The organism is Azospirillum sp. B21 (assembly GCF_008364825.1).
GTDB lineage: Bacteria > Pseudomonadota > Alphaproteobacteria > Azospirillales > Azospirillaceae > Azospirillum.
The window spans coordinates 498,242-611,268 of record NZ_VTTO01000001.1 but is presented as its reverse complement, the minus strand read 5'-3'; the positions used below and the strand labels follow the sequence as shown (position 1 = coordinate 611,268).

Below are 113,027 nucleotides of genomic sequence, written 5' to 3'. Positions count from 1 at the left end.
CAAGGTCGGGCAGGACAGCGGCGGCGCCGGTGGCGGCGCCAAGCCGAAGAAGGGCTTCTTCAGCGTCCTGTTCGGCCGCAAGCGCGAGGAGAGGTCCGACGGCGGCCAGGGTGGTGGTGCGGAGGGAGGCGTGATGGCCGGATTGCACATCATGCTGACAGAACTGGCGGAGAAGCGCGGTTTCCTGCCATTGTTCCACGACGATGTCCGCATCCTGAAGGCCCTGCCGCGGCTGAAACCCGGCCGGGTCGCCCAGGCGTGGAAGGAGATCACGCAGTACCACCACCAGGAATTCTACATGCCCGAACCGGAGCAGGCTAAGCCGGGAGTGACCTCCGACTGCCTTCAGAAATGGCATTACAATCTGCCGGACAAGATCGGCGAGTTCCTGGTGCTGAAGGCCGCGGTGGACCTGGAGCATGTGAACAAGCCCTTCATCGGCAAATACATCCGCCAGTCGGCGCGGACCCAGGAGGAGGCGGAGAAAGGGATGCCTTACCTGTCGCTCTATTGGAAAGCCATGCGCAACCCCGCCATGCTGGCCGAGCGGCACACGCTGTGACGGCGCCAATGGCCCTGCGCGCCGGCCTGACCGCGTGCCTGCTGGCTCTTGCGGCCGGAACCGCATCGGCGCAATCGCAGCCGCAGTTGCCGGGTCCGATCCCTTTGACCCCCGATGTCGCCCGCGAGCGGCCGGTGATCGATTTGTCGCTGTGCCAGCGGCTGACCCGCCATGTGCCGGCCGCCGACGTGGAATACCGGCCGGGGGTGGATGTGAACGGCCGCCCGGTGATGCCGGCCGACCTGCCGGGCACCGCGGGCGCGCAGCCGCCAATTCCCATCGACCTGCCGCTGTCGGTGGATCTTGCCCGGCGGATGGGCATCGCCCTGCCGTCGGTGCCGTTTCTGCCCGACGACGTGACCTCGGTCTGGCTCAGCGTCGTCGGCGACCGGCTCTATCTCAACGGCCAGCCGATCGATCCGGGGGCGGAGGACCGCCTCTACGCCTATTGCCGCACCCGGTAGGGCCGGGCCGGCCGGGAAGGAAGCGGGGGCTTACAGTGGACAAGTGCGGGCGACCTTCCTAAAGTCGCTCACCCGCCGCCCGAGTGCGCTCCTGTTCGAAAAAGGAGCATGTCCGCGCGGCCTTGTCGAACACCTCGCACACGAGAGCAGAGCCATGCGGCTGTCCAGCTTCTTCATGCCGACCCTCAAGGAGACCCCGACGGAGGCGCAGATCGTCTCGCACCGCCTGATGCTGCGGGCCGGGATGATCCGCCAGACCAGCGCCGGCATCTATGCCTGGCTGCCGCTGGGCTATCGGGTTCTGCGCAAGATCGAGCAGATCGTCCGCGAGGAGCAGGATGCCGCCGGTGCGCAGGAACTGCTGATGCCGACCATCCAGTCGGCCGATCTGTGGCGCGAGAGCGGCCGTTACGACGATTACGGCAAGGAGATGCTGCGCATCACCGACCGCCACGACCGCGAGATGCTGTTCGGCCCGACGAACGAGGAGATGATCACCGACATCTTCCGCTCTTTCGTCAAGAGCTACCGCCAGTTGCCGCTGAACCTCTACCACATCCAGTGGAAGTTCCGTGACGAGATCCGCCCGCGCTTCGGCGTGATGCGCGGCCGCGAGTTCCTGATGAAGGATGCCTATTCCTTCGACATCGACCCGGCCGGCGCCCGCCGTTCCTACCAGAAGATGTTCCTGGCCTATCTGCGGACCTTCGCCCGCATGGGGCTGAAGGCGATCCCGATGCGCGCCGACACCGGCCCGATCGGCGGCGACCTGAGCCACGAGTTCATCATCCTGGCCGAGACCGGCGAGAGCGGCGTCTTCTGCCACAAGGACTGGATGAACCTGGACGTGCTGAAGGACGCCCCCGGCATGGAGGACGACCTGCAGCCCTTCTTCGACCGCGTCACCGCCATCTACGCCGCGACCGACGAGAAGCACGACCCGGCCAACAGCCCGGTGCCGGAGTCCGATCTGGTCTCGGCCCGCGGCATCGAGGTCGGCCACATCTTCAACTTCGGCACCAAGTATTCGAAGCCGATGAATGCCGTGGTCGCCGGCCCGAACGGCGAGTCGATCCCGGTGGAGATGGGCAGCTACGGCATCGGCGTGTCGCGCCTGATGGGTGCGATCATCGAGGCCAGCCACGACGACAACGGCATCATCTGGCCGGACGCCGTCGCGCCCTTCAATGTCGGCCTGATCAACCTGAAGTCGGGCGACGCCGAGACCGACCGCGTCTGCGCCGAGCTGTATGCGAAGCTGGAAGCCGCCGGGCTTGAGGTCGCCTATGACGACCGCGACGAGCGTCCCGGCGCCAAGTTCGCCGACATGGACCTGATCGGCGTTCCCTGGCAACTGGTCGTCGGGCCGCGCGGCCTGAAGAACGGCGTCGTCGAACTGAAGCGCCGCGCCACCGGCGAGAAGGAAGAGTTGCCGGTCGAGGCGGCGCTGGCGAAGCTGCTGGGCTGATCGGCTTACCCCGTGAGGAGGCCCGGATCGCCGTGATGCCGGCGATCCGGGCTTTGCCCTTTTTCCGCCACGCTCACGTTCCCATGTAGGGCATCGTTTCCGCCCACCCACAGGACCCCAGCCGCATGATCTTCACCGCCTTCGAACGCATGGTCGCGATGCGTTACCTCCGGGCGCGCCGCCAGGAAGGGTTCATCTCGGTCATCGCGGGGTTCTCGCTGCTGGGCATCGCGCTCGGCGTCGCGACCCTCATCATCGTGATGGCGGTGATGAACGGTTTCCGGGCGGAGCTGCTGGGCCGCGTGCTCGGCCTCAACGGGCACCTCAACGTCTACAATGTGCGCGGTGGGCCGCTGCCGGACTTCGACATCCTGGCCGGCAAGCTGCGCAACACGCCCGGCGTCAGCAACGTCACCCCGACGGTGGAAGGACAGGCGCTGGTGTCGGTGCGCGGCGTCGCCTCGGGCGCGGTCATCCGCGGCGTGCGGGCGGAAGACTTCAAGGCGCGGCCGACGCTTGCCAACAACGTCATCCGCGGCTCGGCCGAGGAGTTCGGGGAGGACCGCATCGCCATCGGCTCCCGCATGGCCCAGCGGCTGGGCTTGAGCGTCGGCGACCAGATCACGCTGATTGCGCCGCAGGGCAACGTCACCGCCTTCGGCACCGTGCCGCGGATGCGCAGCTATCCCATCGGCGCGATCTTCGACGTCGGCATGTTCGAATACGACAACAGCTTCATCTTCCTGCCGCTGGAGGAGGCGCAGGCCTTCTTCCGCACCGGCGACGCCGTGACCTCGCTGGAGGTCTTCGTCGACGATCCGATGCAGATCGTTGCCGCGCGGGCCGCCGTGCAGTCCGCGGTCGCGGGGGAGGGAAGGGTGGTCGACTGGCAGCAGTCGAACGCCAGCTTCTTCACCGCCCTTCAGGTCGAACGCAACGTGATGTTCCTGATCCTGTCGCTGATCATCATGGTCGCGGCCTTCAACATCATCTCCAGCCTGATCATGCTGGTGAAGGACAAGGGGCGCGACATCGCGATCCTGCGCACCATGGGGGCGACGCGCGGCATGGTCATGCGCATCTTCTTCCTGTCCGGCGCCAGCGTGGGCGTGACGGGGACGCTGCTGGGGCTGGCGCTGGGCGTGTCCTTCGCGCTGAATATCGAGAGCATCCGGCAGGTGATCCAGGGGCTGACCGGCACCAACCTGTTCAACGCCGAGATCTATTTCCTCTCCCACCTGCCGGCCAAGATCGACTGGAGCGAGGTGGTGCAGGTGACGCTGATGGCGCTCGGCCTGTCCTTCGCCGCCACCATCTACCCGTCCTGGCGCGCCGCCCGGCTCGATCCGGTGGAGGCCCTGCGCTATGAGTGACGCGGTCATGCAGCCGATGCTGGAGTTGAAGGGCATCGTCCGCCGCTTCGAACAGGCGGGCGAGATTCTGGAGGTGCTGCGCGGGGTCGATCTGACCGTCGGCGCCGGGGAATTGGTGGCGCTGGTCGGCCCGTCGGGTGCCGGCAAGTCGACGCTGCTGCACATCGCCGGCCTGCTGGAACGGCCGACCGGCGGCACGGTGCGCATCGCCGGCACCGACGTGTCGAACCTGGACGACGGCAAGCGGACCGAGGTGCGGCGCCGCTCCATCGGCTTCGTCTACCAGTTCCACCACCTGCTGCCGGAATTCTCGGCGCGGGAGAACATCGTGCTGCCGCAAATGATCGCCGGCGTGCCGAAGTCCGTCGCCCGCCAGCGCGCAGACGAGCTTCTGCGCATGGTCGGGCTGGAACAGCGCGGCACCCACCGTCCGGCCCGCCTGTCGGGCGGCGAGCAGCAGCGCGTCGCCATCGCCCGCGCGCTGGCCAACGCGCCGTCGCTGCTGATCGCCGACGAGCCGACCGGCAACCTCGACCCGCATACCGCGGAGCATGTCTTCACCATGCTGTCGGCCATCGTCCGGCAGGCCAAGGTGGGGGCTCTGGTCGCGACGCACAATCTGGACCTCGCCCGCCGCATGGACCGGGTTCTGGAGATGCGCGACGGGCGTCTGGTCGAATACCAGCCGTCGGAACTGGTCCCGCTGGCAGAGGCTGCGCCGGAAGCGTCATAGGCCGAAAGCGCGTCCTAGCCCCGGTTGCCAAGCCGGCGCCGTGCCCCCACTCTCAAGCGCGACCGCACCGGCTGAGCTGCGGCATAGGCAAGACAGGGGGCATCGGGGATGGACCAGCGTATCATCGACCTATACGACGAATACACCCATGCGCCGCTGCCGCGCCGCGTCTTCCTGGAACGGCTGGCGGTGCTGGCCGGCAGCGCGGCGGCGATCCCGACCATCCTGGCGGCGATCGAGCCGAACTATGCCCACGCGGCCATCGTCGGCGAGGACGACAAGCGTCTGGCGGCGGAAAAGGTGAGCTTCCAGGGGGCGACCGGCGACGTTGCCGGATATCTCGCCCGGCCGAAACTCTCGGACAAGGCCCCGGCGGTGATCGTCATCCACGAGAACCGCGGCCTGAATGCCTATGTCGAGGACGTCACCCGCCGTCTCGCCACCGAAGGCTTCGTGGCGCTCGCGCCCGACCTGCTGTCGCCGCTGGGCGGTACGCCGCAGGACCCGGACAAGGCCCGCGACATGATCGGCCAGCTCGACGGCGACAAGACGGTCAACAACCTGATCGCGGCCATGAGCTACCTGATGGCCTACCGCTATTCCTCGGCCAAGGTCGGCGCCGTCGGCTTCTGCTGGGGCGGCGGCATGGTCAACCGGCTTGCGCTGAAGGCGCCCGACCTGAAGGCCGGCGTCGCTTTCTACGGCCCGGCGCCCGACCCGGCGCTGGTCACCACCGTCAAGGCGCCGCTGATGCTGCACTACGCCGGGCTCGATCAGCGCATCAACGCCGGCATCCCCGCCTATGACGAGGCGCTGAAGAAGGCCGGCGTCGAACATCAGATCCACATGTACGAGGGCGTCAACCACGCCTTCCACAACGACACCTCGGCCGAACGCTACAACAAGGAGGCCGCTGACCTCGCCTGGACGCGGACGGTGGAGTTCTTGAAGGCGAAGCTGGCTTAGGAGAGCGCTATTGGCGCCCTCCCCATCCCTCCCCCGCTTCGCGGGAGAGGGGGTAGGATGCTTGGTGGCATGACATAATTGCCAAGGCGGCGGAGTTCCCTCTCCCGCGGAGCGGGGGAGGGCTAGGGAGGGGGCATTCAGCGCGACATCTCTCCCAACACCTCCGCCGTCTCCACCACCGTCGCATATTCGCCGTCCATATTGGCGAGCGAAAGGTCGTGGACCTCGTCCGCCGTGCGCAGCCTCCCCGAGCGGTCCAGCCGGGCGAAGGTGAAGCAGGCGTCGGCGACCAGACGCACGTCGTAACCCAGGTTTCCGGCCATCCGCACCGTCGCCTCGACGCTGTTGTTGGTGATGACGCCGGCCACCACCAGCGTGCCGATGCCGCGGTCGTGCAGCCACTCGTCGAGACCGGTGCCGATGAAGGCGCTGTTCACGGCCTTGCCGATCACCGTCTCGCCTGCAAGCGGCAAGGCCTCCTCCTTGAAGGCGTGGCCGGGGCCGCCCGGACGGTAGGTGGAGTCGGGCTCCATCGAATCGTGGCGGATATGGACGATGGGCCGCCCGTCCCGCCGCCATGCGGCCAGCAATGCGGCGACGTTGGCTTCGGCCTGCGGGTTGTTGCGCGGACCGATGCGGCTCCAGCGCGGATCGTCGATGGCCTTTTGCAGGTCGACGATCAGCAGGGCGGCGTTGTGGGGGAGCGTTTCCATGTCGACGATCCTGCCGCCATTGTCCATCGCGTGACAAGTGGCGCGGTTTCTGGCTCTAATCCGGCGCTCGATCCCCAACCCCACCGTCCTGCGCTGAACCGGAGGCGCCGTGCTCGCATCCCCTCTGTCCTTGTTTGCCGTCGCCGTCGGTGGTGCCGCCGGATCGGTGGCGCGCTATCTGATGCTGCTGGCGATCATGCAGTGGGTCGGCACCCGGTTCCCGGTGGGGACGATCGTCGTCAACGTCATCGGCTGCACGGTGATGGGCGTGCTGTCGGAACTGGCGGCACTGACCTGGTCGCCCTCGCCGGAGTTGCGCGCCCTGCTGCTGGTCGGCGTGCTCGGCGGCTTCACCACCTTCTCCTCCTTCACGCTGGACATCGGCGTTCTCGTCGCCCGTGACGAGTTCGCCGCGGCGGCGGGATACTTCCTCGCCTCGACGCTGTTCAGCGTGGTGGGCTTCTTTGCCGGCCTGTGGGCCGTGCGTTCTCTTGTTTCGGTGTCCCTCTGATGACTGACTCTCGCAATCCCGCCGCCGATCACGCCGATGCCGCGTCAACCGAATCCAAGGGCGACAGCAAGGTCGAAACCCGCATCGTCACGGCCGACGAGGCCGACATGCGGCTCGACCGCTGGTTCAAGCGGCATTTCCCCGACGTGAACCACAGCTATCTGCAGAAGCTGCTGCGCACGGGCCAAGTCCGCATCGACGGCAAGCGGGCGGAGACGTCGTCGCGGCTGGCGGCGGGACAGGGCGTGCGCATTCCGCCGCTCGCCGCCTGGGCGGCTCCCGTCAAGGGGCCCAATCCGGGGGCGGGCAAGCCCAAGGGCATGTCGGACAAGCAGATCGCCGAGTTGCAGGCGCTGGTGCTCTACCGCGACGCCGACGTGATCGCCATCAACAAGCCGGCCGGGCTGGCGGTGCAGGGCGGCACCGGCACCTCCAAGCACCTCGACGCCATGCTCGACGCCCTGCGCTTCGACGGCAACGAGCGGCCGAAGCTGGTCCACCGGCTGGACAAGGACACGTCGGGCGTCCTGCTGCTGGCCCGTACCACCTTTGCCGCCAGCAAGCTGACCGAGCTGTTCCGCGGCAGTGCGGTGCGCAAGATCTACTGGGCCGTCACCGTTGGCGTGCCGACGCCCTACCAGGGCAAGATCGACCTCGCGCTGGCCAAGGAAGGCGGTCCGCATGGCGAGCGGGTGGCGGAGAACAAGGAAGAGGGCAAGCGCGCCGTCACCGTCTATTCGGTGCAGGAGAATGTCGGCAAGCAGGCGGCCTTCGTCGCCATGTGGCCGCTGACCGGCCGCACCCACCAGCTGCGCGTCCACATGGCCGCCGTCGGCACGCCGATCCTCGGCGACGGCAAATATGCCGGGCAAGGCGCCTTCCTGGCCGGGGCGGAGGTGGCGAAGAAGCTGCATCTGCATGCGCGCCGGCTGATCCTGCCGCACCCGCGCGGCGGCAAGACCATCGACGTCACCGCACCGCTGCCCGACCACATGCAGGCGACCTGGAAGTATTTCGGCTTCAGCCCGAACCTGCGCGACGACCCGTTCGAGGATTTCGAGTGATGGCGCTACCGCTGCGTCTCGCCCTGTTCGATTGCGACGGCACGCTGGTCGACAGCCAGTTCGCCATCATCGATGCCATGACCCAGGCCTGGGCCGAGCATGGGCTGGGCGAACCCGACCCGATGGAGGTCCGCCGCATGGTCGGGCTGTCGCTGGTGGAGGCGGTGGCCCTGCTGCTGCCGACGCACGACGCCGAGACCCATGTGGCGGTGGCGGAAAGCTACAAGCGGGCCTTCTCCGCCGCGCGCAGCCGGGGCGAGGTGGACGAGCCGCTGTTCCCCGGCATCGTCGACACGCTGGCGGCGCTGGAGGCGGCGGGCGTCCTGCTGGGCGTCGCGACCGGCAAGTCGCGGCGTGGGCTGGACGCGGTGCTGAAGGGGCACGGGCTGACCGGGCGCTTCGTCACGCTGCAGACCGCCGATGTCGGTCCTGGCAAGCCGAACCCGCACATGGTCCAGCGCGCGCTGGCGGAGACCGGCGCCGAAGAGGCAGGCACGGTTGTGATCGGCGACACGACCTACGACATTCAGATGGCCCGCAACGCGCGGGTGCGATCGGTCGGCGTCTCCTGGGGCTATCATGCGGTGCCGGAGTTGGAGCGGGCCGGGGCGAACCGCATCGTTCACCGCGGGCGGGATGTCGCCACCGCGGTGCTGGAGCTTTTGGAAGGGTAAGCGATGAAGCGTTTCTACAAGGCGGCGGGGATCGGCGAGACCGAGGGCGGCTTCCGGGTCGAGCTCGACGGCCGTCCGGTGCGGAGCCCGGCCAAGGCGCCGCTGGTCTTCCCCAGCCGGCCGCTGGCCCAGGGCGTGGCTGACGAATGGGCAGCTCAGGGCGACCAGATCGACGCCCATTCCATGCCGCTGATGCAACTGTCGAGCACCGCCGTCGACCTGATCCCGGCCAAGCGGCCCGACATCGTCCAGGCCATCAGCGCCTATGCCGGCACCGACCTGCTGTGCTACCGCGCCGAGCATCCGCAGCCGCTGGTGGACCGTCAGGCCCAATTGTGGCAGCCGCTGTTGGACTGGGCGGCGTTGACCTACGACGCGCCGCTGCATGTCTGCGCCGGCCTGATGCCCAAGCCGCAGCCGGAGGAGGCGCTGGCCGCTCTGCGCCGGGTGGTGGAGCGGACGGACGACTGGTACCTGTCGGCGCTGCAGACCACGACCGGCGTCTGCGGCTCCATCATCGTGGCGCTGGCTTTGCTGGAAGGCCGCATTGGTGCGGAAGAGGCTTTCGAGGTCTCGCAACTGGACGAGACCTACCAGATCGAACAATGGGGCGAAGACGCCGAGGCCACGAAGCGCCGCGCGAACGTGCGTGCGGAGATTGTGGCCTGCCGGCGCTTTGTGGATCTGCTGCGGGGGTGAGGGTGCCGAGTTAGACCCCCACCCCAACCCTCCCCCGCTGGGCGGGGGAGGGGGTAAGTGCCGATGCGAGAGAGCGGCGGCAGTCCCTCCCCCACCCAGTGGGGGAGGTTAGGTGGGGGTCTAACTCCCGCAAGACCGCAGCAACCCTTACTTCGCCGTGCTGCTGCCGGTGGTCCCGGTCGACCCGGTGGTCGGGGCGGCGCCCGGCGCCATCTTCTCGTCCTCGGCCGGCTTCCGGTTCTTGTTCAGCGACGTCATGGTGTCGTCGTACTTGAACTCCGGCATCGCCTTGACGTCGTCGCGGCTCATGCCGGCCAGGTTCAGGCGGTTGTTCTGCGCATCCCAGTTGGCGGCGGTGTAGTCGACCGCGACCTGCTTCTCGCCGATGCCGAGGAAGCCGCCGGAGCTGACCACCAGCTGCTTGGCCTGCCCGTTGGCGTCGAGGATCACGTCGTCGACCTCGCCGATCTTCTCGTTGTCGCGGCCGTAGATGTTCTTGCCGATCAGTTCCTCGGCGCTGGCCAGCTGGCCGCCCGTGGCACCGGTGGCCGCCGTGCTGCCGGCGGTGCTGCCGGTGGTCGCGCTGTCCGGCGACGCGCTGTTCGACATGCTGGAGGTCGACGAGGACGGATTGCCCACGGTCGGCGAGGTGGTCTGCGCGACGGCGGCGCCGGAGAGCAAAGCCAGCGTGGCGGCGGTGACAATCAGGGTGCGACGCATGGGGTGGCTCCTTTGTCGTTGTGTCGAAAGACACCAGAACAACAGGCGCAAGCCCCGTTTGATTTCACCTTCCGTGAACTCTTTCGGTGTGGGACTAGCCCTTGGTGGTAATGTCCCAGCCCGGTTCCTGCGGCGTCAGCGTCGCCGGACCGGCCTGGAAGGAAAGCCCGTTCGCGGCCGCGCGCTGCACCTCCTCCAGCCGCAGCAGGACGAGCGCCGAACCTTCGCGGGCGCTGCGGATTTCCCCGGCGTCCTTGCCGTCCAGCGTCACCAGGGTGCCGGGCTCCGGCGTCGGCCCGTCGATGGCGGCGGGGAACAGCTTCTTCTTGATCAGGGCGCGGTACTTGGTGCGGGCGGTCAACTCCTGCCCCATGTAGCAGCCCTTGTCCCAGGAGATGGCGTTCAGCGCGTCCATCCGGTTCTCCAGGGGAATCGACTTCTCCGGAATCAGCTCGCCGGTGCCGTCCGGCACGCCAAGCGACAGGCGCAGGCGGTCGTACTCTGCGGCATCCCGTCGCACCAGTCCTGCCGCGTCCAGTTCCGCGATGCCGTCTGCAGGCAGGAACAGGCGTGCGCCGAGTGCCGGCAGACGGGGGTCGGTGAAGGCGATCCCGCCGCCGAATGGCCGCGCCGTGCCCGGCTCCGCCGGCAGTCCCAGCGCTGACAGCGCACCCTCCCCGAAGGCCACCACGACGCGCAGCGCCTCGGCCCTGTCCTCCAGCGCGATCTTCGAACGGAGCTTGTACATCTTCAGCCGGCGCAGCAGGTCGGCGCGCCGGTCCGTCTCCGGATCGAGCAGAAGTGCCGCGGCCGAATCCACACCCGACTCGACGGCTCCCGATTCGACGGCTCCCGATTCGACGATGGTGAAATCATGCAGAAACTTGCCCTGGGGGGTCAGGAACAAGGCATAAGCGGCATGGTCGGGGGTGACGCGCAGCATGTCGTTGGACACCAGCCCCTGCAGGAAGGCCTTGCGGTCGTCCCCCGTCACCGCCACCACGCTCCGCCGGTCCAGCACCGCGTAACCCGCCGACATCCTTGCCTCCACCCTGTCCGATCGGCCGAACCGCCGACCGTCTGGAGTGTTGGTCCGAACGGCCCGGCTGGCAAGGGCCTGCCGCATCGCAACAGCCCCTCGGGCGAAAGGCTGGGTTGCCGTCACAGACTGTGGCATGATGACCGAAGCGGCAAATGCATTGCATATAGGCAGAGGATCGGCTGTTGACGGCCGGTGGTGCCACCGGATTACTCTGTTGGTAGCGGTGGCACGGCTTTGGCATTGCCATACAGGTTTGACCTTATCCCGGATTTCCCCTCCTTGCCTTCGCACGCCGAGACTTTCCCCCCGGACGCTCCGCCGCCCCGCCTGGAGCTGCGCGGCATCACCAAGCGATTCCCCGGATGCCTCGCCAACGACCATGTCGATCTCGTCCTCCAGCCGGGCGAGATCCATGCGCTGCTGGGTGAGAACGGCGCCGGCAAATCCACTCTGGTCAAGATGATCTACGGGGTGCTGCACCCCGACTCGGGAACCATGCTGTGGCAGGGGGTGGAGACCATTGTCCCCGATCCGGCCGGCGCCCGGCGGCTGGGCATCGGCATGGTGTTCCAGCATTTCTCGCTGTTCGACACGCTGACGGTGACGGAGAACATCGCGCTCGGCCTGGACGATGCCGGCCGGATGGACGAGCTGGCCGACCGCATCCGCAGCGTGTCCGAGCGCTATGGCCTTGCGCTCGACCCCGAACGCCATGTCTTCCATCTGTCGGTGGGCGAGCGGCAGCGGGTGGAGATCGTGCGCTGCCTGCTGCAGGACCCGAAGCTGCTGATCATGGACGAGCCGACCTCGGTCCTGACGCCGCAGGAGGCCGCCAAGCTGTTCGAGACGCTGCGCGTCCTGGCGGCGGAAGGCTGCACGATCCTCTACATCTCGCACAAGCTGGAGGAGATCCGGGCGCTGTGCAGCCGCGCCACCGTTCTGCGGGCCGGCAAGGTGGTGGGCGCCACTGACCCGCGGCAGGAGACCGCGCGCAGCCTTGCCGAGATGATGATGGGGGCGGAGCTGTCCACGCCCGAACGGCCGCCGCAGGGTGCCGCCGGAGCCGCGCGCCTGTCGGTGCGCCATCTGTCCACCACCTCCGACAATCCCTTCGCCACCAACCTGAAGGACGTCAGTTTCGAGGTGCGGGCGGGCGAGATCCTGGGCATCGCCGGGGTGGCCGGCAACGGGCAGGCGGAGCTGATGGCCGCGCTCAGCGGCGAGATGCTGGTCGCCGACGCCGATTCCGTGGTGATCGAGGGCGCGTCGGCCGGGCATCTGGGGCCGCGGGCGCGCCGCTCTCTGGGCCTCGCCTTCGTGCCGGAGGAGCGGCTGGGCCGCGGCGCCGTCCCGGAGCTGAGCCTGTCGGAGAACGCGCTGCTGTCGGGCTATGCCCGCGAGCCGCTGGTGCGGGGCGGCATGGTCCATTTCGGCCGGGCGCGGGCCTATGCCGAGACGATCATCCGCGGCTTCAACGTGGTCGCCCATGGCCACCGGGCGGAAGCGCGGTCGCTGTCGGGCGGCAACCTGCAGAAATTCATCATCGGCCGCGAGATCCTGCAGAAGCCCAAGCTGCTGGTGGTCGGCCAGCCGACCTGGGGCGTCGATGCCGGTGCCGCGGCGGCGATCCACAAGGCGCTGATCGGGCTGGCCCGCTCGGGTGCCGCGGTTTTGGTGATCAGTCAGGACCTGGACGAGCTGTTCGTGCTGAGCGACCGGATTTCCGTGCTGTTCCACGGCCGCCTGTCCGACAGCCGGCCGACGCACGAGACGACGGTGGAACGCATCGGCCTGCTGATGGGCGGCCTGTTCGGCACGCCGCCGGACGAAGACGGGGAGATCACGCGTGCGGTCTGATGGTTTCGTGATTGCCGGAGACGCCGCATGAGCCTCATCCGTTTGGAACCGCGCGGGCAGGCGTCGAAGACCATGGTCTACGTCACGCCGCTGCTGGCGGTGGCGCTGACCCTGTTCAGCGGCTTCATCCTGTTCCTGGCGATGGGGTTCGATCCCGTCAAGGCGCTCCATGCCTTCTTCATCGCGCCGCTGACCTCGGTGCGCGGGCTGGGCGAGCTGGTGGTGAAGGCGACCCCGCTGGTGCTGTGCGCCGTCGGCCTTGCCATCGGTTTCCGCGCCAATGTCTGGAACATCGGCGCCGAAGGACAGCTGACGCTGGGCGCCATCACCGGCGGCGGGCTGGCGCTGGCCTTCTATGGCGAGGGCGGCTGGTGGCTGCTGCCGCTGATGGTGATCGGCGGTGCTGTCGGCGGCGCGGTCTGGGCGGCGGTTCCGGCCTTCCTGCGGCTGCGCTTCAATGCCAGCGAGATCCTGACCAGCCTGATGCTGAACTATGTCGCGCTTCTGCTGCTGAATTATCTGGTTCACGGCCCCTACCGCGACCCCGACGGCTTCGCCTTCCCGGAGTCGCGCCTGTTCGAGGCCGACGCCGTGCTGCCGATCCTGTGGAGCGGCACCCGCGTCCATCTGGGCGCGCTGTTCGCTCTGTTCGCGGTGGCGGGCGGCTGGCTGCTGATCGCGCGGACCTTCATCGGCTTCCAGATCAAGGTGATCGGCCTGACCCCGGCCGCCGCCGGCTATGCCGGATTCGACCAGAAGCGGATCGTCTGGTTGGCCCTGCTGCTGTCCGGCGCGCTGGCCGGTATCGCCGGCATGGGCGAGGTCGCCGGCCCGATCGGGCAGGTCACCGCCAGTATTTCGCCGGGCTACGGCTATACCGCCATCATCGTCGCCTTCCTGGGCCGCCTGCATCCGGTCGGCATCCTGCTGGCGGCGCTGCTGATGGCGCTGTCCTTCATCGGCGGCGAGGCGGCGCAGATCGCCATGGGCCTGCCCAAGGCCATCACCGGAGTGTTCCAGGGCATGCTTCTGTTCTTCCTGCTGGCGAGCGACGTGCTGATCCGCTACCGGGTCCGCTTCGGGACGCGGAGGGCGGTGGCATGAACGACTTCGCCCTGATCGGCCCGATCCTGGCCGCCATGTTCGCCGCGGCGACGCCGCTGCTGTTCGCGGCCTTGGGCGAACTGGTGGTCGAGAAGTCCGGCGTCCTCAATCTGGGTGTCGAGGGCATGATGCTGGTCGGCGCCGTCTGCGGCTTCGCCGTGACGATCCAGACCGGCAGCGCCGTCACCGGCTTTCTCGTCGCGGCGTTGGCCGGTGCCGCCACGGCCTCGCTGTTCGCGGTGCTGACCCTGTTCCTGCTGGCCAATCAGGTGGCGACCGGCCTTGCCCTTACCCTGTTCGGCGTCGGCCTGTCGGCGCTGATCGGGCAGGGCTTCGTCGGCATCCCGCTGGAGGGGCTGCCCAAGCTGTACATCCCCGGCCTCACCGACCTGCCGGTGGTGGGGCAGGCACTGTTCGGCCAGGACATCATGGTCTATCTGGCGGTCGCCGCGGTGCCGCTGGTCCACCTGTTCCTCTACCGCACCCGCGCCGGGCTGGTCCTGCGCGCGGTGGGGGAGAACCACACCGCCGCCCACGCCCTGGGCTACAAGGTGCTGCGCATCCGCTTCCTCGCCGTGCTGTTCGGCGGCGCCATGGCGGGGCTGGGCGGCGCCTTCCTGTCGATGGACTACACGCCGATGTGGGCGGAGAACATGACGTCGGGCCGCGGCTGGATCGCGCTGGCGCTGGTGGTCTTCGCCACCTGGAAGCCGGTGCGCGCCATGCTGGGCGCCTGGCTGTTCGGCGGCGTCACCATCCTGCAACTGCACGTTCAGGGGCTGGGGATCGACGTGCCCTCGCAGCTCTTGTCGATGCTGCCTTATCTGGCTACCGTCCTGGTCCTGGTGCTGATTTCGCGGGACGTCGCCCGCATCCGCCTGAACGCGCCGGCCTGTCTGGGAAAACTGTTTCATCCCGATGCTTGACGCGTCGTTTTGAAATCGAAACAAAGCCCATATCACAGAGATATCAAGAACAAGGAGCTTCGACGTGAACAGAAGGACGATGGGCAAGGCGGTGCTGGGTCTGGCCGGCGCCGCGATCGCGCTGAGCGTGGGCATGGGCTCCGCCCTGGCGCAGGACAAGCTGAAGGTCGGCTTCGTCTATGTCGGCCCGGTCAGCGACCACGGCTACAGCTATCAGCACGACCAGGGCCGTCTGGCCGTGGAGAAGGAGCTGGGCGACAAGGTCACCACCACCTTCGTCGAGAATGTGCCGGAAGGCGCCGACGCGGAGCGCGTGGTCGAGCAGCTGGCCGCCAGCGGCCATAAGCTGATCTTCACCACCTCCTTCGGCTTCATGAACCCGACGCTGAAGGTGGCCAAGCGCTATCCCGACGTGAAGTTCGAGCACGCCACCGGCTACAAGCGCGCAGAGAACGTCGCGACCTACTCCGGCCGCTTCTATGAAGGCCGCACGGTGGTGGGCGCCATCGCCGGCAAGATGACCAAGTCGAACATCATCGGCTACATCGGCTCCTACCCGATTCCCGAGGTGGTCGGCGGCATCAACGCCTTTACCATTGCGCTGCGCGAGCAGAACCCGAAGGCCGAGGTCCGCGTCGTCTGGGTCAACAGCTGGTACGACCCCGGCAAGGAAGCCGAGGCCGCCAAGGCGCTGATCGATCAGGGCGCCGACGTCATCGTCCAGCACACCGACAGCCCGGCCCCGATCCAGACCGCGCAGGAGCGTGGGCTGTGGTCGGTCGGCCAGTCGTCCGACATGACCCGCTTCGGTCCGAAGTCGCACCTGACCGCGATCGTCGAGGATTGGAACGGCTACTATGTCCAGCGCGTCAAGGCGGTGCTGGACGGCAGCTGGAAGCCGATCGACACCTGGGGCGGCATCAGCACCGGCATGGTCGAGCTGGCCCCGTACAACCCGGCCATCCCGGCCGACGTCGTGAAGATGGCCGATCAGCTCAAGGCCGACATCGTGTCGGGCAAGCGCCACTCCTTCCAGGGTCCGGTCAAGGACCAGGCCGGCAAGGTCGTGATCCCGGAAGGCAAGACCGCCACCGACGAGCAGATCCTGAAGATGGACTGGTACGTCGAGGGCGTGCAGGGCAAGGTTCCGAAGTAAGCAACGCGGTGCGCGGCGGCCGGCCGGGGGAGAGTGCCTCCGCCCAGCCGCCGCGCGCTTCGGCGATGCCCCTTACAGATACTCGCCCAGCAGACGCAGGAACGGACGCGCTTCCTGCAGGACCAGGGTGGTCTGGTGGAACAGGTCCTCGGGCGAGGCGTGGTGTTCCAGTCTGACTTCCGAAAACAGGATGATCTTCTGCCCGCCCTGGACGATGAAGCGGACATGGGGCAGCCCTTCGATCCCGCGCAGAACCGCCAGCAGGGCACGCCGGCGTTCCGGCGCCTGGGCGGTGTAGGGCACATGGCCGACATCGGCCCAGATCTGGCAGATCGACCCGCCGCCCTCATCTTCGCTCTCATGCCGGACGGCGACGTTGAAGGGCAGGCCGTCGGCCATGAAGGTCAGCTTGCAGGGGCGGGGCGGCTTGGCGATGCCCAGCACCCCTTCCGGGGTCATCTCGATGGAGCCGGGGCTGATCGGCAGGGCGCCGTCGGGCACCTCGGCCAACGATTGAATGGTCTTCAGATCGGGAACGGACAAGGCGGTACGCTCGGCTTCTGGGGCGACGGAGACGACAGCATGGGCGCCGCCAGCTAAAATTCTGTAAAGGCTCGGAACGCGCGTCTAGAATGGCTGTTCGCTGTGGTCTGAAAATACGAAGAAAGCAGGCGATGTCCGCCATCGATACCGTCGTCGTCCCCATCCATCGTGCCGGCTGGCCCTTCATCGCCGGATTCGCGGTGGTCTCCCTGGTTCTCGGTCTCGCCGTCTGGGCGCCGCTCGGCTGGATCGGGCTGGTCCTCACGCTCTGGTGCGCCTATTTCTTCCGCGATCCGGACCGCGTGACACCGACCCGGCCCGGCCTGCTGGTCAGCCCGGCCGACGGGCGCGTGACCATGATCGTCCAGGCCGTGCCGCCCAAGGAACTGGGCATGGGCGACAAGCCGCTGACCCGGATCAGCGTGTTCCTCAACGTCTTCAACGTCCACGTCAACCGCGTGCCGGCCGACGGCACCATCGTGGCGGCCGAATACCACAAGGGCACCTTCGTCAACGCCGCGCTCGACAAGGCCAGCGACGAGAACGAACGGATGGCTTTCCGCCATCGCCTGCCCGACGGGCGCGAGATCGCCTATGTCCAGATCGCCGGTCTGGTGGCGCGCCGCATCCTGTGGTGGGTCAAGGCGGGGCAGGAGGTGAAGGCGGGCGAGCGGTTCGGCCTGATTCGATTCGGCAGCCGCACCGACATCTACCTGCCGGACGGCGTCGCCCCGCTGGTCTGCGTCGGCCAGACCGCCATCGGCGGCGAGACGATCCTGGCCGACCTGGATGGGACGGAAGCGCAACGGCAGGGGGATGTGCGTCGATGAAACGACCGCCCGTCTTCCGCCAGCAGATCTTCCGCCCGCACCGGGCACGCCGCCCCGGCCGGCCGCACCCGCGGCTGAAGGGGCTGTCGATCAACCACCTGCTGCCGAACGTGCTGACGGTGCTGGCGCTCTGCTCCGGCCTGACCGCGATCCGATTCGCCATGCAGGAGCGGTGGGAGCCGGCGGTCATCGCCATCGTCATCGCCGCCATCCTGGACGCGCTGGACGGCCGCATCGCCCGCCTGCTGAACGGCCAGAGCAAGTTCGGCGAGGAGCTGGACAGCCTGTCCGACGCCATCAGCTTCGGCGTCGCGCCCGCCTTCATGATGTATCTGTGGGGGCTGAATGGTGCGGGCAGCCTGGGCTGGATCGCCTCCATGGCCTATGCCGTGTGCTGCGCACTGCGTCTTGCGCGATTCAACTCGCGACTCGGCGTGGTCGATCTGCCGCCCTGGGCCTACAATTACTTCACCGGGGTCCCGGCTCCGGCCGGCGCCGGTCTCGTCCTGCTGCCGATGATCCTGGGGTTCGAGATCGGGCCCGAGTTCCTCGGCCATCCGGCGGTGATCGTGCCCTGGACCCTGCTGATTGGTGGGCTGATGGTCAGCACCCTGCCGACCTTCTCCTTCAAGGGCGCCCGTGTGCCGGCCCAATGGGTGGTGCCGGCGCTGGCCGGTGTCGGGCTGCTGGCCGCCATGCTGGTCAGCCAGCCCTGGTGGACCCTGTCCATCGTCGGGTTGGCCTATCTGTCGATGCTGCCCTTCTCCGTCCTCCAGTTCCGCAAGCTGCAGAGTGCCGCGGAACTGATGCGGACGGAGATTGCGGAACCTGGGCTGGATGCCGGGGCCGAAGCCTCTCCCGGGGCGCAGCCGTCGGACGACATCGCAGCCGACATCGCAGCACCCGGAGAGGAACCGCGGAAGCCGGTCTGACCGGTCTTCCGCCGCTGCGTTTCGCTGCCGCTACTCCGCCGCAACCAGCTCCGCGGCGGATGCGGTGGCGGCAAGCTCCGCAACGATGACCTGCGCCACCATCGGGATTTGTCCCAGGCAACGGCCGATATGGTCGGTCTCCGCCTGGGGCAGGTCACCCACTTCCATGGCGATGGCGAGCGTATCCTCGGTCAGGCGGCTGTGCAGGGCCAGCGGGACCAGTCCGCGCTTTGCCACAAATTCCAAGATGCGGGGCAGGGTGCCGGGATCGGCATCGGCGACCAGCGAAAAGGCGACCCGGCGGCCGGGCGCGGTGGCGCGTGCATCCGACGCGGATGCAACGGTGGTCTTCACGGTGACGGACATGGCGTGATCAGGCCTTCAGACGGTTCTGCGGAATGGACAAGCGAAATCCCCGGCTCTCAAAGGAGAACCGGGCCGCTAATTCGCAGAATGCCGTTGAAGCGATGCGTGATCATGTGAGCAGCCTAAGCCGCCGCAGCCGCCCCGTCAACAGGGGCGACCAGCCGGTTGACAGCGGGTGTCGCGTTCGGGGAGCACCGGAGGAGCCATATCCTCCCTTGGTGGTGGCGAATGGTCACGTTCGAGCCGGACAGGAACAATGTCCACGGATACCCGTTCCGTTTCCGCTTGTCCGTTACGAAAGCTCCACCAGAAGGGAGAAGGCCATGCTCGGCACGATTCTGCTCATCATCCTGATTCTGTTGCTTCTTGGTGCCGTTCCGGCCTGGCCGCACAGCCGCGGCTGGGGGTACGGCCCCAGCGGCATCCTCGGCGTGCTGCTGATCGTCCTGATCGTTCTGCTGCTGATGGGCCGGATCTGATCCGCACACTATCGGGCAGTCTGTCCGTTTGATGCACGGCGGGGCCGGCGGAGGGCGAACATCAGCCACCCGACCGGCCCCAGCATCAGTACCATCACCAGCCAGCCGGCGCGCGGGCCGAAGGGGCAGCGTGATCCGGTGGGCGGGCGCCATCCGCCACCGCGGCGCGACAGCGCCACATGGAGCAGCGGCAGCCCATACAAGGCGAACAGGACCAGCCAGGGAATGGCGGCCCAGAGACCGTTGGCGGAGGAATCGGCGTTCATCGCTCCAGGATAGCACCGAAGACGGAGCGTTTGCGACCGATCGTCACGGCATAGTACAGCCGCATGCAGTCTCGGTTGCGCTGCACACAGGGCAGCGAGGTTGAAGGCGGGCGTGACTTTCGGCTAGGGTCGTCGGCGAATTCGTCCGAAGGGCCTAGTCATGGCACTGGAAATCGAGCGACGATTCCTGGTCCGCAAGGACGTCCGGCATCTCTGCCGCGACGGCGTGCGAATCGTCCAGGGATATCTGCCGTCCGACGGCATCAGCACGGTCCGCGTCCGCATCGCCGACGACCGCGCGACACTCACCATCAAATCCTTGAAGCAGGGCGCCTGCCGCGAAGAGACGGAACATCCCCTGTCGCTGGATTTCGCCCGGCGACTGCTGCTCTACGGCTGCGAGGGGCGGGTGATCGACAAGACGCGCTACCGTCACTGCCAGGATGGCCTGTGCTGGGAAATCGATGTCTTCCACGGTGAGAACACCGGCCTGATCATCGCAGAGGTCGAGCTGGAAGACCCTGATCAGACTGTGCCGCTGCCCGACTGGATCGGGGCGGAGGTCACCACGCTGCGGGCCTACGGCAACTCATCCCTATCCCGCGCACCCATCCAACGATGGTCGTCGCCTGCGGCCGCTTGAGCGGGCAACCGCAGACGACGGCGTCCTGAAGACGTTACGCCATCCGCACCCTACGCCGTCCGCACCTTGTCGAGGAAGCCCTGCACCTCGCCGCGCAGGCGGTCGGCCTGGGCGGTCAGCGTGCGGCTGGCACTCAGGACCGCATCCGCGGCGCCGCCGGTCTTGGTGGCGGCGGTGGTCACCTCGGCGATGTTGCGCATCACCTGCTGGGTGCCTTCGGCAGCCTGCTGAACATTCTGGGCGATCTCGCGGGTGGCGCTGCCCTGCTGTTCCATCTCGTGGGCGATGTCGGTGACGGTTCCGCTGATGGCCGTCACCGCGTCGGAAATGGTGCGGATGGCCTCCACGGCACTGGAGGTGGCGGTCTGCATCTCCGCGACCTGGGCGGAGATCTCCTCCGTCGCCTTGGCGGTCTGGCCGGCAAGGTTCTTCACCTCCGTCGCCACCACGGCGAAGCCCTTGCCGGCTTCGCCGGCGCGGGCCGCTTCGATGGTGGCGTTGAGCGCCAGCAGGTTCGTCTGCTCCGCGATCTCGCCGATCAGCCCGACGACCTGACCGATCCGTTCGGCGGCGAGCGACAGGCCTTCGACGATGCTGTTGGTCTGCACCGCCTTGTCGGCGGCGCCGGATGCAGTGGCGGAACTGGCGTTCAACTGGCGCGAGATTTCGGCGATGGAGGCGGACAGCTCCTCCGCCGCTGCGGCGACGGTCTGGACATTCGCGGTCGCCTGTTGCGAGGCGGTGGCGACGGCGGTGGACTTGGCGGTGGTCAGCGCCGCATCGGACGACATCTCCTGTGCGTCGCGACCCAGCGACCCTGCCGACTCGGTCAGCGACATCACCACGCCGGACACTGCCTGCTCGAAGCCGTTGGCGAACTCGTTCATGGTGCGGCGCCGGTCGGCGTCGATCTGGATGCGCATCTCCTCGCGTTCGCGCTCCATCCGCTGCATCTCCAGGGCGTTGTCCTTGAAGATGGTCATGGCGTCGGCCATGTGGCGCATCTCGTCCTTGCGGTCGCCTCCGGGGATTTCGACCGTCAGGTCGCCCTCGGCCAGCCGGCCCATGGCGCCGGTCATGGCGTGCAGCGGGTGGGTGATCGCGCGGTCGATGATCCAGGCCATCAGCGCGCCCAGCAGCAGGGCGACCGCCGCACCGATGGCGATCACCATCCCGGCGCTGGCGCGGCCGGCTTCGCGGTCCTCACGCTGGAGGGTGACCAGCCGGCCGACCTGTCCGCTGACCGCGGCGGAGGCCTGGGCCATGGCGGCCGACGCCTCGTGCTGCTTGGCGGCGGCGGCCGATAGCGCTGCGAATTCCGAGTCGAAAGCGCGGGCGGCGTCGGTGATGGCGGCGATCAGTGCGCGGCCTTCCTGATCGACCAGCACGGCGCCGGCCTGTCCGGCGATGTCGAGGATCTCCTTGACCGCCGCAGCGACCGCCGCCTTCGCGCCGGACGTGGCCTCCGACGTGCCGGACAGCAGAAAATCGCGCTGGCCCAGCATCGCGGCCTGGGCACCCTGCACCAGACGCATCGCCAGACCGCGCAGCATCACCGCCTCGTTCACCTCGCTCTGGGCGAATTTCGAGGCTTCGCGCAGTGCTTCGGTCACGATGGCCTGGTTCTGCTGAAGCTCCACGGCACGTTCCTGCACGCCGCGTGCTGCCTCGTCCAGTCCGGCGGCGACCCCGGCATCGGCCAGCGCCGCGGCTCCCCTGCCGCGCAGGGACTGCACCGTGTCGTGGTAGGCGCGGGTATCGTCGGCGATTCGCGCGGCCAGCGTCTCGTCGTTGGTGCCGACAAGGTCCTTGGCGACGGTGTCGGTGGTCTGAACAAGCTCGTCCAACGCCTCCCCGATCTGGGCGGCCAGCGCCTCCTCGGGGTTGCGCCGCAGATCGCTCTGCCGGCGGCGGACCTCCAGAACCCGTTCGATCACGCGGTTGGCCCGCTCGGCGGTGTCCATGGCATGGCGCAGTTCGGCGTCGGCGTCGCGCTTGCTGGCCATGTTCAGGTCATAGCGCTCCGACTGTTGCTTGCCGATCTTCTCGGCGATCTCGCGCAGGGCGCGCGCGCGCATTTCCATGCTGGCGGTGCGGGCGTGCGCCTCGGCGTCCTGGGTGACGAAGTTGGTGAAGGCGGTGCGGTAGCCATCGATGCCCGAACGCACCTCGTCCAACAGGCGGCGGCCTTCCCCGTCGGCGAGCGCGGCACGGGTCTCCTGCGCTTCGGCCTGCAGGGCGTCCAGCATGCCGGGAACATTGGCCGCGGCCTTGGCGTCGCGTTCCGTCACGAAGCGCGCCTCTTCCAGCCGCACCGACTTCAGCCGCGTGTCGAGATCGGCGGTGTGGGCCGCCAGATCGACTCGCTCGGCATAGGTGCTGAGGCTGTTCCAGCCGACGAACGCCACGCCTACCGTCAGAAGCAGCACGGTGGCGAAGCCAAGCGCGATCCGCGTTCCGATCGTCATGAATGGTGGACTCCCCGCTCGCGTCGCCCTTCCGGAGACGCTTTTCTCCCGATCATTGTCCGATTGAACCACAGGTCGGTTAACGTCCGGTTTGATTCAGGTCAGGAAACTGCCTTATTTCAGAAGCGGTCAGGCATCCAGGGTGCCGCGCCGCAAAATATGCGCTGCAGCCGGTCGATCATCTTTTCTTCACCATGAAGCAAACCCGCCCGCCACAATGCGCGAGCGCTTGCGTGTCCGGTGAACAGACTGGCGAAGGTGCCGATCTCCATCCTGGCCGGTGCCTCAACAACTTGCTCGATTTGGGAGATATTCCCCCTGGATTGGGCAACCTCAAGATGGTGTCGCCCGCAATTGCCGAAAATTAAGGAATCTTTTATCTCGAAGGTAGCCGATTCGGTGAGACCGGACGGATAGCCGCGTTTTTCCAGCGCCGCCGCAACGTCCAACGGCCGGACCAGCCACTCTTCCCGTCCGTCCAGCCGCAAACCGTCACCGGCCAACAGGGCCAGTGGGTCGTTGGGGCCGCCGGACCATGTTACCCGGTCCACCTGGGCGCGGAAGCCTTCCAGCAGGCCCATCGCCCCGCCCAGCGTTGCGCCGGAGGGCAGGCAGTGGTCGGCGACCGCAAGCCGCCGATCCCGCGGAGGCATGATGGCGATGTATCCTTCCGGGTCGCGGAAGAGGTCGGCCGGATCGCCGTCCGGACAGAGGGCAAGCGTCCAAAGTGCCTCCGTCCGTTCCGGTAAACCATTTCCGTCGGCAAGCAATGGACGGCGGAGCAGGGCCAGCGGCGCGGCGTCGAGCGGATCCGCCGGCCGAAGGACTGCTGCGCGGGATGGCGGCGTGGCGAAGGCGGTGGGCGGTGCGCTCCACTGGCAGGTGACGCCTCCGCACCCGTACCCCAATCCGCGATAGAACGGCAGCGTGGCGGGGCAGAGGATCGACAGGACAGCTCCGGCGGCACGCGCCTCCATCAGCAGCGACTGCATCAGTGTCTTGCCAAGCCCGGCGCCGCGCAGGGCCGGATCGACCGCGACCATGGCGACCGCCTGTACCGGAACCGGCCGTCCGCCGAACCACTGGTCCATCATCCAGTGCGCGGCACAGGCAACCGGGTTGGTGCCGGTGCCTTGCGGACGTCTCAGCACCCGGATGGTGTCGGGGCCGAACAGAGCCGCATAGCGGTCGAACAGGTCGCGCGACAGCCCGAAGCCGAGCCGGGCCAGCCGGGCGATTGCGCTCAGTTCGTCCGGACGGGCCGGACCGTAGTCGGGCTGTGGCGTGGGGAGGGAAACGGCCGGCCTCCGCTCATTCGGCGGCAGGCTGCACCGCGGCGACGCGGGTCGGGATCAGCGCAGCGAGGATGCGCGACTGCTCGTCCAGGCGGCCTTCCATCCGGCTGATGCGTTCGCATTGCTCGTCGAGCCGCGATTGGATCGGATCAGAGCGAACTTCAGGCATGTTGCCCCTGCCGGCTATGCGGTCGCACCAATAGTCGATTCTCAACTTAAAATCTGCCAAGGCGGCCAACACCTGCTCTTTCTCGATGTCGGTCATCTGAGCTCTCCGGATTAAACGTCCAGACGTCAAACCAGCCTCAAGATTAGAAATACACGCTCTCGGCTCGGAATTCACCGGTGATCTCATTCAAATCTGTCAATCGCATCACCAGTGTCTCATGCGGAAACGTAGCCAAAATGGATCGAGGGGATGCATTGATGTCCTTGGCCCGATTCATGACCACCCGAAACAAGCCTCCACACTGGTCTCTCGCCCAAAGCAAATTGCGAATGCGCTCTCGGTTGCCGATGCGGTTGCTCCAATCTGCTAATCGTGGATTTCCATATACATCGAGAACCATTGTTCCATTCAAAATCTTAACCTCATCTTCCCATATAGTGAGCACGACCACGCGCCCATCGCTGGATTTCGCTGACCAACTCCATCTGGGATTTACCGGCTTTGCGCCGAAATATTCATAAGCCTTGGTTAATGTCCAACGGCCTGCCATTTGGTGCTCCCATGGCGAGAATGAGGCAAAAGAAAAATCCTGCCGGCTATTCTGCCATAGGTTGGGAGCGGAGCGTGAATCGGGAGCTCTTGGAAACGGTACTTCAAGAGTGCCCGTATATAGCTTTGTGCCAGCTAGAGACTCAACCGCCCCGCTGCCCATCCGGCAGCCTCGCGCACCACGTCGCTCGCATCCTCGCACAGGGCCTCAGCCACAGGCTTCAGCGTCGGGTCGCCGCTGTTGCCGATGGCGACCAGCACGTTGCGGACGAAGCGGTCGCGGCCGATGCGCTTGATGGGGGAGCCGCTGAACACCTGCCGGAAGCCAGCATCGTCCAACCGCGCCAAGTCGGCCAGTCGGGGCGCCGTCAGTTCGGCCCGCGGCAGGAAGGCGGGTTCACGGGTCGCGCGGGCGAACTTGTTCCAGGGGCAGGCGGCAAGGCAATCGTCACAGCCATAGATGCGGTTGCCCATCAGCGGCTTGAGTTCGTCGGGGATCGGCCCCTTGTGCTCGATGGTCAGGTAGCTGATGCAACGCCGGGCGTCGATCTGGTAGGGCGCCGGAAAGGCGGCGGTCGGGCAGGCGACCTGACAGCGGTCGCAGGAGCCGCAGCGGTCGCGCGCCGGCGGGTCGGGCGGCAGTTCCAGGGTGGTGTAGATCTCACCCAGGAACAGCCAGGAACCATGGTCACGCGATACCAGATTGGTGTGCTTGCCCTGCCAGCCCAATCCGGCCTGCGCCGCCAGCGGCTTTTCCATCACGGGCGCGGTGTCGACGAACACCTTCACCCCCGCCTTGGTCTGGTGGGCCAGCCATTGGGCCAGGGTCTTCAGCCGCCCCTTGATTAGGTCGTGATAGTCGCGGTTGCGGGCATAGACGGAGACGATGCCGCGGTCGGGATGCTCCGCCAGCCGGCGCGGGTCGTCGTGGGGGGCGTAGCTGGTGCCCACCGCGATGACAGTGCGCGCCTCGTCCCACAGGGATTGCGGATGGCTGCGCTGGTCGCTGCGCTCGGCCATCCAGCCCATGTCGCCGTGCCGGCCTTCCGCCACGAAGCGGGCGAGGCGTTCGCGCGCTTCCGGTCCCAGCGCGGCGGGGGCGAATCCCACCGCGTCGAATCCCACCGCCAGCGCACGGTCACGGATGGCGTCCCGCAGCCGCGCCGGGTCGGCGGACGCGAGCGGAGCGGGCTTAGCCGCGGCCACGGTAGGTCGGGACGTCCTGCGAAGGGATCCAGACGCCCTTCGGCGGCTCGCCCGTCTGGAAGAAGACGTCGATGGGAATGCCGCCGCGTGGATACCAATAGCCGCCGATGCGCAGCCACGCCGGCGACAGTTCGTCCACCAGCCGCTTGCCGATGCCGACGGTGCAGGCCTCGTGGAAGGCGCCGTGGTTGCGGAAGCTGGTCAGGAACAGCTTCAGCGACTTCGATTCCACCAGCCAGTCGCCGGGCACATAGTCGATGACCAGATGGGCGAAGTCCGGCTGGCCGGTGATCGGGCAGAGCGAGGTGAATTCCGGCGCCGTGAAGCGCACGCAGTAGGGATCGCCGGGGTTCGGGTTCGGCACCCGCTCCAGCACCGCCTCTTCGGGGGTCTTGGGCTGGATTGTGGAGCCGCCGAGCTGGGTCAGGCCGGCATAGATGTTTTCACTCATCGGTCTTTTCCTCCGCCACCCGCTCGGCTTTGGGCGGGCGGCCTTGCTTCGGCGGCTTGCCGGGCTTGGCGATGGGGTCGACGGTCGCCTCGATGTCGCCCTCGTTCAGGCGGGCTTCCATTGCGCCGGCGACCTCTTCGAAATTGCCGTCCTGGATGGCCTGCCGCATCGTCCGCATCACGTCCTGGTAGTAATGCAGGTTGTGCCAGGTCAGCAGCATCGGCCCCAGCATCTCGTCGGCCTTGAACAGATGATGCAGATAGCCCCGGCTGTAGCTGCGGCAAGCGGGGCAGCCGCATTCGGCGTCGAGCGGGCGCTCGTCATGGGCATGGCGGGCGTTGCGGATGTTGATGGTTCCGCGGCGGACGAAGGCCTGACCGGTGCGGCCCGAGCGGGTCGGCATCACGCAGTCGAACATGTCCACACCGCGCCGCACCGCGCCGATCAGGTCGCTCGGCCGGCCGACGCCCATCAGGTAGCGCGGGCGGTCCTTGACCATCAGCGGCTCGGTGAAGTCCAGCACGCGGAACATGGTCTCCTGACCTTCGCCGACCGCCAGCCCGCCGATGGCGTAGCCGTCGAAGCCGATGTCGGTCAGGGCGGCGACGCTTTCCGCCCGTTGCTCCGGATAGATGCCGCCCTGGACGATGCCGAACAGGCCGTAGCCGGGGCGCTCGACGAAGGCGTCCTTGCTGCGCCGCGCCCAGCGCATCGACAGGCGCATGGAGGATTCGGCCTGCGCCTCGGTCGCCGGGAAGGGCGTGCACTCGTCCAGGCACATGGTGATGTTGCTGTCCAGCATGTGCTGGATCTGGATGGAGCGCTCCGGCGTCAGGTGATGGCGGCTGCCGTCCAGGTGCGATTTGAAGGTGACGCCTTCCTCCGACATGGTGCGCAGGTCGGACAGGCTCATCACCTGGAAGCCGCCGCTGTCGGTCAGGATCGGCTTGTCCCAGTTCATGAAGCGGTGCAGGCCGCCCAGCTGGGCCACCCGCTCCGCCGTCGGGCGCAGCATCAGGTGGTAGGTGTTGCCCAGCAGGATTTCCGCACCGGTCGAGGCCACCGCGTCGGTGGTCATCGCCTTCACCGTCGCCGCGGTGCCCACCGGCATGAAGGCCGGCGTCTCGATGGTGCCGTGGGCGGTGGTCACGCGGCCGCGCCGCGCCCGCCCGTCGGTCGCCAGAAGGTCAAAGCCGATGCCGGTCATGATGGGTCCGTCCTGTGCAGCAGCGAGGCGTCGCCGTAGCTGAAGAAGCGATAGTTGGTGTCGATGGCGTGGCTATAGGCCGCCCGCATGCGGTCATAGCCGGCGAAGGCGCAGACCAGCATGAACAGCGTCGATTTCGGCAAGTGGAAGTTGGTCCACAGCAGATCGACGATGCGGAAGCGGTAGCCGGGGGTGATGAAGATGTCGGTGTCGCCGCTGAAGGGAACCAGCGTTCCGTCCTCCCGCCCCGCCGTTTCCAGGATGCGCAGCGCGGTGGTGCCGACCGAGACAATGCGGCCGCCGGCCTTGCGCGTCTCGTTCACCGCGGCGGCGGTCTCCGGAGAAATCTCGCCCCATTCGCTGTGCATCTTGTGGTCGGCGATGTCATCGACCTTCACCGGCAGGAAGGTGCCGGCGCCGACATGCAGCGTCACCGGGACCCGCCGCACCCCGCGTTCGTCAAGCGCCGCCAGCAAATCGGGCGTGAAGTGCAGCCCGGCGGTGGGGGCGGCGACGGCACCCTCTCGCGCGGCGAAGACGGTCTGGTAATCGGCGTTGTCGCCCTCGTCGGCCTTGCGGCGGATGTAGGGCGGCAGCGGCATCCGGCCATGGCGGTGCAGCGCCTCCATCAGCTCCGCCCCGCCGGCGGAGAAGCGCAGCCGCACCTCCATCCCGTCCTTGGCGATCACCTCGGCGCTGAAACCGTCTGCGATGACGATGACGTCGCCGGGCTTCAGCCGCTTGCCGGGCTTGGAGAAGGTCGCCCATTCCCGCTCGCCCAGCCGCTTGTGCAGCGTGATCTCCACCGCCACCTCGCCGCGCCGGCCGTCGAGCCGGGCGGGGATGACGCGTGTGTCGTTGACGACCATCAGGTCGCCCGGCTGCAGCAGCGTCGGCAGGTCCCGCACGATGAAGTCGCGCAAGGTCGGGCCCACCTCCAGCAGGCGGGCGGCGTCACGCGGCCGGACGGGATGCTCGGCGATCCGGTCGGGCGGCAGGTCGAAGTCGAAATCGGCGGTCTTCATGGGAGGGGCAAGCTATAGACTGAACGGAGGGCGGATGGGAAGGGTTTGGGGGCTGGCTTCTTGCGACGTTAGACCCCCACCCTGACCCTCCCCCGCTGGGCGGGGGAGGGGATTGGACCTTTGTCGGCGTTCAGCGGCAGTTCCTCCCCCACCCAGTGGGGGAGGTTAGGTGGGAGTTTAACGTCGCAGGGAACCCACCGACGTCCTCACTCCGCCTGCGGCAGCCCCTGCGCCGCGAGCGCCGCGCTCTGCCGTGCCGTCAGCGCGTCGACGTCGAAGTCGCGGATCAGCCCCTGGAACATCTGGTACCAGTTCAGCTCCGCCTTCAGATGCAGGAAGACCGAGCCCAGCCCCACCGCGGCGCGGTCCATGAAGACGAACTCGCGCGGGATCTCGACGCCGCCGACGCGGCGCAGCTCGGCATGGACCTTTCCCGCCGTCTCCCGGCCGTAATGCCCGCCGTTGGTCTCCTCGATCTTGCGCTGGCGGTCCTCCATGATCGGGGCGTAGACGAAGCGCGCCCAGATGTTCAGCACGTCGACCAGCTCGTTCGATGGATTGACGAAGCCCCAGGTGCGGTAGGCCTCCACCGCCTGCTCGCGGTTGTCGGTGCGCAGGGCGTTGTAGAGATCGATCACGCCCTTGACGAAGCTGGGCTTGAAGACGCGGATGCAGCCGAAATCCAGCAGGTTGATCGAGCGGTCGGGCCGGACCGTGTAGTTGCCCAGATGCGGGTCGCCATGGATGACGCCGTAATTGTAGAAGGGCACGTACCAGGCGCGGAACATGTTCATCGCCAACTCGTCGCGCGCCTCCGGATGTTCGGCGACGAAATCCAGGATCTTGCGGCCATGCACCCAGCCCATGGTCAGCAGCCGCTTGGTCGACAGCTCCGGCACCACGTCCGGCACATGGACGCCGGGCGTGCCGGCCAGCATCGACTGGTAGAGGCGGGCGTGCTTGGCCTCGCGCTCGTAATCCAGCTCCTCGCGCAGGCGAGCACCGATTTCCTTCTGGATCTGGCGGGTGGAGATGGCGCTGTCGGTGCGCTCGAAGATCGCGAAGATCAGGCCCAGCTGCCGCAGGTCGGCTTCCACCGCCGAGGCCATGTCGGGATATTGCAGCTTGCAGGCAAGCTCCCGCCCGTCGGGGCCGATGGCTTTGTGGACCTGACCCAGCGACGCGGCGGCGGCGGCCGTGTGCTCGAATCTCTGGAAGCGCGACTGCCAGTTGGGGCCAAGCTCGCTCGCCATCCGCCGCTTGACGAAGGGCCAGCCCATCGACGGCGCGTCGGCCTGAAGCTGCGCCAGTTCCTGGGTGTATTCCTTCGGCAGGGCGTCGGGGATGGTGGACAGGATCTGCGCCACCTTCATCAGCGGCCCTTTCAGCCCGCCGAGCGCCGCCCGCAGTTCCGCCGCGTGGCGTTCGCGCTCCACGCGGATTCCCAGCACGCGCTCGCCCGCCAGCCGCGCGGCCAGCCCGCCAACGGCGGTGCCGACCCGCGCATATCGCGCGACCCGTCCGCCCCATGTGTTCTCATCGTGTTCCGGCATGCCCACAAGGTGGGTGCGGCCCCTGCAAAAGGCCAGCCCTCCCCCGATTGGGGAATGCCGATGGAAGGCCTTCCGATGGTGCTGCGCCGCAATGTGCGATTTTCTTGACAGCCCTCGGAAAGGGGAGCAGGCTTCGTCTTACAGTAATCAACACCGAGGTGAAGTGAGCGAGCATCGGAAACGCCTTACCATCCAAGCGGTTAGCTTGGGCGGAACAGTAGAGACCGATACCAGGGAGGGTGAGTAAGATCATGACTCCACCGGCGCTTACCTGATTATGCCGAACTTCTCGGCCTATACAACTGAGGTTTCAGTTCCGAATTCTTTCGCCTGATCGGCGACTTCATCCGGGCCGTAGATGCCCGCTGCGAAAGCCCTCGCTCCACCTCGGAGCGAGGGCTTTTGTTTTGCGGAGAGGTTCCCGGCGATACGTTTCAAACGATACTGTTTGCGTATGAAACAAAATCCCGCTATCCACGAGACCTGACGGTGCGGCGGGACGCCGCAAGCCGGCGCGCGCACCCGTCACACAAGACCAAGGATGGGGAGGATCGCATGGGTCGGTTGCTGAAGCCTTTCGCGCTGGCGGCGCTGCTGGCGACCACAGCGCTCTCTGCGCAGGCGCAGACCGCGAAGCCGGTGCGCATCGGCGTGCTGGCGGACGAGGCGGGCTTCGCGTCTGACATCGGCGGCAAGGGCGCGGTGCTCGCCACCCGAATGGCGGTGGAGGATTTCGGCGGTTCCGTGCTCGGCCGGCCGGTGGAGGTGCTGTCCGCCGACATGCAGAACAAGCCGGACGTGGCATCCAACATCGTGCGCGGCTGGTTCGATGTCGAGGGCGTCGACATGGTGACGGACATCCCGGTCTCCTCCGTCGCGCTGGCGGTGCAGGCGGTGGCGCGTGAGAAGAAGAAGGTGCTGATGATCAGCGCCGCGACGACGACCGAACTGACCAACGCCCAATGCTCGCCCTACAGCATCCATTGGGCCGACGATACCGCGTCGCTGGCGGTCGGCACGACCAAGGCGGTGGTGCAGTCGGGCGGCACCAGCTGGTACTTCATCACCGCCGACTTCGCCTTCGGCACGGCGATGGAGAAGGCCGCGACCGAGGCGATCAAACAGGCCGGCGGCACGGTGGTCGGCAGCGTGCGCCACCCGATGGGCACCAGCGATTTCGGGTCTTACCTGCTGAGCGCCCAGGGCAGCGGCGCCAAGGTGGTGGCGCTCGCCAATGTCGGCGCCGAGACCATCGGCACCATCAAGCAGGCGGGCGAGTTCGGGCTGACCCAATCCGGGCAGCGGCTGGTCGGCTACATCGTCTTCATCACCGACATCCACTCCCTCGGCCTCGACCTCGCCAAGGGGCTGTATGTCACCAGCGGATTCTATTGGGACCGCAATGACCGGACGCGTGCCTGGGCCAAGCGCTTCTTCGAGCGCCACGGCAAGATGCCGACCAAGGAGCAGGCCAACACCTATCTCGCCACCCTGCACTGGCTGAAGGGCGTCAAGGCGGCGGGAACCACAGACGCCGAGGCGGTTACCGCCGCGATGAAGGCGATGCCGACCGATTACTTCGGCACTCCCGGCAGCATCCGCAAGGACGGCCGCGTGCTGTACGACCTTGAGCTGTACCAGGTGAAGACCCCGGCGGAGAGCAAGGCGCCGTGGGACTATTACAAACAGATCCGCAGCATCCCGGCGGCCGAAGCCTTCCTGCCGCTGGAAGCCAGCGCCTGCCCCTTCGTCAAAGCCCAGTGACCGGCGCAGGGGTGACCTGCGGGGCCGGGCCGGCGGGATCGAGGTCAGGGCGATCGCATATGAACTCATTCGTAGTAAAAGCCCCTCTCCCCTTGCGGGAGAGGGGTTGGGGTGAGAGGGCAAGTCATTGATTCATGCGGCCTTTGGCCGCTGCACCCCTCATCCCAACCCTTTTCCCGCAAGGGGAGAAGGGCATCCGAAGCGCAACGTCGCCGCTCGAGTTCCCATATGCGATTGCCCTAGGACAGGGGTCGAGAGGGGTTCCCGCCGGACCGCGATCCGGGTTACACTCCGCTCTTTAGGCGCAGCGGGGACGGTACGTGGATCTACAGGTGCAAAGCGAACGGCAGAACGACACCGGACGGTTGCGTTCGTCGGCGCTGGCGCGCCCGGTCTTCGCCGCGCTGGACCTCGGCACCAACAATTGCCGGCTGCTGATCGCCAAATCCGCACCCGGCGGTTTTCGTGTCATCGATGCCTTTTCCCGTATCGTCCGGCTGGGCGAGGGGCTGAGCCGCAACGACCATCTGTCGGAGCTGGCGATGGAACGCACCATCGCGGCTCTGCGCGTTTGCGGCTCCAAGATCGAACGGCGCGGGGTCACCTCCGTGCGGGCCGTGGGGACGGAGGCCTGCCGCCGTGCCGCCAACGGCACCGCCTTCGTCGAGGCGGTGGAGCGTGAGACCGGCATCTCCCTTGAGATCATCTCCAGCCAGGAGGAAGGACGGTTGGCGCTCGCCGGCTGCGCCGCCTTGCTGGAGCCGACGCATCCCTATGCCATCGTTTTCGACATCGGCGGCGGCTCCACCGAACTGATGTGGCTGGCGGTGGAGAAGGGGCGGGTGCCACGCCTGCTGGACCAGACCTCCATCCGCTGCGGCGTGATCGGCCTGACCGAGGAATATGGCGGCCCCGACGTCACCCGTGTGAACTACGACCAGATGGTGGAGGCTGTGGCCGACGCCATTGCCCCGTTCGAGGCGCGCAACCGCATCCAGGACCGCATCGCCGCCGGCAAGGTGCAGATGCTGGGCACCTCCGGCACGGTGACGACGCTGGCCGGCGTGCATCTGGGGCTCTGCCGCTACGACCGGCGGGCGGTGGACGGCAGCTATCTGCGCGTGGACCATGCCCGCACGGTGATCGACCATCTGGTCTCCCAGGATTTCGACGGACGCGCCCGCCATCCCTGCATCGGGCAGGACCGCGCCGATCTGGTGGTCGCCGGCTGCGCCGTTCTGGACGCGCTGTGCGACGTCTGGCCGGTGGAACGGCTGCGCATCGCCGACCGCGGGCTGCGCGAAGGAATTCTGGTGGACCTCATGGGGGCCGCCGGCGAGTGACCGGAATTTGTATGGGCCGGGCAGGGGAGAAGATTCCCCGCCCGTGCCGGATGACCGAGGAACTGCAGCGATCATGACCGAAAAGACTCCGTCGACGCGCCCGGGCGGGCGCCGTGCCACGGTCCGTGTGAAGACCGCCGGCAAGCGCACGGAATCCTCCAAGCGCTGGCTGGAGCGCCACCTGAACGACCCCTATGTGGCCGAGGCGACCAAGCGCGGCTACCGCTCGCGCGCCGCGTTCAAGTTGCTGCAGCTGGACGAGAAGTTCCGCCTGCTCGGCCCCGGCAAGCGCGTGGTCGATCTCGGCGCCGCCCCCGGCGGCTGGACGCAGATCGCGGTGGAGAGGGTGCAGACCGCCAAGGACGGCTGGAAGGTCGTCGGGCTGGACATCCTGCCGATGGACCCGGTCCCCGGCGCCACCACCATGCAGGCCGACTTCCTGGAGGAAGGCGCCGCCGAGGCGTTGAAGGACGCGCTGGGCGGCCCGGCCGACCTGGTGCTGAGCGACATGGCCGCGCCCACCACCGGCCACCAGCAGACCGACCACCTCCGCATCATGGGGTTGGCCGAAGCGGCTTACGATTTCGCGGAGGAGGTGCTGGCCCCCGGCGGCGCCTTCGTCGCCAAGCTGTTCCAGGGCGGGGCGGAGCGTTCGCTGCTCGACCGGCTGCGGCGCGATTTCGCCGTGGTCAAGCACGCCAAGCCGCCGGCCAGCCGCGCCGAATCGTCGGAGACCTACGTCGTCGCAACCGGCTTCCGCGGCGGCAACGTGAACGACTGAGCGCGCTTCTTTTCGCACTTGCATAACAGATGCTGTGTGCGCACGGGTTCACAAGCCCATGGTCTTGTGTATAAGTGCGCCACGTTTATCTTCCGGGAGATTCACACATGGCGCGCGACACCAAAATCCGCGAAGCCCTGACCTTCGACGACGTGCTGCTGGTTCCGGCCGAAAGCTCGGTCCTGCCGAACGACGTGGACACCCGGACAAGATTGACGAAGACCATCGAGCTGGGCATCCCCCTGATGTCCTCGGCAATGGACACGGTGACCGAGAGCCGGCTCGCCATTGCCATGGCCCAGGCCGGCGGCATCGGCGTCGTCCACCGCAACCTGACCATCGAGCAGCAGGCCGAAGAGGTCCGCAAGGTCAAGCGTTTCGAATCGGGCATGGTCGTCAACCCGATCACCATCACGCCGAACGCCACGCTGGCCGACGCGCTGCAGTTGATGGCCGACTATCGCATCTCCGGCATCCCGGTGGTGGAAAGCCGCGACCAGCTCGGCAGCGGCAAGCTGGTCGGCATGCTGACCAACCGCGACGTCCGCTTCGCCACCGATCCCAACCAGCCGGTCAGCGAACTGATGACCAAGGAGCTGGTGACGGTCCGCGAGGGCGTCAGCCAGGAGGAAGGCAAGCGCCTGCTCCACCAGCACCGCATCGAGAAGCTGCTGGTCGTGGATGAGGATTACCGCTGCATCGGCCTCGTCACCGTCAAGGACATCGAGAAGGCCCAGGCCTATCCGAACGCCTGCAAGGACAGCAAGGGCCGCCTGCGCGTCGCCGCCGCCACCGGCACCGGCAATGACGGTCTGGCCCGCGCCGAGGCCCTGTTCGACGCCGGTGTCGACGTGCTGGTTGTCGATACCGCGCACGGCCACTCCGCCAAGGTGCTGGAGCAGGTCCGTGCCGCCCGCGCCATGTCCAGCTACACCCAGGTGATCGCCGGCAACGTCGCCACCGCCGAAGCGGCCAGGGCGCTGATCGATGCCGGTGCGGACGCCGTGAAGGTCGGCATCGGTCCGGGGTCCATCTGCACCACCCGCATCATCGCCGGCGTCGGCGTGCCGCAGCTGACCGCGGTCATGGATGTGGTGGACGAGTGCGAAAAGCACGGCATCCCTGTGATCGCCGACGGCGGCATCAAGTATTCGGGCGATCTGGCCAAGGCGATTGCCGGCGGCGCCAGCGTCGCCATGCTGGGCAGCCTGTTCGCCGGCACCGACGAGAGCCCGGGCGAGGTCATCCTGTTCCAGGGCCGTTCCTACAAGAGCTATCGCGGCATGGGCTCGGTCGGCGCCATGGCGCGCGGCTCGGCGGACCGTTACTTCCAGCAGGAGGTTTCGACCATGAAGCTGGTGCCGGAAGGCGTCGAAGGCCGCGTCCCCTACAAGGGTCCGGTCTCGGCCGTCATCCACCAGCTGGTCGGCGGCCTCCGTGCGGCCATGGGCTACACCGGCAGCGCCTCCATCGCCGAGATGCGCGAGAAGTGCCAGTTCGTCCGCATCACCAATGCGGGCCTGCGCGAAAGCCACGTCCACGACATCACCATCACCAACGAGTCGCCGAACTACCGGCAGGGGTGAGGGTGTTTGGGGGTAGGCGTCGGCTGACGGTTGCCCCCTCCCTAACCCTCCCCCACCTGCGGTGGGAGAGGGGACTGCCGCTGTCCTTTACATAAGTCTCGCCAAGCGTCCTACCCCCTCTCCCGCGGAACGCGGGGGAGGGATGGGGAGGGGGTACTCGAAGCAGAACTTCAGCCTACGGCGCCCGCCCCCTCCGCCACCTGCTTCCAGAACTGCCACCCGCCGAGCCGCACGCCGACGGCCATGCTGGTGAAGGGAATCCGCAGCTCGATGTCCCGCGGCTGGAAGAAGGTCAGCCGTTCCGGCTCGCCATGTGCGTCGAACTCCAGCCGGGCGCCCTTCGGTTCCGGCGCGTATTCATCGCTCATCACCTGCCAGATTTCCAGGTCGCCGCCATGGTTGGTGATTTTGTACTGGCCGCAGCGCCAGGCGGTCGATTCGCCGACGCTGCCCTCCACCACCTTCTTGTCGCCTTCCATCCGTACGTCGCCGATCCCCGCGGCCTCGCCCTTCATCGAGGGACCCTGGGTCTCGGCACGGAAGCCCAGCCGCAGCCAGCCGGAGCGGCCGTAGGGGATCAGGCGGCGTACGGTGCGCGCGTCCTCCGCCGCGAAATGGTCGGGATCGTCGTAGAGGATGCGGTCCAGAGCGGCGGCGACGATCATACGGTCGTCGATGCGCAGGTCCGGGAGATGGGCTTTGCTCATCAGGCAGGCGGACTCCGAAAAGATGTGCCCGTCAGTATATAGGCACTCCGGCCGGCCGTCGCCCCGATGCGCGGTGTCCGTCCCGACAGACTCCCGAAACCGGTCTTCAGGCGCTATCCTGCGCGGCCCTTCTTCGGAAGCCCCCGATTCGTCACGAGACGCGCCATGCAGGACCTGTTCGACACGCCGCCCAATCCCCGCAGCATCGATGTCGAGGCGCTGACGCCGGATCAGGCGGCGGCGGAACTGGCGGCGCTGGCCGCCGAGATTGCCCATCATGACCGGCTCTATCACCAGCAGGACCAGCCGGAGATCTCCGACGCCGAATACGACGCGCTGGTCCGCCGCAACCTCGCCATCGAGGCGCGCTTCCCCGATCTGCGGCGGCCCGACTCGCCCAGCCTGCGCGTCGGCGCCGCGCCGGCCGCCGGATTCGGCAAGGTGCGCCACGCCATTCCGATGCTGTCGCTGGGCAACGCCTTCGCAGCCGACGACGTGGCGGAATTCGATGCCCGCGTCCGCCGCTTCCTCGGCCTGTCCGACGAGGCCCCGCTGACCTTCGTGGCCGAGCCAAAGATCGACGGCCTGTCCTGCTCGCTGCGTTACGAGCGCGGTGAACTGGTGCTGGCCGCCACCCGCGGCGACGGGGCGGAGGGCGAGAACGTCACCGCCAATGTCCGCACCATCCGCGACGTGCCGCACCGCCTGCCGGCCCCATTCCCCGATGTGCTGGAGGTCCGCGGCGAGGTCTATATGAACCGCGAGGACTTCCTGGCGATGAACGCCGCCCGTGCGGAAAAGGGCGAGCAGCTGTTCGCCAACCCGCGCAACGCGGCGGCCGGCAGCCTGCGTCAGCTCGACCCCTCCATCACCGCGTCCCGGCCGCTCTGCTTCTTCGGCTATGCGCTGGGCGAGGTGTCGGAGCCGATTGCCGAAACCCAATGGGGCATCCGCGAGCGGTTGAAGGGTTGGGGCTTCCAGTTGAACCGGCCGGCGGAGCTGTGCGACGGCAAGGACAAGCTGCTGGCCTATTACGAGGGGATCGGGCGCCGGCGCGCCGGTCTTCCCTTCGACATCGACGGCGTCGTCTACAAGGTCGACAGCCTGGAGCTTCAGCAGCGGCTCGGCTTCGTCAGCCGGGCGCCGCGCTGGGCCATCGCCCACAAGTTCCCGGCGGAACAGGCGCAGACGCGGCTGAAGGCGATCACCATCCAGGTCGGCCGCACCGGCGCGCTGACCCCCGTCGCGGAGTTGGAGGACATCACCGTCGGCGGCGTCGTGGTCAGCCGTGCCACCCTGCACAATGAGGACGAGATTGCCCGCAAGGACATCCGTGTCGGCGACCTCGTGGTCGTCCAGCGTGCCGGCGACGTCATCCCGCAGGTGGTGGAGGTGGTGCTGTCCCAGCGCCCGGCAGACTCCGTGCCCTATGTCGCACCGGAGACCTGCCCGGTCTGCGGCAGCCTCGCCATCCGCGAGGCGGGGGAAGTGGTGCGCCGCTGCACCGGCGGCCTGATCTGCGCCGCCCAGGCGAAGGAGCGGCTGCGCCACTTCGTGTCCCGCGACGCCTTCGACATCGAAGGGCTGGGCGAGAAGATCATCGAGGAGTTCTGGGACGAGGGCTTCATCAAGTCGCCGGTCGACATCTTCACCCTTGAGGGCCGGGTCGAACTGATCGGCCGGCCGGGCTGGAAGGAGAAATCGGTCCAGAACCTGTTCAAGGCGATCGAGCAGCGCCGCAGCGGCATCGACCTGCACCGGGTGATCTACGCCCTCGGCATCCGCCATGTCGGCGAGGTGACGGCGAAGTCTCTGGCCCGCCAGTACAAGACGATGGAGGGCTGGGTCGACGGCATGCTGGCGGCGGAGCAGGCCATGCCGGGGCAGGAATGGCGCGACCTGCATGCGTTGAGTGGCGTCGGCCCGGTCACCGCCGACACCATCCTCGCCTGGTTCGCCGATCCGGAAAGTGCGGCCAAGCTGGACTTCTATGCCGGCAGCGAATCACTGCGGCTGGAGACGGTCATCAGCTCGCTCGGCATCAAGCGGCTGAACTCGCGCGCTGCCCAGGCGCTGGCCACGCGTTACGGCACGCTGGCCGATTGGCGGGCGGCGATGGAGCGCGCGGCCGGGGAACTGCCGGGGCAGGCTTGGCTCGACCTCGTTGCCACGCCCGACGTCGGCGAGGTCGCGGCGGAGGAACTCGCCGGCTTCTTCGCGGAAGAGCGCAACCTCGTCATCGTCCGCGGCCTGATGGAACGGCTGACCGTGCTGGAGGCCGAAGCGCCGAAAGCCAGCAACTCACCCATCGCCGGCAAGACGGTGGTCTTTACCGGTACGCTGGAGCGGATGACCCGCTCGGAGGCCAAGGCGCGGGCCGAATCGCTGGGCGCAAAGGTCGCCGGTTCGGTCTCCGGCAAGACCGACTATCTGGTCGCCGGGGCTGACGCCGGCAGCAAGGCCGCCAAGGCCAAGGAACTGGGTGTCGAGATCCTGACCGAGGATGAATGGCTGGCCAGGATCGGCGGCTGACCGGACGCCGGCCTTAGCCAAAATGTCGCATCTCCGTTCGCTCGGATTGACGGACGGAGGCTGGGGGAGTGAGATCAGACAACGCTTATGGTCAGAAGCGAAACAATGCCAAGCAGGCGGCCCGACCCTGGATCAGGGCGGGGTCGACGGGTGGCCAACGCCCGCACCCGCCTGCCCGGCACCCAACGAAGGGGGATGAAGGAAACGCCATGGAGCCAATTCAGTGGTCGCGCTGGATGAGCGTCGGCAACGACGCTCTGGACGAGGATCACCGCGTCCTGATCGCCATCGTCAACAAGCTGTATGACGATGCCAATCGCCAGGATCCCGCCCTGATCGAAGCGATCCTGGACGAACTGATCGCCTATACCCGCCACCATTTTGCGGAGGAGGAGGCGCAAATGCAGCGCCTGAACTACCCGACCTTCGCCGCACACAAGGCTCTGCACGACAATCTGACCCGTCAGGTCGAAAGCTACCGCGACGACTTCCGCGCCAACGGCGGCAGCATCAGTGGCGAGGAGGTTTTCCTGTTCTGCTCCGATTGGCTCGGCAAGCACATTCTGAAGGAAGACACCCGCTTCGGCGAATATGCCGGCAGCGAAGCGGAACTGGCGGTCGCGGGGTAGGGGAGAAGAACTTTCTATCTGGTCGGGACCATTGCTTGCCAGTAGCCCTTCTCCCCTTGCGGGAGAAGGGATGGGATGAGGGGTGCTGCCGACCGAAGGTCGGTGGGAATCAGGCTTGCAACCCCTCACCCCAACCCGCGGATCGGCAAAACGCCGTTGGCGTTTGGCCGATCCCGCCCCGCAAGGGGAGAGGGGCTTAACGCAAGCGCTCTCGAAGCGGTATCTGAAGAAAATTACCTAAAATGCTGAAATAGTTCAGAAAATTGCAAACTGGCACGAAAATGCAGTGAGCGCCCAATCCGAGAGGGGAGGGCGCTTTTTCTTTTGCACGACTCTTACCGACGGCAGGGGAGGGGAGTTCGCGCAAAGAAAAAGCCCTCCCCGAGAGGGGAGGGCAGGGGCAAACCCAATCGAAAACGGCCCAATCGAAAACAGGCTGTGGTCAGGCGACCGCCAGCTGCTCCAGGCCGCGGCGCGCGACCGGCAGCGACACCGCCGTCTCATAGCGCCAGGCGCTGCGGTCGGCGAACAGGGCGCGCAGCAACTGGTTGTTCAGGGCATGGCCGGAGCGCACGCCGTGGAAGTGCCCGACAATGGGCGCACCGGCCAGATACAGATCGCCAACAGCGTCCAGGATCTTGTGGCGCACGAACTCGTCACTGAAGCGCAGGCCCTCGGCGTTCATCACCGTGTCGCCGGAGATGACCACTGCGTTGTCCAGCGAGCCGCCGCGGGCGAGGCCCATCTTGCGCAGCCCCTCGACCTCATGCAGGAAGCCGAAGGTACGGGCGCGGCTGATCTCGTCCTTGAAGCTGTCGGTGTCAATCTCCAGCGCATGCGCCTGACGGGAGATGGCGGCGCTGTCGAAGTCGATCTCGAAGCTGTAGGTGGTCGCGACGTCGGGGGTGAAGGACGCACTCTTCACACCGTCGCCGATGACGACCGGTTTCAGGATGCGGATGACGCGGCGCGGGGCCTTCTGCACGGCGATGCCGGCCTGCTCGATGGCGGCGACGAAGGGGGCGGCGCTGCCGTCCATGATCGGCACCTCGATGCCGTCCAGCGAAACGACGGCATTGTCGATGCCGCAGCCGGCCAGCGCGGACATCAGATGCTCAATCGTGCCGACGGTGGTGCCATGGTCGTTACCGATCACGGTGCACAGACGGGTGTCGACCACCGTGTCCCAGCGCGCCGGAATGACAGCGGCGGCACCACGGATGTCGGTGCGATGGAAGGTGATCCCGGAATTCGCATCGGCCGGGGAAATCGTCAGCGTGACGATGACGCCCGAATGCAGACCGACGCCGGCGATGGTCACCGACTTCTTCAGGGTCTGCTGGAACATGCCGTCCGCGTTGCTGCGATTGTTGGCCACGATGTCTTTTCCATCTTGGTCATGAAGGGGAGGTTCCCGGCGATGCCGCGCCGAATGATCTTGGGAGATCATCGCGTCGGCGGCTTTCGCTTTCGACCATGCTGATAGGTAACACTCGGGCTCGGAAATCGGCAAATCACTCATTGTTACCGTTTGTTGCAGGGCAAAAGAGGCGCGATTTGCAAGCAATCGGCTATACGCACAATAGTGACGCAACAAAAAATCCCCGGAAACGCGCGGAGGCGTCCCGGGGTCCGAGAGGTTCGGTCAGGTTGTGGAGCCGCCGGCACCGCGATTAGGAGGCTGCGGCGACGGCGGTTATCTCCGGCTTTCGCCGGGATCGGCCGACCGCCGCGGAAAAGGCCGCGGCGGTCCGGAACGGTGGGCGCTCAGTTGGCCTGACGGCGCAGGAACGCCGGGATGTCCAGCTCCTCCTGCTCACCCGGCTTGGCATCGGCGCGGGGGGCCGGGGCCATCTGCTGCGGAGCGGCCGGATAGCTGGGCGCCTGCGGGGCCTGCTGCGGCGCCGCCTGCTGCTGCGGATACACCGGAGCCTGCTGCGGAGCGGTCGGGTAGGACGGAGCCGGCTGATAGGCCTGGGGCGCCTGCGGCTGCTGCGGGTAGGCCGGCTGCTGCTGCGGATAGCCCTGCGGGGCCGGCTGGTACTGCTGCGGGGCCGGCTGCGGCTGGTAGGCCTGCGGCGCGGGCTGCGGGGCCGGCGGGTGCGCCGGTTCCGACTTGCGGCCGAGTCCGGTCACCAGACCGAACAGGAAGTTCCCTTTGCGGGCGGGCGCCGGCTCCGGAGCGGGCGCCTGCGCCGGAGCCGGGCCGACCGACAGGCCGCCCGGATGCGGCTGGTGAGCCTGCGGGGCGGCGTGATGGTGATGCTGGTGGGCCTGCGGGGCCTGCTGGTGGGAGACCGGCTGCTGCGGCTGTTGCTGCTGCGGCTGCTGGTGAGCCTGCGGGGCCTGCTGATGGACAGCGGGCTGCTGCGGCTGGGGAGCGGACAGCGGGGCGGCGCCGACGGTCACCGGCTGGCGCGGACCGGCATCGGCCGGCTTCGGCGCGAAGAAATGGCCGCCCTGGTTCTCGCCATGCAACGGACCGGCGGCCGGCTTCGGCGCCTCATGCTGTTGGGGGGCGTGCTGCTGGGCCGGGTCGTGCTGGATCGCGGCGGCACCGGCGGTCACCGGCTGCGGAGTCCGCAGGCCGATGGCGGCGCTGGGGATGGGCGAACCGGGGGCACCGGCCGGGGCGACCGGCGCGCCGGTCAGATTGCCGGGAGCGCCCGGCTTCTTGGCGCGGTCGCCGACCAGCGACAGGTTGACCGGGTGCAGGGTGCGCGGGTTGCTCATCGCCGCGGCGTCGATGCCGGTGGCGACGACCGACACGCGCATCACGCCGTCCAGCGAGCTGTCGAAGGTCGAGCCGAAGATGATGTTGGCATCGGGGTCGACCTCGTCACGGACGCGGTTGGCGGCCTCGTCGACCTCGAACAGGGTCATGTCGTAGCCGCCGGTGATGTTGATGAGGACGCCGCGGGCACCCTTCATCGACACGTCGTCCAGCAGCGGGTTGGAGATGGCGGCCTCGGCGGCCTCGATGGCGCGGCGCTCGCCGCCGGCCTCGCCGGTGCCCATCATCGCCTTGCCCATCTCGGTCATGACGGACCGGATGTCGGCGAAATCCAGGTTGATCAGGCCGGGCATCACCATCAGGTCGGTGACGCCGCGCACGCCCGAATGCAGAACGTCGTCGGCCATCTTGAAAGCGTCCGCGAAGGTCGTCTTCTCGTTGGCGATGCGGAACAGGTTCTGGTTCGGGATGATGATCAGGGTATCGACATACTGCTGCAGCTCGGCGATGCCGCCCTCGGCCAGCCGCATGCGGTGACCGCCCTCGAAATGGAAGGGCTTGGTGACGACGCCGACGGTCAGGATGCCGCGCTCGCGGGCGGCGCGCGCGATGACCGGTGCCGCACCGGTGCCGGTGCCGCCGCCCATGCCGGCGGTGATGAACACCATGTTGGAGCCTTCGAGATACTGGACGATCTCGTCGATCTGCTCCTCGGCCGACGCACGGCCGACATCCGGCTTGGAGCCGGCGCCGAGGCCGCGGGTGGTGCCGGTGCCCAGCTGGATGCGCTTCTCGCACAAGGAACCCTTCAGCGCCTGCGCGTCGGTGTTGCCGACGACGAAGTCCACGCCTTCCAGATTCGACTTGATCATGTTGTTGACGGCGTTGCCGCCGGCGCCGCCGACGCCGAACACGGTGATGCGCGGCTTCAGTTCGGGCTCGATCTGGGGGATGGTCACGTTGATCATGCTGTTCAGGCCTCCACAACCTGTTTTCGTTGGGTTTGATGTTTGATATGCCGCGACCGGTGCCCGGTTGTGTCCGGTGTCTGTCCGTTCGGGAATCGGTGGATGGCGGCGGGAAGGATCATCTACAGATTCTCCCGCAGCCACAGGCCGACGCGGCCGATGAGCCCGGTTGACGCGACCGCCTCGTGGCCGGTCACCATCAGCTCCGTCGGGTTGCGGACGGCGTGTAGGAGAAGGCCCGCGACCGTCGCGAAGGCCGGGCCGCCATGGGCCTCGTTGAGGCCGGCGATCCGGGTCGGGCGGGCGATGCGGACCTGCTTGTCCAGAATGGGGGCGGCCATGTCGCGCGTGTTGGGCAGCTGGCTGGCGCCGCCGGTCAGCACGACGCGCCGGCCGACCAGCCGGGAATGGCCCGACTGCTCGATGGCGCTGCGCACCTCTTCGAAGATCTCTTCCATCCGCGCCTGGATGATGCTGACCAGGAAGGAGCGCGGGTGGCTGGCGGTGCCGCTGCCGCTGCGCTCGTCCTCACCGATCTGCGGCACCTCGATCATCTCGCGCTCGTCGGCCGGGTTCACCCGGGCGCTGCCGTAGAGCACCTTCAGCCGTTCGGCATGGACCAGCGGCGTGGTCAGCCCGTGGGCGATGTCGTTGGTGACATGCCGGCCGCCCAAGGGCACGAAGCCGGTCCAGACCAGATTGCCTTCGGAGAAGATCGAGATTGTCGTGCCGCCGCCGCCGATGTCGACGCAGGCCGCGCCCATCTCCATCTCGTCCTCCACCAGACAGGCGAGGCCGGAGGCGAAGGGGCTGACCACGATGGATTCGATGTTCAGGTGGCAGCGGGCGATGCAGGCGTGCAGCGTGCGGATGGCGCCGGCCGCGGCGGTGACGACATGCAGCTGGGCGCCCAGCGAATGGCCGCTCATCCCCTTGGGATCGCGGATGCCGCGGCTGCCGTCCAGGCTGAAGCCCAGCGGAATGGTGTGGATCAGCGCCTGATCGGGGCCGGCCTGCAGGGTGCGGGCATGGGCCATGGCGCGGCGGATGTCGCCCTCCGTCACCTCCTGGCCGGAGACGGGGACCGTGGCGGTGAAGGCGTGGGAACGCGGCTGGCCCATCGACAGGTTGACGACGACGTCGTGCACCGTCTCGCCGGCCATCTGTTCGGCGGCATGCACGGCGGCACCGATCGAGGTTTCCGCCGCCTCCATGTCGATGATGGTTCCGGCGCGGATGCCCGTGGCGATCTGGTGGCCGACGCCGATCACGCGAAGGGAGCCGGGCTCCTCCATCCGCGCGATGACGCAGCACACCTTCGTCGAGCCGACGTCCAGCGCCGTGACGATTCCGCCACGGGCCGGCCGCTTCGGCTTCTTGGCGCCGTTGAATCCCATCCCGAACATGCCCCCCAAACTTCCCCTCTACCCCTGTCTGCCGGCGATAAGCTCTTTCCCACAAGGGTTTCCCGACAAGAGCCTGCCGCCGGTGCGTCCTATGATTTCTTGCCGTTCTTCTTCTTCGACTCATCCTCCCAGCCCGGAAGCTGGGCGGTGGCGGAGGTCTGGATCGCGGCGCGGCCGGGCAGCCGCAGGTCGATGGCGACGATGTCGCGGTCCAGCACATGGCTGGCCGTATGCATCTGCTCCAGCTGCAGGAGCGCGCGGCGCATCTCCGCGGTGCCTTCCGGCAGCTTCACCGTCACGCCGTTGCTGAGTTGCAGGTTCCAGCGCCGGTCGCTGATCCAGCTGGCCGAGGACAGCAGCGGGGCCACGGTGGGGGCGCTGTCCAGCGCCGACAGCAGGGTGTGGACCTGCTGCGGGGCGTTGGCGCCGATCACCTGGGGCAGCGTGTCGATGCGCTGGTTGCCGCGGCGCGCCAGTTCCGCCGCGTCGGCCAGCGGACGGCCGGCGCGGTCGATGACGGTGAACTGCCGCTCATGCTGCCAGATCGCCATCGGCTGGCGTTCCGACAGGCGGATGTAGAGGAAGCCGGGCAGCCGGCGCTCGATGGAGGCCGATGAAACCCAGGGAAGCTCTTCAAGCCGCTGCTTGGCCTCGGCGAGGTCGATAGACAGGATCGGCTCGCCCCGACGCACGCCCAGCGCGTCGAGCACGGCGTCGCGTTCCGTCTCGCTGCGGCCGACCACCAGGATCTCCGACAGGCGGAAGCCCAGGTCGCCGGTGGTCTGGATGACGCTTTCGCGGGCTGCCTCAAGCGTGTCGGCCAGGGTGCCGCGCTTCCAGGTCGAACCGGCGGCAGCGGTCAGACCCAGCACCGGGACCAGGATCAGCGCCGCCTTGACGGCCGAGCGGGTCCAGCGCGGCCAGGCGCGGCGGCGCTTGCCTTTCTGCGCCGACGCGGCCATGGCGCGCGGCGGGGTCGGCATCTCGTCCCGGGCGCGCGCACCGGCGGCGGCGGCGCGGAAGTCCGGATCGGCCATCAGGCGAGCTGACATGCGGCATTCTCCACGAGCCAGCCGACCAGCGCGCCGTAGGAAATTCCCACATGCGCCGCCTGTTCGGGCACCAGCGACAGGGGCGTCATGCCCGGCTGGTTGTTGATCTCCAGGAAGTACAGCCCGTCGGTTCCCGGCCGGCCGTCATCCCAGCGGAAGTCGCTGCGCGAGACACCCCGGCAGCCCAGGGTGTGGTGCGCCAGCACCGCCAGCCGCTTCGCCTCCTCCGCCACGGCCTCGGGGATCGCGGCGGGGATGGTGTGGACGGCATGGCCGGCGCTGTATTTCGCGGTGTAGTCGTAGACCTGAGCCTGGAAGACGATCTCGGTCACCGCCAAAGCGCGGTCACCCATGACGCCCACGGTCAGCTCGCGACCGGGGATGAACTCCTCGACCAGCACGCGCTCCCCAAAGGCCCCCCCGAAGAAGCTATCGTCGCCGACCGGGCTGTTCTGCCCCTCGCGGACCAGGGTTACGCCAACGGTCGAGCCTTCGTCCACAGGCTTGACGATATAGGGCGCCGGCATGGGGTGGGTACCGCCGGTGATCTCGCCACGGGAGAGCACCATTCCTTTGGGGGAGCGGATGCCGACGGTGTCCAGCACGCGCTTGGTCATCGCCTTGTCCATGGCGATGGCGGCGGCCTGGACGCCGGAATGGGTGTAGGGCAGGCCCAGGAACTCCAGCACGCCCTGGATCGTCCCGTCCTCGCCGCCGCGGCCGTGCAGGGCGTTGAACACCACGTCGGGGCGCGGGTTGGTCAGGGCGTGCATCAGCCCGCCCAGGTCGCGCTGCACGTCGATGGCGGTGACGCGGTAGCCTTCCTCTTCCAGCGCCTTGGCGACGCCGGCGCCGCTGACCAGCGACACCTCGCGCTCGGCCGACCAGCCGCCCATCAGGACGGCGACATGCTTCTTGTGGGCGTGGAGCAGGGCTTCGGTCATGCGTGGCCTCCGTCGGCCGTCTCTCCCTCTCCCCCCCGGGGAGAGGGTTGGGGTGAGGGGGAACCGCCGGCCGGAGCGTTCGGCTGGCGCCGAACCCCCTCATCCCGACCTTCTCCCCGGGGGGGAGAAGGGGAAAGCTCCACGCCGATCCGCTTGATTTCCCACTCCAGCGTTACGCCGCTGGTCTCGAACACGCGGCGGCGGACCTCCTCGCCCAGCGCTTCCAGCTGGGCGGCGGTGGCCGTGCCGTTGTTGATCAGGAAGTTGCAGTGCTTTTCCGACACCTGGGCGTCGCCGATGGACAGGCCGCGGCAGCCGGCCTTGTCGATCAGCTCCCAGGCCTTGTGACCTTCAGGATTCTTGAAGGTCGAGCCGCCGGTGCGCGAGCGGACGGGCTGGCTGTCGGCCCGCTTGTCGGAGATCTCGGCCATGCGCCGCGCGATCTCCAGCGGGTTGCCGGGCTCGCCGCGCAGAACGGCGCCGGTGAAGATGCAATCCTCCGGTGCGGCACTGTGGCGGTAGGTGAATCCCATGCCGGCATGGCTGAACTCCAGCCGCCGGCCGTCGCGCGCGACCGCGGTGGCTGAGACCAGCACGTCGGCCAGCTCGCGGCCATAGGCGCCGCCGTTCATGCGCAAGGCGCCGCCGATGGTGCCGGGAATGCCCGACAGGAACTCCAGCCCAGCGATGCCCGCGTCTCGGGCGACCATGGCGACGTTGAGGTCGAGCGCCGCCGCACCGGCGGTCAGCGTCATCCCATCCGCCAGGATGTCGGTGAAGCCGCGGCCGAGCCGGATGGTGACACCCGGCACGCCGCCGTCCCGCACCAGCAGGTTGGAGGCGACGCCGATCACCGTCACCGGCACCTCGGCGGGCAGGGCCGCCAGGAAGTCGGCGAGGTCGTCTGCATCGGCCGGGCGGAACATCACCTCCGCCGGCCCGCCGACGCGGAACCACGTCACCGGCGCCAGCGGGGCGTCGGCGGACAGCCGGCCGCGCACCGCGGGCATCCGTTGGATCAGATGGCCGTCAGGGAGGCTCATGCGCGGCGCCGCCGTCATCGGGTCGCGCCGTAGAGGGACGACAGCTCGCCCGGCAGGGCATTCGCCCACTGGGTGATGTTGCCGGCGCCCAGGCAGACGACGAAGTCGCCGGGCTTGGCCATCTCACGCACCACCTGGGCCAGCTCCTGCTGGTTGTGCAGGGCCACGACATGGCGGTGGCCGTGCATGCGCAGGCCCTCCACCAGGCTGTCGCGGCTGACGCCCTCGATCGGCGCCTCACCGGCGGCATAGACGTCGGCGACGATCACGGCGTCGGCGTCGTTGAAGCAGGTGCAGAACTCCTCGAACAGGGCGGCGAGGCGCGAATAGCGGTGCGGCTGGACCACGGCGATGGTGCGGCCGGTGCCGGCGGTGCGCGCCGCCTTCAGCACGGCGGCGATCTCCACCGGGTGGTGGCCGTAATCGTCGATGACGGTGATGCCGTTGGCCTCGCCGGTCTTGGTGAAGCGGCGCTTCACGCCCTGGAACTTGGCCATGCTGTCGCGCATCACCACGTCGGGAAGGCCCATCTCGTTGCCGACCGCGAAGCAGGCCAGCGAGTTCTGGACGTTGTGCGGCCCGTACATCGGCAGGCGCACGCCGGCAATGGCGCGGCTCTCGCCGCTGTGGCGGTCGTAGATCAGCACGTCGTACTTGGCGCCTTCGGGACCCAGCTCCACGTTCACCGCGCGGATGTCGGCCTGCGGCGAGAAGCCGTAGGTGACGATGCGGCGGTCGGACACGCGGGGGATCATCGCCTGCACCTCGGGATGGTCGATGCACAGCGCGGCGAAGCCGTAGAAGGGGATGTTCTGGACGAAGCTGTCGAAGGCGGCGCGCGCGTTGTCGAAGGTGCCGTAGAAGTCCAGATGCTCCGGATCCATGTTGGTGACGACGGCGATGCAGGCCGGCAGCTTCACGAAGGTGCCGTCGCTCTCGTCCGCCTCCACCACCATCCAGTCGCCGGTGCCGAGCCGGGTGTTGGAGCCGTAGGCGTTGATGATGCCGCCGTTGATGACGGTCGGGTCGAGGTTGGCGTGCTCCAGCATATGGCCGACCATCGAGGTGGTCGTGGTCTTGCCATGGGTGCCGCCGATGGCGATGGCCCATTTCAGGCGCATCAGTTCGCCCAGCATCTCGGCGCGGCGGACCACCGGCACCAGGGCCGCGCGGGCGGCGACCACTTCCGGATTGTCGCGCTTGACGGCGGAGGAGACGACGACCACGGCCGCACCGGCGATGTTCTCGCCACGATGGCCGACGAACACCTTGATGCCCAGTTCGCGCAGGCGCTTGACGTTGGCGTTCTCGGCCAGGTCGGAGCCCTGGACGGTATAGCCCAGGTTCCGCAGAACCTCGGCGATGCCGCTCATGCCGATGCCGCCGATGCCGACGAAGTGGATGGTGCCGATCGAGAGGGGGAGGGCGCGCATGTCAGGCTTACTTTCCGCGGCGAAGCATCAGGCGAAGGGTGGCGTCGACCGCCCCGTCGGACAGGTCGTTGGGAAGGGGTTGCGATCCGTGGATCATCGACAGGCGGTCCCGCAGAAAGCCGCCTTCGGCGAGGAAGCGCGGCACCAGCGGACAGCCCGGACGGTTGTACCAGCCGCCCTCGGTCCGAGTCATGTCCGCCGGCCAGTCCTGCAGCGGTCGCGGCGTCGGTCGGGTCAGAGTCCTGGCTTTGATCATTCCGCGGCCCCCTTGGCGCTGGCGCCGGCGGCGGCCCGCCGGGCGTTGTGGGATCGGTCGTGGTCGGTCTTGATCGGGTCGGAACCGGTATCGGCGCCGTGGAGCTTGCGCATGCCGCCGTCCAGCATCGCCAGAACGGCGTCGGCCAGGGCGCTCGCGGCGTCGGCGGTGCCCCAGCCATGGGCGGCCTGCGCCGCCGTGGCGAGTGCCTGTGGGTCGGCCAGCAGGGCGGATAGCCGCTCGGCCAGTGAACTTGCGGTGAAGCCGGGCTGCGGCACCAGCCAGGCGGCGCCGGCCTCCGCCAGATGGCGGGCGTTGGCGGTCTGGTGGTCGTCGGTGGCGTGCGGGTAGGGCACCAGGATCGCCGGGCGGCCGACGCAGGTCAGCTCGGCGATGGTGGAGGCCCCGGCACGGGTGACGGCGAGATGGCAGGCGGCCAGCCGTTCCGGCACATCGCGGAAGAAGGTCTGCAGTTCCAGCCGGGCAAGGCCCAGCGGCTCCAGCGCGTCGCGGGCGGCTTCCAGATCTTCCGCGCGGCATTGCTGCGCCAGATGGATGCGGGCGCGCAGATCCTCCGGCAGCAGGGCCAGCGCCGCGGGGATCACCTCCGAAAAGACGCGGGCACCCTGGCTGCCGCCCATCACCAGCAGGCGGACGGGACCGCCGGGCTGCGGCGCCTCGTAGGGGGACAGGCGGCGGGCGGCGACGGCGGGGCGGACCGGATTGCCGGTGCGGACGACCTTGGCGCGCTGCGCCTCGCCCAGCTTCTCGATGCCGGGGAAGGCGACGGCGATGCGGCGGGCGCCCGCGATCAGCATCCGGTTGGCGCGGCCGAGGACGGCGTTCTGTTCGTGCAGCAGGGCCGGCAGCTTGGACTGGATGGCGGCATAGACGGTGGGGACGGACGGATAGCCGCCGAAGCCGACCACCGCCGCGGGTTCGAGCCGCCGCATCAGCGCGCGCGCCTCCAGCAGACCCAGCCCCATCTGCAGGGCGGCCTTCAGCTTGCCGACGATCCCGGCGCCGGGGGAGGCGGCGCGGATGCGGTGGACCGGCACCTCCGGCAGATTGTCGCCGAAGGCATGGCCGCGCTTGTCGGTGACCAGCGTCACGGCGCGGCCGCGGGCCAGCAGCTCGCGCGCCAGCGCCTCGGCCGGGAACATATGCCCGCCGGTGCCGCCGGCGGCCAGCACGATCACCTTGTGCGCGGTGGGGTCCAAATCCGTCGGCCTCCTCATTCCGCGGGGCCGAAGCGTTTGCGTGTCAAAGCCAGAACCATGCCCATGCCGAACCCGAGTGCCAGCAGCGAGGAGCCGCCGTAGGAAATGAACGGCAGGGTCATGCCCTTCGTCGGCATAAGATGCAAGGACGATCCCATATTGATCGCCGCCTGAAGTCCGAACTGGATCAGAAGACCGGCGGTCGCCAGCAGGACGAAGTAGTTGTTGTCGTTGAAGACCCGCGCAAATCCGCGCAGGACGACAAAGGCGAACAGCACCACCAACCCGAGGCAGAAGATCAGCCCCAGTTCCTCACCGGCAACGGCGAAGATGAAGTCGGCGTGGCTGTCGGGCAGATAGAACTTCACCGTGCCTTGGCCGGGTCCGGTGCCCATCAGTCCGCCGTTGGCGAAGGCCTCCAGCGACCGGTTGACCTGATAGTTGTCGCCGGCGTTCGGGTCGAGAAAGCGGTCGATGCGGCTGGTGACGTGCGGCAGCGTGTAATAGGCGCCGATCAGCCCGACCACGCCCAGCCCGCCGAGCCCCATCACCAGAACCAGGTTCAGCCCGGCCAGGAAGAACTGGGTGAACCACACGGCGGAAACGACGAAGGTCATGCCCAGGTCGGGCTGCAGGATCAGGCCGGCCACGGTGATGCCGTAGAGCACGATCGACACCAGCGCGCCGGGAAAGCCGGGGTTGGTGCGCGACAGCGAGAACAGCCACGCCGCCACCACCGCGAAGGCGGGTTTGACGAACTCGGACGGCTGGATCGACAGGCCGGGGATATGGATCCAGCGCCGCGCGCCCTTGATCTCCATGCCCACCACCAGGGTGGCGAAGACCAGCAGCACTGAGAACAGGAACACGCCCAGCGCCACCCGCCGCACCCCGCGCGGACTGAGCAGCGAGACGCCGACCATGATGATGATCGCCGGGATCAGCATCATCAGGTGGCGTTCGACGAAATAGAAGGTGTCCTGGATGCCGATGCGCTCGGCGACCGGCGGGCTGGCCGCGGTGATCAGGACCGTGCCGAGAAACATCAGCAGGGCGATGGCGCCCAGCTGCCAGCGGTCGACGGTCCACCACCAGCGGCCGAAGATGGATTGGTCGGTACGGTCGAAGGTGATCATGCAGCGCCCCCGCTCGTCGCATCGCGCGCGCCGAGTATGCCCGCGACATAGGCCGCAAAGGCCTCGCCGCGCTTCTCGAAATTGGCGAACTGGTCCCACGACGCGCAGGCCGGCGACAACAGCACGCAGGCGCCGTCCAGCCGTTCCGCCAGGGCCAGACCGGCCGCCTTCGCGGTTGCGATATCCAGCGTCCCGCAGCGTGTATAAGCAACGCCTTGTGCGTCAAGCCATGCGGCGAATTGTTCCTGCGCCTCGCCGATCAGGAAGGCGTGGCGGACACGGCCCATATAGCCCTCCAGCCCGTTCAGCCCGGTGTCCTTGGCCTGTCCGCCGAGGATCCAGTAGATCGGGTCGAAGGTGGCCAGCGCCTTTTCCGTCGCGTCGGCGTTGGTCGCCTTGCTGTCGTTTACGAAGCGCACGCCGTTCGCCTCGCCGACCAGCTGCTGTCGGTGGGCAAGGCCGGGGAAGGTCGCCATCGCCGCGACGATGGCCGGCACGGGCAGGCCGGCGGCCTTGCAGGCGGCGAAGGCCGCGGCGGCGTTCTGCCAGTTGTGGGTGCCGAGCAGGGTGGGCAGGGTGGACAGCTCCACCACGCGGGCGGCCTCGCCGTCGGTGTCGTCGACCAGCCAGCCGTCGGCGGCATAGACGCCACCCGCGACCGGCCCGAGGGCGGAGACCGGCCAGATGCGCTGGTCGCCGGCCGCCACGAGCTCGGCGTGGATCGTCCGGCAATGCTCGTCGTCCACCCCGATCACCGCGGTGCGCGGCCAGGTCTGGCGATGGAAGATCAGCTTCTTGGCGGCGATGTAGCCCTCCATCCCGCCATGGCGGGCGAGATGGTCGGGCGTGATGTTCAGCAGGACGGCGATGTCGAAGGTGATGGAGTGGGTCAGCTCCAACTGGTAGCTCGACATCTCCAGGATGCAGGTGCCGCCGGACCCGATCGGGTCGAAGGTCAGCACCGGCGTGCCCAGATTGCCACCCACGGCGGCCTTGCGCCCGGCGGCGGCCATGATGTGGCCGATCAGGGTGGTGGTGGTCGACTTGCCGTTGGTGCCGGTGATACCGATGAAGGCGCAGTCGCGCTCCGCCCGGCCCAGCAGCTCGATGTCGCAGATCACCTCGATCCCCATCGCCCGGGCGCGCTCGGCGACCGGGTGCGGCTTGGGGAAGGTATGGGGGATGCCGGGCGACCAGACGATGGTGGTCAGGTCCGACAGGTCGGCGGTGGCGAGATCGACGACGGCGAAGCCCTCGGCCTCCGCCGCGGCGCGGGAGGCGGGGTTGTCGTCCCACACCCGCACCTCGGCCCCGCTGTCGCGCAGCGCGCGGGCGGTTGCGAGGCCGGACTTGCCCAGCCCCATCACTGCGACGGGAAGCTCCTGCATATAGAACAGGTCGATCATCGCCTAGGCCCCCCTCAGCGCAGCTTCAGCGTGGACAGGCCGACCAGCGCCAGGATCGAAGCGATGATCCAGAAGCGGATCACCACCGTCGGTTCGGCCCAGCCCTTCTTCTCGAAATGATGGTGCAGCGGCGCCATGCGGAACACGCGCTTGCCGGTCAGCTTGAAGGACGCGACCTGCACGATCACCGACACCGTTTCCAGCACGAACAGGCCGCCGATGATGGCCAGCACGATCTCGTGCTTCGTCACCACGCTGACGGCACCCAGCGCACCGCCCAGCGACAGCGACCCGGTGTCGCCCATAAAGACCATGGCCGGCGGCGCGTTGTACCAGAGGAAGCCCAGCCCGGCGCCGACCAGGGCGCCGCAGAAGACGGTCAGCTCGCCCGATCCCGGCACATGGTGGATCTGCAGGTAGTTGGCGAAGATCGCGTTGCCCGACAGGTAGGAGATCAGGCCGAAGCAGCCGGCGGCGATCATCGTCGGCACGATGGCGAGCCCGTCCAGACCGTCGGTCAGGTTCACCGAGTTCGACGCGCCGACCATGATGAAGGCGCCGAAGGGCACGAAGAACCAGGACAGCTGGATCAGGAAATCCTTGACGAAGGGCACCGCGACGCCGCCCGACAGCGGCGGGGCCGACACCCACATGATCAGCGCGGAGGCGACCAGCCCGATGGCGATCTCCCAGCCCAGGCGGAAGCGGCCGGACAGCCCCTTGGTGTTGCGCTTGGTCAGCTTCAGGTAATCGTCGCCGAAGCCGATCAGACCGTAGCCGATGGTCACCAGCAGGACGATCCATACATAGGCGTTGGTCAGGTCGCCCCACAGCAGGGTGCTGACCGTCATCGCGATCAGGATCATCAGGCCGCCCATGGTGGGCGTGCCCTTCTTCTTGAAGTGGCTTTCCGGGCCGTCGGCGCGGATGGGCTGTCCTTCGCCCTGCTTGCGCTTCAGCCAGGCGATCAGGCGCGGAAAGAACACGAAGCTGATGACCAGCGACGTGATCACGGCGCCGCCGGTGCGGAAGGTCAGATAGCGGAACAGGTTGAACGGCGTGAAGACGTCGGCCAGTCCGAAGAGGAGGTTGTAGAGCATTTGTGTCCGTCAGCCTCGCGGGCCTTGCTGGCCTTGCGTGGCCGCCTGCGGCTGGTTGGTGGTTCGGGAGGCGGCTTTGTCCTCGCTTTCGCGCCCGCTGTCGAGTGCCGCGAGCGCATCGACGACCAGACCTGTACGACTGCCCAATGACCCCTTGACCATGATAACGTCGCCGCCTTTTACGGCCGCGGTCACGATGGGCGCCAGGTCGACGCTGGTCTCGGTCCAGGCGCCGTGCATGGCATCCGGCAGACGATCGAACAGCGCCTTCATGTGCTGGCCGCAGGCATAGACGGTGTCGACCTGCGCGGCGCGCAGCGGGTCGGCCAATGCGATGTGCAGCGTGTCGGCACGGTCGCCAAGCTCGCGCATGTCGCCCAGCACCGCGATGCGGCGGCCGCCGGCGCCGGGGTCGATCTTGCCCAGAACCTCCAGAGTCGCCACCATGGCGGCCGGGCTGGCGTTGTAGCTCTCGTCGATCAGGGTGAAGGCGCCCTGCGGCAGCTTGATCCGCTTGCGGGTGCCGCGGCCCTTGACCGGCTGCAGGCTGGACAGAGAGCGGGCGGCCGCGGCGACGTCGGCGCCCAGCGCCTTCACCGCCAGCAGCACCGCGAGGCTGTTCATCACCCAGTGCCGGCCGGGCTGCGACAGGCAATATTGCAGCCGCTCGCCGCGGATGACCGCGGTCACCGCGCTGCAGGTGGCGTGCAGCGAGCAGTCGATCAGGCGGGCGTCGGCCTCCTCATGGGCGCCGAAGCTCCAGATGCGGGTCAGGCCCTGGCGGCGCGCGGCGGCGGCCAGCCGGGCATACTGCCCGTTGTCGCGGTTCAGCACGGCGACGCCGTTGGCATCCAGCCCCTCGAAGATCTCGGCCTTGGCGTCGGCGATCGCCTCGACGCCGGAGAAGAACTCCAGATGCGCCGCTTCCACCGTGGTGACGATGGCGACATGCGGCTTGACCTGCCGCGACAGCGGGCCGAGTTCGCCGGCGTGGTTCATCCCCAGCTCGAACACGCCATAGGCGCTGGCTTCCGGCAGGCGGGCGAGCGACAGCGGCACCCCCCAATGGTTGTTCAGGCTGCCTTCGGTGGCGTAGGTCGTCCCTTGCGCTGACAGGACGTGGCGCAGCGTCTCCTTGGTGCCGGTCTTGCCGACGGAGCCGGTGACGCCGACGATCCGCGCGCCGCAGCGGGCGCGCGCGACGGCACCCAGCGCCGCCATCGCCTCCAGCGTGTCGACCGGGGTTATCAGAAGCGGCAAATCTGCGGGTAGTCCATCCGGCACATGGTCGACCAGCGCCGCCGCGGAACCGGCGGCCAGCGCAGCGCCGACGAAGGCGTGCCCGTCGAAATTCGGCCCGCGGATGGCGACGAACAGATCGCCCGGCGCCACCTTGCGGCTGTCGATGGTGACACCGGTGGCAGTCCAGACGGCCGGACCCGCCAGACGCCCGCCGGTGGCGGCCGCCGCGTCCCCCGCGGTCCAAAGGACCGCCTTATCCGTCTCGTCGCTCATGCTCCAACCTCCGCTACGGCTTTCCGGGCCTCGTCCGCATCGTCGAACGGACGCACCTCGGTGCCGATCGTTTGTCCCTGCTCGTGGCCCTTGCCGGCGATGACCAGGACGTCGCCGGGCTGAAGCTGCCGTACCGCGGTGCGGATCGCCTCGGCCCGGTCGCCGATCTCCTCCAGCTTTCCGGCCAGGTCCCCGGTGGCGCCGGCCAGCACCTGACCCCGCACGAAGGCGGGATCCTCGGTGCGCGGGTTGTCGTCGGTGACGATGGCGCGGTCGGCCAGTCTGGCCCCCAGCGCTCCCATCACCGGCCGCTTGCTGCGGTCACGGTCGCCGCCGCAGCCGAACACCGCCACCAGATGGCGCGCGGCATGCGGTTTCAGCGCCCGCAGCACCGTTTCCAGCGCGTCGGGCGTGTGGGCGTAATCGACGTAGACCGTCGCCCCGTTGGGGTGGGTCGCGACATGCTGCAGCCGGCCCGGCACGCCTTCCAGCGAGGAAAGGGTGGCGAGCGCCCGCTCGGCGTCTCCGCCGGATCCGATGACCAGCCCTAGCGCGCAGAGCACGTTCCAGGCCTGGAAGCGACCCGCCAGCGGCAGGTCCACCGTCACGTCGCGGCCGAGCACGGAGAGGGAGAGGCGCTGGCCATGGGCCAGCGGCTCCACCCCGGTCACCCGAAGCTCGGCTCCGGCCAGACCATAGGACAGGACACGGTGGCCACGGTGGTTACAAATGGTGGCAAAATGTTGAAATTCCGGAGAGTCGGCGTTCAGCACCGCGACGGCGCCCGGCGGCAGAACGCGGTCGAACAGCATCGCCTTGGCGTCGCGGTACGCCTCCATCGTGCCGTGGTAATCCAGATGGTCCAGCGTCAGGTTGGTGAAGCCGGCGGCCTTGATCGCCACGCCGTCCAGCCGGAACTGCTCCAGACCGTGGCTCGACGCCTCCATCGCCAGATGGCCGATGCCGGCCTCCGCCGCGGCAGCGAGGTCGCGGTGGAGCGACACCGGGTCGGGCGTGGTCATCCCGCCATAGCCCTGCAGTCCGGGGCCGAGCAACCCAAGCGTGCCCAGGCTGGCGGCAGGCAGGCCGAGCCGCGTCCAGATCTGGGCGGCGAACTGCACGGTGGAGGTCTTGCCGTTGGTGCCGGTCACCGCCACCACCGTCTCCGGCTGGCGCCCGCCATGGAAGGCGGCGGCCATGCGCGCGAAGGCGAGGCGGGGCTGGGGATCGGTCAGCAGGACGGCGGTGGAGGCGGGCGGAAGTTCGGTACCCTCGGGCGCCAGCACCGCGACGGCGCCCTTGGCGAGTGCGTCGGCGATGAAGGCGCGGCCATCGGCCTTCACGCCGGGCAGGGCGGCAAAGACGAAGCCGGGCCTGACCGCGCGGCTGTCGGCGGTCAGCCCGGCGATGTCGGGGTCGGCCACACGGCCTGCCACATTGTGTGCCACACGGGCGGTGGCGTCAGCGCGGCTTGGTCTGAGTTGGGAAAGACGCAACGGTGCTTCCCTTCGACGGGGGTGGGGCGGAGACGGGAGGCAGGGACTGCTGCCAGTTGGTGGACCCGGCAGCGTTCAGGAAGGTGGAGTTCAGGATCTCGGGCGAACTCTCGTCCACCGTCGGCACGTTCAGCAGCGGGCCGATCTGCTTGATGATGCGGCCGGCCGCCGGAGCGGCGACCCAGCCGCCGGTGGCATAGCCGTAGGTCTTGGCCGTCGCCTTGGGCTCGTCGACCAGCACATAGACGACATAGCGCGGATCATTCATGGGGAAGGCGCCCAGGAACGACGACATGCGCGAGTTCTTCTGGTAATGCCGGCCCTTCTGCTTGTCGGCCGTGCCGGTCTTGCCGCCGACGACATAGCCCTTTACATCGGCCGACTTGCCTGTTCCTTCGGTGACCACGAAGCGGAACATGCGCCGCATCAGGTCGGAGGTCTGGCGCGACACCACCTGTTCGGTCGGAATTTCGCCGTCCGAATTGCGCTTCAGCAGCGTCGGCTTGTGGAAGAGGCCGCCGTTGATGACGGACGCAGCGGCGGCCACCGTGTGCATCGGGCTGACCGAAATGCCGTGGCCGAAGGAGATGGTGTAGCTGTTGACCTCGCGCCACGGGTTGGGCACCAGCGGCCAACCGCTTTCCGGCAGCTCCAGACCGGTGGGCTTGGTGAAGCCCATCTTGGTCATGAAGGCCTTCTGCGCAGCGATGCCCACCTGTTGCACCATGCGCACGGATCCGAGGTTGGAGGAGTGCTGGAACACTTCCGCCACCGTCAGGGCGCGATGCAGGCTGTGGTAGTCGTTGATGGTGAAGCGGCCGATCTTGATCGGATTCTTGGCGTCGAACATGTCCGACGGGCGGATCCTGCCGGCGTCGAACGCCAATGCCGAGTTGAAGATCTTGAAGGTCGAACCCATTTCGTACACGCCGAGCGTCGCCCGGTTGAACAGCGTGTCAGGGTTGAGGCCGGTCGGGTCCTGCGGGTCGAAATCGGGAAGCGAGACCATCGCCAGGACTTCGCCGGTGCGGACGTCGAAGACGATGCCGGCCGCGCCGATGGCGCTGAACTCCTGCACGGTTGCCGTCAATTCCTTCTTCAGGACGTGCTGCAACCGCAGATCGAGAGACAGCTGCAGCGGCGTGCCGGGATCCTCGGTCAGGCGCTTGTTGAAGCCCTGTTCCATGCCGGCAAGGCCGTTGTTGTCGATGCCGGTGAAGCCGACCACGTGAGAGGCCAGCGGACCGGCCGGATAGAAGCGGCGCTCCTCCCGCTCGAAGGCGACGCCGGGAATGCCGAGCCGGTGGACGGCCGCCTGCTGCTTCGGCGTCAGGTTGCGCTTCAGCCAGACGAAGCGGCGGTCGCCGCTCAGCTTGCCCACCAAATCCTTGTAGTCCAGTTCCGGCAGGACGCTGACCAGCTTCTGCGCAGCCTCTTCCGGGCGCGAGACCAGCTTGGGATCGGCGAAGAGCGACTGGGTGACCAGCGAGGTCGCCAGCAGGTTGCCGTTGCGGTCGACGATGTCGGCCCGGTTGGTGGTGGTGTTGTCCACTTCCAGCGCCACATGCTGGCGCGGCTCGCCGCCGCCGGCGAACAGGGTCGCCATCGCCAGCTTGACGCTGATGGCGGTGAAGACCGTCGTGACCACGGCAGCCGTCACCAGCAGACGGTAACGGCTCTGTTCCAGCGCGACGGCCAGCGACGTCCGCGGTCTGGCGGACGGCTGCTGGGGCGGTTGCTGGTAAGGCGAGGGCGCCGGGGGCGGGACATAGGTGCTGCCCGGGCTGCCGGGCACCCCGCCACCGCCGGGCTGGCCGTAACCGGCCGGGCCGCCGTGGTCGTAACCGCTCATCGATTGGCCCCCAGACGCGCGACGAGCAGGCCCAGGCTGTCGGTCGGCTTGGGCTGGTAGGGCTGCTGGGCCGTCGCCGCCTTGGGCGCGGGAACCGGAGATGCGGCCAGCGGCACCGGCCGCGTCGCCACCTCTGTCGCCCGGTTGGGAGAGGTCGGGGCGTTCGGAGCGAGCTTGCCGGCGGCGCGGTCGGTCGCCGCCTTCTCAGGGGTCTTCTCCACCGGGGCGCGGGCCGCACCCGGCACCAGGGCGGAGGGCTTGACGCGGGGAGCCGGATCGGCAACGCCGCCGCCCGACGGGAGGGAGGCCGGCACGACGACCGCCGCGCGTTCCAGCGCCTTGTCCATCGGCAGCGGCTTCGCGGCCGCCGGCACGCTGACCGGAACGATTCCGGCGGCGGTGTTGTTGGGAACGGTGGGCACGCGGGCGGAAGCGACCTGAGAGGTGCCGGTGCCGGGCGCGCGGACCATCGGCGGCAGCGGAGCGGCACCGGGCTGGCCGGGCAGGGCAGGGGCAGGCGGCGGAACGGCGTCGGCCGGGCGCATGGGAATCAGATCCATCGCCACATACTGGCGCGGCTCCGTCGGCTGCAGCGCCAGATAGCTTTGGGCCATCTGCTCCAGCTTGGACGGATCGTTCAGGTAGCTCCACTCGGCCTTCAGGACCTGGATGGACTCCTGCTCATGGATGATCTTGCGGTTCAGCCCGGCGAGCTTTTCCTCCAGATCCTGGACGTCGTAGCTGGTCTGGAACAGCACGCCACCGGCGGCCGCGATCAGGCCACCCCAGAACAGCCAGGTCTTGCCTTTCATGCTGCCTCCTTGCCGGGCGCCGGGAACGCGGGCGCCTCGGTACGTTCAGCCGCGCGCAGCCGGGCGGACCGGGCGCGGGGATTGTTGCGGGCTTCGGCCTCGCTCGGGTCCACGGGTTTCCGGGAGAGCAGGCGGAAGGATGGGTGATGCGCCGCGACCGCGGTCACGGGCGTATGGCGGGACGGGGAGGGCGGCGGCGAGGAGCGTTCCCGCAGGAACGCCTTGACCTCGCGGTCCTCCAGCGAATGGAAGGAGACGACGGCCAGACGCCCGCCGGGCGCCAGCAGCGACTCGGCGGCGGACAGGCCGCGCCGCAATTCGCCCAACTCGTCGTTCACATGGATGCGCAGCGCCTGGAAGCTGCGGGTCGCCGGGTCGATCCCGTCGCCCTTCCCCTTCGGCACCACGGAGCGGATGATCTCGGCCAGCCGCGCCGTTCGCTCGATCGGCGCCTCGCGGCGGGCGGCGACGATGGCGCGGGCGACGCGGCGCGCCATCCGCTCCTCGCCCAGGTGATAGATGATGTCGGCCAACTCCGCCTCGTCGGCGGTGTTGACCACGTCGGCGGCGGTCGGCCCATCCCGTCCCATCCGCATGTCGAGCGGGCCGTCGAAGCGGAAGGAGAACCCGCGCTCCGGCTCGTCGATCTGGGGGGAGGAGACGCCGACGTCGAGCGCCACGCCGTCCACGGAGGTCACGCCATGGTCGGCCAGCAGCCTGTCCATGTCGCCGAAGCGGCCCTCGATCACCTCCAGCCGGCCCGGGAATTCCTGGGCCAGCGCACGGCCACGCTCGATCGCGGCGGGGTCGCGGTCGATGCCGATCACGCGGCAGGACGCCGACCGCAGCAGGGCGCGGCTGTAGCCGCCGGCGCCGAAGGTGCCGTCGACATAGAGGCCGCCGTCGCGCGGGGCGAGTGCCGCGATCACCTCGTCCAGCAGGACGGGAATGTGAATGGGGGTATCGGTCATCACGCGCCCTCCCCGCTCCGGCCGGCGGCGCCGCGGGAGGCCTTGGCGACGATCTGGCTGAGGGAGATGTCCTTGCGCACGACCTGCTCGCGCAGCGCCGCCTCGTGGGCTTTCAAAGCGTCGGGTTCCCAGATCTGGAAGGTCTTGCGGCGGCCGATGAAGGCGGCCTCCTCGGTGATGCCGGCGAATTCCGCCAGCTCCTTGGGCAGGACGATGCGGCCTTCGGCGTCGGAAGAGACGGGGATCAGCTTTCCGAAGATGAAGGTCTCGATCATGTCGCGCTCGTCGGCATCGAGGTCAGGGGATTCGAGGCTTTCGGAGAGGACGTCGAGATAGTCCTGGTCGGCGCCTTCCAGCGCCTGGTGGTTCAGCGAGGGCCAGAGATAGACGGTGCTGGGAGCCGACGTCTTGGCAAGCGACTGCCGGAACTGTGCCGGGATGGACACACGCCCTTTCCTGTCAACCTTGTTGACGTATGTGGACAGGAAAACGGCCATAGGCCCGGCGATCCCCCCTGCTATCCCCCGTGCGCGGTCGGGTGCTCCGCGCTAGCCCCGCTTGGCCCATTCAGCCCCCGCCCCCGGTGTTAACCAGAATGGGTAAGAGCCCCCCTTAAATGGGCATTCTTGGGATAGCATGGGACGGCATGGGCGTCAACGGCCCCCCGAGTATTCAGACGGGGGTGTCAAGACTTTCGGGTCAGGCTGTGGCATCTGCGCAAGTTGGTGTACGAATTTCCGGAATCTTCGCAGTATTCCGCTGGACTCTGCCGATGTGGATAAAGTTATCCACATAAGTTCTCTGAATGTTCCAAAGTTTTAAGAAAATGCGACCGGTCCATGGTTTGTTGCCCCGTCGAATCGACCCCCTCCGACTGCATAGGACCTTGGGTGGGAAAGGGCGGTCCGGCATGGGACGGCATGGGAATTCGCCCCACAGTTATCCACCGGCTGTGGATTAGTCTGGGGAAAATGTGGATGGGGCCGTGCACATCCTGGGGATGGCTGCGGGAAAGCCCGGCAATCCGCGGCATGCGGAGAGAGGAGCGGTCGCATCCGCCCTGTGGATGAAGCTGTCATCCGCCCATGCCGTCCCATCCAGACCCGCCGAAAGGGGCAAGGCGGGGGCAAACGGGTGCCGCCATGGGGCGCCATGGGATCATGTGCCCCGGTCGGCTGCCCGAACTGGGATGGAATGGGCGATGGTGTGGGAAAAGCGCCAGATGGCCTGTAAGCCGGGTTCTGTATCCCGCCCCGAAGGGCAGGCGATGGCCATTCGTCTGGGACGCCGGTTGCCCGGACGCCTCGCGCGACCAACCCGAGCGGCGGCGCGGAAACGCGCTTGACCCACGCCCGTCCCATTGCGGGGACGGTGGTCGGGCCGCTCCTATTCGGTCTTGCTCCCGGTGGGGTTTACCGTGCCGTCCCCGTTGCCGGGTCCGCGGTGCGCTCTTACCGCACCCTTTCACCCTTACCTGCGTCGAAACGCCGGCGGTTTGCTTTCTGTGGCACTGTCCCTAGGGTCGCCCCCGCCGGCCGTTAACCGGCACCGTGTTTCCGTGGAGCCCGGACTTTCCTCCCCCGGTCGAAACCGAAGGCGGCCATCCGGCCATCTGGCGCGACCGTTCATATAGGGAAGCGGCGGTGGGGGCAAATCCCAAATCAAGCGGCGGTTCGATCGATCGGAAGAACCGCGCTTGCCTTCATCGCCCCGTCAACCGAAGCAGCGCGCGCAGGCGCCGGATCGTCTCGGCGCTCGGGATGCCGGTCAGGCAGTCGGGATGGAAATGGCGCTGGAAGGCCAGCAGGGCCCGCGGTTCGGCCGGGTCGTACCCATAGCGTCCCAGCAGCATAGCGACCTCCGCCTCGCTGAAGGGGCCGTGGTCGACCTGGGACGGTGTGGGCCAGAGCCCGATCCCCTGGGCGGCAAGACCCGGCCAGTCGAACAACTCGCCCGGATCCTCCTTGCGGGCGGGCGCTACGTCGCTGTGCCCCAGCACGTTGGCGGGAGCGATGGCGTGACGCTCCATGATCCCGCGGCAAAGCTCCGCCACCGCCGCCATCTGCATTGGCGGAAAGGGGCGGTAGCCGAACTCGTGGCCCGGGTTGACGATCTCGACGCCGATGGAGCGGCTGTTGACGTCCTCCGCCCCCCGCCAGCTCGACCGGCCGGCATGCCAGGCGCGCCGGTCCTCCGGCACATGGGCATAGATGGTGCCGTCCTCGTCCACCGTGTAATGGGCGCTGACCTGCGCCGCAGGGTCGCAGAGACGGTCAAGCGCATGGGCGGAGGTCGGCATGCCGGTATAGTGCAGGATCAACAGTTCCACCCGAGCGCCATCGGCCCGAGGGCCGTGGTTGGGGGAGGGGCGGTCGATCCGGCGGAAGGCGCTCATGTCGGATTCGTGACCGTTTCGTTGACCGCCTTCGGCCCGCGCCGGACGATCACCGCGACGCCGCCGACGGTCAGCAATCCGCCGATGGCGAGGTTGATCGTCAGCGGGTCCCCCATCAGCAGCGCGCCCGACGCCACGCCGAAGATCGGCACCGTCAGCAGATAGGGCATGGTCTGGTTGACGGAGTAGCGGCCGAGCAGCGGATACCACAGCCCATAGGCGATGATGGTGACGGCGACCGCCATGTAGACGATCGATGCCCAGCCCACCCAGGTGGAGTTGGCGAGCGCCTCCATCTGGCCATGCTCCAGCAGCAGCGACAGGACCAGCAGCTGCGGCATGGCGAACAGCGCCATCCAGCCGTTGACGGCGAAGCCGTTCACCGCGCCGATCAGCTTCATCTGCACGCTCGCCACCGCAAAGGCGAAGCTCGCGGCCAGGATCAGCAGCAGCGAATAGAGCGACTCGCCCAGCCGCGGCTCGCCCGCGATCACCGCCACCCCGGCGAAGGCGGCGGCCATGCCGATGCCGCGGCGCCAGCCCAGCTTGTCCTTGAAAACCACAGCCGCCAGAAGCGAGGAGAAGGGCACCTGCGCCTGCGCCGCCAGCGAGGCGGTGGCGGCGTCGATCCCCTGCAGCCCGGTGAACATCATCGGGAAATGGATGCTGCCGAGCGTCACCGACAGCAGCGCAATCTTCCACAGCTTGTCCCGCGGCATGCGGAAGAAGGGGATGATCAGCACGGCCACCAGGGCGAAGCGAATGAACATGACGAACAGCGGCGGGAATTCCGCCAGCGCCCATTTCGCCACGACGAAGTTCAGCCCCCACAGCGCCATCACCATCAGCGCCTGGAGCGTGTGGGCGAAACTCATGCCCGGCCGCCTTCCAGCTCCTCGCGCATCGCCTCCAGCTCCAGCCAGCGCTCCTCCGCCGCGGCGAGGTCGGCCTGTTTGGCGTGCAGCTGCTCGCTGGTCTTCTGGAATTTGGCGGGATCGCGGGTGAACAGGTCGGGGTCGGCCAGCGCCTTCTCCAGCTTGGCGATCTCCGCCCCCAGCCCATCCATGCGGGCCGGCAGCTCGTCCAACTCGCGCTGGTCCTTGTAGCTCAGCTTGCCGCGCGGCTTGGCTGCGGCGGCCGGCGGCGCGGCGGCGGATTTCGGTTTGGCGGCGACGACGGGGGCCGCCTTGGCCGGGCGCTGCACCAGATAGTCGGAATAGCCGCCGGCATATTCGGTGGCGGTGCCGTCACCCTCCAGCGCAATGGTGGCCGTCACCAGCCGGTCGAGGAAATCGCGGTCGTGGCTGACCAGCAGCAGCGTACCCTGATAGTCGCCCAGCACGTCCTCCAGCAGGTCCAGCGTGTCCATGTCGAGGTCGTTGGTCGGCTCGTCGAGGATCATCATGTTGCTGGGCTTGGCGAACAGGCGGGCCAGCAGCAGCCGGTTGCGCTCGCCGCCCGACAGCGCCTTTACCGGGCTGTCCAGCTGCCGGGTGTCGAACAGGAAGTCCTTCATATAGCCGGCGACATGGCGCGACACGCCGTTGACCACCACCGCGTCGCCGCCGAACGGGCACAGCACCTTGCGAATGGTGTCCTCTGGGTTCAACCCCTCGCGCCGCTGGTCGAAATAGGCGGTGTCCAGGTTGGTGCCGAGCTTCACCGTGCCCTCGTCGGGATCGAGCTGGCCGGTCAGCATCTTCAGCAGGGTGGATTTGCCGGCGCCGTTCGGCCCGATCAGACCCACCCGGTCGCCGCGCAGGATGCGGGTCGAGAAGTTCTTGACGATGGTCTTGCGGCCGTCGGGCGTGTCGAAGCCCTTGGAGATGCCGGTCGCCTCGATCACCAGCCGGCCGCCGCGCTCCGCCTCGGCGATGGCGAGCTTGGCCTGCTGACCGCCCTTGATCTGCTCGGCCCGCCCGGCGCGCAGGTCCAGCAGGTTGCGCACGCGTCCCATGTTGCGGGTGCGCCGGGCGGAGATGCCCTCGCGCAGCCACTTCATCTCGCTTTCGATCTTGCGGTCCAGCTTGTGGGCCGCGGCCTCCTCCGCCTCGAACACCTCGGCTTGCCAGGTCTCGAACTCGGCAAAGCCGCGTTCGGTGGCGCGCACCGTGCCGCGGTCGAGCCACAGCGTGCGCTTGGCGAGCCGATTCAGGAAGGCGCGGTCGTGGCTGATCAGCAGCAGCCCGCCGCGGAAGGACAGCAGTTCCTCTTCAAGCCACTCGATGGTGGGGAGGTCGAGGTGGTTGGTCGGCTCGTCCAGCAGCATGACGTCAGGGTTGCCGACCAGCGTGCGGGCCAGCGCCGTGCGGCGCGATTCGCCGCCCGACAGGGTGCGGGGGTCGAGGCTGCCGTCGACCTGCAGCCGGTCCAGCACGGCGTCGACCCGGTGCGCCTCGTCCTGCTCGTCGGCGGGCAGGCCCTGCACGACATAGTCGTGGACGGTGGCGCAGCCGGTGAAGTCCGGCTCCTGCGGCAGATAGGCAAGGCGGGCGCCCGGCTGGACGAAGACGGTGCCGCCGTCGGGGTGGATCATCCCGGCCAGCACCTTCATCAGCGTCGACTTGCCCGACCCGTTGCGACCGACCAGACAGGCGCGGTCGCCGCGGGCGATGGACAGGTCGATGCCGTCGAACAGCGGACGGCCGCCGAAGGTGACGGAGACGCCCTGGAGCGCCGTGATGGGTGCGGGAGGAGCCATGGACCGTTCGTGCGCCGGAAAATCGAGGGAAGGGGATGGGTTATAGCGCGCCGTCCCCCTCCACCGCGACCCGGAAAAACGGTTGGGCGGGTTGCGTCCCGCGGAGCCGGGCTCCCGTCAGACCGCCGCCGGAACCGGACCCGTCGGCGTCGCCACCTGCTGCTCCTGCATCTTGAAGCCGAAATAGGTGCCGTTGCTGATGCCGGTCAGGGCCAGAAGGTTGGCCGACAGTTCCGGCATGCCCAGCGTGCGGGTGACCTCGTAGAGGAAGGTGATGCCCAGCACCATGGTCCAGGCCAGCAGTTGCAGGCGGTGGATGTTGTAGCCGGCGGCATCGCTCAGCAGGTCGGCCAGCCATCCCTGGGTCGGCGGATAGACCTCGTTCAGGCTCGCCGCCATCGTCGCCTGATCGGGCGGGTTGGCCGCGGCAGCGGTCCGGTAGGCGGCGGCATGCTGCTGGCGCCGCGTCTCGTCGTCGCCCGGCCGGCGGTCCTGGAAGGCCGCGAGCACGGAGGTCCCACCGACGATCCCCATCAGCGCCATGGTGCCGGTGGTGACGGTGTCCATCGATCCGGTGATGGTCAGGATGGCGACGTAGGAGGCGGTGACGATCCCGCTCCACCACAGAAGCTGGAAGCGGGCGAGGCTGTAGGGCGCCCGGTAATCGGCCGGCATCGGCACGCCGGAAACGGGGGTGATCGAATCCATGCGGCCGAAATGGCGGAAGAAGGCGAACAGGAACGCCGCCGCCACAAGCGCGAACCACAGGCCGGCCAGCCCGAGGTCGCGGTCGCTCGCCCCCTGGATGGCGACCAGCTTCGGTGCGGTGCTCATGCCGCCGGTGGCCGGACCGAAGGCGATCGGCAGGGTCTTGGTGCCGGAAAGGCTGAAGAAGCCGCTGAAGGCGGTTTGCCATGCCGCCCGCCGCTGTGCCGCGTCGTCACCGTTGCCGGCGATGGAGGTGGAGGCGGTGCCCACCAGTTCCCCCTTGGCGGAGCAGCCGAAGCTGGCGCGGGCGCCCGGAATGGTCTGGCCGTTGGCGACCAGGACCAGCCCTTGCGCGTTGAGCGCGGCGGCTTGCGTCGGGCAATCGGTGCCGGACGGCGGAGCCCCCAGCGTCAGCGTCAGCGGCTGACCCAGCACCACCGGGCTGTCGATGGATGCGATCTGCGCCTGGGCGGCAGAGAGCGTACCTGCCGCCAATGCCGTTCCCAAAGCCGCAGCGAAGATCGTCCGGATGATCGTGCGTTGCATCGTCGTGTCGTTCCCAAATCCTGCGGGCAACCGGTCGCCCGCCCCATCGGGGACGATACGTCAAGAAACGGGATAAAGCCCACGACAAAGCAATTTAAAATCCAGTCACATCGTGACGAATCGCGACATGCTAGAGCAGGGCGGCGCTTCCTTCCCGCTCGCGGCGGATTCGGTCATAGGCGGCGTTGACGAGCGCGAGCTTCTGCGTCGCCAGATCCACGAACTCCTGCGGCATGCCTTGGGCGATCAGCCGGTCGGGGTGATGTTCGCGCACCAGTGCACGGTGGGCGGCCTTGACCGTGTCGTCGCCGGCGGTGCGCGCCACGCCCAGCACCGCGTAGGGGTCCGAATCGGTCGGACCGCCGGCCATATGGTGCCCGGCGACGATGCGGCGGAATTCCGCCTCGTCGAAGCCGAAGATCACGGCGATGGCGCGCAGATACTCCACCTCCGTCTCGTGCAGTTCGTCGTCGGCCTCGGCGATCATCAGCAGGCTGTCGAGCAGCTCCTCAAGCACCGCGTGCCTGTCCTCGAACAGGTTGGCAATCTGGCGGGCATATTCCTCGAAGCCATGGGTGTCGCGGCGGGCGAGGTCGAAGACGCGGCCGACATTGGCCAACTCGTCGGCCGGAACGCGGAACAGCCGCTTGAAGGTATCGACCTCCACCCGCTTCACCACGCCGTCGGCCCGCGCCATCTTCGCCGCGAGGGCGATGACGCCGATGGTGAAGGCGACGGTCTGCTTGGCCTCCTCGGCCTCCGCATCGGTCATGGCCTTGCGCTGGTCGCCGGGGCCGCAGGGCGACCACAGGTCCACCGCTTGCCCGGCAAGCCCGCCCAGAAGGCTGCCCAGCGGCCCGCCGCTGAACAGGCTGGCCGCGCTGCCCAGGATCCTGCCCCAAATGCTCATACTTCGCCTTCCGCGTTCCGCTCGCCCGTCATCCTGTCGTCCGGCAGCATAGCCGCCGTACGGTTATCAGCCAACTGTGGCGCGGCTACAACAGACCAGCATTGTTCGCATTGCGAATTTCTAATAAGCGCTTGCGAAATCCGCCCGGGACGCCATGTTGCACTGCAATAAAGGGCGCCGCAGAGAGCGCCGGTTTCGATAACAACGGCGGCCGCCAAGCGCTTGTCACGAGCGTGCGGTGCCGGGGTCTGGGGAAAAACGTTCTGCGCGAATGCGTTTTCGAATTTCGAGAACCGTGAGCAGAGCCATGCCTGTCATCCGCAAGATCATGCCGACCGAACTCCCGCAGTACCGGGCGCATCTCCTCCGCCTGGACAATGCCGACCGCTATGCCCGCTTCACCGGCACGCTGTCGGACGAGGCTGTGGAGCGGCACTGCGCATCCATCGACTGGGGCCGTACGGTGCTGCTGGGCGCGTTCGAGGACGGCGTTCTGCGTGGCGCGGTGGAACTGTGCGGCGACCGCCTCCTCTGGCCCGATCAGGCCGAATTCGGCATCAGCGTCGAATCGGGGCTGCAGGGCAAGGGCATCGGCAGCACGCTGGTTCGCCGCATCCTGACCGTCGCCCGCAACCGCGGCATCCGCCATGTCCACATGATGTGCCTGGCCGGCAATGTTCGGATGCGTGCACTGGCCCGCCGCTTCGGCGGCCGGCTGGCGCTGGACGGCGGCGAAGTCGCGGCCCTGTTCGAACTGCCTCCGCCCAACCAGTTTTCGCTTGCCCTGGAAGCGTTGGAGGACGGCAGTGGCGCCTTCAACAGCATTCTGTCCGGCAATGCCATCCTGGCCCGCCTGCCCGGCATCCGGCCCGAGCGGCTCGCCGCTTGAACAGGTAGCGGCTCGCCGCTTGAACAGGTGGCGGCTCGCAGCCTGACGACAGAGCCGCTTCATCGGTGATCCTGTGTTCTTTCCGCCGCGGCCGCCCGTCTTGATGGCTGCCCTGATGGGCGTGGGGCACGGTGGCGGTTGAAATTCGCTGCCGGATCGCGAAACTCCGGCCCACGCGTGGTGCGGTTGCCGCGCAGGGATTCGGCGGGTGCGACGACGATGGCTGAGACTCAAGGCGCGGCGATGAACGGGACGGCGGAGGTCAAGCCTGCCCGATGGCAGTTCTGGATCGATCGCGGCGGCACCTTCACCGACATCGTCGGCCGACGGCCGGACGGGTCGGTCGTCACCCACAAGCTGCTGTCGGAGAATCCGGAGCGCTATGCCGACGCTGCCGTCCAGGGCATCCGCGAGCTGCTGGGCCTGAAGCCCGGCCAACCGATCCCGCCGGACACGGTGGAGGTGGTGAAGATGGGCACCACCGTCGCCACCAACGCCCTGCTGGAACGCAAGGGCGAGCCGACCGTCCTGCTGATCACCGAAGGGCTGGGCGACCAGTTGCGCATCGGCCATCAGGCCCGGCCGAAGATCTTCGCCCGCCACATCCATCTGCCCGACCAGCTCTATTCCCATGTGGTGGAGGTGCCGGAGCGGGTGATGGCCGACGGCCGGGTGCTGAAGCCGGTGGACCTGCATGCCGTCCGCCGCGGGTTGGAGGAGGCCTACCGCCAGGGCTTCCGCGCCGCCGCCATCGCGCTGATGCACGGCTACCGCTATCCGGAGCATGAGCGGCAGGTCGCCTCGCTGGCCCGCGCCGTCGGCTTCACCCAAGTGTCGGTCAGCCATTTGGTCAGCCCGCTGATGAAGCTGGTCGGGCGCGGCGACACCACGGTGGCCGACGCCTATCTCTCTCCGGTGCTGCGCCGCTATGTCGACCGGGTCGCCAACGACCTCAGCGTCGACGGCACCCCGGTGCCGCTGATGTTCATGCAGTCCAACGGCGGCCTGACCGATGCCCGCCGCTTCCAGGGCAAGGACGCCATCCTGTCGGGTCCAGCCGGCGGCGTGGTCGGCGCGGTGCGCACCGCCGGGATGGCCGGATTCGACCGGGTCATCGGCTTCGACATGGGCGGCACCTCCACGGACGTGTCGCATTATGCCGGCGAGTATGAGCGCGCCTTCGACGCGGTGGTGGCCGGCGTTCGGGTGCGCGCGCCGATGATGCACATTCACACCGTGGCGGCCGGCGGCGGCTCGCTCTGCGTCTTCGACGGCACCCGCTTCCGCGTCGGGCCGGACAGCGCCGGCGCCAATCCGGGGCCCGCCTGCTACCGCCGAGGCGGCCCGCTGACCGTCACCGACTGCAACGTGATGGTCGGCAAGATCCAGCCGCGCTTCTTCCCGCAGGTCTTCGGACCCAACGGCGACCAGCCGCTGGACGCCGAGGTGGTGAAGGCCCGCTTCACCGAGCTGGCGGCCACCGTCAACGCCAAGCTCGGCACGACGATGACCCCGCAGGAGGTCGCCGAAGGCTTCCTGCGCATCGCCGTAGACAACATGGCGAACGCAATCAAGAAGATCTCGGTGGAGCGAGGCTATGACGTCACCGGCTACACCCTGAACGGTTTTGGCGGAGCGGCGGGCCAGCATGTCTGCGCCGTCGCCGACGCGCTGGGCATGACGCGGGTGTTCCTGCACCCGCAGGCCGGCGTGCTGTCCGCCTACGGCATCGGTCTGGCCGACACCGTCGCCATCCGCGAGCGCGCGGTCGAAGGGCCGCTGAGCGACGCGGTGGTCGACCGGCTGACCATGCTGTTCACCGATCTGGAGACCGAGGGGCGGGCGGAGCTGGCCCGCCAGGGCGTCGCCGCCGACCGGCAGGCGATCAACCGCCGCGTCCACCTGAAGGCCGCCGGCTCCGATACCACGCTGACCGTCGCCTTCGGCTCCAAGGTCGCGATGACCAAGGCCTTCGAGGAGGCGCACCGCCGCCGCTACGGCTTCCTCACCCCCGGCACCGCGCTGGAGGTGGAATCCGTGACGCTGGAGGCCGTCGGCCTGACCGATGTATTGGAGGATCCCGAGCTTCCCGCCACCACCGCGGTGCTGCCGCGCCGGCTCGCCACCGTCGCCATCCATAGCGGTGGCCAGCGCCGCGAGGCTCCGCTTTACGACCGTCGCCAGCTTCAGCCCGGCAACCGGGTGGTCGGCCCGGCGATCCTGGCCGAAGCCGTCTCGACCACCGTGGTCGAGCCCGGCTGGATGGCGGAGGTCACCCGCAAGAACCATCTGGTGCTGACCCGGCTGGAGCCGGCGACCCAGCGTCAGGCCGCCGGGATCAAGGGCGGGGCGAAGGTCGACCCGGTGATGCTGGAGGTCTTCAACAACCTGTTCATGTCCATCGCCGAACGCATGGGCGTGACGCTGGAGAAGACCGCCCGCTCGGTGAACATCAAGGAGCGGCTGGACTTCTCCTGCGCCCTGTTCGACCGCGATGGCGGGCTGATCGCCAACGCCCCTCACATGCCGGTGCATCTGGGGTCGATGGGCGAGAGCGTGCGCGCCGTCATCCAGCGGCGCGGCGGCACCTTCACCGCGGGCGAGTGCTTCGCGCTGAACGATCCCTATCACGGTGGCACGCATCTGCCGGACATCACCGTCGTCTCGCCGGTGTTCGACGAGGCGGGCAAGGAGCTGCTGTTCTTCGTCGCCTCGCGCGGACACCATGCCGACGTCGGTGGCATCACCCCCGGCTCCATGCCGCCCGACAGCAAGACCATCGCCGACGAAGGCGTGCTGCTGGACTGCGTGCCGCTGGTGGAGAACGGCCAGTTCCGCGAGGAGGCCCTGCTGGAGCTTCTGCGCTCCGGCCCGCACCCCGCGCGCAACCCGGCACAGAACATCGGCGACCTCAAGGCGCAGGTCGCGGCCAACGAGCAGGGCACCCGCGAACTTCACCGCGTCGTCCGCCTGCACGGCCTGTCCACCGTCATCGCCTATATGCGCCACGTCCAGGACAACGCCGAGGAGCAGGTCCGCCGTGCCATCGGCGTGCTGAGCGATGGCGATTTCGCGGTGACGCTGGACAACGGCGCGGTCATCAAGCTGCGGGTGTCGATCGACCATGCCGCGCGCTCGGCGATCGTCGATTTCTCCGGGACCAGCACGCAGCTGACCAACAACTTCAATGCCCCCTCGGCGGTCTGCCGGGCGGCGGTGCTCTATGTCTTCCGCTGCTTGGTGGATGACGAGATCCCAATGAACGAGGGCTGCCTGCGCCCCATCGAGATCATCATTCCGCCCGGCTCCATGCTGTCGCCCAACCCTCCCGCCGCGGTGGTCGCCGGCAATGTGGAGACCAGCCAGTGCATCGTCGACGCGCTGTTCGGCGCGCTGGGGGTGATGGCGTCGGCGCAAGGCACGATGAACAACACCACCTTCGGCAACGAGCGGCACCAGTATTACGAGACGGTCTGCGGCGGGTCCGGCGCCGGCAACGGTTTCGACGGCACCGACGCGGTGCAGACCCACATGACCAACTCGCGCCTGACCGACCCGGAGGTGCTGGAATGGCGCTTCCCGGTGCTGGTGGAGGGTTTCCACATCCGCCGCGGCTCCGGCGGGGCAGGGCGCTGGCGCGGCGGCGACGGCGTGATCCGCCGCCTGCGTTTCCTGGAGCCGATGACCGCCGCCATCCTCGCCAACCATCGCAAGATCGCTCCCTTCGGGCTGAAGGGCGGCGCGGACGGCGCGCTCGGCCGCACTTGGGTCCAGCGCACCGACGGCAGCGTGCAGGAACTGGCCTCCCAGGACAGCGCCACGATGCGGCCGGGCGACGCCCTGGTGGTGGAGACGCCGGGCGGCGGCGGGTTCGGGGCGGTGGGGTAGGGGGGGAGTGTGATGCCCCCTCCCTAACCCTCCCCCGCTATCGCGGGAGAGGGGACTGCCGCTGAACCCTTGCAAAGCTCCTGCCCCCTCTCCCGCGAAGCGGGGGAGGGATGGGGAGGGGGCAACTGCAGCGGCAGCTACCTCGCCCCTCACTCCGCCCGATGCGGCGCTACGATGCCGAAGCGGTGCATCTGCCGGTGGATGGTCGAACGGTCGACCCCCATCGCCCGCGCCGTCGCCGACACGTTCCAATGGTGCCGCCGCAGAGTCTCGCGCAACCGGGCGGCGGGATCCTCCTCCGCCACCACCGTCCCCGCCGCCTCCGCCGGCCAGGCCTGGAACAGGCCGCTGTGCTGCACCGGCTCCGGAATGTCGGCGAGGTCGATCAGCCCGCCGTCGCTGACCGCGCAGGCATAGTCCAGCGCATTCACCAGTTCCCGCACATTGCCCGGCCAGCCATGGCCGCGCAGGGCCGCCAGCGCCGCCGGGGTCAGGCGGTAGGCGACGCCGTCACGCTCCGCCCGTTCGGCCAGCAGCCGCTCGATCAGCCAGTCCAGGTCGCCGCGCTGGCGCAGCGGCGGAACGGTGAACACCGCGCCGTTGAGACGAAAGTACAAGTCGTCGCGGAATTTGCCGGCCTTGACCAGTTCCACCAGATCGCGGTGGGTCGCGCCGATGACGCGGACATCCACCGACACCGCCTTGGTCCTGCCGATCGGTGTCACCTCCCGCTCGGCAAGCACGCGCAGCAGGCGGGTCTGTGACGACAGCGGCATGTCGCCGATCTCGTCAAGGAACAGGGTGCCGCCATCGGCCTCCAGGATCAGCCCCTTCTTGCCGCGCGCCGTCGCCCCGGTGAAGGATCCGGGCTCGTAGCCGAACAGCTCGCTCTCGATCAGGTTTTCCGGCAAGGCGGCGCAGTTGACGGCGACGAACGGCTTGTTGCGGCGGACGCTGGACTTGTGCAGCGCCTTCGCCAGATGCTCCTTGCCCGTGCCGGTCTCGCCATGGATCAGCAGGCTCATGCGGGTGTTGACCAGCTTCGCCGCCCGTGTCAGCACCGCCTTCAACGCCGGATCGCCGCCGGACACCACGCGCAGCGGCTCCGGCAGCGGGTCGTTCCCCTGGTCGTGGGGGTGGTTGCGGGGCAGGGACACGGCGGGCGGCGGCATCGCCTGGGCGAACAGCGGCAGTCCGGTGCGGCGCAGGCGCAGCGTGCGCTGCTCGGTCGGGAGCGCGCGGACGAAGCGGACCAGTTCGTCCACCTCGCAGTCGAACAGTTCGGCGAAGGAGCGGCCGAGCGGCGACACACCGTCCTCTGCCAGCAGATCATGGGCTTTGTGGTTGAAGCCGACCACCCGCCCGCCGCCGTCGAGAGCGAGGACAAAGTCGGGGTCGACCTCCGCGAACTCCTGCGACGCCGACAGCTTCACCACCCAGTCGCGGCGAAAGTTGTTGTAGAGGTTGGCGGTTTCGATCTTGTGGACATAGGCCTTCACCATCTGCAGCGCCAGATACTGGCTGATCTTCGGTTCCGGCGAATGCAGGGCGGAGATGTCCAGCACGGCCGCCAGTTCTCCGCCGCTGTCGAAGACGGGGGCGGCGGTGCAGGTCAGCGGAATGTGGGTGGCGTCGAAATGGTCGGTCTGGTGCACGGTCAGCGCCTGGGCCGTGGCGATGCAGGTGCCGACCGCGCAGGTGCCGGCATGCCCCTCGTTCCAGTCGGAGCCCAGATACAGCCCGGCCCGGCGCAGATGGTTGTCGAAGGTCGGGTCGCCGATGAAGTCCACGGTGACGCCGTTGCTGTCGGTCAGCAGCAGGACGTACCCCATGCCGGCAACCTGCCGGTACAGCGCCTCCAGCCCGAAGCGGGCCATGCGCAGGAATTCGTCCATCGCGTCGCGGTGCTCGCGCAGCCGCTCCTGCGGCAGTATGTGCGCCTCGCGCCCGATTGTGGGGTCCAGCTTGTGGTCGGCGACGCAGCGGCGCCAGGAACTTTCGATGATCGGATCGCGGGCTGACGGCACACCGATGGAGACACGGACGAGTTCATCGATGTGGGCCGCGCGTGCGCTGTCCATGGTCGTGCCTCCCGCAATGTCGTCCGCTTGTCCCGCGAACAAATTTGAACGAAACATTAGCAACCGGGTGACGCGGTAGGCAACATGTGCAAAAGCATCAGACAGGCCCACCGGCCGATCGCGGACAGCTCCTCCGCCATACCTGAGTATGACCTCCGCTTTTCGTTATCGTTCTGCGACATGACGTTAAGGACATTTGCACAAGTCGGGTCTCATGCTCCATAAACGGGCAGGGATCGCCGGGAGCTTTCGATTTGCGGATTCTGATCGTCGACGATTCACCGCGTCACCTCACCATGATGGTGTATGAGCTGACGAAGCTGGGCTACGCGACCAGCGTGGTCGAGACCGGGGCCGCCGCCATCGAGGCGGTGGCGAACGAGCGCTTCGACGTGGTGATGGCCGACATCCGCCTTGCCGACATGACGGGGATCGAGCTGTGCTGGCACCTGCGCACCGCCCAGGGGCTGCGTCACCTCTACCTGATCCTGATGATCCCCGGCAGCATGACCGACCAGTTCCACGAGCTGGTGGAGGCCGGCGCCGACGAGTTCCTGCGCAAGCCGCTGGATTGGAAATGGACGGCGGCGCGCCTGCTGGCCGCTTCGCGCGTGGTGGCGATGCAGCGCGATCTGGAGCGACTGGCCACCACCGACGCCCTGACCGGCGCCCTGAACCGCCGCCGCTTCCTGGAACGGGGGGATGAGGAGTTCGGCCGCTCGCGGCGCTACGAGCGCCCGCTGTCGGTGGTGATGCTGGACATCGACCATTTCAAGCGGGTCAACGACACCTATGGCCACGCCACCGGCGACGAGGCGATCCGCAGCACCGTGCGCGCCTGTAAGGAGAGCTTGCGCACCAGCGACATCATCGGTCGCCTGGGTGGCGAGGAGTTCGCGGTGGTGATGCCCGAAACCCCGCCGGTCAACGCCTACGCCGTCGCCCAGCGCCTGCGCCAGGCCGTCGCCACCATGCCGGTCCGGCTGGAGAGCGGCGGCGAGATAACCGTGACCGTCAGCCTGGGGCTGAGCTGGCTGAACGCGACCGACGCCGGCATAGAACCCCTGCTGGCCCGCGCCGACGCCGCCCTCTACCGCGCCAAGAACGCCGGCCGCAACCGCGTGGAGGTGGAGCCGCGGATCGCACTGCCGAAGTCGATGATGGGGTAGGCACTGCCGTTGCAGTCAGTCCGCAACGGTCGAACCATGATCGATGCCAAGTTGACCTGATGACGTGCAAAGAAAAACCCCCTGACTTCCTTTCGGAGATCAGGGGGTTTCCTATGATGGTAGCAGCGGAGGGATTTGAACCCCCGACCAAGGGATTATGATTCCCCTGCTCTACCACTGAGCTACGCTGCCATCGTGTTCGCCGTTGTTGGCGTTTCCGCCGCCGTGGCTACCATCGTGTCCCGTCGTTGCCGCCGGGAGCCGCTATATAGGATAGGGCGACTTGGCCTGTCAACGCGGAATTTTCGGGGGGTGCGATTTTTTTCGGCCGGCCGGCGGAAAGTCGCTTAACCCCCTGATTCAGGCCGCCGTTTCACTCACCCCCGCCCCCGCGTCCACACCCCCGGCGGTGCCGGAGATCCAGCCGCCGCCCAGCACGCGGTCGCCCAGATAGACGACGCAGGCCTGTCCCGGAGCGATGCCGTGCTGGGGCTCCTGCAACTCCACCCGCGCGCTGCCGTCCGGTCCGGCGCGCCAGATCGCAGCGGCAGCGGGCTGGGCGGAGCGGAGCTTCACCGACACCTCGATGCCGTCCCCCTCGGCCAGATCGGGACCCAGCCAATTCACGTCGCGCACCATCACCAGCGAGCGGGCGAGGTCGCGGCGCGGGCCGACCACGACGCGGCGGCGGGCGGGCTCCAGGCGGACGACGTAGAGCGCCTCCTCCTCCTGGCCGCGGATGCCGCCGATGCCCAGCCCCTTTCGCTGGCCGACCGTGTAGTGGACGACGCCCTTGTGGCGGCCCAGCACGCGGCCGTCGACATGGACGATGTCGCCGGGCTCGACCGATCCGGGGCGCAGCTTCGCCACCACGTCGGCATAATTGCCGTTGGGGACGAAGCAGATGTCCTGGCTGTCGGGCTTGGCCGCCACCTCCAACCCATGGCGCTCGGCCAGCGCGCGGGTTTCCGGCTTGGTCAGGCCGCCGAGCGGGAAGCGCAGGAACTCCAACTGCTCGCGCGTGGTGGCGAACAGGAAATAGCTCTGGTCCTTGGCGGGATCGACGGCGCGGTGCAGCTCGGCGCCCTGCGGACCGGCGATGCGGCGGACGTAATGGCCGGTGGCGAGCGCGTCGGCGCCCAGGTCGCGGGCGGTGTTCAGCAGGTCGCGGAACTTGACGCGCTGGTTGCAGCGCACGCAGGGGATGGGCGTCTCGCCGCGCAGATAGCTGTCTGCGAAATCGTCCATCACGTCCTGGCTGAAGCGGCCTTCGTAATCCAGGACGTAATGCGGGATGCCGATGCGGTCGGCGACCTGACGGGCGTCGTAGATGTCCTGGCCGGCGCAGCAGGCGCCCGGCTTCTGCAAGGCGAGGCCGTGGTCGTAAAGCTGCAGCGTGATGCCGACGACGTCATAGCCCTCCTCCCGCAGCACGGCGGCGGTGACGGAGGAATCCACCCCGCCGGACATCGCCACGACGACGCGGGTGTCCTGGGGGCGCTTTGAAAGACCGAGGGAGTTCATGGCGCCCTATATGGTACGGGCAGGCGCCCGGGAAAGTAGGAAATCGAAACAGGGGACGGGCAGGGGAAAGAGGCCGCCGGGTTCTGCGTCGCGTGACGCTGGTCCGGCGGCCGGAACAGGGCTCCCCCGCGCCGTTACTTCATCGCGTTGTTGCTGCCGCCCGGCAGACGGACGACCAGACCGTCCAACTCTTCGGTCATGATGATCTGGCAGCCGAGGCGCGAGGTCTTGGTCAGGCCGAAGGCGAGGTCCAGCATGTCCTCCTCGTCCTCCTGCGCTTCCGGCAAGACGTCGAACCACTCCGGCTCGATCACGACATGGCAGGTGGAGCAGGCCAGCGAGCCCTCGCAGGCGCCTTCCAGGTCCAGGCTGTTCTTGTGCGCGATCTCCAGCACGGACAGGCCGAGCGGGGCGTCCACCTCGCGGCGGCTGCCATCGGGCTCGATGAAGGTCATCTTGGGCATGGGGTCCTCGTTCTTCTAAGGTTGCCTAGCGATTGAAAGGGCGGGTTTTGGTGACGGGTTTGGCCGGATCAGGGCCGCGGCGGCGTCCGGGCGGCGCGGCGGTCGCGGACGTCGGCGGCCAGCGCCTCCAACCGTTCCAGCCGGGCCAGGATGCGGGCCGCACCGTCGAAGGCCGACGGGCTGTCCGGGCCGGAGGCCGTCTGCGCCTTGCGGAAGGCGGGGGCGAGATACTTGATGCAGGCCTCGATCCGCTGGCCGAGCTCCAGGCCGATGCGGTCCAGTTCCAGCGCGTCGTCGGCACGGGTCAGCCGGGCGGCGAGGTCGGCGATCTCCTCATCCCCATTTTCGGCCCCATTTTCGGCCCCATCGTCCACGGACGGCGTGCCGCCCAGCAGGGACAGCAGCGCATGCGCGCGGCGGATGGGGTCGCGCAGCACCTCGTACGCCTCGCGCAGGGCGTCGACCTGGGCCTTGGCGTTGGCCTGCTGGCGCGGGCCGCGGGCGGCGAAGCGTTCCGGATCCATGGCGCGGGTGAAGCCGGCATGCTGCTTCGACAGCTGCTCCAGATCGATGTCGAAGCGCCGTTCCAGCCCCAGCCGGGTGAAGGGGTCGAGGGAGCGCGGCGGCTGTGCCGCACCGCAGGCGTGGCAGAACAGGGCGCGCGGCGCAACCGAGCGGCCGCAGGCGCCGCAGGGCTCCAGATCGCCGGCGATGGCGCCGGAAATTCCGCCGCTGTTGTTGCCGGGCGGGCCGGATTTGGAACGGGTCATGCGCGCTGTCCGTCAAAACGCCGAAAGGCTCGGCCGATAGGATGGTGTACCCGACATCATGCCTCCGCCGCCATCCGGCCCGACATCATAGGGGCCTTCCGCGGCGTCATACCCAGAAGCCGCATCCGGCGCAATGCGCGAATGCAGGCTTTCCGGATGGGAGACAGATGGTCGCGCAGCCGTGCCGGTTGTTGGAGGACCCTCAGCCATCCGCAGGCGCGCTTCGCCGCGCCATCGCGGTCCATGCCGTCAGGAAGCGGTCCACCGCCTCGTCGTCGCTGGTCCAGCCCAGGCTGACGCGGATGGCGCTGGCGGCGGCTTGGTCATCCTCGCCCATCGCCGCCAGCACATGGGACGGCTTCACCTTGCCGCTGGAACAGGCCGAACCGGCGCTGACCGCCACCCCGGCGAGGTCGAGCGTCATCACCTGGGTCTCGCCGGGCAGGCCGGGCAGCATCAGGCAGCTGGTGTTGGCGACGCGCGCCGCACCGGCGCCCATCACGCGGGCGCGCGGCATGGCGGCCAGCGCCTCGCGTTCCAGCCGGTCGCGCAGGGCCGCGAGATCGGCGGCCTCCGCCAGCCCGTCCAGCGCCAGACGCGCCGCGGCGCCGAAGCCGACGATGCCCAGCAGGTTCTCGGTGCCGGCGCGCTTGCGCCGCTCCTGTCCGCCGCCGCGGATCAGTGCGTCGGGTTCCAGACCCTCGGCCAGGATCAGGGCGCCGACGCCGGTCGGACCGCCCAGCTTGTGGGCCGACAGCGTCATCAGGTCGGCGCCGAGGGCGGACAGCGACAGGGGCAGCCGTCCGGCGGCCTGCACCGCATCGCAATGGACCAGCGCGCCGTGGGCGTGCGCGATCCAGGCGGACTCCGCCACCGGTTGGATCACCCCGGTCTCGTTGTTGACGAGCATCAGCGAGACCAGCGCCGGTTCGTCCCCACAGGCCAGACGGCGTGCCAGATCCTCCAGGTCGGCGACGCCGTCTCGGGTCACGCCGAAGCGCTCCGCGTCGGGCCGGGCGGCCAGCACCGACTCATGCTCGATGGCCGAGGTCACCACCCGGCGGCCGGCGAAGCCGCGCAGCGCGAAGTTGTTGGCCTCTGTCCCGCTGCCGGTGAACAGCACCTGTGCCGGCTTGACCCCGGCGAGCGCGGCCACGGCGGCGCGCGCCTCCTCCACCGCGCGCCGGGCGCTGCGGCCGAAGGCATGCACGGAGGACGGGTTGCCGACCAGATCCATCGCCTGACCCATCGCCGCCTTCACCTCCGGCTTCAGCGGGGCGGTGGCGTTGTGGTCGAGATAGACTCCGGTCCGCCGGAACGGGCTGACGGGCAGAATGGTCACTTTTCAGGCGTGCTCGCGTCCGGAAAGGGTCGTCTTCACTCGGCGGCGGCGACCGCGGCGCTGTCGGCGGCCGGGGCCGGGCGCAGCAGGTTCAGGCCGCTGGTGCCGATGATCCGCCGCTCCACCACGTCGGCCACGGTGACCGAGCTGAGATACATGTGGATCTGGTTGCCCAGCTCCTCCCACAGGTCGTGGGTCAGGCAGCGCGAGCGGTTGGTGCGGCAGCCCTGCGGCGTGCCGTTGGCGCAGCGGGTGGTGCGGATCGGCTCGTCCACCGCCAGGATGATGTCTGACACCCGGGTCGCGTCGGCCGGGTGGGCCAGCAGATAGCCGCCGCCGGGACCGCGCACGCTCTTGACCAGCCCGCCCTTGCGCAGCTTGGCGAACAGTTGCTCCAGGTAGGACAGCGAGATCTCCTGCCGTTCCGCGATGTCCGCCAGTGCGACCGGGCTGCCTTGGCTGGTGGCGGCCAGATCGACCATCGCCATCACGGCATAGCGTCCCTTGGTGCTGAGTCTCATCGCGGATCTCCTTGGGCTTCGTGCATCCCGACGGGGTGGGACGCCACCGCTTCCAGCGGTGTGGGTGTTGAACGGGGAAGTAGGGTTGCGGCCGATGGCGGGTTCGCCGCCTCCAGCTCGCCGACGCGGGCCTGCAGCGCCGTGACCTGATCGAGCAGGCCGGACAGCGCGCGGGCCACCGGATCGGGGATCTCGCCGCAAGGGGTGCCGTAGGGCATGAATTTGCGCGTTTCCGCCCGGTCGCGCGGGGCGACCGGCTTGGCCGGGATGCCGACGACCGCGGTGTCGGCCGGCACGTCGGCCACCACGACGGCATTGGCGCCGATGCGCGCGCCGCGCCCGACGGTGATGGCGCCCAGGATCTTGGCGCCGGCGCCGACGATCACGCCGTCGCCCAGCGTCGGATGGCGCTTGCCGGGATCGAGCGAGGTGCCGCCCAGCGTCACCCCATGATAGAGCATGACGTCGTCGCCGATCTCCGCCGTTTCGCCGATCACGACGCCCATGCCGTGGTCGATGAAGAAGCGGCGGCCGATGGTGGCGCCGGGGTGGATTTCGATGCCCGTCAGCGAGCGGGCGATCTGCGAGACGAGGCGGGCGGTCAGGTGCCAGCCGGCGTCGCGGGCACGCCGGGCAAGGCGGTGGAGCACGATCGCATGAAATCCAGGGTAGCAGACCGCCACCTCCAGCCGGGAGCGCGCCGCCGGGTCGCGCGCCATGATCCCGTCGATCTCTTCGCGAAGATGCTTGAACACGCCATCACCCGCCGTGGTATAGTCCGCCGCTCTCATCGGCCGCCCGCGCCCGGCTTCGGCCTGTCGGAACCTTGCGGTTCAGGACCTTCCGGTCCGGAACCTTGCGGATCCGGCCGGCATGGACCCGGTCTTTCGGCCGGTCCCGCTAGCGCTGGGCCGATCGGGCGGGTCAGGCGGGTTGCCCCGGAGGACGTTACGACGCATATATGATGACCAAGCAAAACGGTCAAGAATTGTGTGCGAAAAACCCCACTCCAATGCGGGAAAATCCGTGACGGGCTCGTAAGGCCCCGTGTGTCGGGGCGGCAGGTCGGATCATCCCGGTCAGTCGCCAAGGCGGTCCCAACAACCCTTTGTCCGCGTCAGGAACGTCGTTCCCATGCCTGAAGTGCTCTTCAACGGTCCCGCCGGTCGCCTGGAAGGCCGTTACACCCACGGCAAGCAGCCGAACGCCCCGGTTGCGCTGCTGTTGCACCCGCACCCGCAGCACAATGGGACGATGAACAACAAGGTGGTCTTCACCCTGTTCCAGTCCTTCACCAAGCGCGGCTATTCGGCGCTCCGCTTCAACTTCCGTGGCGTCGGGCGCAGCCAGGGCACCTACGACAAGGGGGAGGGGGAACTGGCCGACGCCGCGGCGGCGCTGGACTGGCTGCAGACCTACAACCCGAATGCGCCGGTCTGCTGGATCGGCGGCGTGTCGTTCGGCGCCTGGATCGGCATGCAGCTGCTGATGCGCCGTCCGGAGATCGACGGCTTCGTCTCGGTCTCGCCGCCGGCCAACCTGTTCGACTTCTCCTTCCTGGCGCCGTGCCCGTCCTCGGGCCTGATCATCCACGGCGACAAGGACGAGGTGGTGCCCCAGGCCGCGGTGACCAAGCTGGTGACCAAGCTGTCGCACCAGAAGGACATCCGCATCGACCACCGCGTGGTCCCCGGCGCCAGCCACTTCTTCGTCAACCGCACCGACGATCTGGCGACGCAGGTTGACGACTATCTGGATAAGGCGCTGGGCAATCCCATCGCGGCGGTGGCGGAGTAAACCCCCCACCCCAACCCTCCCCCGCTCTCGGCGGACCGAAGGTCCGTCCGATGCGGGGGAGGGGAAAAGTGCTTGTTCAGAAAAGCAGCGGTAGTCCCTCCCCCACCCAGTGGGGGAGGATAGGTGGGGGTCTAACCTCCCCAAACGCCCTCACTGCTCGCAGCCCAGAACCCACACGTCGTAGATCGGGTTCTCCATCGCCGACAGGGCGGGGCTGGAGGCGAACATCCAGCCGCTGAAGACCTGTTCCGCCTGCTCGCCGGGCTTGATCTCCGTCACCTCAAGAAAAGCGGCGGATTCCGGTGTCTCGATCGGCGGGTTCTCGCGGCAGGCGCGCAGGGTGATGCGCAGGCTGCTCATCGCCTTGGTCTCCCCCACCTTCATGGTGAAGGTGGAGGTGCGGGCGGTCACCTTGTCCAGCCATTGCAGTTTTGCCGCCGGCCGCTCCATCATCTGGCTCGGGACCGGGGCGGCCTGGACGGCCAGCGGGACCAGCACCGCCGCGGCACCCATCAGCAGAGCGGTCGGCCGGAAACATCTTGAGAGTCGCGTCACGTCGGATCGCTTCCGTTATTGCGGACGGCGCCCTTGCGGCCGGGACCTGCCTGTCGGTATGGGCTCTGCCGGGGGCGCTTTGCCTTCTAGCCCGGAAGCGGGGCAGCGTCCAGTGGCGGGGACGCCGGGATGGGTTGTCCGTGACGGATGGTTCAGCGCCGGATGGTTCAGCGCGTGACGCTGCTGCGCGACGCAGGGGCGCTGTAGGTGGAGCCGCTGCCAGTCTGCGCTTCGCTTCGGTCTTCGATCTTCTGGGTCGCCGCCCCTGCTCCGGCGCCGACCCCGGCGCCGACGACCGCACCCACCGGTCCGCCGACCACGGCCCCCGCGGCAGCACCGCCAAGTCCGCCGCTGGCAGACTTCTCTTCCATGTTGGCGCCGCAGGCTGCGGTCGCCAGGGCCAGACCCAACACGGCCAAGTGGGAGAGACGCATCGCACTTCCTCCTGCTTCGTGATCCGGCAGCGCCTGTCTGATGGTCGCCATCCGGATACGGGAGGAACGCTTGAGCGTGGCCGCTGGTTCCGGCCGGGTCTCTGCTTCCAGAGCCTGATATCAGAGCTTCGGCGGCTGGGCCGGCGCCTGTGAGGACTGTCCGTTCGACGAATCGCCCGGCTTGTTCATGCTCTGCAGCGAGAAGATGACCTGACCCAGCAATTGCTCCAGGCCCGGCGTGCTCTGCGTGAACTCGATCTTGCCGTTCGGCTTGATCATGTCGGGATCGCCGCCCGGCTCCAGCGACAGGAACTTGCCGCCCAGCAGGCTTTCCGACGCGATGACCGCCGCGGTGTCCTTCGGCAGCTTCACCGAATTGTCGACCGACAGGTGGACCACCGCCTGATAGCTGGTGGGGTCGAGAGACAGCCCGGTGACCGTGCCGACCTTCACGCCGCTGATGCGGACGTCGGCACCGCCCTGCAGGCCGGTGATGCTGGTGAAGTTGGCGGTGATGTCATAGCCCTGCACCTTGCGCAGATCGGCGCTTTTGTAGGCGAAGGCAAGAAACACGGCGGCCACGGCGAGCACGACTCCGCCCAGCACGGTTTCGATCACATTCCGGCGCATAGAGCTATCCTGCTGCGAGTTCCAGAAACGAAACCCGGCCCGAAAGGGGCCGGGCTTTCCGCTCTGACGTGAGGGTCAGTCCTTGGCAGGGATCAGCTCGGAGTCCAGGGCTCGTAGTCGCCGGTGGCCGGCACACGCTTGCCGCCGGCCAGCGCATGGCCGGGCGGACGATAGGCCTGGACCGAACCCGACATGTTGGGCAGATGTTCCTTCTGCCAGGGCTTGTGGAAGGCGCTCGACCCCTCGGGCAGCGGCTCCTTCGTGGTGTGGTGCAGCCAGCCGTGCCATTCCGGCGGGATCTTGGACGCGTCGGGCTCACCGGCATACAGGACCCAGCGGCGCTCGCGCGTGCCGGGCTTGGCGTCCTTGTTGCGGTAATAGACGTTGCCGAAGCGGTCGCTGCCGACCTTGGCGCCCCGACGCCACGTGACGTAACGGATGTGGATGTTCGCCAGTTTGGTGAACAGGGAGATCGGCTCGCTCATCGTCGCTCACGAATTCCGGAGTCTGGCCCCGCGGACACGGGGCTGGTCGAATGCGGGCCGCACTATGACACCGCAAGGGACGCGCGTCCACCGTTGGTGAGGCCCAAGCTGCTCCGCATGGTGGAAAGCGGGGCCTATTGCAGGCGGGTCGCGGCGATCTTGGCGGTATCGACCGGGGTTGCGGTGCAGCCGCCCAGCGTCGGCCCGACCGGAAGCTCCCCGAAGGCGCCGAGCGCGCCCTCTGCCTTCAGCCGGCCGACGAATCCGGGCTCCGTCCCGCGGGCGACCCACGCGAATCCGAGCCAGGTGGAGCGCACCGGCTCGCCCCCCGCCCGCACCATCGCCGCCATGGCCTCGGCGTCGCTGGTGCCGGGGGAGAAGACCGCCAGCATCATGCCGTCGGTCGCATCGGGCAGGGCGGCGCGTTGCAGCGACAGCCCCATCAGCCCCGCCCAGACCAGCAGAACGCCGCCGAACAGTACCGCGGCAAGGCCGTGGCCGATGGGGAGTCCGGAAGAGGAGGGGGCGGGGCGGTCGCTCATGGGATTTACCTTACGCCTTCGCCTCGGCCGCCGCCAGCGACGGGGCGGGCTTCTCGGCGATCGGCCAGTGGACGATGGTCGCGAACATGGCCAGCGCCACGCCCAGCCACCAGACGACGTCGTAGGACCCGGTGCGCTCGTACAGGACGCCGCCCAGCCAAACGCCCAGGAAGCCGCCGACCTGATGGCTGAAGAAGGCGAAGCCGTAGAGCGTGCCCATGTAGCGGGTGCCGAACATCAGCGCGACGAGGCCGGAGGTCGGCGGCACGGTGGACAGCCACAGCAGCCCCATCACCGCGGCGTAGACGATCACCGTCGCCGGCGAGATCGGCAGCAGGATGAAGATCGCCGTCGCGATGCCGCGCGAGAAATAGTTGGCGCACAGCAGGTAGCGCTTGCTGACCTTGCCCGCCAGCACGCCGGACGCGTAGGAGCCGATGACGTTGAACAGGCCGATCAGCGCCAGCGCCCAGGCGGCGAGCGACGCGCTGATGCCTGCCTCGGTCAGGTAGGGCGGCAGATGGGTGGTGATGAAGGCCAGCTGGAAGCCGCAGACGAAGAAGCCCGCGACCAGCAGCACATAGCTGCGGTGCTGGAAGGCCTGGCGCACCGCGGCGATGTAGCCGATGTTGGCGCCGGTCACCGCCGGGGTGCCGCTCGCCGTCATGCCCTTCGGTCCGGGGAAGACGCCGGCCAGCAGCGGCACCGCGATCATCGACGCCGCCAGCAGAAGCAGGGCGGTCTGCCAGCCGAAGCCGGCGATGAAGGCCTGACCCAGCGGCGCGAACAGGAACTGGCCCATTGATCCGGCGGCGGTGGCGATGCCGACCGACCAGCTGCGTTGTTCCGGCGGCAGCAGCCGGGTGAAGCCGGCGATGATGATGCCGAAGGACGCGCCCGACAGCCCCAGCCCGATCAGCACGCCGGCCGTCAGGTACAGTTCGACGCTGGTCGTCGCATAGGGCATCAGCGCCAGCCCGGCGGCATACAGCAGCCCGCCGCCGGCCAGCACCGGAGCGGGGCCGTAGCGGTCGGTCAGCGCCCCGGCGAAGGGGCCGCCGGCGCCCCACAGGATGTTCTGGATCGCCATGGCCAGCGCAAAGACGTCGCGGCCCCAGCCGCGGGTTTCCGAAAGCGGCCCGATGAACAGGCCCATGCTGGACCGCGGTCCGAAGGCCAGCATCGAGATCAGGCAGCCGCAGACGACGACGAGTGCTGGCGTCCTCCAGGAGGGCGCCGGTGCGGGGGTGGCGGTGGTCAAGGCGTCCTCCCGGAAGGGGCCGGCGTCGCGCGCCGGTGTTGCGGAACCGCGTGCCGCGGGGTTGCGCATCGTGGTGTTGTGTTGTCACCGACGATAGGCGGGCATCAACAGTTCGGCAAATTCATAATCGGTAACCGGGTCATTCCGCGGCGGAATGCAGGAAGGCGACCCGCTCCATCGCTTGGTTCACCGGCTGAGCGGCGGCCAACTCGCGCCGCAGCGCATCCTCCAGCCGGTCGAACACCGGGGCGATGCGTCCGGTCGTCCGCGATTGGATCAGCCAGATGGTCACCGACATCCGAAAATCAGGCAGATCGACCGGCCGGACCATGGCGGCACCGGGGATCGGTGCGATAAGGCCCATAGGCGCCAGTCCGAACCCGACGCCGCGTGCCACCAGCGACACCAGCAGGCTCTGGTCGTAGGCCTCCACCGTCACATTGGGCTGCAGTCCCAGCGGCGCCAGCGCCTGGTGGAGCGCCTCTCGGTACCGGCAGCCGTTGGGCTGCAGCACCCATCCATGTTCGTTCATCGATGCCAGATCGGCGCCGACCGACCGGTCGGGAGAGGCGACGATGCTGACATCCTCGGTCCCGATCCGGCGGGCGGGCAGATCGTCGGGCGGCGTCTGCTCCTCGCACATCAGGATCAGCCCGCCGTCGAGCGTACCGGCGCGGACCTGCTCGATCAGCGGGTTGCTCCAGTCGGAATGCAGACGAAGCGTCAGGCCCGGAAAGCCGGCGCGCAGATCGTCCAGCGGCCGTCCGGCGGCGAGCGCGGTCAGCACATGCGCCACGCCCAGCCGCAGCAGCCCGCGCGGTTCGGCAGACCCGGCGAAAGCGTCGGCGAAGTCGCTGGCCGCCGCCAGGATGCGCCGCGCATGGGCAAGCGCCAGCTCCCCGTCGCGGGTCAGCGCCAGCGGCTTGGTCTGCCGGTCGAACAGCACGACGCCCAGTTCCGCCTCCAGCCGCTGGATCAGCCGCGACACCGCCGACTGCGTCAGCCCCAGCCGGTTGCCGGCCTCCTGCACCGACTGCGCATCGGCCACGGCGATGAAGGTGCGGATTTCGTTGAGCTTCATGGGGCCTCGAACGGGTTCAGCAGCGGAATGCCGAAGGCTTGGAAATCGCGTGTGTTGCGTGTGGCGACTGTCAGCCCGTGCGCCTGGGCGGTGGCTGCGATCAGGGCGTCCACCGGATCGCAGTTCCGATGTGCATCGCGAAGATGTCCCCAGATGGTCGCCACCGTCAGCGAAACCGGCAATATGCGGTCCGACCAGGCTTCCACACCCATTATCCAGGTTTCAAGCTGCTCCGCCTTGGCGGCATCGCTGCGGCGGATGTTGGCGATCCCGCGATGGATCTCTCCGATGCTGACGACGCTGACAAAGGCCTCTGAAGGCGGAAGCTGCTCCAGCCAGCCGATCACCTGCGGACTGGGCCTTGGCCGAGGTGGTTCGGACAGGATGTTGGTGTCCAGCAGGTATGCCATCAGATCGCATCTGCACCGAAATCCACCGGCTTGCGGGTTTCCGGTCCATGGCGTCCGCCGATCGCATCATCGAGGTCGATATCCGCCGCGTCGACAGGGCGCAGCAATGCCTCGATCAAATTTCTGGGCGTTGGCGAGGACGGTACGGCAAGCTCCCCGCGCAGCCGTTCGTAGTCGGCGGCGGACAGCATCACCATCGACGGCTTGCCGGGGCGCACAATGGTCAAAGGCCCTTCGGCAAGGGCACGCTCGATGGCTGCATCCAGACCGGGATCGTCGGCCTTCGAGTATAGAACGCCCATCGCCTGCCCTCCGCACTCCGTCACCATATCGGTGATTCTCGGGACGGGGTGACATGCTGTCAAGCGGTGCGCTAGGCTGTGGCTCATGACCGCATCATCTGATCCGACCGCCACCCAGCCCGACCGTTCCAGCCGCGAATATCCCGACCGTCCCTGGGTGGGGGTGGGGGTTGTCGTCTGGCGCGGGGACAGGGTCCTGCTGATCCGCCGGGGCAAGGCGCCGCGGCTGGGGCAATGGAGCCTGCCGGGCGGGGCGCAGTCGGTGGGCGAGACCGTGTTCGAGACGGCGATCCGCGAGGTGCGGGAGGAAACCGGACTGGAGGTGGTGCCGACCGGCATCGTCACCGTGGTGGACGCCATCACCCCCGATGCCGAGGGCCGCGTCCATTACCACTACACGCTGGTGGAGGTGGCGGCGGACAGTGCGGAGGGCGATCCGATCTGCGCCGACGATGCGCTGGAAGCCTGCTGGGCCACCGCCGATGAGGCCGGCGACCTGACGGAGTGGGACGAGACCCGGCGGATCATCCTGATGTCGGCGGAACAGCGGAAGGCCCGCCCGGCTTCAGGCCGATGACGACGCTGCGTTCGGCCAGGAACTCCGCCACGCCATCGGCTGTCAGTGGGCGCGACAGCCAATAGCCCTGCAGCGTGTCGCAGCGGTAGGCCTGAAGGTACAGGCGCTGTTCGGCCGTCTCCACCCCCTCCGCCACCACGCCGAGGTCGAGGGCATGGGCAAGCGCCACCACCGCCTGGACGATGGCGGCGGCGTCGCGGTCCTCCACCATCGCCTGGACGAACTGCTTGTCGATCTTCAGCGCTTCCACCGGCACCCGCCGCAGGGTGGCGAGCGACGACCAGCCGGTGCCGAAATCGTCCAGCACCATCCGGATTCCGGCGCCGCGCAGCTGCAGCAGGGCCTCGCGCGCGTCGGCGGTCTGGCTGAACATTGCGGTTTCGGTCAGCTCCAGCTTCAGGTTGGCTGCGGGCAGGCCGGTTTCTCCCAGGATCCCCAGCACCTTCAGCACCAGACCCGGATCGTCGAGCTGACGGGCCGACAGGTTCACCGACACCGGAACGTCGACGATGCCGGCGCGAAGCCAGCCGGCCGCCGCGGTGCAGGCGGCACGCAGGGTCCATTCGCCCAGCAGGTGGATCGCCTCGCCCTGTTCGGCCATCGGCACGAAGACGTCGGGGGGCAGCATGGTGCCGTCGGACAGGCGCCAGCGCGACAGAACTTCGAACCCGGTCAGGCGGTTGGTGAAGACGTCGGCCTGCGGTTGGAAGACCAGCGACAGCTCGTGCCGGTCGATGGCGTCGCGGACCCGCTCGACGAATCCGGCGTCGGATGTCCCCGGCGTATCGGGCCCGTTCGACGTCGCGTGCGTGTTCGCCACCGTCCGCTCCATTCCGCCAACCTTTGCCGGTCGCTGCCCGGCTCTCCCTGGCATAACAACCACAGCAATGATTTGTTAACCATGTCGCGAAAGAGCTTGACGAATTTTATATGGTTACGAAAGGATTAACGTTGCTGGGGCGGTGACAAGAAAAGGGCGAAGCGTAGGCATTGCCGCACTCCATCCTTGGGTCGGGACCTCACCCACGGGTTGCCCCATGCTTGAGCCGGCTGGGCAGCAGCTCCCCCGATTGATCGAGCACCGGGTAGGCGGCGGCGACCAGATGGGCGTTGATGCGGCGCAGATCGCGCAGGATGTCCAGGTGCAGGGCGCTGGTCTCCACGCTTTCGGTCCGTCCGGCACGCAGGCGGGCGAAATGCGCTTCGGTGGCACTGGTCTCCAGGTCGCGGATCACTTCCTTCTCGCGCATCAGCGCGCGGGCGGAGCGGATATCGCCGGACACGAAGACGGCGGCGGCCAGCCGCTGGGTTTCGCTCAGCCTTTCCAGCATGCCGGCGATCTCGGCCGCCCCTTCGGTGGAAAAGCGCAGCTTGCGCCGGATCTTCTTCGACGCGGCCTCCATCAGGTTGCGGTCGACGATGTCGCCGACATGTTCGAGGTTGATGGTGAAGGTCAGCACGTCCGATACCCGGCGCGCATCCTGCTCATCGAGGTCCTCGACGTTGATCTGGGTGAGGTAGCGCTTGATCGCGTCGTGCAGTCGGTCCAGCACGTCGTCCATCCGGCGGATTTCCTGCACCCGCTTGCGGTCGTCGCTGTGCAGCACGTCCAGGGCGCCGCGCAGCATGCTGTCCACCGTGTCGGCCATGCGCAGCGCCTCGCGCGCCGCGTTGGCGATGGCGAGGTGGGGGACGCGCAGCGCGCTGCGGTCGAGGTAGAGCGGCATTCCCGGGTCGGCAACGGCCACACGCTCCGGGAACAGCCGGGTCAGGACCCGTGCGAACCAGGGCAGCGGGCCGATGAACAGCGCGGCCATCGCCAGATTGAAGGCGAGGTGGAAATTGGCGGCCAGCCGCGTGGCATCCGGCGACACCGTCTGAAGCCCGGCGGTGATCGGCCCCAGCAGCGGCACGACGATCAGGCAGCCGACGACGCGGTTGACCAGATTGCCGACCGGCAGCCGCCGGGCCGCCGGGTTGTGACCGTCCCCGCCCGGTCCCTCGATGACCGGGTTGACGGCGCTGCCCAGGTTGGCGCCCGCCACCATGGCGACCGCCGCCTCCGGCGCGATCACCCCGCCGCCGGCCAGTGAGGCGATCAGCAGGATCGCGGCGACGCTGGAATGGGCGGCCCAGGACAGGATGGCGGCCAGCAGCACCGCCACCACCGGATCGGCGGTGAGCATGCCCAGCATCCGCTGCAGCATCGGCGCGTTCTCCGCCGGGGCGATGGTCGCCAGCAGCAGGTGCAGCGACAGCAGCATCAGCCCCAGCCCGATGGCGACCCGGCCCAGGTCGCGGCTGCGCGTCCGGCTGCCGCGGCGGAAGGCAAGGAAGCCGCCCAGCAGCAGCACCGGCGCCACATGGGCGACGTCGAAGGCGAGAACCTGGACGATCAGGGTGGAGCCGACATTGGCCCCCAGCATCACCGCCAGCGCCGGCATCAGCGACACCAGCCCGTTGGCGGTGAAGCCTGTCGCCATCAGGCCGGTGGCGGTGCTGCTCTGCAGCAGCATGGTTATGCCCATGCCGGACAGGAAGGCGGTCCAGCGGTTGCGCAGCCCCGCCCCCAGGATGCGGCGCAGGTCGCCGCCCAGCGCGCGGGTCAGCCCGCTCTGCACCATGTGCAGCCCCCACAGGAGCAGCACGACGTTCCCGGCCAGTTCCAGCAGCACCCGCGTCGCCTGCATCGCACCCCCTGTGTCGGATCGGGGGCGGTCAGGCCGCACCCCTAACTGAAGGGTGGGGCGTGCGGATTGTTACGACAATATGACAGTTGGGTGACGGCGGAGGTGGAATGGGGGCTGTTACGCCCCCGTCCCCTCAAACCTCGTCCGATCAGACGTTGAAGCGGAAGTGGAAGATGTCGCCGTCCTGGACGACGTATTCCTTGCCTTCCTGGCGCATCTTGCCGGCGTCCTTCGCCCCCTGCTCGCCACCCAGCGTGACGTAGCTGGTGTAGTCGATGGTTTCGGCGCGGATGAAGCCGCGTTCGAAGTCGGTGTGGATGACGCCGGCGGCCTCCGGGGCCTTGGCGTTGCGGCGCACGGTCCAGGCGCGCGTCTCCTTGGGGCCGACGGTGAAGAAGGTGATCAGGTCCAGCAGCTTGAAGCCGGCGCGGATCAGCTTGTTCAGGCCGGTTTCCTCCAGCCCCATCGATTCCAGGAATTCCGCCTTCTCGGCCGGATCGGTGAGCTGGGCGACCTCGGACTCGATGGCGGCGGAGATGACGACGACCTCGGCATTCTCGGCCTTGGCCTTTTCGGCGACCTTGGCGGAGAAGCTGTTGCCGGTGGCGGCGGACGCCTCCTCCACGTTGCAGACATAGAGGACCGGCTTGGCGGTCAGCAGCATGAACTGCTTGAACACCGGCCGCTCCTCGTCCGACACCTCGACCACGCGGGCGGGCTTGCCGTCCTGGAGCACCTTGAGGGCACGCTCCATCAGGTCGGCCTTGATCTTGCTGTCCTTGTCGCCGCCCTTGGCCTTCTTCTGCAGGCTGGTCAGCTGGCGTTCCAGGCTTTCCATGTCGGCGAGCATCAGCTCGGTTTCGACCACCTCGGCGTCGCGCAGCGGATCGACGCTGCCCTCGACATGGGTGATGTCGTCGTCCTCGAAGCAGCGCAGCACATGGACGATGGCGTCGACTTCGCGGATGTTGGCGAGGAACTGGTTGCCCAGCCCTTCACCCTTCGACGCGCCGCGGATCAGGCCGGCGATGTCCACGAACTCCAACTGGGTCGGGATGACCTTCTGCGACTTGGCGATTTCCGCCAGCTTGTCCTGCCGCGGGTCGGGCACGCTGACGCGGCCGACGTTCGGCTCCTTGGTGCAGAAGGGGAAATTCGCCGCCTCCGCCGCCTGGGTGGCGGTCAGCGCGTTGAAAAGGGTCGACTTGCCGACGTTCGGCAGGCCGACGATGCCGCAATTGAAGCCCATGGGTGGGTGCTCGCCGTCGGAAATGCTGGAATTGACGCGCTTTATCCTACGATGGGGACCAAAGCGCAAACGCGAAGTGGGGGAGGGGACGGGCAGGCCGCGGCTTATCGCGCCTGCGTCGCCACCGTCACCTTGTTCATGAACAGCTCCGGCTGGCCTTCCACCATCAGGGGGAGGTTGTCGGAGACGGCGTCGAGCAGCGGGTCGATCCAGGTCTGGTCGGCCTTGGCGAAGTCGTGCAGGACATAGCCGCTGACCAGATCCTTGTTGCCGGGATGGCCGATGCCCAGCCGGATGCGCCAGTATTCCTTGCCGATATGCGCGTCGATGGAGCGCAGGCCGTTGTGGCCGCCATGGCCGCCGCCCTTCTTCACCCGGATCTTGCCGGGGGGCAGGTCGAGTTCGTCATGGATGACGACGACGTTCTCGGGCTTCAGCTTGTAGAACTGCAGGGCCGCCACCACCGACTGGCCGGACAGGTTCATGAAGGTGGCGGGTTCGAGCGCCAGCACCTTGTCGCCGGCGACGGTGCCCTCGGCGGTCTGGCCCTGGAAGCGCTTCTTCCACGGGGTGAAGCGATGGCGCTGGGCGATGGTCTCCACCGCCATGAAACCGATGTTGTGGCGGTTGCGGGCATACTCGTTGCCGGGGTTGCCCAATCCGACCAGAAGCAGCATGTCCCTCACCCTTCGGAAAGCACTCTCCACAAACGAAGCGGGGGGCCGAAGCCCCCCACTGTACCCATCGTCGAAGAACGGACGCTCCGGTTAGGAAGCGGCGCCCTCTTCCGACTTCAGGCCCGACGGAGCAACGATGGTCGCGATGGTGAAATCGCGATCGGTGATCGTCGAGGTCACACCCTCCGGCAGCTTGACCGAGGAGATGTGGATCGAGTCGCCGACGTCGAAGCCCTCGCACGAGATCGTGATGCTCTCGGGGATGCTGTCGGCCGGGCAGCTCAGCTCCAGCTCGTGACGGACGATGTTCAGAACGCCGCCGCGCTTCAGGCCGGCCGACTTGTCCTGATCGACGAACTCGACCGGAACCTGCACGTTGGTGCGGGTGTCGGCCGAAACGCGCAGGAAGTCGACATGCAGCGGGACGTCGGTCACCGGGTGGAACTGCACGTCGCGCGGCAGGACGCGATGGGCGGCGCCGTCGACGGTCACTTCGAACAGGTGCGTGAAGAAGCCCGGCTGATGCAGGACGCGGGTGAACTCGAACTTCTCGAGCGAAATGGTCAGGGGAGCCTGCTTGCCACCGTAGATGACGGCCGGAATGCGGCCGTCACGGCGGGTCTGGCGGGCGGTCCCCTTGCCGGCCCGTTCGCGCGTCTCAGCGCCGAGCGGAATGATCTTGGTCATGACGATGCTCCAAAACGAAAAGGGCGCCGGCCTCCAGGGGTGCCGACGCGTGCGCGGCGTGCTTACGGCAATCGGGGAGCTGCGTCAAGGGGCGTGGCGGATTTTCACATGAACAGGCGGCGGATGGAACGTTTGAAACGGTATGAAACGGTTTCCGCGACCCTGTTCAGTTGTTCACTTCGCAGGGTGGGTGACGGCGCATGCGGGGCCCTCCACGGGCAAGGACTTGACCCGTCCACTATACCATGGCTGACGGGACGGCTTAAGCATCCCACGAAAACGTGCCTCCGGTCAGACCGCCGTGAACCATGCGGAGGTGACCTCGTCCGCTGCGATGCCGGCCAGCGTCAGGCTGCCGGAGCCCCTGACATCGACCACCGCGTCGCCTGACACGTTGGAGCGGACCCGCCAATGGAGACTGCCGGCAAGGCCGATGCGGTCGCCCTCCGCGAAATCGAAGTCGGTGACCAGATCGCGGCCGCCGCCCCGGCCGGTCACGAACAGGTCGGCGCCCTCGCCGCCGGTCAGCGTGTCCTTCCCGCGGCCGCCGAACAGCAGGTCGTCTCCCGCCCCGCCGGCAAGCAGGTCGTTGCCCGACCAGCCGCAGAGCGTGTCGTCGCCGTCGCCGCCGGTCAGGGTATCGGCCCGCCGCGTGCCCCGGATCTTCCGGCCGGGCTCGGGTTCGGTCCCCAGCGTCGCGACGAAGACGTCGAGGAGGGGGCCGTTGGCATCGTCCGGCGACAGGTCGGGGGCGGCGCTGGTGAAGGCGATGCGGCTGCCGTCGGAGGAAAGGGTCGCCGCATCGCCCCAATTGGCCCCGCTGCCGGTCAGGCCGTCCGGCGACAGGCTGACCAGCGTGATCTCTCCGCTGGTCAGGTCCTTCATGAACACGTCGGGCAGTCCGTTGGTGTCGTCGGGCACGAGGTTGGTGGCACTGCTGACGAAGACCACCTTCGTTCCGTCGCCGGACACGTCCCCGTCGCCCGACCAGCCGTTGGACTGCACGCCCGCGGCGGTCTGGCTGACCAGAGTCAGGGTGCCGGTCGCCAGATCCTTCAAGAACACGTCGTCGGTGTCGTTGAGTTCGTTCGGCACCAGATTGTCGGCGGCGGTCACGAACACGACCTTGCTGCCGTCATCCGACAGGCCCATGCCGCCGGACAGCCGATTCGGCTGGGTTCCATCCGCCGACTGGCTGACCAGCGTGACCTGACCCGTGGTCAAATCCTTGAGAAAGGTGTCCATCTCACCGTTCACATCGCCGGGCACGAGGTTGGTGGCGGCGCTGGTGAAGACCAGCTTCGACCCGTCGGCCGACAGCTTCGGAGAGGCGCTGAAGTCGTTGGTCTGGGCGCCGTCGGCGGTCAGGCTCGCCAGGGTCACGGCCCCCGTGGACAGGTCTTTCACGAAGATGTCGCCCTGGCCGTTGGTGTCACCGGGCACGAGGTCGTCTGCCCTGCTTTCGAAGGCCACGATTCTGCCGTCTGCGGACAGGGCCGGCGACGTGCTGAACCCGTTGGCGGAGACACCGCCGGCGGTCTGGCTGACCAGCGTCACCTGCCCGGTGACCATGTCCTTCACGAACACGTCGAAGGTGCCGTTGGTGTCGTTGGGAACGAGGAACTCCGCATCGCTGGCGAAGGCCACCGTCGTTCCATCGGACGACAACGTGTACCTGAAGAAGGTGCCTTGGGCGACCGTGCCGTCGGCGGCGGTGTTGACCCGTGTGATGGCGCCGGTCGTCAGATCCTTCAGGAAGAGGTCGTACTGGCCGTTGGTGTCGCCGGGGACAAGATCGCTGGCGGAGCTTTGGAACACCACCTTGGTTCCATCGGCGGAGATCACCGGGGCGGAGGAGTTGGAGTTGCCCCCGACACCCTCCGCGTCGGAACTTGCAAGTTCGATGTCGATGGCAGGCGTGGTCGCAGGCATGGCGTACCCTCCCCCCGTGCCCTTCCTGGGGCTTCGGTGTTGTGGCAGTTCCGAAGGGTGGCGGGGGCCGTCGTTCTCCAGCGCCGCTCGGGCATCAATTCGCGGTCGTCACCGTCCGCCACCGATCGAGATCAGGCAGGTTTGTTCGCGGATTGATTGTAGCGGAAAGCAGCCTCCGGCGCGGTGAAATTTAAGGTTACGGACGATCCCGATCGGTGCGAGCGGAAGCTGCAAGTGCGATCAGTGCCGCCGCAAGCCGCGGTAGGCGGCAAAGGCAGCCACCGCAGCGCCGGCCATCAGCACGGGCGAGACCCAGGCGGGCGGCGGGGTGTAGAAGCCGCCTGTGACGTCGCGGCCCCTCTCCACCGGCTGGAACAGGTTGCCGTCGTCGTGCGGCGCCGGGGGCTGCCGGTCGAAATGGCGGTGGGCGCCATAGCCCGCCACCGCCTCCACCAGCCGCGGCGCCACGGCGTGGCCGAGCCGGGCCAGCGGCGTCAGCGCCCCGACCATCGCCTTGGCGCGCGGACGGCGGGCGACGGCCACCATCGTCGCCGCCACGTCCTCGGGATCGTCGTAGATCGGGCCTTCCGGCGACAGCTCGTGCCCGGTGTAGTTGGCGCCGTGCATCATGCCGGGTGTGTCGGTGAAGGCGGGATAGACGCCGCAGACATGCAGGTCCGGGCTGTCGACCAGCTCCGCCCGCAGGCTTTCCAGCAGCCCGTCCAGACCGTATTTGCTCGCCGCATAGGCCGCGGCATAGGGAGCGGGCGCGAAGGCGCCGACCGAAACGGTTGCGATGAAGGTGCCGTGGCCCTGGCGGCGGAACAGGGGCAGCACGGCATGGGCGCCGTGGAGCGGCCCCAGCAGGTTGGTCTCGATCACCCGGCGATGCGCCTCGACCGGGGTGTCCTCGAAACGGCCGACCGCGCCGACGCCGGCATTGGCGATCCAGATGTCGATGGAGCCGAATTCCTCCACCGTACGCTCGGCGAGGCGCTTCACCGCGTCCGCATCGGTGACGTCGGTGGGGATGACGACGGCGCTGGCGCCCAGGCCGCGGCACTCCTCCGCCACCTCCTCCAGCAGTTCCTCCCGGCGGGCGGCCAGCGCCAGCCGGGCGCCCTCGCGCGCGAAGGCCAGTGCGGTGGCCCGCCCGATCCCGCTCGATGCTCCGGCCACCACGACGGCGGCGCCTTGCAGATCCTGCATCCTTCTGCCCTCCGGCTTGCGCTGTATCGACAGCCTCAACAGGAGGGGGCGGCGGTTGTCGCGGCGCTTAAAGACCGGCTGGGGCCGGCCGCGTGTCGGCGGTGCGGGTGGAGTCGTGGTCGACCAGCGGCTGCAGCGCCGGGGCGAGGCTTTTCAGCAGCTGGGCGGGCAGGGCGCTGGTGAACCGGTAGTCGTCGGCCTCCGGCCCCTGGACGAAGGCGGTCATGGTGCCGAAGAAACGGTCGCCGATGTAGAAGACGAAGGTGGCGGTGCGGGCCACCGCCTTCGATTCCAGCAGCACGCCGCCCGGACCCCAGCGTTCAAGCCGGTGGTCGCCGGTGCCGGTCTTGCCGCCCATCGGGATCGCGGCGCCGGAGGGATCCTTGAAGGAGCCCCAGACCCGCTTGGCGGTGCCGTTCTGCGCCACGTCCATCAGGGCGCGGCGCAGGGTGGCGCAGACCTCCGGATGCAGCACGCGCTCGCCCTTCAGCGGCCCCAGCCCCAGCTTCGTCTCGTAAGGCGTGCCGGCGGCGAAATGCAGCGAGCGGATGCGCACGGTGGGCTGGCGCACCCCGTCGTTCAGGATCAGCCCCATCAGCTCCGCCAGCGCCGCCGGGCGGTCGGCCGAACTGCCGATGGAGGTCGCCAGCGACGGCACCAGCGTGTCGAAGGGATAGCCGACGCTGCGCCACTGGGCGGTGATGCGCTTGAACGCCTCCTCCTCCAGCCCGATGCGGATGCGGGTGTTCTGGGCGGCCATGCCCTTCTTGAACAGCCAGCGGTAGCTTTCCTGGCGCTGGTCGGCGCTGGCGGCCAGGATCTCGGCCCGCGTCGCGTTCGGATTGTTCTGGAGATGGGCGACCAGCCACAGCTCCAGCGGATGGACGCGGGCGAGATAGCCGAGGTCGTTCAGCGGAAAGCGGTCCGGCCCGTATTTGGCGTAGAGCGCCGACAGCTCGCCATCGGACAGCGCCTTGTCCGGCAGCCGGGCGCGCAGGAAGGCGGAAAACTCGGCAAGCCCGGCCTTGGGCCGCACGGTGCGGAAGACCACCGCCAGCCGGTAGGGCACCGGCCGCGAGCGGGTCGCCAGCCGGGCCAGCGCCTCGTCCGGCGTGCGCTTGCGGTAGTCGTTGTAGAAGCGGTTGAGGAAGTCCGACCCCTCGCGGTCGGCGAAGCGGGCCAGATAGGCCTGACGGGCGGGGTGATCGGGCGTGCGCAGGATCTCGGCGCCGTCGTCGGCCCCCTCGTCCATGTAAAACTGGACGATGTCGCGCATCAGCCGGATGAAGGGCAGGTTGACGCTGCTGCGCAAGGCTTCCTGTATGGTCAGGATGCGGCCGTTGTCGTCCTTGTTGAAGTTGACGAAGCTGTGCTGGCCGCCGCCGGTGAAGAACACCTCGCCCGGGCTGGCGGAATAGCGGCGCTCCATCGCCGCATCCAGCATGGCCGGCAGGCGCCGGTTGGGCGCGGTCGTCAGCCAGGAGGCCGCCCAGCGCGTCAGGTTGTCCGACGCCTCGTCCTGCACGTCGGCCAGGAATTCCTTGGGCAGATGGGCGTAGCGGCTGTGCAGCTCCGCCACGATCTGCAGATATGTCACCAGCGTGCGCAGCTTGGCGGTGGAGCCGAGGTCGAGCTTGGCGCCTTCGTTGATGTCCAGCGGCTGGTCGAGGTTGTCGGCCTGGACGCGCAGGTAATTGGCCTCGGGGCCGCGCTCGTACAAGGTGATCGAATAGACCAGCTTGGACAGGTCGTTGTTGCGGGCGTCCAGCAGCCGCTCGCCGGTCAGCCCCAGCGTGCGGGCGTATTCGGGCTCGTTCAGCTTGCCAAGCACCTCGACCACGCGGGCCTGGGTTTCCGCATCCAGTGTCGATTGCGCCGTCAGGTCGAGCCGGTCGAGCTGATAGAGGCTCTGCACCCCCAGCATGCCGAGAAGTCGGGCGCGGACGGCGTTGGTCGCCTTCTGTTCGATGAAGGAGGTGGCGGGGGGCGACGGCGCTTCCTCGCGGAAGGCCAGCCGGATGGCGAGCGCGGCGTCGCGCAGCGCCGGGTCGATGACGCCGGCCTGGGCCAGCGCCCGCAGATGGGCGTCGGCCAGACGGTCGAGCGCCACGCGGTCTTGGATCAGGTAATAGGACGGCCGCCGCTGGGCCAGCAGCAGCGCCAGAACCTGCTTGTAGGCCAGCGCCTTCAGACGCAGGGCGCGCGGCTCGGCAGCGGGCTCGGCCAGCACGCGCTTGGCGATCGACAGGTCGGTGCCGAACCAGGCCCACAGCCCGTCGCCCAGCCCGTTCACCTCGCCGAAGCCCTGCCGCGCTGTCAGCGGGGTGGAGTTCAGGTAGTCGACCAGGACGCGCCGCCGCGCCTCGGTGGTGTCCTCGCCGTCGCGATAGGCGCGGACGCTGGCCGACGCCATCTGGCGCAGCTTCTCCACGCTGCCGGTGGTCTGGCCGTCCGGCGAATGGCGGTACTTCTCGATCTGGGTGGCGAGCGTCGATCCGCCGGGGGAGCGCTGGCCCGGCCGGATCATCTGGAGCGGCAGCATCGCCACGGCGGCGCCGAAGCGGTCCCATTCCACCGCCGGGTTGCGGCGCGGCTCGTCCTCGTTCAGAAGCTCGCGGTTCTCGATGAACAGCAGGGTGTCGGCGACCAGCGCCGGCACATCCTCGAAGCCCTCGAATACCCGCTCGGGGAAGCGCGCGGCGTACATCGGCACGCCGTTGCGGTCGAGCAGGGTCAGGCCGGCCTGGGTCTTTTCCCGGTAGATCGGAAAGCCGCCGCCGGCCATGAAGCGGTCGAGCGCCGGGGACAGCACCGCCTGCTGCTCCACCGCGTAGATGTCGCGGGTCAGCGTGTCGAGATAGCCGGGCAGGGCGGTGTAGCCGAGGCGTTCGTTATAGGGGCCGTGGGCGGGATGGCGCGCTGCCGGATTGGGGCCTTCGCGCAAGGACACGGTCATCGACTGGGCGACGCCGGACAGCAGCCGCGCCTGGAGCCGCGACGTTTCCATCTCGCGCCAGCCGGCATAGCCGGCCGCGGCCACGGTGGTCGTCAAGGCGACCCCGATCACCGCCCGCCGCGCCCAGCGCCCCGCCTGCACCCACGCCTTTGCCATACCGGATGCGTGTCCCCTGTCGCCCGACCCACATGATCGGTGTAGGCCGGAACGGTAGGGGATTCATGGTTAACGGGGGTTTAAAGTGGTGCCTCTTACCCCTCCAGCAACGCCTTTGCGCGCGCGGCCAGCTCGGCCAGCGGGACCTCGACCTGTTCGCCCTTGACCAGATGCTTCAGGGTCGCGGTGCCGCGGGCCTTCTCGTCGGAGCCCATCAGCAGGACGACGGGAATGCCGGCGCGGTCGGCGTATTTCATCTGCTTGGCGATCTTGCCGCCGTCCAGCTGGATTTCCGTGTTGATGCCGGCGGCGCGCAGCTCGCTCGCCATGCGGAAATAATCGGCGGACAGGGCGGGGTCCATCTGCGTCACCAGCACCTGGGCGGTGGGGGCGGCGTCCTTGATCAGGCCGGCTTCCATCAACTGGTAGAACAGCCGGGTGGCGCCGATGGAGATGCCGACGCCCGGCAGCTTCGATTTGGTATAATGGCTGGCGAGATTCTCGTAGCGCCCGCCCGAGCAGACCGAACCGATGCCGGGATGGTCGTTCAGGAAGGTCTCGTAGACGGTGCCGGTGTAGTAATCCAGACCGCGCGCGATGGCGAGGTTGATGCGGACCGTGCCCTCCGGCACCTGGAAGGCGTTCAGCCCCTCGATGACGGTGGTCAGCTCGCCGACGCCCTCGCGGAAGATGGCGTTCTCGATGTCGAGCGCGCCGAGCGCCGCCAGAGTCTCGGCGTTGGTGCCCTTCATGTCGATCAGCGACAGGATGGTGTCGGCGGCATGCTCCGTCACGCCGAGGCCGAGCAGGCTGTCGCGCACCTTGTCGCGGCCGATCTTGTCCAGCTTGTCGATCTCGCGCAGCACCAGCACGCGGGTGTCGGCGTGGGCGACGCCCAGACCGTCGAGCAGGCCCAGCAGGATCTTGCGGTTGTTCACGTTGATGGTGAAGCCGCCGAAGTTCAGCTCGGTGAAGACATGGTGGATGACCGCCGGGATTTCGGCGTCGTAATGGGCGGACAGGCTGTCCTTGCCGATCACGTCGATGTCGCACTGGTAGAATTCGCGGAAGCGCCCGCGCTGCGCCCGCTCGCCGCGATAGACCCGCTGGATCTGGTAGCGGCGGAAGGGGAAGGCGAGGTCGCGTTCATGCTCCGCCACATAGCGGGCGAGCGGCACCGTCAGGTCGAAGCGCAGCGCCAGCTCCGGCTTGTTGCCCTGCTGGATGGCGCCGGTCGACTGGACGAAATAGACCTGCTTCTCCGTCTCGCCACCCGACTTGGTCAGCAGCGTGTCCACCGTCTCGAACACCGGGGTTTCGACGGGGACGAAGCCGAACCGCTCATAGCCGCGGCGGATGGTGTCCAGCATGCGCTGGAAGGCCACCTGCTGGCGCGGCAGCAGCTCCATCGTTCCGGGCGGGGTGCGGGGCGTGATCAGGCTCATCGGAGAAGGTCCGCGCTTGGATAGGAAAAGCGTGCGTTTTCTAGCCCCTTTCGCCGGCCCCGTCACCTGCGCCCGGAAACGCGGGGGAAATTTTTCGGAGGACACGAAAATTTTTCGGAAGGGCGTGGAATGAACGGCAGCGGGGCCGCGTTCATCTAAGCACGATCCCGCAGCGCGGATCGCTCACCGAAATGGAGAAACCAAATGTCCGGCACCGTCTTTGGGTCGCGTATCCGTTCGTCCGTTTCGACCTTTGCGTTCGTCGCCCTGATGGCGACAGCCCCCGTGCTGAGCGCGGGTGCCGCAACGGTCGTCCCGGCCGCTCCGGCCGCGCCCGCTCCCGCCGCGACGACCGACTCCACGACGACGACCCCTGCGCCGGCTGCGAAGGCCGAGCAGAAGGGCGTCACCAAGAGCGAGGCCACCAAGAGCGAGGCCACCAAGAGCGAAAATACCAAGACCGACGCGACCAAGGCCGACGCCGGCAAGACCAAGCATGAGCAGGTCGCGGCCACCCCGAAGGCCGAGGTGACCAAGGCCCAGGCCGACGCCGTCGCCAAGGAGCTGGGCGCCAAGCCCTCCGACCAGTTGTCGGTCCAGCTCGGCAAGTATCACGAGCAGATGCTGGCCGCCCATGCGCTGAAGGACACCGCCGCCCGCGACAAGGCGGTGGCCGAGGCGCGGCAGCAGCTCGCCTCCATCGGCGGCAAGCCGGTGACCGCCGAGCAGGCCGCGAAGATCGATGGCATCCTGGGGGTGAAGACCTCGACCAACATCCAGTAACGCCTCTGCAGGACGGCTCCCCACCCGCCAACGCCGGCCGGCGGGTGGGGACCGCTCCCCCGGGAACCGCCTCTGTTGAGATGCGGCGGCGATGGCGATAGAACGTCGTCCAATCCTTCACCGCCCCCTCGACACCAGTGCCGGGACTTCCGCCATGCCCAACGACCGCCTTGTCATCCGCCGTCCCGACGACTGGCATGTCCACCTGCGCGACGGCGCCATGCTGAAGGCGGTTCTGCCCTTCACCGCCCGCCAGTTCGGCCGCGCCATCGTGATGCCGAACCTGAAGCCGCCGGTGGCGACGGCAGCCGATGCCGTCGCCTACCGCGAGCGCATCCTGGCGGCGCTGCCGGACGGCGTCGCCTTCACCCCGCTGATGACCGCCTATCTGACCGACGGCACCGACGCCGCCGATCTGGCGCAGGGATTCAAGGACGGCGTGTTCGCCGCCGCCAAGCTCTATCCGGCCAACGCCACCACCAACAGCGCCCATGGCGTCACCGACATCGCCCGCATCGCCCCGGTGCTGGAGCGGATGGCGGAAATCGGCATGCCGCTGCTGATCCATGGCGAGGTGACCGACCAGTCGGTCGACATCTTCGACCGCGAGGCGGTGTTCATCGATACCATCCTCGCCCCGCTGCTGGAGCGGCACCCGACCCTGCGCGTGGTTCTGGAACATGTGACGACGGCGGACGCGGTGCAGTTCGTGCGGGCGCATGCCTCAAGCGGCCGGATCGGCGCCACCATCACCGCGCACCATCTGCTGATCAACCGCAGCCATATCTTCCAGGGCGGCATCCGTCCGCACCTGTACTGCCTGCCGATCGCCAAGCGCGAGACGCACCGCGTGGCCCTGGTCGAGGCGGCGATCTCCGGCGAGGGACCGTTCTTCCTCGGCACCGACACCGCACCGCACACCGTGACCGCCAAGGAGGCCGCCTGCGGCTGCGCCGGCTGCTTCACCGCTGCCAATGCGCTGGAGCTTTATGCCGAGGCCTTCGACGAGGCCGGGGCGCTGGACAAGCTGGAGGCCTTCGCCAGCCTGAACGGCCCGCGTTTCTACAACATGCCGGTCAGCGAGGAGCGCGTGGCGCTGGAGCGCCGCCCGTCGGTCGCCCCCGACCTGATCCTGGTCAGCGAGGGCGACGCCGTGCTGCCCTTCCGCAGCGGCGAGACCCTGCGCTGGAGCTTCGCCGGTACGGTCTGAGGCAAGCCCGCGGCGGTCCCGCCCTGTCCGTCAGGCGCGGGGCCGGTCGCGGGCTTCGGCCTGCCGTTCCATCGCCGCCCGCAGCAGGGCGGCGACCCGGAACGGCGCGTGCAGGAACTTGCCGTAGGGCAGCGTCGCGAACAGGCCGAGCACGATGCCGAGATGGACCAGCAGCGCCGGTCCCATCGCCGCCGTATCGCGCAAGCCCAGCAGGGCGAAGCCGCTGGCCGCCGTCAGGAACAGCAGCACCAGCAGCGCGTAGTCGGCACCGGTGACACTCGCCGCCACCGGTCCGGGATCGGCCCGGCGCTTCAGCAGGGCAAGCCCGGTGGTCCCGGCAATCATTCCGGCGCCACCCAGGCTGCCCAGCAGGACCGGCAGGCTGAAAAGCGGATAGGGCGCCTGCCAGCCCAGCAGATGGTCGTACAGCGTGGCGACGCCGGTCGCGGTGAAGCAGAGCGCCACGCCGTAGAACAGCGCATGGTGGCAGCGCCGCCGCGCCTGGGACAGCCCGCCATCACGTCCGTCGCATCCCGCTCCGCCGCCGCCGAGATTGCGCAGGGTGGCGGCGTCGCGCAGTGTCTCCCGCAATACCGGCAGCAGCGGCACATTGGCAGGTGCCGGCCCCATGCTGCGCCAGAAGGCGGCGACGCTGAAGCCGATGGCCAGCAGCGACCACAGCATCGCGATCCCGGCCAATCCGGCCATGATCTCCCACGGCACCACCCGGTAGAAGGCGCCGGGGCCGGCATGCTGCCCGAACAGTGTCTCCGGCGGAACCGCGAGGAAGGCGGCCAGCGAGAGGCCCGCGACCGCCAGCAGGGCGGCGACGACGACCGCTCGCCCTGAATAGCGCAGGCGTCCGCGCAGGACCGGCGGCCAGGCATGGTCGCGGTAGGAATCCTGCCGGACCAAACTGAGGCTCTTCGGCAGGTTGACGGCGAAGGCGTGCGGCGGGGCGTACTGGCAGGCGTGATAGCAGGACCGGCAGCTGTGGCAGAGATTCGCCAGGAAGAGCATGTCTGCCCTCCCGACCTGCCGCCGCGACTTCAGCGCCCGGAACAGGGCGCAATAGCCGTTGCAGTATTGGCAGGCGTTGCAGATCTCCAGCGCCCGCCGCGCCTCCGCCGCGATCCGCTCGGGGCTGTCGTCAGTGCAGGGCATAGGCTGCGGCCTCCCGGCCGGCGATGCGTCCGAACACCGCGCCGATGGACATGGCGCTCCCCGCCAGATAGCCGCGGCCGAGGATGTTAGGCGCCATTATGACGCCCGCCGCGAAGACGCCCTCCATGGCCCGACCATCCTCCCGTAGGACCCGCGCCTGTCCATCGACCCGCACGCCGAGGCAGGTGGAGGTGACGCCGGCCCGCATCGGGTAGGCGCCGAAGGGCGGGACCCGGATCGGTGTGGCCAGCCGCGTCTTCGGCGGCTGGATGGCCATGGCAGAGCCGTCGCCGCCGATGGCGGCGTTGAAGCCTGTCACCGTGGCCTCCAGCGCTGCCGGGTCGATGCCCAACTGAACCGCCAGTTCGCCGATGCCGTCCGCGCGGACCGCCGGGAAGATGGAGGGACGGAAGCGCGTCTCAATGGCCGAGTCGAAGATCGAGAAGGCCACGGCGCCCGGGCAGCGCGCCACGCGATCCCCCCAGGCCGAGAAACGCGTCGGCCCGGTGTGGGAGCCCTCGTCGGCGAAGCGGCGCCCGTCGCGGTCCACCACGATGCCATGGGCGATTCCGTCCAGCCGCGTGACGATGCCGGCGTCGAAGCCGGGCGAGCGGCTGTCCACCGCGACCATGTGGCAGTGGCCGGCTGTGCCCACCGGCTGGGCTCCGTCCTCCAGCAAAGCCTTCAGCATGGCGCCGGTCGCATGGGGCGTGCCGCGGATCACGAAGCGGTCGGCCACGTCGCCCCACCGGTCGCGCAGCCAGCCGCGGTCGGCCTGGAATCCGCCGGAGGCGACGACCACCGCGCGGGTCCGGATCACCCGCATCGCCTTGGGATGGCGGACGGTGACGGAGGGCAGCCCGTCCTTGGCATGAAGCGCGCAGGCCTCGCTGTCGTAATGGATGGTGATGCCCAGCGCTTCGGCGGTGGCGTAGAGCGCATTCACCAGCGCCTTGCCGCCGCCGAGGAAGAATGCGGTCTTGCGGGAGTAGGGCAGGGCGTCGTCGGCACCGCTCTGGAACCGCACGCCGTTCCCGCCCATCCAGTCGACGATCCCGGCGGACTCGGCGATCAGCAGGCGCGCCAGCCCTTCGTCGGCCGCACCGTCCGTCACCGCTTCCAGGTCGGACCAGTAATCCTGTGCCGGGTAACGGCCCTGCAGCCAGGGCGTCGGACCGTCATGCATGACGCGGAAATTGCGGGAATGGCGGGCGTTCCCGCCGCGCAACGCCTTGGGCGCACTCTCCAGCAGGGTGACGGCGGCGCCGGACCGGCGGGCGGAAATGGCGGCGCAGAGCCCTGCGTTCCCGCCCCCGATCACCAGGACGTCGCAATCGCGCGGGGCAGAGGTCATGAATCGGCCATCGGAGGGCGGCTCGCTCCGGGGTGTCCGGAGCGGGCCTGTGAAGCCGATGGCTTTAGTCCCGGCGAATGCCGCCTGGGAAGGGGCGCCACCTCCGACGCCCTGCGACAGATGGCAGCGGCAGGCGGGGCGATGCCGTCAGAACAGCGTGCCCTGCACCGGAGCAACCCGCGGCTTGGCCTTCTTCTCCGGCTTCGGAGCGGGCTCAGCCTTGACCTCTGGCTTCGCCTCCGCCTTGGGCGCGCCGCCGTCGATGGTTGCTGCAACTTTGGCGTCATCGGCGAAGACGATGTTGACCGCCAGACCCGGCGTCGCCTGATCGGCGCGGGTGACGGGACGGCCGTCACGATCCTCGACCAGGGCGAAGCCGCGGGCGAGCACGCCCTTGTAGCTGTAGCTCTCCAGCAGTTGCCCCAGCGACGCCAGCTTGGCCGCCTTGTCGGCGACGCCCTTGGCATAGCTGCGGTCGAGGCGCGGCGTCAGGTCGGCGACGCGGCGGGTGCCCTCATCCAGCTTTACCCGTGCCGGGGTCAGCGACAGCCGGCCGGCGACCCGGTCGAACCGCCCGCCGGCGGTGGTCAGGGCATGGCGCAAGCCTGAGTCGAGCGCCCGGCTCTCCGACGCCAGCTTCTGCCCGGCCTGGGCCAGCTTCTCGCGCGGGTGGCGCAGCTTGGCAGCCAGCTCGCCGACGCGGGTGCGGCGGCGTTCCAGCAGGGCGGAGGCGGCGAGGTTCAGGCGCTCGGCGCGGTCGTCCAGCCGCTGGGCGTGGCCTTCCAGCAGGGCGCGGGGATCGCCGAGGCCGCGGGCCAGCCCCTCCACCCGGTTGCGGCGGTCCTCCACCGCGCGCGACGCGCAGGCCAGCAGGCGGCGTTCGTCGTCCAGGATCTGGGCCAGCAGCTCGCCGCGCACCGGCACCGCCATCTCGGCGGCGGCGGTCGGGGTGGGGGCGCGCAGGTCCGACGCGAAGTCGATCAGGGTGGTGTCGGTCTCGTGCCCGACGGCGGAGATCAGCGGGATGGCACTGGCCGCCGCCGCGCGGACGACATTCTCCTCGTTGAAGGCCATCAGGTCCTCCAGCGAGCCGCCGCCGCGCGCGACGATGATCAGGTCGGGGCGCGGAATGTGCCCCCCCGGCTGGATGCGGTTGAAGCCCTCGATCGCCGCCGTCACCTCGGCCGCCGCGCGCTCGCCCTGGACGGCGACCGGCCACAGCAGGACATGGCGGGGGAAGCGGTCGTTCAGCCGGTGCAGGATGTCGCGGATGACCGCCCCGGTGGGGGAGGTAACGACGCCGATCACGTCGGGCAGGAAGGGGATGCGCTTCTTGCGGGCGGGGTCGAACAGCCCCTCCGCCGTCAGCCGGCGCTTGCGCTCCTCCAGCATCTTCAGCAGCGCGCCCTCGCCGGCCAGTTCCATCGACTCGACGATCAGCTGGTATTGCGAGCGGCCGGGGTAGGTGGTCATCCGCCCGGTGACGATGACCTCCAGCCCTTCCTCCGGCCGCACCGCCAGCTTCGCCATGGTACCGCGCCAGCACACCGCCTCGATCACCGCGGTGTCGTCCTTGAGACGCATGTAGCAGTGGCCGGAACTGTGCTTCTTCGGCTGGCTGATCTCGCCGCGGACGCGGACGAAGCCGAATTCCTCCTCGATGCTGCGCTTCAGCCGGCGGGCGAGGTCGCCGACGGTGAATTCCGGAAGGTTGGAGCCGGGGCGCGGTTCCGGGGCGATCAGGGGTGCGTTTTCGGACGTCATGGCGCTCTTGAGTTGGGGCGCCGCCATGATACAAGGCGCGCAGTTCGCAACAAGGCGGAAGGAGCGCCACCCCATGAAAGTCCTCGTCGTCGGATCGGGCGGTCGTGAGCATGCGCTCTGCTGGGCCATTTCCAATTCGCCGCTGTGCGACGCGCTCTATTGCGCGCCGGGCAATGCCGGCATCGCCGACGTCGCCACGCTGGTCCCCATCGGATCGGAAGACGTGGATGGGCTGGTGCGCTTCGTCCAGGACAACGCCATCGACTTCGTCGTCGTCGGACCGGAAGGCCCGCTGGTGCTGGGGCTGGTCGACCGGCTGACCGCGCTGGGCGTCAAGGCCTTCGGGCCGAGCGCGGCGGCGGCGGAGCTTGAGGGCTCCAAGGGCTTCATGAAGGACATCCTGGCGAAATACGGGGTGCCCACCGCCTTCTACGAGCGCTTCAAGGATCCGGAAGCCGCCAAGGCCTATGTCCGCAAGCATGGCGCCCCCATCGTGGTGAAGGCCGACGGTCTGGCCGCCGGCAAGGGCGTCACCGTCGCCCGCACCGAGCAGGAGGCGTTCGAGGCCATCGACGACGCGCTGGTCGGTGGCCGTTTCGGCGCCGCCGGGGCGGAAGTGGTGGTGGAGGAGTTCCTGGACGGCGAGGAGGTCAGCTTCTTCGCGCTGTGCGACGGCGAGAACGCGCTGCCGTTGGCCTCCGCCCAGGACCACAAGGCGGTCGGCGACGGCGACACCGGCCCCAACACCGGCGGCATGGGCGCCTATTCCCCGGCCCCGGTGCTGACGCCCGACCTGCAGGACCGCGTGATGCGCGAGATCATCCTGCCGACGGTCAAGGGCATGGCGGCGGAAGGCAAGCCCTTCAAGGGCGTTCTGTTCGCCGGCCTGATGATCATGCAGACGCCGGACGGCCCGGTGCCGAAGACGCTGGAGTTCAACGTCCGCTTCGGCGATCCGGAATGCCAGACGCTGATGATGCGGCTGAAGTCCGACGCGCTGGCGGCGCTGGTGGCGGCGGCCGACGGGGTGCTGGACAGCATCGACCTGCGCTGGCACGACCAGACCGCGCTGTGCGTGGTGATGGCGGCGAACGGCTATCCCGGCGACTACGCCAAGAACACCGAGATCCGCGGGCTGGACAAGGCCAGTGCGGTGGACGGCGTGACCGTGTTCCATGCCGGCACCAAGCGCGCCGAGGACGGCCGGGTGCTGTCGGTCGGCGGCCGGGTGCTGGGCGTGACCGCGCTGGCGCCGACTGTGGCCGAGGCGCAGGCGGCGGCCTACAAGGCGGTGGATGCGCTGGACTGGCCGGACGGCTTCTGCCGCCGCGACATCGGCTGGCGAGCGGTGGGGCGGTAAGGTTCTTCGGTTCTGACGAACGGAAAAGGGGCGCAGCGATGCGCCCCTTTTCCGTTACGGTGTGTCCCTTTATCGTTCCGGTATCACGCCCGCAGACGTTCCGATGCGGTGGCGATGTTCTGTGACACCACCTCGATGTCGCGGACCACGCGGGTGACGCTGTGGGCGATCTCCTTGGTCGCCGACTCCTGCTGCGACACGGCGGCGGCGATGGTGGTGGAGATCTGCTGAACGTCGGAGACGATCGAGCCGATGCGGCGGATCGCGTCGACCGCGTGCAGGGCCTCCTGCTGGACCGAGGCGATCTGTGCCGCGATGTCGTCGGCGGCGCTGCCGCTCTGCTGGGCCAGCGACTTCACCTCGTTCGCCACGACGGCGAAGCCGCGGCCCGCCTCGCCGGCGCGGGCGGCTTCGATGGTGGCGTTGAGGGCCAGCAAGTTGGTCTGCGAAGCGATGGAGTTGATCAGCTTGGTGATGGCGCCGATGCGCTCGGCAGAGGTGACGAGCGCCTCGACCGCGGCGTTGGTGCGCGTCGCCTCCTCCGAAGCCTTCAGCGAGGCGCCGGACGCCTCGTTGGCGCGGGTGCTGATGTCGGAGATCGAGGCCGACAACTCCTCCGTCGCGGCGGCGACGGTCTGCGCGTTGGCGGTGGCGCGGTCGGCGGCGGTCCCCACTTCGCTGTCCAGGGTTTCGGCAAGGGTGGTGACGCTGCGGCGCCGTTCGCCGTCCATCTCCGCCTGCCGCAGCTCGGCCTTCTTCTGCCCGTCGATGTCGATCAGCGACCCGCAGGCGCGCAGCGCCAGACCGTTGCCGTCGCGGGCGACGCCGCCAATGGCGCGGAACCAGCGATAGCTGCCGTCCTTCAGCTTCAGGCGGTAATCGACGTCGTAGCCGGTGCGGCCGCTGCGGTCGTTCAGGCAGGCCATGAAGGCGTCGAAGGTCCCCTTGGCATCGTCGGGGTGCAACCGGTCGGCCCAGGAATTGACGCCGTCGGGGAAGCCGATGGTGTCGTCACGGTCGAAACCGGCGAGACGGCGGAACTCCGGCGACCAGTGCCAGCGGCTCTGCGCATGCATCGGATCGCCGTTGTGGAAGATCGCGTCCCACAGCCCGACGCCGGCATGGCGGTCGAGCAGCTTGGCGCGCTCCAGTTCCCGGCGCTCCGCATCGATGTCGATCAGCGAGCCGCAGGCGCGCAGGGCCAAGCCGCTGCCGTCGCGGGCGACGCCGCCGATGGCACGGAACCAGCGATAGCTGCCGTCCTTCACCTTCAGCCGGTAGTTCACGTCATAGCCGGTGCGGCCGCTGCGGTCGTTCAGGCAGGCCATGAACGCGTCGAAGGTCGGCTTGGCATCATCCGGATGCAGCCGGTCGGCCCAGGAGCCGACCTTGTCGGGGAAGCCGGCCTTGTCGTCATGACCGAAGCCGACGAGGCGGCGGAATTCCGGCGACCAGTGCCACTGGCTCTGCGCGTGCATCGGATCGCCCTTGTGGATCACCGCATCCCACAGCCCGACGCCCGCATGGCGGCCCAGCAGGGCCAACTCTTCGGCCGCCTGATTGTCCTGCGGCTTGCGGAACGACAACATTCGTAACTCCTGATGGCTGGAAGCGGTTAACCCATCATGCGCATATATTCGCTAAACAAACACTTAACAGAATATATCGTTTTTACACGAACAGCGGCGCCGGTTGCTGAGGCCGGAAGAAGTTCGCCCGGCTTTCTTGCGACGTGGATTTGGGCGTGCGAAGTTGATTGGGAGCAATTCTATTGCCGGGCTTCGATAACAATAATGCGCGTCGCACCCGTCGAATCCTGGTGACCGCTTACCGCCGCTGCCTGAAGAAGTCCCGCAGCAGCGCGCCCGCCCGCGTCTCGCCGATACCGCTGTAGACCTCCGGCGCGTGGTGGCAGGTTGATTGAGTGAAGAAGCGCGGGCCGTGATCCACCGCGCCGCCCTTCGGATCGTAGGCGCCGTAATAGACCCGCCGGATTCGGGCGAAGCTGATCGCCGCGGCGCACAGCGCGCAGGGCTCCAGCGTCACGTACAGGTCGCAGCCGGGCAGGCGGGGCTGGCCGCGCCGTGCGCAGGCTTCGCGGATCGCCAGCAGTTCGGCATGGGCCGACGGGTCGCACAGCTCCTCCGTCCGGTTGCCGGCGGTGGCGAGGACGGCGCCCGTCGCGGGATCGACGACGACGGCGCCGACCGGCACCTCCCCGCGCGCGGCGGCGGCCTCGGCGGCGGCGAAGGCGAGGTCCATATAGCTGGAAGACGGCATGGCCGGGCAGGGTGCCAACCGCCCGCCGGGCACGTCAACCGGATTCCGGTGTCCGGGCGCCGGACTCGTGTTGCGGGCGGCGCGTCCAGGCCCTATGGTCCGGCCATGGACCGCTCCGATAAAGCCAAGAAATCCGATTCCGCCACCAATGGCGGTGAACGCATCGCCAAGCGACTGGCGCGCGCCGGGCTCTGCTCGCGCCGCGACGCCGAACGCTGGATCGCCGAGGGCCGCGTCGCGGTCAACAGCCGCGTGCTCGACAGTCCTGCCTGCGTGGTGCATCCCGGCGATGTCGTCCAGGTCGACGGCAAGGTCATTCCGGAGCCGGAACCCGCCCGCCTGTGGCGCTACCACAAGCCGTCGGGGCTGGTCACCACCGCCCGCGACGAGAAGGGACGCGAGACCGTCTTCGACCGGCTGCCGGCCGACCTGCCGCGCGTGGTCTCCATCGGCCGTCTCGACCTGACGACCGAAGGCCTGCTTCTGCTGACCAACGATGGCGAACTGGCCCGTTTCCTGGAACTGCCGGCCACCGGCTGGACCCGCCGCTATCGCGTGCGCGTCTTCGGCGAGGTGGACGAGAGGCAGCTGGCCGCGCTTGAGAAGGGCCCGACCATCGAAGGCGTGAAGTACGGCCCGATCGAGGCCGTGCTTGACCGCGTCCAGGGCCGCAACGCCTGGCTGACGGTCAGCCTGAAGGAAGGTAAGAACCGCGAGATCCGCAAGGTGATGGAGTCGCTCGGGCTCCAGGTGAACCGGCTGATCCGCGTCGCCTACGGTCCCTTCCAGCTCGGCAAGCTGGAGGAGGGCGCCGTCGAGGAGGTGCCGAAGCGCGTCGTCCGCGAACAGATCGCACCCTTCTTCGGCACCCCCGAAGGGGCGGAGCCCTCCGAGTCCGGCACCAAGCAGCGCGCCAAGGCGAGAGCCGACGCGGCGGGGAAGGCCGCTCCGGCGAAGACGGCGGCCGGCGCACGCACGGCCGGGAAGGCCGATCCGAAGACGGATGCCAAGGCTGCGCCGAAGCGCGCGCCGCGCTCCGCCACCAAGCGGCACGAGGCCGAAGCCGCCCGCACCGAAGAGGCCAAGCCGGCCAGGCGCGGGACCTCGCCGCGCGGCACGCTGTCGCTGGGTGGGACGGCGGCCAAAGCCGGCCGTCCCGGCAAGCCCGAAGGCCGCGACGCCGCCAAGCCTGCCGGTGCGGGCGGTCCGCGGGTGCCGAAGTCCGGCGGGTTCAAGGCCGGTGGCACGAAGTCGGACGGCCCGCGTTTCGAGGGCGCCCGTTCCGAGAGCGCCCGTTCCGAGAGCGCAAGGTCCCGGGATGCGAAGCCCAGGGACTCGAAGCCCCGGGACGACAAGCCGAGGGATGCCAAGTTTGCCGGTCCGAAACAGGCTGGCTCCAGATCCGCGGGTCCGAAGGGCGCCGGTCCGG

At 68.4% G+C, this 113,027-nt stretch carries 101 protein-coding genes, 1 tRNA gene, 1 other RNA gene and 1 pseudogene (2 of these 104 running past the window's edge); 33 read left to right on the top strand and 71 right to left on the bottom strand.

Translation table 11 applies throughout. The features are described 5' to 3' along the window. The 6 genes from FZ983_RS02900 to FZ983_RS02875 form a co-directional block, all read left to right on the top strand. On the top strand, window positions 1-562 hold the 3' portion of the coding sequence (locus FZ983_RS02900) for a hypothetical protein (protein ID WP_149222096.1). The gene continues 341 nt to the left of window position 1, outside the view; only the last 562 of its 903 coding nucleotides appear in the window; its start codon lies beyond the left edge, outside the window; it ends in the stop codon at window positions 560-562. A gap of 8 nt (window positions 563-570) precedes the next feature. Beyond that, the gene (locus tag FZ983_RS02895; protein WP_247883543.1) at window positions 571-1,026 is read left to right on the top strand and encodes a hypothetical protein; all 456 of its coding nucleotides are present in this window, start codon (window positions 571-573) and stop codon (window positions 1,024-1,026) included. A 154-nt stretch (window positions 1,027-1,180) separates the two neighbouring features. Next, entirely contained in the window at window positions 1,181-2,494 is a 1,314-nt protein-coding gene (proS, locus tag FZ983_RS02890; protein ID WP_149222094.1) for a proline--tRNA ligase, read from the top strand. A 125-nt stretch (window positions 2,495-2,619) separates the two neighbouring features. After that, the gene (locus tag FZ983_RS02885; RefSeq protein WP_149222093.1) at window positions 2,620-3,867 is read left to right on the top strand and encodes a lipoprotein-releasing ABC transporter permease subunit; all 1,248 of its coding nucleotides are present in this window, start codon (window positions 2,620-2,622) and stop codon (window positions 3,865-3,867) included. Beyond that, window positions 3,860-4,600 (top strand): ABC transporter ATP-binding protein, encoded by a 741-nt coding sequence (locus FZ983_RS02880; protein WP_149222092.1) that lies wholly within the window; start codon window positions 3,860-3,862, stop codon window positions 4,598-4,600. Before FZ983_RS02885 ends, FZ983_RS02880 begins: the two co-directional genes overlap by 8 nt. A 108-nt stretch (window positions 4,601-4,708) precedes the next feature. Beyond that, window positions 4,709-5,566 carry a dienelactone hydrolase family protein gene (locus FZ983_RS02875; protein WP_149222091.1) on the top strand — a complete coding sequence of 286 codons (858 nt, stop codon included), beginning with the start codon at window positions 4,709-4,711 and terminating at the stop codon, window positions 5,564-5,566. 137 nt (window positions 5,567-5,703) lie between these two features. Here FZ983_RS02875 and FZ983_RS02870 read toward each other — a convergent pair whose 3' ends face one another. Beyond that, window positions 5,704-6,279 (bottom strand): cysteine hydrolase family protein, encoded by a 576-nt coding sequence (locus tag FZ983_RS02870; RefSeq protein WP_149222090.1) that lies wholly within the window; start codon window positions 6,277-6,279, stop codon window positions 5,704-5,706. 109 nt (window positions 6,280-6,388) lie between these two features. Between FZ983_RS02870 and crcB the strand changes: the two genes are divergently transcribed. The 4 genes from crcB to FZ983_RS02850 are packed head-to-tail and all read left to right on the top strand — an operon-like array spanning window position 6,389 to window position 9,227. Further along, window positions 6,389-6,790 carry a fluoride efflux transporter CrcB gene (crcB, locus tag FZ983_RS02865; protein WP_149222089.1) on the top strand — a complete coding sequence of 134 codons (402 nt, stop codon included), beginning with the start codon at window positions 6,389-6,391 and terminating at the stop codon, window positions 6,788-6,790. After that, complete coding sequence (locus tag FZ983_RS02860; protein WP_149222088.1) at window positions 6,790-7,854, top strand: RluA family pseudouridine synthase; 1,065 nt, start codon at window positions 6,790-6,792, stop codon at window positions 7,852-7,854. Before crcB ends, FZ983_RS02860 begins: the two co-directional genes overlap by 1 nt. After that, complete coding sequence (locus FZ983_RS02855) at window positions 7,854-8,528, top strand: HAD-IA family hydrolase (protein ID WP_149222087.1); 675 nt, start codon at window positions 7,854-7,856, stop codon at window positions 8,526-8,528. The genes FZ983_RS02860 and FZ983_RS02855 overlap by 1 nt, the downstream gene beginning before the upstream one ends. 3 nt (window positions 8,529-8,531) lie before the next feature. Beyond that, window positions 8,532-9,227, top strand: coding sequence for an ATP12 family protein (locus tag FZ983_RS02850; protein ID WP_149222086.1), 696 nt, complete (start codon window positions 8,532-8,534; stop codon window positions 9,225-9,227). Between the two features lie 147 nt (window positions 9,228-9,374). Here FZ983_RS02850 and FZ983_RS02840 read toward each other — a convergent pair whose 3' ends face one another. Both FZ983_RS02840 and FZ983_RS02835 read right to left on the bottom strand, forming a co-directional pair. After that, window positions 9,375-9,947: a PRC-barrel domain-containing protein gene (locus FZ983_RS02840; protein ID WP_149222085.1), complete on the bottom strand. Its 573-nt coding sequence runs from the start codon at window positions 9,945-9,947 to the stop codon at window positions 9,375-9,377. Window positions 9,948-10,041: 94 nt separating this feature from the next. After that, on the bottom strand, window positions 10,042-10,986 hold the full coding sequence (locus FZ983_RS02835; protein ID WP_149222084.1) for a folate-binding protein YgfZ: 945 nt from the start codon (window positions 10,984-10,986) through the stop codon (window positions 10,042-10,044). Between the two features lie 282 nt (window positions 10,987-11,268). Here FZ983_RS02835 and FZ983_RS02830 point away from each other — a divergent pair, with 282 nt between their 5' ends. The 4 genes from FZ983_RS02830 (at window position 11,269) to FZ983_RS02815 (ending at window position 16,032) form a co-directional block, all read left to right on the top strand. Further along, window positions 11,269-12,846 carry an ABC transporter ATP-binding protein gene (locus FZ983_RS02830; RefSeq protein ID WP_149222083.1) on the top strand — a complete coding sequence of 526 codons (1,578 nt, stop codon included), beginning with the start codon at window positions 11,269-11,271 and terminating at the stop codon, window positions 12,844-12,846. 27 nt (window positions 12,847-12,873) lie between these two features. Next, entirely contained in the window at window positions 12,874-13,950 is a 1,077-nt protein-coding gene (locus FZ983_RS02825) for an ABC transporter permease (RefSeq protein WP_149222082.1), read from the top strand. Continuing rightward, a complete protein-coding gene (locus FZ983_RS02820) occupies window positions 13,947-14,876 on the top strand; it encodes an ABC transporter permease (RefSeq protein ID WP_014248382.1) in 930 nt (309 codons plus the stop codon). Before FZ983_RS02825 ends, FZ983_RS02820 begins: the two co-directional genes overlap by 4 nt. Before the next feature lie 79 nt (window positions 14,877-14,955). Beyond that, complete coding sequence (locus FZ983_RS02815) at window positions 14,956-16,032, top strand: BMP family ABC transporter substrate-binding protein (protein WP_149222450.1); 1,077 nt, start codon at window positions 14,956-14,958, stop codon at window positions 16,030-16,032. A 72-nt stretch (window positions 16,033-16,104) separates the two neighbouring features. Here the strand turns inward: FZ983_RS02815 and FZ983_RS02810 are convergent, their stop codons facing one another. Next, window positions 16,105-16,575 (bottom strand): hypothetical protein, encoded by a 471-nt coding sequence (locus FZ983_RS02810; protein ID WP_149222081.1) that lies wholly within the window; start codon window positions 16,573-16,575, stop codon window positions 16,105-16,107. A gap of 89 nt (window positions 16,576-16,664) precedes the next feature. Here FZ983_RS02810 and FZ983_RS02805 point away from each other — a divergent pair, with 89 nt between their 5' ends. Beyond that, on the top strand, window positions 16,665-17,405 hold the full coding sequence (locus FZ983_RS02805) for a phosphatidylserine decarboxylase (protein WP_081505924.1): 741 nt from the start codon (window positions 16,665-16,667) through the stop codon (window positions 17,403-17,405). After that, window positions 17,402-18,337, top strand: coding sequence for a phosphatidylcholine/phosphatidylserine synthase (locus FZ983_RS02800; protein WP_149222080.1), 936 nt, complete (start codon window positions 17,402-17,404; stop codon window positions 18,335-18,337). Before FZ983_RS02805 ends, FZ983_RS02800 begins: the two co-directional genes overlap by 4 nt. Window positions 18,338-18,367: 30 nt before the next feature. Here FZ983_RS02800 and FZ983_RS02795 read toward each other — a convergent pair whose 3' ends face one another. Next, entirely contained in the window at window positions 18,368-18,703 is a 336-nt protein-coding gene (locus FZ983_RS02795; RefSeq protein ID WP_149222079.1) for a hypothetical protein, read from the bottom strand. 323 nt (window positions 18,704-19,026) lie between these two features. Here FZ983_RS02795 and FZ983_RS02790 point away from each other — a divergent pair, with 323 nt between their 5' ends. Continuing rightward, window positions 19,027-19,182 (top strand): DUF3309 family protein, encoded by a 156-nt coding sequence (locus FZ983_RS02790; RefSeq protein ID WP_082860756.1) that lies wholly within the window; start codon window positions 19,027-19,029, stop codon window positions 19,180-19,182. 8 nt (window positions 19,183-19,190) lie between these two features. On the opposite strand, the gene FZ983_RS02785 is transcribed toward FZ983_RS02790, so the two are convergent. After that, window positions 19,191-19,448, bottom strand: coding sequence for a hypothetical protein (locus tag FZ983_RS02785; RefSeq protein WP_149222078.1), 258 nt, complete (start codon window positions 19,446-19,448; stop codon window positions 19,191-19,193). Window positions 19,449-19,608: 160 nt separating this feature from the next. Here FZ983_RS02785 and FZ983_RS02780 point away from each other — a divergent pair, with 160 nt between their 5' ends. Then, the gene (locus FZ983_RS02780; protein ID WP_149222077.1) at window positions 19,609-20,091 is read left to right on the top strand and encodes a CYTH domain-containing protein; all 483 of its coding nucleotides are present in this window, start codon (window positions 19,609-19,611) and stop codon (window positions 20,089-20,091) included. Between the two features lie 50 nt (window positions 20,092-20,141). Here the strand turns inward: FZ983_RS02780 and FZ983_RS02775 are convergent, their stop codons facing one another. The 9 genes from FZ983_RS02775 to FZ983_RS02735 all read right to left on the bottom strand — a co-directional run bounded on the left by FZ983_RS02775 (window position 20,142) and on the right by FZ983_RS02735 (window position 30,014). Beyond that, window positions 20,142-22,559: a HAMP domain-containing methyl-accepting chemotaxis protein gene (locus tag FZ983_RS02775; RefSeq protein ID WP_149222076.1), complete on the bottom strand. Its 2,418-nt coding sequence runs from the start codon at window positions 22,557-22,559 to the stop codon at window positions 20,142-20,144. A gap of 119 nt (window positions 22,560-22,678) precedes the next feature. Beyond that, a complete protein-coding gene (locus tag FZ983_RS02770) occupies window positions 22,679-23,884 on the bottom strand; it encodes a GNAT family N-acetyltransferase (protein WP_282186988.1) in 1,206 nt (401 codons plus the stop codon). Next, a complete protein-coding gene (locus FZ983_RS02765) occupies window positions 23,871-24,119 on the bottom strand; it encodes a hypothetical protein (protein WP_149222075.1) in 249 nt (82 codons plus the stop codon). Before FZ983_RS02765 ends, FZ983_RS02770 begins: the two co-directional genes overlap by 14 nt. A gap of 46 nt (window positions 24,120-24,165) precedes the next feature. Continuing rightward, window positions 24,166-24,573 (bottom strand): hypothetical protein, encoded by a 408-nt coding sequence (locus FZ983_RS02760; RefSeq protein WP_149222074.1) that lies wholly within the window; start codon window positions 24,571-24,573, stop codon window positions 24,166-24,168. Window positions 24,574-24,707: 134 nt separating this feature from the next. Continuing rightward, entirely contained in the window at window positions 24,708-25,778 is a 1,071-nt protein-coding gene (gene queG / locus FZ983_RS02755; protein ID WP_149222073.1) for a tRNA epoxyqueuosine(34) reductase QueG, read from the bottom strand. After that, window positions 25,765-26,229: a preQ(1) synthase gene (gene queF, locus FZ983_RS02750; protein WP_149222072.1), complete on the bottom strand. Its 465-nt coding sequence runs from the start codon at window positions 26,227-26,229 to the stop codon at window positions 25,765-25,767. Before queF ends, queG begins: the two co-directional genes overlap by 14 nt. After that, a complete protein-coding gene (gene tgt / locus FZ983_RS02745; RefSeq protein ID WP_149222071.1) occupies window positions 26,222-27,436 on the bottom strand; it encodes a tRNA guanosine(34) transglycosylase Tgt in 1,215 nt (404 codons plus the stop codon). The genes queF and tgt overlap by 8 nt, the downstream gene beginning before the upstream one ends. After that, window positions 27,433-28,461: a tRNA preQ1(34) S-adenosylmethionine ribosyltransferase-isomerase QueA gene (gene queA / locus FZ983_RS02740; protein WP_149222070.1), complete on the bottom strand. Its 1,029-nt coding sequence runs from the start codon at window positions 28,459-28,461 to the stop codon at window positions 27,433-27,435. Before queA ends, tgt begins: the two co-directional genes overlap by 4 nt. Before the next feature lie 206 nt (window positions 28,462-28,667). Next, entirely contained in the window at window positions 28,668-30,014 is a 1,347-nt protein-coding gene (locus tag FZ983_RS02735; protein WP_149222069.1) for an AarF/UbiB family protein, read from the bottom strand. 555 nt (window positions 30,015-30,569) lie between these two features. Here FZ983_RS02735 and FZ983_RS02730 point away from each other — a divergent pair. From FZ983_RS02730 to guaB, 4 genes are all read left to right on the top strand, one after another. Then, window positions 30,570-31,778 (top strand): ABC transporter substrate-binding protein, encoded by a 1,209-nt coding sequence (locus tag FZ983_RS02730; RefSeq protein WP_149222068.1) that lies wholly within the window; start codon window positions 30,570-30,572, stop codon window positions 31,776-31,778. Window positions 31,779-32,110: 332 nt separating this feature from the next. Next, complete coding sequence (locus FZ983_RS02725) at window positions 32,111-33,121, top strand: Ppx/GppA phosphatase family protein (RefSeq protein WP_247883542.1); 1,011 nt, start codon at window positions 32,111-32,113, stop codon at window positions 33,119-33,121. Window positions 33,122-33,194: 73 nt separating this feature from the next. Beyond that, complete coding sequence (locus FZ983_RS02720; RefSeq protein WP_149222066.1) at window positions 33,195-33,902, top strand: RlmE family RNA methyltransferase; 708 nt, start codon at window positions 33,195-33,197, stop codon at window positions 33,900-33,902. 107 nt (window positions 33,903-34,009) lie between these two features. Next, the gene (gene guaB / locus FZ983_RS02715) at window positions 34,010-35,488 is read left to right on the top strand and encodes an IMP dehydrogenase (RefSeq protein WP_149222065.1); all 1,479 of its coding nucleotides are present in this window, start codon (window positions 34,010-34,012) and stop codon (window positions 35,486-35,488) included. 170 nt (window positions 35,489-35,658) lie between these two features. On the opposite strand, the gene FZ983_RS02710 is transcribed toward guaB, so the two are convergent. Continuing rightward, window positions 35,659-36,195: a hypothetical protein gene (locus FZ983_RS02710; protein WP_149222064.1), complete on the bottom strand. Its 537-nt coding sequence runs from the start codon at window positions 36,193-36,195 to the stop codon at window positions 35,659-35,661. A gap of 165 nt (window positions 36,196-36,360) precedes the next feature. Between FZ983_RS02710 and ligA the strand changes: the two genes are divergently transcribed. Both ligA and FZ983_RS02700 read left to right on the top strand, forming a co-directional pair. Next, window positions 36,361-38,727, top strand: coding sequence for an NAD-dependent DNA ligase LigA (ligA, locus tag FZ983_RS02705; protein WP_149222063.1), 2,367 nt, complete (start codon window positions 36,361-36,363; stop codon window positions 38,725-38,727). A gap of 209 nt (window positions 38,728-38,936) precedes the next feature. After that, a complete protein-coding gene (locus FZ983_RS02700; protein ID WP_149222062.1) occupies window positions 38,937-39,356 on the top strand; it encodes a bacteriohemerythrin in 420 nt (139 codons plus the stop codon). 442 nt (window positions 39,357-39,798) lie between these two features. Here FZ983_RS02700 and lpxC read toward each other — a convergent pair whose 3' ends face one another. From lpxC to FZ983_RS02580, 24 genes and pseudogenes are all read right to left on the bottom strand, one after another. Then, window positions 39,799-40,734: a UDP-3-O-acyl-N-acetylglucosamine deacetylase gene (lpxC, locus tag FZ983_RS02695; protein ID WP_247883541.1), complete on the bottom strand. Its 936-nt coding sequence runs from the start codon at window positions 40,732-40,734 to the stop codon at window positions 39,799-39,801. A gap of 389 nt (window positions 40,735-41,123) precedes the next feature. Beyond that, window positions 41,124-43,058 (bottom strand): cell division protein FtsZ, encoded by a 1,935-nt coding sequence (gene ftsZ, locus FZ983_RS02690; RefSeq protein ID WP_149222061.1) that lies wholly within the window; start codon window positions 43,056-43,058, stop codon window positions 41,124-41,126. Between the two features lie 122 nt (window positions 43,059-43,180). Beyond that, window positions 43,181-44,455, bottom strand: a complete 1,275-nt coding sequence (ftsA, locus tag FZ983_RS02685) for a cell division protein FtsA (protein ID WP_149222448.1) — start codon at window positions 44,453-44,455, stop codon at window positions 43,181-43,183. 98 nt (window positions 44,456-44,553) lie between these two features. Further along, window positions 44,554-45,516 carry an FtsQ-type POTRA domain-containing protein gene (locus FZ983_RS02680; protein WP_149222060.1) on the bottom strand — a complete coding sequence of 321 codons (963 nt, stop codon included), beginning with the start codon at window positions 45,514-45,516 and terminating at the stop codon, window positions 44,554-44,556. Further along, entirely contained in the window at window positions 45,501-46,460 is a 960-nt protein-coding gene (locus tag FZ983_RS02675; RefSeq protein ID WP_149222059.1) for a D-alanine--D-alanine ligase, read from the bottom strand. Before FZ983_RS02675 ends, FZ983_RS02680 begins: the two co-directional genes overlap by 16 nt. A 134-nt stretch (window positions 46,461-46,594) precedes the next feature. Beyond that, window positions 46,595-47,503, bottom strand: a pseudogene (gene murB, locus FZ983_RS02670) (UDP-N-acetylmuramate dehydrogenase); the annotation flags it as partial. 14 nt (window positions 47,504-47,517) lie between these two features. Then, complete coding sequence (gene murC, locus FZ983_RS02665; protein ID WP_149222058.1) at window positions 47,518-48,936, bottom strand: UDP-N-acetylmuramate--L-alanine ligase; 1,419 nt, start codon at window positions 48,934-48,936, stop codon at window positions 47,518-47,520. A 7-nt stretch (window positions 48,937-48,943) separates the two neighbouring features. Further along, window positions 48,944-49,129 carry a hypothetical protein gene (locus FZ983_RS02660; RefSeq protein ID WP_236783611.1) on the bottom strand — a complete coding sequence of 62 codons (186 nt, stop codon included), beginning with the start codon at window positions 49,127-49,129 and terminating at the stop codon, window positions 48,944-48,946. Window positions 49,130-49,188: 59 nt separating this feature from the next. Beyond that, a complete protein-coding gene (murG, locus tag FZ983_RS02655) occupies window positions 49,189-50,430 on the bottom strand; it encodes an undecaprenyldiphospho-muramoylpentapeptide beta-N-acetylglucosaminyltransferase (protein WP_149222056.1) in 1,242 nt (413 codons plus the stop codon). Further along, entirely contained in the window at window positions 50,427-51,548 is a 1,122-nt protein-coding gene (locus FZ983_RS02650; RefSeq protein WP_149222055.1) for a putative peptidoglycan glycosyltransferase FtsW, read from the bottom strand. Before FZ983_RS02650 ends, murG begins: the two co-directional genes overlap by 4 nt. Continuing rightward, window positions 51,545-52,954, bottom strand: coding sequence for a UDP-N-acetylmuramoyl-L-alanine--D-glutamate ligase (gene murD / locus FZ983_RS02645; protein WP_149222054.1), 1,410 nt, complete (start codon window positions 52,952-52,954; stop codon window positions 51,545-51,547). The genes FZ983_RS02650 and murD overlap by 4 nt, the downstream gene beginning before the upstream one ends. A gap of 14 nt (window positions 52,955-52,968) precedes the next feature. Then, window positions 52,969-54,054, bottom strand: a complete 1,086-nt coding sequence (gene mraY / locus FZ983_RS02640) for a phospho-N-acetylmuramoyl-pentapeptide-transferase (RefSeq protein ID WP_149222053.1) — start codon at window positions 54,052-54,054, stop codon at window positions 52,969-52,971. Between the two features lie 9 nt (window positions 54,055-54,063). After that, window positions 54,064-55,569 carry a UDP-N-acetylmuramoylalanyl-D-glutamyl-2,6-diaminopimelate--D-alanyl-D-alanine ligase gene (locus FZ983_RS02635; RefSeq protein WP_149222052.1) on the bottom strand — a complete coding sequence of 502 codons (1,506 nt, stop codon included), beginning with the start codon at window positions 55,567-55,569 and terminating at the stop codon, window positions 54,064-54,066. Continuing rightward, window positions 55,566-57,017, bottom strand: a complete 1,452-nt coding sequence (locus tag FZ983_RS02630) for a UDP-N-acetylmuramoyl-L-alanyl-D-glutamate--2,6-diaminopimelate ligase (RefSeq protein WP_282186987.1) — start codon at window positions 57,015-57,017, stop codon at window positions 55,566-55,568. The genes FZ983_RS02635 and FZ983_RS02630 overlap by 4 nt, the downstream gene beginning before the upstream one ends. A gap of 13 nt (window positions 57,018-57,030) precedes the next feature. Continuing rightward, window positions 57,031-58,917 (bottom strand): penicillin-binding protein 2, encoded by a 1,887-nt coding sequence (locus tag FZ983_RS02625; protein WP_149222050.1) that lies wholly within the window; start codon window positions 58,915-58,917, stop codon window positions 57,031-57,033. Then, entirely contained in the window at window positions 58,914-59,729 is an 816-nt protein-coding gene (locus FZ983_RS02620; protein WP_149222049.1) for a hypothetical protein, read from the bottom strand. Before FZ983_RS02620 ends, FZ983_RS02625 begins: the two co-directional genes overlap by 4 nt. Then, window positions 59,726-60,700 carry a 16S rRNA (cytosine(1402)-N(4))-methyltransferase RsmH gene (rsmH, locus tag FZ983_RS02615; RefSeq protein WP_149222048.1) on the bottom strand — a complete coding sequence of 325 codons (975 nt, stop codon included), beginning with the start codon at window positions 60,698-60,700 and terminating at the stop codon, window positions 59,726-59,728. Before rsmH ends, FZ983_RS02620 begins: the two co-directional genes overlap by 4 nt. After that, window positions 60,700-61,146, bottom strand: a complete 447-nt coding sequence (locus tag FZ983_RS02610; RefSeq protein ID WP_244560839.1) for an MraZ family transcriptional regulator — start codon at window positions 61,144-61,146, stop codon at window positions 60,700-60,702. The genes rsmH and FZ983_RS02610 overlap by 1 nt, the downstream gene beginning before the upstream one ends. A 768-nt stretch (window positions 61,147-61,914) precedes the next feature. Further along, window positions 61,915-62,316, bottom strand: an RNA gene (gene rnpB / locus FZ983_RS02605) — RNase P RNA component class A. A gap of 86 nt (window positions 62,317-62,402) precedes the next feature. Next, window positions 62,403-63,095, bottom strand: coding sequence for an N-acetylmuramoyl-L-alanine amidase (locus tag FZ983_RS02600; RefSeq protein WP_149222047.1), 693 nt, complete (start codon window positions 63,093-63,095; stop codon window positions 62,403-62,405). Then, entirely contained in the window at window positions 63,092-63,970 is an 879-nt protein-coding gene (locus FZ983_RS02595) for an EamA family transporter (RefSeq protein WP_149222046.1), read from the bottom strand. Before FZ983_RS02595 ends, FZ983_RS02600 begins: the two co-directional genes overlap by 4 nt. Further along, window positions 63,967-65,796, bottom strand: coding sequence for an ATP-binding cassette domain-containing protein (locus tag FZ983_RS02590; RefSeq protein ID WP_149222045.1), 1,830 nt, complete (start codon window positions 65,794-65,796; stop codon window positions 63,967-63,969). The genes FZ983_RS02595 and FZ983_RS02590 overlap by 4 nt, the downstream gene beginning before the upstream one ends. A gap of 117 nt (window positions 65,797-65,913) precedes the next feature. After that, the gene (locus FZ983_RS02585; protein WP_149222044.1) at window positions 65,914-67,050 is read right to left on the bottom strand and encodes a hypothetical protein; all 1,137 of its coding nucleotides are present in this window, start codon (window positions 67,048-67,050) and stop codon (window positions 65,914-65,916) included. 130 nt (window positions 67,051-67,180) lie between these two features. Continuing rightward, window positions 67,181-67,960 carry a TerB family tellurite resistance protein gene (locus FZ983_RS02580; protein WP_149222043.1) on the bottom strand — a complete coding sequence of 260 codons (780 nt, stop codon included), beginning with the start codon at window positions 67,958-67,960 and terminating at the stop codon, window positions 67,181-67,183. Window positions 67,961-68,267: 307 nt separating this feature from the next. Between FZ983_RS02580 and FZ983_RS02575 the strand changes: the two genes are divergently transcribed. Both FZ983_RS02575 and FZ983_RS02570 read left to right on the top strand, forming a co-directional pair. Further along, window positions 68,268-68,849, top strand: coding sequence for a GNAT family N-acetyltransferase (locus tag FZ983_RS02575; RefSeq protein ID WP_149222042.1), 582 nt, complete (start codon window positions 68,268-68,270; stop codon window positions 68,847-68,849). 219 nt (window positions 68,850-69,068) lie between these two features. Next, window positions 69,069-72,737 carry a hydantoinase B/oxoprolinase family protein gene (locus FZ983_RS02570; RefSeq protein WP_149222041.1) on the top strand — a complete coding sequence of 1,223 codons (3,669 nt, stop codon included), beginning with the start codon at window positions 69,069-69,071 and terminating at the stop codon, window positions 72,735-72,737. A gap of 149 nt (window positions 72,738-72,886) precedes the next feature. Here FZ983_RS02570 and FZ983_RS02565 read toward each other — a convergent pair whose 3' ends face one another. Then, the gene (locus FZ983_RS02565; protein ID WP_149222040.1) at window positions 72,887-74,818 is read right to left on the bottom strand and encodes a sigma-54-dependent Fis family transcriptional regulator; all 1,932 of its coding nucleotides are present in this window, start codon (window positions 74,816-74,818) and stop codon (window positions 72,887-72,889) included. Window positions 74,819-75,072: 254 nt separating this feature from the next. Between FZ983_RS02565 and FZ983_RS02560 the strand changes: the two genes are divergently transcribed. Beyond that, the gene (locus FZ983_RS02560) at window positions 75,073-75,987 is read left to right on the top strand and encodes a diguanylate cyclase (RefSeq protein WP_149222039.1); all 915 of its coding nucleotides are present in this window, start codon (window positions 75,073-75,075) and stop codon (window positions 75,985-75,987) included. Window positions 75,988-76,104: 117 nt separating this feature from the next. Here the strand turns inward: FZ983_RS02560 and FZ983_RS02555 are convergent. The 7 genes from FZ983_RS02555 to epsC all read right to left on the bottom strand — a co-directional run bounded on the left by FZ983_RS02555 (window position 76,105) and on the right by epsC (window position 81,399). Then, a tRNA-Met gene (locus FZ983_RS02555) sits at window positions 76,105-76,179 on the bottom strand. Between the two features lie 168 nt (window positions 76,180-76,347). Then, on the bottom strand, window positions 76,348-77,511 hold the full coding sequence (gene mnmA, locus FZ983_RS02550) for a tRNA 2-thiouridine(34) synthase MnmA (protein WP_149222038.1): 1,164 nt from the start codon (window positions 77,509-77,511) through the stop codon (window positions 76,348-76,350). A 134-nt stretch (window positions 77,512-77,645) separates the two neighbouring features. Next, complete coding sequence (locus FZ983_RS02545; RefSeq protein WP_014248228.1) at window positions 77,646-77,975, bottom strand: ferredoxin family 2Fe-2S iron-sulfur cluster binding protein; 330 nt, start codon at window positions 77,973-77,975, stop codon at window positions 77,646-77,648. A gap of 68 nt (window positions 77,976-78,043) precedes the next feature. Beyond that, window positions 78,044-78,745 carry a molecular chaperone DnaJ gene (locus tag FZ983_RS02540; protein ID WP_149222037.1) on the bottom strand — a complete coding sequence of 234 codons (702 nt, stop codon included), beginning with the start codon at window positions 78,743-78,745 and terminating at the stop codon, window positions 78,044-78,046. 202 nt (window positions 78,746-78,947) lie between these two features. Beyond that, complete coding sequence (locus tag FZ983_RS02535) at window positions 78,948-80,087, bottom strand: cysteine desulfurase family protein (RefSeq protein ID WP_149222036.1); 1,140 nt, start codon at window positions 80,085-80,087, stop codon at window positions 78,948-78,950. A gap of 35 nt (window positions 80,088-80,122) precedes the next feature. Further along, window positions 80,123-80,608 carry an Rrf2 family transcriptional regulator gene (locus FZ983_RS02530; protein WP_014248224.1) on the bottom strand — a complete coding sequence of 162 codons (486 nt, stop codon included), beginning with the start codon at window positions 80,606-80,608 and terminating at the stop codon, window positions 80,123-80,125. Continuing rightward, window positions 80,605-81,399 carry a serine O-acetyltransferase EpsC gene (epsC, locus tag FZ983_RS02525; RefSeq protein WP_149222035.1) on the bottom strand — a complete coding sequence of 265 codons (795 nt, stop codon included), beginning with the start codon at window positions 81,397-81,399 and terminating at the stop codon, window positions 80,605-80,607. Before epsC ends, FZ983_RS02530 begins: the two co-directional genes overlap by 4 nt. Before the next feature lie 343 nt (window positions 81,400-81,742). Between epsC and FZ983_RS02520 the strand changes: the two genes are divergently transcribed. Next, window positions 81,743-82,405: an alpha/beta hydrolase gene (locus FZ983_RS02520; protein ID WP_149222034.1), complete on the top strand. Its 663-nt coding sequence runs from the start codon at window positions 81,743-81,745 to the stop codon at window positions 82,403-82,405. A gap of 150 nt (window positions 82,406-82,555) precedes the next feature. On the opposite strand, the gene FZ983_RS02515 is transcribed toward FZ983_RS02520, so the two are convergent. The 9 genes from FZ983_RS02515 to FZ983_RS02475 form a co-directional block, all read right to left on the bottom strand. Continuing rightward, window positions 82,556-82,960, bottom strand: a complete 405-nt coding sequence (locus tag FZ983_RS02515; RefSeq protein WP_247883539.1) for a DUF2155 domain-containing protein — start codon at window positions 82,958-82,960, stop codon at window positions 82,556-82,558. 167 nt (window positions 82,961-83,127) lie between these two features. After that, complete coding sequence (locus tag FZ983_RS02510; RefSeq protein ID WP_149222033.1) at window positions 83,128-83,394, bottom strand: hypothetical protein; 267 nt, start codon at window positions 83,392-83,394, stop codon at window positions 83,128-83,130. Between the two features lie 120 nt (window positions 83,395-83,514). Further along, a complete protein-coding gene (gene mlaD, locus FZ983_RS02505; RefSeq protein ID WP_149222032.1) occupies window positions 83,515-84,024 on the bottom strand; it encodes an outer membrane lipid asymmetry maintenance protein MlaD in 510 nt (169 codons plus the stop codon). Between the two features lie 92 nt (window positions 84,025-84,116). After that, on the bottom strand, window positions 84,117-84,509 hold the full coding sequence (locus FZ983_RS02500) for an NADH:ubiquinone oxidoreductase subunit NDUFA12 (RefSeq protein WP_149222031.1): 393 nt from the start codon (window positions 84,507-84,509) through the stop codon (window positions 84,117-84,119). A 134-nt stretch (window positions 84,510-84,643) separates the two neighbouring features. Further along, window positions 84,644-85,051 carry a hypothetical protein gene (locus tag FZ983_RS02495; RefSeq protein WP_149222030.1) on the bottom strand — a complete coding sequence of 136 codons (408 nt, stop codon included), beginning with the start codon at window positions 85,049-85,051 and terminating at the stop codon, window positions 84,644-84,646. A gap of 10 nt (window positions 85,052-85,061) precedes the next feature. Beyond that, window positions 85,062-86,312 (bottom strand): MFS transporter, encoded by a 1,251-nt coding sequence (locus FZ983_RS02490; protein WP_149222029.1) that lies wholly within the window; start codon window positions 86,310-86,312, stop codon window positions 85,062-85,064. Window positions 86,313-86,451: 139 nt separating this feature from the next. Further along, window positions 86,452-87,393, bottom strand: coding sequence for a LysR family transcriptional regulator (locus FZ983_RS02485; protein ID WP_149222028.1), 942 nt, complete (start codon window positions 87,391-87,393; stop codon window positions 86,452-86,454). Then, complete coding sequence (locus FZ983_RS02480) at window positions 87,390-87,803, bottom strand: type II toxin-antitoxin system VapC family toxin (RefSeq protein WP_149222027.1); 414 nt, start codon at window positions 87,801-87,803, stop codon at window positions 87,390-87,392. The genes FZ983_RS02485 and FZ983_RS02480 overlap by 4 nt, the downstream gene beginning before the upstream one ends. Next, window positions 87,803-88,192 carry a type II toxin-antitoxin system prevent-host-death family antitoxin gene (locus FZ983_RS02475; protein WP_188092230.1) on the bottom strand — a complete coding sequence of 130 codons (390 nt, stop codon included), beginning with the start codon at window positions 88,190-88,192 and terminating at the stop codon, window positions 87,803-87,805. The genes FZ983_RS02480 and FZ983_RS02475 overlap by 1 nt, the downstream gene beginning before the upstream one ends. On the opposite strand from FZ983_RS02475, the gene FZ983_RS02470 reads away from it, so the two are divergent. Further along, window positions 88,191-88,682: an NUDIX hydrolase gene (locus FZ983_RS02470; RefSeq protein ID WP_149222026.1), complete on the top strand. Its 492-nt coding sequence runs from the start codon at window positions 88,191-88,193 to the stop codon at window positions 88,680-88,682. The two genes, FZ983_RS02475 and FZ983_RS02470, sit on opposite strands and share 2 nt — an antisense overlap. Here the strand turns inward: FZ983_RS02470 and FZ983_RS02465 are convergent. From FZ983_RS02465 to hisS, 9 genes are all read right to left on the bottom strand, one after another. Further along, a complete protein-coding gene (locus FZ983_RS02465; protein ID WP_247883537.1) occupies window positions 88,630-89,502 on the bottom strand; it encodes an EAL domain-containing protein in 873 nt (290 codons plus the stop codon). The two genes, FZ983_RS02470 and FZ983_RS02465, sit on opposite strands and share 53 nt — an antisense overlap. A gap of 199 nt (window positions 89,503-89,701) precedes the next feature. Further along, window positions 89,702-91,372 carry a Na/Pi cotransporter family protein gene (locus FZ983_RS02460; RefSeq protein ID WP_149222024.1) on the bottom strand — a complete coding sequence of 557 codons (1,671 nt, stop codon included), beginning with the start codon at window positions 91,370-91,372 and terminating at the stop codon, window positions 89,702-89,704. A 148-nt stretch (window positions 91,373-91,520) separates the two neighbouring features. After that, complete coding sequence (gene ychF / locus FZ983_RS02455) at window positions 91,521-92,621, bottom strand: redox-regulated ATPase YchF (RefSeq protein ID WP_149222023.1); 1,101 nt, start codon at window positions 92,619-92,621, stop codon at window positions 91,521-91,523. 104 nt (window positions 92,622-92,725) lie between these two features. Next, window positions 92,726-93,298, bottom strand: coding sequence for an aminoacyl-tRNA hydrolase (pth, locus tag FZ983_RS02450; RefSeq protein WP_085089862.1), 573 nt, complete (start codon window positions 93,296-93,298; stop codon window positions 92,726-92,728). A 90-nt stretch (window positions 93,299-93,388) separates the two neighbouring features. Then, window positions 93,389-93,985: a 50S ribosomal protein L25/general stress protein Ctc gene (locus FZ983_RS02445; protein ID WP_149222022.1), complete on the bottom strand. Its 597-nt coding sequence runs from the start codon at window positions 93,983-93,985 to the stop codon at window positions 93,389-93,391. A 291-nt stretch (window positions 93,986-94,276) separates the two neighbouring features. Continuing rightward, on the bottom strand, window positions 94,277-95,917 hold the full coding sequence (locus tag FZ983_RS34975) for a PD40 domain-containing protein (protein WP_149222021.1): 1,641 nt from the start codon (window positions 95,915-95,917) through the stop codon (window positions 94,277-94,279). 240 nt (window positions 95,918-96,157) lie between these two features. Next, a complete protein-coding gene (locus FZ983_RS02435; protein ID WP_149222020.1) occupies window positions 96,158-97,126 on the bottom strand; it encodes an SDR family oxidoreductase in 969 nt (322 codons plus the stop codon). Between the two features lie 67 nt (window positions 97,127-97,193). Further along, on the bottom strand, window positions 97,194-100,238 hold the full coding sequence (locus FZ983_RS02430; RefSeq protein WP_149222019.1) for a transglycosylase domain-containing protein: 3,045 nt from the start codon (window positions 100,236-100,238) through the stop codon (window positions 97,194-97,196). 95 nt (window positions 100,239-100,333) lie between these two features. Continuing rightward, window positions 100,334-101,683: a histidine--tRNA ligase gene (hisS, locus tag FZ983_RS02425; protein ID WP_149222018.1), complete on the bottom strand. Its 1,350-nt coding sequence runs from the start codon at window positions 101,681-101,683 to the stop codon at window positions 100,334-100,336. Window positions 101,684-101,887: 204 nt separating this feature from the next. Here hisS and FZ983_RS02420 point away from each other — a divergent pair, with 204 nt between their 5' ends. Together FZ983_RS02420 and pyrC are read left to right on the top strand one after the other, a co-directional pair. Continuing rightward, window positions 101,888-102,466 carry a hypothetical protein gene (locus FZ983_RS02420; RefSeq protein ID WP_149222017.1) on the top strand — a complete coding sequence of 193 codons (579 nt, stop codon included), beginning with the start codon at window positions 101,888-101,890 and terminating at the stop codon, window positions 102,464-102,466. Window positions 102,467-102,620: 154 nt separating this feature from the next. After that, window positions 102,621-103,676, top strand: coding sequence for a dihydroorotase (pyrC, locus tag FZ983_RS02415; protein ID WP_149222016.1), 1,056 nt, complete (start codon window positions 102,621-102,623; stop codon window positions 103,674-103,676). Window positions 103,677-103,706: 30 nt separating this feature from the next. On the opposite strand, the gene tcuB is transcribed toward pyrC, so the two are convergent. The 3 genes from tcuB to xseA form a co-directional block, all read right to left on the bottom strand. Continuing rightward, window positions 103,707-104,840 carry a tricarballylate utilization 4Fe-4S protein TcuB gene (tcuB, locus tag FZ983_RS02410; protein ID WP_149222015.1) on the bottom strand — a complete coding sequence of 378 codons (1,134 nt, stop codon included), beginning with the start codon at window positions 104,838-104,840 and terminating at the stop codon, window positions 103,707-103,709. Then, window positions 104,827-106,194, bottom strand: coding sequence for an FAD-dependent tricarballylate dehydrogenase TcuA (tcuA, locus tag FZ983_RS02405; protein ID WP_149222014.1), 1,368 nt, complete (start codon window positions 106,192-106,194; stop codon window positions 104,827-104,829). The genes tcuB and tcuA overlap by 14 nt, the downstream gene beginning before the upstream one ends. Before the next feature lie 147 nt (window positions 106,195-106,341). Then, window positions 106,342-107,958 (bottom strand): exodeoxyribonuclease VII large subunit, encoded by a 1,617-nt coding sequence (gene xseA, locus FZ983_RS02400; protein ID WP_149222013.1) that lies wholly within the window; start codon window positions 107,956-107,958, stop codon window positions 106,342-106,344. Between the two features lie 73 nt (window positions 107,959-108,031). Here xseA and purD point away from each other — a divergent pair, with 73 nt between their 5' ends. Then, on the top strand, window positions 108,032-109,318 hold the full coding sequence (gene purD, locus FZ983_RS02395) for a phosphoribosylamine--glycine ligase (RefSeq protein ID WP_149222012.1): 1,287 nt from the start codon (window positions 108,032-108,034) through the stop codon (window positions 109,316-109,318). 83 nt (window positions 109,319-109,401) lie between these two features. On the opposite strand, the gene FZ983_RS02390 is transcribed toward purD, so the two are convergent. Together FZ983_RS02390 and FZ983_RS02385 are read right to left on the bottom strand one after the other, a co-directional pair. Then, window positions 109,402-110,907 carry a PAS domain-containing protein gene (locus FZ983_RS02390; protein WP_149222011.1) on the bottom strand — a complete coding sequence of 502 codons (1,506 nt, stop codon included), beginning with the start codon at window positions 110,905-110,907 and terminating at the stop codon, window positions 109,402-109,404. A gap of 238 nt (window positions 110,908-111,145) precedes the next feature. Further along, entirely contained in the window at window positions 111,146-111,598 is a 453-nt protein-coding gene (locus FZ983_RS02385; RefSeq protein WP_149222010.1) for a nucleoside deaminase, read from the bottom strand. A gap of 105 nt (window positions 111,599-111,703) precedes the next feature. Between FZ983_RS02385 and FZ983_RS35165 the strand changes: the two genes are divergently transcribed. After that, window positions 111,704-113,027, top strand: partial view of a pseudouridine synthase gene (locus tag FZ983_RS35165; protein ID WP_149222009.1) — the 5' portion only. 98 nt of this gene lie beyond the right edge of the window; the window shows 1,324 of its 1,422 coding nt (coding positions 1-1,324); it begins with the start codon at window positions 111,704-111,706; its stop codon lies beyond the right edge, outside the window.

Excerpts from the sequence above, each read along its gene's own strand:
- proS (WP_149222094.1), top strand. The coding sequence starts at position 1,181 with ATGCGGCTGTCCAGCTTCTTCATGCCGACCCTCAAGGAGACCCCGACG.
- guaB (WP_149222065.1), top strand. The coding sequence starts at position 34,010 with ATGGCGCGCGACACCAAAATCCGCGAAGCCCTGACCTTCGACGACGTG.
- FZ983_RS02675 (WP_149222059.1), bottom strand. The coding sequence starts at position 46,460 with ATGACCGAAGCCCTGCTCCACGCCCACAAGAAGCATGTCGCCGTCCTG.
- FZ983_RS02825 (WP_149222082.1), top strand. The coding sequence starts at position 12,874 with ATGAGCCTCATCCGTTTGGAACCGCGCGGGCAGGCGTCGAAGACCATG.
- queA (WP_149222070.1), bottom strand. The coding sequence starts at position 28,461 with ATGAAGACCGCCGATTTCGACTTCGACCTGCCGCCCGACCGGATCGCC.
- FZ983_RS02700 (WP_149222062.1), top strand. The coding sequence starts at position 38,937 with ATGGAGCCAATTCAGTGGTCGCGCTGGATGAGCGTCGGCAACGACGCT.
- ychF (WP_149222023.1), bottom strand. The coding sequence starts at position 92,621 with ATGGGCTTCAATTGCGGCATCGTCGGCCTGCCGAACGTCGGCAAGTCG.
- epsC (WP_149222035.1), bottom strand. The coding sequence starts at position 81,399 with ATGAGAGCGGCGGACTATACCACGGCGGGTGATGGCGTGTTCAAGCAT.
- FZ983_RS02495 (WP_149222030.1), bottom strand. The coding sequence starts at position 85,051 with ATGAGCGACCGCCCCGCCCCCTCCTCTTCCGGACTCCCCATCGGCCAC.
- FZ983_RS02870 (WP_149222090.1), bottom strand. The coding sequence starts at position 6,279 with ATGGAAACGCTCCCCCACAACGCCGCCCTGCTGATCGTCGACCTGCAA.
- FZ983_RS02680 (WP_149222060.1), bottom strand. The coding sequence starts at position 45,516 with ATGTCAGCTCGCCTGATGGCCGATCCGGACTTCCGCGCCGCCGCCGCC.
- FZ983_RS02820 (WP_014248382.1), top strand. The coding sequence starts at position 13,947 with ATGAACGACTTCGCCCTGATCGGCCCGATCCTGGCCGCCATGTTCGCC.
- FZ983_RS02385 (WP_149222010.1), bottom strand. The coding sequence starts at position 111,598 with ATGCCGTCTTCCAGCTATATGGACCTCGCCTTCGCCGCCGCCGAGGCC.
- tgt (WP_149222071.1), bottom strand. The coding sequence starts at position 27,436 with ATGACCGGCATCGGCTTTGACCTTCTGGCGACCGACGGGCGGGCGCGG.
- ftsA (WP_149222448.1), bottom strand. The coding sequence starts at position 44,455 with ATGGGATTCAACGGCGCCAAGAAGCCGAAGCGGCCGGCCCGTGGCGGA.
- FZ983_RS02470 (WP_149222026.1), top strand. The coding sequence starts at position 88,191 with ATGACCGCATCATCTGATCCGACCGCCACCCAGCCCGACCGTTCCAGC.
- FZ983_RS02545 (WP_014248228.1), bottom strand. The coding sequence starts at position 77,975 with ATGCCCAAGATGACCTTCATCGAGCCCGATGGCAGCCGCCGCGAGGTG.
- FZ983_RS02530 (WP_014248224.1), bottom strand. The coding sequence starts at position 80,608 with ATGAGACTCAGCACCAAGGGACGCTATGCCGTGATGGCGATGGTCGAT.
- FZ983_RS02785 (WP_149222078.1), bottom strand. The coding sequence starts at position 19,448 with ATGAACGCCGATTCCTCCGCCAACGGTCTCTGGGCCGCCATTCCCTGG.
- FZ983_RS02435 (WP_149222020.1), bottom strand. The coding sequence starts at position 97,126 with ATGCAGGATCTGCAAGGCGCCGCCGTCGTGGTGGCCGGAGCATCGAGC.
- mnmA (WP_149222038.1), bottom strand. The coding sequence starts at position 77,511 with ATGAACTCCCTCGGTCTTTCAAAGCGCCCCCAGGACACCCGCGTCGTC.
- FZ983_RS02765 (WP_149222075.1), bottom strand. The coding sequence starts at position 24,119 with ATGACCGACATCGAGAAAGAGCAGGTGTTGGCCGCCTTGGCAGATTTT.
- FZ983_RS02875 (WP_149222091.1), top strand. The coding sequence starts at position 4,709 with ATGGACCAGCGTATCATCGACCTATACGACGAATACACCCATGCGCCG.
- FZ983_RS02860 (WP_149222088.1), top strand. The coding sequence starts at position 6,790 with ATGACTGACTCTCGCAATCCCGCCGCCGATCACGCCGATGCCGCGTCA.
- FZ983_RS02635 (WP_149222052.1), bottom strand. The coding sequence starts at position 55,569 with ATGAGCGACGAGACGGATAAGGCGGTCCTTTGGACCGCGGGGGACGCG.
- FZ983_RS02720 (WP_149222066.1), top strand. The coding sequence starts at position 33,195 with ATGACCGAAAAGACTCCGTCGACGCGCCCGGGCGGGCGCCGTGCCACG.
- FZ983_RS02590 (WP_149222045.1), bottom strand. The coding sequence starts at position 65,796 with ATGGCTCCTCCCGCACCCATCACGGCGCTCCAGGGCGTCTCCGTCACC.
- FZ983_RS02460 (WP_149222024.1), bottom strand. The coding sequence starts at position 91,372 with ATGCAGGCGACGCGGGTGCTGCTGGAACTGGCCGGGAACGTCGTGCTG.
- hisS (WP_149222018.1), bottom strand. The coding sequence starts at position 101,683 with ATGAGCCTGATCACGCCCCGCACCCCGCCCGGAACGATGGAGCTGCTG.
- purD (WP_149222012.1), top strand. The coding sequence starts at position 108,032 with ATGAAAGTCCTCGTCGTCGGATCGGGCGGTCGTGAGCATGCGCTCTGC.
- FZ983_RS02565 (WP_149222040.1), bottom strand. The coding sequence starts at position 74,818 with ATGGACAGCGCACGCGCGGCCCACATCGATGAACTCGTCCGTGTCTCC.
- xseA (WP_149222013.1), bottom strand. The coding sequence starts at position 107,958 with ATGACGTCCGAAAACGCACCCCTGATCGCCCCGGAACCGCGCCCCGGC.
- FZ983_RS02620 (WP_149222049.1), bottom strand. The coding sequence starts at position 59,729 with ATGAAAGGCAAGACCTGGCTGTTCTGGGGTGGCCTGATCGCGGCCGCC.
- FZ983_RS02760 (WP_149222074.1), bottom strand. The coding sequence starts at position 24,573 with ATGGCAGGCCGTTGGACATTAACCAAGGCTTATGAATATTTCGGCGCA.
- FZ983_RS02895 (WP_247883543.1), top strand. The coding sequence starts at position 571 with ATGGCCCTGCGCGCCGGCCTGACCGCGTGCCTGCTGGCTCTTGCGGCC.
- FZ983_RS02855 (WP_149222087.1), top strand. The coding sequence starts at position 7,854 with ATGGCGCTACCGCTGCGTCTCGCCCTGTTCGATTGCGACGGCACGCTG.
- FZ983_RS02595 (WP_149222046.1), bottom strand. The coding sequence starts at position 63,970 with ATGAGTTTCGCCCACACGCTCCAGGCGCTGATGGTGATGGCGCTGTGG.
- FZ983_RS02520 (WP_149222034.1), top strand. The coding sequence starts at position 81,743 with ATGCCTGAAGTGCTCTTCAACGGTCCCGCCGGTCGCCTGGAAGGCCGT.
- FZ983_RS02780 (WP_149222077.1), top strand. The coding sequence starts at position 19,609 with ATGGCACTGGAAATCGAGCGACGATTCCTGGTCCGCAAGGACGTCCGG.
- mlaD (WP_149222032.1), bottom strand. The coding sequence starts at position 84,024 with ATGCGCCGGAATGTGATCGAAACCGTGCTGGGCGGAGTCGTGCTCGCC.
- mraY (WP_149222053.1), bottom strand. The coding sequence starts at position 54,054 with ATGCTCTACAACCTCCTCTTCGGACTGGCCGACGTCTTCACGCCGTTC.
- FZ983_RS02575 (WP_149222042.1), top strand. The coding sequence starts at position 68,268 with ATGCCTGTCATCCGCAAGATCATGCCGACCGAACTCCCGCAGTACCGG.
- tcuA (WP_149222014.1), bottom strand. The coding sequence starts at position 106,194 with ATGACCTCTGCCCCGCGCGATTGCGACGTCCTGGTGATCGGGGGCGGG.
- FZ983_RS02660 (WP_236783611.1), bottom strand. The coding sequence starts at position 49,129 with ATGACTCGGACCGAGGGCGGCTGGTACAACCGTCCGGGCTGTCCGCTG.
- FZ983_RS02390 (WP_149222011.1), bottom strand. The coding sequence starts at position 110,907 with ATGTTGTCGTTCCGCAAGCCGCAGGACAATCAGGCGGCCGAAGAGTTG.
- FZ983_RS02730 (WP_149222068.1), top strand. The coding sequence starts at position 30,570 with ATGGGTCGGTTGCTGAAGCCTTTCGCGCTGGCGGCGCTGCTGGCGACC.
- FZ983_RS02420 (WP_149222017.1), top strand. The coding sequence starts at position 101,888 with ATGTCCGGCACCGTCTTTGGGTCGCGTATCCGTTCGTCCGTTTCGACC.
- FZ983_RS02430 (WP_149222019.1), bottom strand. The coding sequence starts at position 100,238 with ATGGCAAAGGCGTGGGTGCAGGCGGGGCGCTGGGCGCGGCGGGCGGTG.
- FZ983_RS02600 (WP_149222047.1), bottom strand. The coding sequence starts at position 63,095 with ATGAGCGCCTTCCGCCGGATCGACCGCCCCTCCCCCAACCACGGCCCT.
- FZ983_RS02805 (WP_081505924.1), top strand. The coding sequence starts at position 16,665 with ATGGCTGTTCGCTGTGGTCTGAAAATACGAAGAAAGCAGGCGATGTCC.
- pyrC (WP_149222016.1), top strand. The coding sequence starts at position 102,621 with ATGCCCAACGACCGCCTTGTCATCCGCCGTCCCGACGACTGGCATGTC.
- murD (WP_149222054.1), bottom strand. The coding sequence starts at position 52,954 with ATGATCGACCTGTTCTATATGCAGGAGCTTCCCGTCGCAGTGATGGGG.
- FZ983_RS02885 (WP_149222093.1), top strand. The coding sequence starts at position 2,620 with ATGATCTTCACCGCCTTCGAACGCATGGTCGCGATGCGTTACCTCCGG.
- pth (WP_085089862.1), bottom strand. The coding sequence starts at position 93,298 with ATGCTGCTTCTGGTCGGATTGGGCAACCCCGGCAACGAGTATGCCCGC.
- FZ983_RS02650 (WP_149222055.1), bottom strand. The coding sequence starts at position 51,548 with ATGATCACCTTCGACCGTACCGACCAATCCATCTTCGGCCGCTGGTGG.
- FZ983_RS02480 (WP_149222027.1), bottom strand. The coding sequence starts at position 87,803 with ATGGCATACCTGCTGGACACCAACATCCTGTCCGAACCACCTCGGCCA.
- FZ983_RS02850 (WP_149222086.1), top strand. The coding sequence starts at position 8,532 with ATGAAGCGTTTCTACAAGGCGGCGGGGATCGGCGAGACCGAGGGCGGC.
- murG (WP_149222056.1), bottom strand. The coding sequence starts at position 50,430 with ATGAGGAGGCCGACGGATTTGGACCCCACCGCGCACAAGGTGATCGTG.
- FZ983_RS02580 (WP_149222043.1), bottom strand. The coding sequence starts at position 67,960 with ATGAGCATTTGGGGCAGGATCCTGGGCAGCGCGGCCAGCCTGTTCAGC.
- FZ983_RS02800 (WP_149222080.1), top strand. The coding sequence starts at position 17,402 with ATGAAACGACCGCCCGTCTTCCGCCAGCAGATCTTCCGCCCGCACCGG.
- FZ983_RS02835 (WP_149222084.1), bottom strand. The coding sequence starts at position 10,986 with ATGTCGGCGGGTTACGCGGTGCTGGACCGGCGGAGCGTGGTGGCGGTG.
- FZ983_RS02540 (WP_149222037.1), bottom strand. The coding sequence starts at position 78,745 with ATGACCCGTTCCAAATCCGGCCCGCCCGGCAACAACAGCGGCGGAATT.
- FZ983_RS02475 (WP_188092230.1), bottom strand. The coding sequence starts at position 88,192 with ATGAGCCACAGCCTAGCGCACCGCTTGACAGCATGTCACCCCGTCCCG.
- FZ983_RS02790 (WP_082860756.1), top strand. The coding sequence starts at position 19,027 with ATGCTCGGCACGATTCTGCTCATCATCCTGATTCTGTTGCTTCTTGGT.
- ligA (WP_149222063.1), top strand. The coding sequence starts at position 36,361 with ATGCAGGACCTGTTCGACACGCCGCCCAATCCCCGCAGCATCGATGTC.
- FZ983_RS02585 (WP_149222044.1), bottom strand. The coding sequence starts at position 67,050 with ATGCAACGCACGATCATCCGGACGATCTTCGCTGCGGCTTTGGGAACG.
- rsmH (WP_149222048.1), bottom strand. The coding sequence starts at position 60,700 with ATGACCGATACCCCCATTCACATTCCCGTCCTGCTGGACGAGGTGATC.
- ftsZ (WP_149222061.1), bottom strand. The coding sequence starts at position 43,058 with ATGATCAACGTGACCATCCCCCAGATCGAGCCCGAACTGAAGCCGCGC.
- FZ983_RS02775 (WP_149222076.1), bottom strand. The coding sequence starts at position 22,559 with ATGACGATCGGAACGCGGATCGCGCTTGGCTTCGCCACCGTGCTGCTT.
- FZ983_RS02880 (WP_149222092.1), top strand. The coding sequence starts at position 3,860 with ATGAGTGACGCGGTCATGCAGCCGATGCTGGAGTTGAAGGGCATCGTC.
- murC (WP_149222058.1), bottom strand. The coding sequence starts at position 48,936 with ATGCGCGCCCTCCCCCTCTCGATCGGCACCATCCACTTCGTCGGCATC.
- FZ983_RS02510 (WP_149222033.1), bottom strand. The coding sequence starts at position 83,394 with ATGCGTCTCTCCCACTTGGCCGTGTTGGGTCTGGCCCTGGCGACCGCA.
- queF (WP_149222072.1), bottom strand. The coding sequence starts at position 26,229 with ATGAGTGAAAACATCTATGCCGGCCTGACCCAGCTCGGCGGCTCCACA.
- FZ983_RS02625 (WP_149222050.1), bottom strand. The coding sequence starts at position 58,917 with ATGAGCGGTTACGACCACGGCGGCCCGGCCGGTTACGGCCAGCCCGGC.
- FZ983_RS02485 (WP_149222028.1), bottom strand. The coding sequence starts at position 87,393 with ATGAAGCTCAACGAAATCCGCACCTTCATCGCCGTGGCCGATGCGCAG.
- FZ983_RS02840 (WP_149222085.1), bottom strand. The coding sequence starts at position 9,947 with ATGCGTCGCACCCTGATTGTCACCGCCGCCACGCTGGCTTTGCTCTCC.
- FZ983_RS34975 (WP_149222021.1), bottom strand. The coding sequence starts at position 95,917 with ATGCCTGCGACCACGCCTGCCATCGACATCGAACTTGCAAGTTCCGAC.
- FZ983_RS02710 (WP_149222064.1), bottom strand. The coding sequence starts at position 36,195 with ATGAGCAAAGCCCATCTCCCGGACCTGCGCATCGACGACCGTATGATC.
- FZ983_RS02445 (WP_149222022.1), bottom strand. The coding sequence starts at position 93,985 with ATGACCAAGATCATTCCGCTCGGCGCTGAGACGCGCGAACGGGCCGGC.
- FZ983_RS02795 (WP_149222079.1), bottom strand. The coding sequence starts at position 18,703 with ATGTCCGTCACCGTGAAGACCACCGTTGCATCCGCGTCGGATGCACGC.
- FZ983_RS02570 (WP_149222041.1), top strand. The coding sequence starts at position 69,069 with ATGGCTGAGACTCAAGGCGCGGCGATGAACGGGACGGCGGAGGTCAAG.
- FZ983_RS02500 (WP_149222031.1), bottom strand. The coding sequence starts at position 84,509 with ATGAGCGAGCCGATCTCCCTGTTCACCAAACTGGCGAACATCCACATC.
- FZ983_RS02735 (WP_149222069.1), bottom strand. The coding sequence starts at position 30,014 with ATGCCGGAACACGATGAGAACACATGGGGCGGACGGGTCGCGCGATAT.
- FZ983_RS02815 (WP_149222450.1), top strand. The coding sequence starts at position 14,956 with ATGGGCAAGGCGGTGCTGGGTCTGGCCGGCGCCGCGATCGCGCTGAGC.
- tcuB (WP_149222015.1), bottom strand. The coding sequence starts at position 104,840 with ATGCCCTGCACTGACGACAGCCCCGAGCGGATCGCGGCGGAGGCGCGG.